We start from the raw sequence: 115,343 nt of genomic DNA, 5'->3' as shown, positions 1-115,343 counted from the left end.
CACCAATCCCACCGACAACGGTGGTAGCACCCACGAGGAAACGGCGCCGACCCTTGTTCACGCCGTTATCTGCCATTTCAAGGTTTCTCCCATCAGCTTACCCGTTGACCCATCACGGGCATCATCCCCGCGACCACGGACACCAAATGCGGTACATGTTAAGAAATCGCGCCGCCGCGCACAAGGAAAAGGACCCTGACCAGGACGGTTTGATGCGCACAAATTGTTGACGCAGAACAAGAAACGCCCGGGTTGATAACCCGGGCGTCGCATACTCCATGGCGGCTGGTGATCAGCGCTTGGAGAACTGCGGACGACGGCGCGCCTTGCGCAGACCGATCTTCTTACGCTCGACCTCACGCGCGTCACGGGTCACATAACCCGCCTGACGCAGCGGCGCACGGAAGTCTTCGTTGTAGGCCATCAGGGCACGAGTGATGCCGTGACGAATCGCGCCGGCCTGGGCGGAGCCACCGCCACCCTTGACGGTGACGTAGACGTCGAACTGACCCAGGGTCTCGGTCAGCTCGAGGGGCTGACGAACGACCATGCGGCCGGTGACGCGGCCGAAGTACTGGTCCAGCTCACGGTTGTTGACGGTGATTTTGCCGGTGCCCGGCTTCATGAAAACGCGGGCGGTAGAGGTCTTGCGGCGCCCGGTACCGTAGTATTGCTGTGTCATGGCGAAGATTCCCTCAGATGTTCAGTTCTTGCGGCTGCTGGGCGGCGTGCGGATGTTCGGCACCGGCGTAGACCTTGAGCTTGGTGTACATGGCGCGACCCAGGGGGCCCTTGGGCAGCATGCCCTTTACGGCGCTCTCGATGATACGCTCGGGAGCGTGATCAAGCATCTTGTCGAAGGTCATGGAGCGCAGGCCACCGGGGTAGCCGGTGTGACGATAATAGGTCTTGGCCTTGGCCTTGTTGCCGGTCACCTTCACCTTCTCGGCGTTGATCACGACGATATAGTCGCCGCCATCCACGTGGGGGGTGTACTCCGGCTTGTGCTTGCCGCGCAGGCGACGAGCGATTTCGGTGGCCAGTCGGCCGAGCGTCTTGTCCGCGGCGTCGACGACGTACCAGTCGCGCTCGACGGACTGCGGTTTGGCAGTGAACGTCTTCATGAAATCTCACCAATCAAGTGTATTGGGTTCTGCCACCGGATGACCGGCATGGAACCTTCCCTATTCTTCTTGGTTGGTCTCGACGTGCGAGACCAACGAGTAGAGCGCGCGAATTCTACATGAGTGCGGCCCTGCTCTGCAATACCGGCGCCAGGCCTGGCGGCAAGGATTTTCTTAAAACTTATCGATTGCAGCTTATAGCCCCTCCCCCGACACAGCCGGGTATGGCTTGCAGCTCCGGGCGCAGCCCGGCTAAGGCTTGTGGGCTAGAGCCAGGTACTCATGGGACTGCATCTCCTGCAGGCGAGAGAGGGTCCGCTTGAATTCGAACTCGAGGCGGCCGTCGCCATAGAGTGACTCGGCAGGCACCTCGGCGGACATCAGCAGCTTGACACCGCGGTCGTAGAACTCGTCGACCATATTGATGAATCGCCGCGCCTGATCATCGGACTTCCCATCCATGCGCGGCACATTGGAGACCAGCACCGAGTGAAACTCCCGCGCCAGCTCGATGTAATCGTTCTGGCTGCGCGGCCCATCGCAGAGCTCGCGAAACTCGAACCACACCACATCATCGTGGAGTCGGCGCGCGCGCAGCACCCGATGATTGACCTCCAGCGGCACATCGGACTCGCCATCCTGGCCGGCAATCTCGCGAAAGCTGCGCGCAAGCTCGACCTCGGCGGCATCATCGAGCGGCGAATGAAATATCTCGGCACGCTCGAGCGCTCGCAGCCGATAGTCGATGCCCGAGTCGACATTGACCACCTCGCAGTGTCGCTCCAGCAGATCGATGGCCGGCAGGAAGCGCGCACGCTGCAACCCATCCTTGTAGAGCTCGCCGGGCACGATATTGGACGTTGCCACCAGCACCACGCCACGCTCGAACAGCGCCTCGAGCAGATTGGCGAGGATCATCGCGTCGGTGATGTCCTTGACGAAGAACTCATCGAAGCAGATCACCCTGGCCTCGGCCGCGAACTTGGCGGCGATCAGGCGCAGGGGGTTCTTCTCGCCCTTGTAGTGCTCGAGCTCGTTGTGCACCCGCTGCATGAAGCGGTGAAAGTGGGTGCGCATCTTCTCGGGAAAAGGCAGGGACTCGTAGAAGGCATCCACCAGATAGGTCTTGCCACGCCCCACGCCTCCCCAGAAGTAGAGGCCGCGAATCGTCGGCAGGTCCGGCTCGACGGGCTCACTGCGCGCTCGCTTGCCGAACAGCCCCGCCACGCGCGAGGCAAGCCCGCCGCCCGACGAGGCGGCGCGGGAAGGTGCCTGGGGCGAACGCAACAGATCATCATAGAGACGCTGCAGATGCTCCACGGCCTGGGCCTGGGCGGCATCATACTGGAAGTCGTCGCGTTCCAGGTCGGCCCGATAGCGGGCCATGGGGGTCGGACGAGTGTCTCGATTGACGGCATTCATGGGGACGAAAACGGCCTGTTTCGGCTTCGACAGGAGGCATATTATACGCGCCTGAACAACGAAGCGCATCGCTGGTGCCAGCACGCGTTGACCCATCGCCTAGGCTCGACCCTATAATAGTGCGCGTCGGGGCCAACGCCCCACCATCGGATCCGCTCGCCGTAACGTCGGCCGCAGGATCGTTCACCGCTGCAGGGAGACCGACGTGGACGAGAGCAACATCAACTGGATTCTAGCCATTGCCTGCCTGCTGGCCGGCATCGGCCTGGGGGCACTGGGATACCATCTGCTCAATTCCGGCGCCGACGGCATGCAGCGCCTGCGCCAGCGCCTGGCCGAACGTGACAGGGAGCTTTCGGCCCTGCGCGATGGCATGGATGAACACTTCGACGAGGTCGGCCGGCTGACGGAGACGCTACGCCAGAATGGCGAGGCGCTGGCCACGCGCCTCGCCGCGGACGCCGACACCCTCGGTGCACGCTCTCGGCCGGCCCGTGGTCTGGCCATGGATGAAGCCGCAACCGCTGCCGATGAAGGGAGCGATAACTCTCCTCCAGCGCCCCGGGACTACGCCGACGGCTCGGGCGGCACCCTGTCAGAGGACTTCGGTCTCAAGGAGGCCGATAGCCAGGATGGCGAGAAGCTCGACGCTCCCCGTTACTGAGCCGAGCGACGCCTGCCACTACCGACGCCTGCCACTGCCGACGCCTACCACTACACGCCACTATCGACGCCCCGCCTCATGAGCGGGGCGTTCGCTTTCTAGGCTACGCCGGGTTGTCGATATCCACGAAGCGATGCTCGAGACCGAACTCCGCGGCCAACCACTCCCCCAGTGCCCGAACACCATCTCGCTCGGTAGCATGATGCCCCGCACAGAGGTAGTGGATGCCCAGTTCGCGCGCCAGGTGGGTGGTGCGCTCGGAGATCTCGCCGGAGATAAAGGCATCTGCCCCCGCCTCCCAAGCCGCCGTGATCATGTCCTGAGCCCCGCCGGTACACCAGGCCACGCGGCGAATCTCGCCGGCATGCGGTGCCTCCACCAGCAGCGCCTCGCGCCCAAGGCGCTCGCCCACATGAGCGCTGAGCGCCTGGGCATTCATGCCCGCCGGAGGCGTCCCCAGCCACAGCAGCCCCTCCCCCATTGCGCCGTCGGCGCATCCTTCCGCCGTAAAGCCGAGCCGCCGCCCCAGTTCGGCGTTGTTGCCAAGCTCGGGGTGAGCATCCAGCGGCAGGTGATAGGCCAGCAGGTTGATATCGTGGGTCAGTAGGGTCTGCAGGCGCCGACGCTTCATGCCGGTAACCGCCACCGGCTCGTTCTTCCAGAAGTAGCCATGGTGCACCAGCACCAGGTCGGCTGCCCAGGCGACCGCCTCGTCGAGCAGCGCCTGGCTGGCAGTGACGCCACTGAGCACTTTCACGACCTCCTCTCGCCCCTCCACCTGCAGGCCATTGACGGTGTAATCCTTGAAGCGGCTGGCCTGCAGCCTGCTATCGCAGGCGGCTACCAGGGCATCGCGATGAGCCATCGTCTCCTCCGGACGCTGTGGAATGAAGGTGTTACCATGCGTCGATTGTAACCGTCGCCGCCCCGCTTCGGCGAACGCTCTGACGAGGACCGCGCCCCGCATGCCCTACCGATCGCCGCGCCATCACCTACGCTCGCTTATGCCCTACCTGCTTCCCGTCATGATCGGGCTCCTGCTTGCCATGGCACTGCTCAACGCCTTCCCGCAATTGTCGGGACGCCATGGCAGTGAAGCCCCGGTAGTTACGCCCCCCCCTGCTCCACGCGAGCCGCTGGCGGTATCACCCGAAGCAGCGGCGCCCCGCGACCCCATCGAGCGCCCGGCACCGGAACTGCGCCAGGCGCCACCGCTCTCCCGCGAGCAGGGACCGGCAAGCTACGCCGCAGCGGTCGAGCGCGCCGCCCCCGCCGTGGTCAACATCTACTCCTCCCGGGTCGTCGAGCGCGACCAACATCCATTGATGTCCGACCCCTTCTTCCGCCAGTTCTTCGGCGACGACATGCCGGCCCGCCAGCGCATGCTCTCGAGCCTGGGGTCGGGTGTGATCGTCAGCGAGCAGGGCTACGTGCTGACCAATCATCACGTCATCGGTGGCGCTGACCAGATCCAGGTCGCGCTGCGTGACGGCCGCGAGACACTGGCCGAGGTGATCGGCACCGATCCAGAAAGCGACCTCGCCGTGCTGCGTATCGAGCTTGATGATCTGCCGGTCATCGAACTGGCCGACTCCACGGAGGTGGCCATCGGCGATGTGGCCCTGGCCATCGGCAATCCCTTCGGGGTCGGCCAGACGGTCACCATGGGCATCATCAGCGCCACCGGCCGCAGCCACCTGGGACTGAACGCCTATGAGGACTTTATCCAGACCGATGCCGCCATCAATCCGGGCAACTCCGGGGGAGCACTGATCAGCCCCGATGGCGCCATGGTCGGCATCAATACCGCCATCTTTTCACGCTCCGGGGGTTCCCAGGGCATCGGCTTCGCGATCCCCGCCAACCTGGCACGCAACATCCTCGAGGAGCTGGTCACCCAGGGGCGGGTGATTCGCGGCTGGCTGGGGGTCGAGGCTCAGGAACTCAACCCGGAGCTGGCCGCCTCCTTCGGACTCAAGGCACCACGTGGCGTGATCATCGCCGGGGTCGTACCCGGCGGTCCCGCCGACCAGGCCGGCCTGCGTCCCGGTGATGTGCTGCTCTCCATCGATGGCCGAGCGATCCTCGACGCGCGAGAAACGATGGCCGATATCGCCGCCGTGGAGCCCGGCGACAGCCTGCCCCTCACCGTGGTGCGCGGCGGCGAGAAGCTGGCGCTGACGGTCGAGGTCGGCGAGCGCCCACCCCCCGAGCTACAGCAGCCCGAATAACCCCACCGCGGCATGCAAAACGCGAAGGGCCCCGCCTTGCGGCGGGGCCCTTCGCGTGTTTCGACTCTTCGCGCGTCTCGACCCAGCGGCTCACGTCCTGATGCGATACTCGGCGCTGCGCGCATGCGCGGTCAGTGACTCGCCGCGAGCCAGCACCGAGGCGACCCTGCCGAGGGTCGAGGCGCCTTCGGCCGAGCAGTGGATGATCGATGAGCGCTTCTGGAAGTCATAGACGCCCAGCGGCGACGAGAAGCGCGCCGTCCCCGAGGTGGGGAGCACGTGATTGGGCCCGGCGCAGTAGTCGCCCAGCGCCTCGGCGGTATAGCGCCCCATGAAGATGGCACCGGCATGACGCACCTCGGGCAGCCATCCCTCGGGGTTGGCGACCGAGAGCTCGAGATGCTCGGGGGCAATGCGATTGATCAGAGCCACCGCCTCGGCACGATCGCGGCAGCGAATCAGCGCCCCGCGCCGTGAGAGAGACTCACGCACGATCTCGTGGCGCTCCAGGGTCGGCAGCAGGCGGTCGATGGCCGCCTCCACGGCATCCAGATGTTCGCCATCCCAGCCCACCAGAATCGCCTGGGCATCCTCGTCGTGCTCGGCCTGGGAGAAGAGATCCATGGCCAGCCATTCCGGGTCGGTGCCGCCATCCGAGACCACCAGGATCTCCGAGGGGCCGGCGATCATGTCGATGCCCACCTGGCCGAACACCGATCGCTTGGCGGTGGCCACGTAGATATTGCCCGGACCGACGATCTTGTCGACACGCGGCACCGTCTCGGTGCCGTAGGCCAGCGCGGCAACCGCCTGGGCGCCGCCCACGGTAAAGACACGATCGACACCAGCCAGGTGCGCCGCGGCCAGTACCAGCTCGTTGAGCACGCCGTCCGGCGTAGGCACCACCATGATGATCTCGCGCACACCGGCCACATGGGCAGGAATCGCATTCATCAATACCGAGGAGGGGTAGGCCGCCTTTCCGCCGGGCACATAGATGCCGGCACGATCCAGCGGCATGACCTGCTGGCCGAGCACGGTGCCGTCCTCCTCGGTGTAGTGCCAGGATTCGGGCTTCTGGTGCTCATGGTAGAGGCGGATGCGCTCCGCCGCCTGGGCCAGCGCCTCACGCTGACCCTCGGGCAGCCCCTCATAGGCCTGACGCAGACGCGGCGCATCGAGAGTGAGCTCAGCCATGTCCGTGACCGCAAGACGGTCGAAGCGATTGCTGGCCTCCACCAGGGCCGTATCACCACGCTCCTTCACCGCGGCAAGGATCTCCGCGACCCGGGCCTGGACCTCGCCATCGGAGACCCCCTCCCAGGCGAGCAGATGGTCGAGCCGTGTCGAGAAGTCGGCGTCGGCGGTCGCGAGGCGGGAGATTCCGGAAGAGGCGTTGGTCTCGGTCATGGCTGCATCTCTATGGTGTCGGGCCTGTTGTTGTCGGGCCTGTTGATATCGGGCTGGTCACGTCTGTGGGCAGGCACCTCAGTCGGCAGACAGCTCAGCCAGCAAGGTCTTCACGGCGGGCCGCAACCGCCTGCTTGAGGCGCTCGAGCAGTGGCTTGATGCGGGCATGTTTCATGGTCATGGAGGCCTTGTTGACCACCAGCCGGGTCGTGACCGGCGCGATCAGCTCCCGGGGCTCCATGCCATTGGCGCGCAGGGTATTGCCGGTATCGACGATATCGACGATCTCATCGGCCAGATTCATCAGTGGCGCCAGCTCCATGGCACCATAGAGCTTGATGACCTCGGCCTGGATGCCCTGCTCGGCATACCAGCGCCGGGCGATATTGACGAACTTGGTGGCTACTCGGCGCCTGGCGCTGGCCGGCTCGGCGCCGGTGATCCCGGCGGTCATCAGCTTGCACCGCGCAATCTCGAGGTCGAGCGGCTCATAGAGACCCGCCGCCCCATGCTCGAGCAGCACGTCCTTGCCCGCGATGCCCAGGTCCGCGGCACCCAGCTGCACATAGGTCGGCACATCGGTGGCTCGAATGACCACCAGCTTGACGTCGGGCAGGTTGGTGTCGAACAGCAGCTTGCGACTCTTGCCCAGATCCTCCACCGGCTCGACGCCGGCATCGGCCAGCAGCGGCAGCGTCTCTTCGAGGATACGGCCCTTGGAGAGGGCCACGATCAGTTGTTTGCTCATGCTCTTGCCTTGGTCCGGGTACGGGCTAGCCGGGTACGCGTCGGATACGTGCGCCCAGCAGTTGCAGCTTCTCCTCGATACACTCGTAGCCGCGATCGATATGGTAGATGCGGTCGACCAGGGTCTCCCCCTCGGCCATCATCGCCGCAATCACCAGCGACGCCGAGGCACGCAGGTCGGTGGCCATTACCGGGGCACCGGAGAGCCGCTCGACCCCCTCGATCACCGCGGTATTGCCCTCCAGCGCGATTCGGGCCCCCATGCGATTGAGCTCCTGAACATGCATGAAGCGGTTCTCGAAGATGGTCTCCACCACCCGGGAGCTGCCATCGGCCACCGCGTTCATGGCCACGAACTGGGCCTGCATGTCGGTCGGAAAGGCCGGATACGGCGCGGTGCGAATATTGACCGGTCGAGGGCGCTTGCCGTGCATGTCCAGGGCGATCCAGTCATCACCGGTAGTGATCTCGGCACCCGCCTCCTCGAGCTTGGCCAGCACCGCCTCGAGAATGTCGGCACGGGTGCGACGCACCTTGACGCGACCACGCGACAGCGCCGCGGCCACCAGAAAGGTACCGGTCTCGATCCGATCGGGCATCACATCGTGATAGGCACCATGCAGACGCGGCACGCCCTCGATGGTGATGGTGTCGGTGCCGTGACCCCGGATGCGGGCGCCCATCTTGATCAACAGCTCGGCCAGGTCGACGACCTCAGGCTCCCGTGCGGCATTCTCGAGCACCGTGGTGCCCTCGGCCAGCGCCGCCGCCATCAGGAGATTTTCGGTACCGGTCACGGTGACGGTATCGAAGAAGATCGTGGCCCCCTTCAGCCGCCCCTCCACACGGGCGCGAATATAGCCGCCCTCGACGCGGACCTCCGCCCCCATGGCCTCCAGGCCTCTTAGATGCAGATCTACCGGGCGCGAGCCGATGGCGCAGCCCCCCGGCAAGGAGACGTCGGCGTGGCCAAAGTGAGCCAGCAGCGGCCCCAGGACCAGAATGGAGGCACGCATCTTCTTGACCAGCTCATAGGGCGCATCACAGTGCGCCACCTGGGATCCGTCGAGCTGGATGGTCATCTTCTCGCCCATCACCGCTTCCACACCCAGGTGTCCGAGCAGCTCCAGGGTGGTGGTGATGTCCTGCAGATGCGGTAGATTGCCGATGGTCACCGGCTCGTCGGCCAGCAGGGTGGCGCAGAGGATGGGCAGGGCGGCGTTCTTCGCGCCACTGGCCCAGACCTCGCCGTCGACCGGCCCGCTGCCGGTAATGATCAACTTGTCCATGGGGCTCGGGTTCTCAGGCGCCGGAGTTCTCCGGCGCACCTTGCCACTGCGCCGGGGTATAGGTCTTGATGCTCACGGCATGCAGCGCGCCGGAAGCGATCTCTTCGGTGAGAGCGCCATAGATCAGCTGCTGGCGCTTGACCGGCGACAGGCCAGCAAAGCGTTCGCCCACGGCCACCACCTGAAAGTTGCAGCCCTCGCCCTGAATATGGAACTCGCAGTCATCGATACGTGACTCGAGCAGCTCCTTGACGTCACTGGGTTGCATGGTCAGGCACTCCTTATCATGCTGAATATGGTACGGAAACGATCAAAGGCACCTCGCACGATGACATCATTTCATCGTCGACGGCGGATTATGGATGCCCCATGGTAATGAAAAGCACCGCACTTGGCGATCGCCCCTGCGGGTCGCGACTAGCCGCGCACCGACTCCACCGGCAACAGGCGCTCGAGGCCGGCCAGATCGGTGAGCCGCAACAGCGCCGCGGAGAGTCGCACTCGCTCGAGAGTCAGGCCGGCCCGGCGTGCCGCACGCGCCCATTCGAGCAATACCGTGAGCGCCGCACTGCTGACGCCGGCGACACCGCTCAGATCGAAGCTGACGACCTCCCCGGCCTGACGCCGGGCGAGCCAGCGGCTGCCTGCATCGGCGAGCTCGGCGGCATGCTCGAAGCCCACCGCCCCGCAGACCACCAGACACTCCTCTCTGGCCTCGAGGTCCAGGCCGTTTCGCGCCAGCAACCTGCTCACGCGCCCTGCTCCAGCTCCTCGACGCCGACATCGGGCGACCAGCCATCGATGACAGCATCGTAGTCGCGCGCGTTGTCACGCATCGCCTGATCGAACTGATTGCGGAAGGTCAGTCCCAGATTGATGCCATTGACGATGACGTTGACCACCCGCCACTCATCGCCGGAGAGACGCAGTGAATAGCTGACCGGATAGACGGTGCCATCCTTGGCCACCACTTCCATATCGACGCTGGCCTGGTCCTCATGGCGCCGAGGGCCCTGGCTGGCAAGCACACGCAGCTCACGATAGTCGAAGGTGACCAGCCCCTTGGCGTAGGTATCGATCAGCGTCTGGCGAAAGGTATCGACGAAGCGCGAACGCTGCTGGGGCGTGGCATTGGAGAAGTAGCGCCCCATCACGCTGGCGCCGATATAACGGAAATCGGCGATCTCGTCGAGACTCTCGTCGACCAGTGCCTCGAGTTCGGCCATGTTCTCGGCGAAGTGGTCACGCCTGCCCTCGATCTTGCCGGTCAACGTCTCGACACTGTGGCGGATGACCTCGTCGGGCTGCCGCTCGGGGGCCGCCTGGGCCGCCTGGGCCGTCAGGCTGAACAGCACGCTCAGCAGCAGTGCCGCCAGGGTCAGAGGGATACGAATCATGTTCAACGTCTCCATATCGGGATCGTTAAGGAGGAGCCAGTCAGCACCAGAGGATCGGCACCCTAGTCGCTGACCATGTTTGACACAAACTGCTGGATGAGCTCTTCGAGCACCAGGGCCGATTGGGTATCACGCAGGGTGTCGCCGTCGGCCAGCGTCTCGGGATCCCCCCCCACGGAAAGGCCCACGTACTGCTCCCCGAGCAGCCCCGAGGTCAGGATAGACGCGGTGGTATCCTTCGAGAGGCGACCTTCCAGTTCGTCATCGATCTCCAGCACCACCCTGGCATCGTACCAGTCGGTATCGAGCTCGATGGCCGCCACACGCCCCACGGTAACGCCCGCCATGGTCACGCGCGCCCGCGTCTTGAGGCCGCCGATATTGGCGAAGTTGGCTTCCAGGCGGAAGGTATCGCTGGGGGCCTGCATCGCCAGGCCGCTGACCCGCAGGCCAAGGAAGAGCACGCCGAGAATACCGGCAAGCATGAACAGCCCCACCCCCAGTTCCATGGTTTTACTGCGCTTCATCTAGAATCTCCATACGACAGGGCAGACGCTTGTCATCAGGCGAGCCCGCCGAACATCATGGCGGTCAGTACGAAATCAAGGCCGAGCACGGCCAGCGAGGAGTAGACCACGGTGCGTGTCGTGGCCCTCGAGATGCCTTCCGACGTCGGCACCAGATCATAGCCCTGGAACACGGCGATCCAGGTCACCACCACGGCAAACACCAGGCTCTTGATGATGCCGTTGCCCACGTCATCGATAAAGTCGACGCTGGCCTGCATGTTGGACCAGTAGGAACCCTCGAAGACCCCCAGCCAGTCGACCCCGACCAGGTAGCCACCGTAGATACCCACCACACCGAAGCCCACGGTGAGCAGCGGCAGGGCCACGAAGCCCGCCCACAGGCGCGGCGCCACCACCCGACGCAGCGGATCGACACCGATCATCTCCATGCTGGTCAGCTGCTCGGTGGCCTTCATCAGGCCGATCTCGGCGGTGAGTGCCGACCCGGCCCGACCGGCGAACAGCAGGGCCGCCACGACCGGAGCCAGCTCCCTCAGCAGCGAGAGTGCCACCATCTGGCCCAACGCATCCTCGGCGCCAAAGTCGACCAGGATGGTATAGCCCTGCAGCGACAGCACCATACCGATGAAAAGCCCCGAGACGAGGACGATGGCCAGGGAGAGCACACCGACGAAGTGCATCTGGCGCACCCAGAGATAGAGCCCTTCCCTGCTCGGCACCCCCACGGCAGACTGACCCAGGAAGAGGCCGGCACGCCCCAGCGACTCGAAAAGATCACAGCCGTAGCGCCCCAGGCGTCGAATTCGTTGGATCATCGGGCGCCCCCCGGGGCAAGCATGTCGCTGACGAAGTCCTGCGATGGGTAGTGGAAGGGCACAGGTCCATCCGGCTCCCCATGCACGAACTGGCTAACACGCGGATCACGATCCACGTCGAGGTGCTCGGGCGTACCGTGAGCCATCACGCGACCATCGGCCACCACATAGACATAGTCGGCGATACTCAGCGTCTCATTGATATCATGAGAGACCACGACCGAGGTCAGCCCCAGCGCCTGATTGAGGCGCTTGATCAGCTGCACCAACACTCCCATGGAGATCGGATCCTGGCCGACGAAGGGCTCATCATAGAGGATCAGCTCGGGGTCCAGAGCAATGGCCCGCGCCAGGGCCACGCGGCGCGCCATGCCTCCGGAAAGCTCGGCCGGCATCAGCTCTCGAGCGCCCCGCAACCCCACTGCCTCGAGCTTCATCAGCACCAGATCACGCACCATCGCCTCGGGCAGATCCGTATGTACCCGCAGCGGGAAGGCCACGTTCTCGAAGACGCTAAGATCGGAAAACAGCGCACCGCTCTGAAACAGCATGCCCATGCGGCGACGCATGGTGAAGAGATCCCGCCGCGACTGGCGATGGACATCCTGGCCATCGATCAGCACCCGCCCCGAATCCGGCACGAGCTGACCGCCGATCAGCTTGAGAAGGGTGGTCTTGCCACTGCCACTGGGGCCCATGATGGCGGTAACGCCACCACGCTGGATCGTCATGTCGACGCCGCGGAAGATCTCCTTGTCGCCACGCGCGAAATGCAGCCCCTCCACCACCACGAAGGGAGTGTCACTCATCGGCAAAGCCATCCTGATAAAATTATCGAACATCGTATCCTAACTATCCTGCCAGACGCCAGCCCGATGCGTTGCGGCGGGTTGCACCCTGCCTGGCCAGCACGTTTAATGACGACCTTCCGCTACCGACTGAGCGAGCCGAGTTGTCATGCTGTACCCCCTGATCGCCATATTGCTTGGCCTCGTGGCCCTGTTGTGGAGCGCCGACCATTTCGTGGGCGCGGCCGCTGCCACCGCCCGCCGCGCGGGCATGAGCACCATGCTGGTGGGCATGACCATCGTTGCCCTGGGCACCTCGGCACCGGAGATCGTGGTGTCACTGATGGCCTCCCTCGACGGCATTCCCGACCTGGCCACCGGCAACGCCCTGGGCTCCAACATTGCCAATATCGGCCTGGTGCTGGGGGTCACCGCCCTGGTCGTGCCGATCCCGGTGCGCTTCTCCGTGGTGCGACGCGAACTCCCCCTGCTGCTTGGCGCCACCGGCCTGGCCGGCTACGCCCTGGCCAACGGCCACCTCGGCCGCCTGGATGCGACACTGCTGATTGCCCTGCTGCTGTTCAGCCTGTGGTGGCTGTTTCGAGCCGATACGCCGGATGCCGAGGAGGAAGTGGCGGGCGAGATCCCCGATATGCCGCTGATTCGCGCCCTGCTATGGCTGGTGGGAACGCTTGCCGTGATGATAGCCGGCTCACGCGGGCTGGTATGGGGGGCCAGCGAAATCGCCCGCGACCTGGGGATCAGCGAGCTGGTCATCGGCCTGACCATCGTCGCCATTGGCACCAGCCTGCCCGAGCTTGCCGCCTGTGTCGCCAGCGCACTCAAGCGTCACCATGATCTCGCCATCGGCAATGTGATCGGCTCCAATCTCTTCAACCTGCTGGCGGTACTGCCGATCCCGGGTCTGCTGGCGCCCGGCGCCGCCGATCCCGCCGCCGGAGAGCGCGACTACCCCGTGCTGTTGGTGCTGACCCTGGCGCTGGGCGCACTGCTGCTCTGGCAACGCCGCAACCACCTCGGCCGGCTCCCCGGCGCGGCGCTGGCCGCGACCTATGCCGGCTACCTGATCTGGCTCGGCACGGCCAGTCTGGGCGTCGGCTCTTGAGTGAACCCTCACAACAGGCAACAATCGGCATCATGACATCCGAAACCCCTGGGGCCGGATCGGCCCTTCGCGACAGCGCCCGACGCACCCTGCGCCTCGAGCAGCAAGCCATCGACGCCCTGGCGGCACGCCTCGACGAGGCCTTCGACCACGCCTGTGAGCTGATCCTGGCATGCCGCGGGCGCGTGGTGGTCACCGGCATGGGCAAGTCCGGTCATATCGCCGGCAAGATCGCCGCCACGCTTGCCAGCACCGGCACGCCGGCCTTCTTCGTCCACCCCGGGGAGGCCAGTCACGGCGATCTGGGGATGATCACACCCGGCGACGTGGTGCTGGCCCTCTCGAACTCCGGCGAGACCGCCGAAGTGACCGCTCTGCTGCCGCTCCTCAAGCGCATGAAGGTACCGCTGATCAGCATGACCGGGCGGCCCACGTCGAGCCTTGGCCGCCACGCCGACGCCCACCTCGACACCGGTGTCGAGCGCGAGGCCTGCCCCCTCGATCTTGCGCCCACCGCCTCCACTACGGCCGCCCTGGCCATGGGGGATGCCCTGGCCGTGGCACTGCTCGAGTCTCGCGGCTTTACCGCGGAGGACTTCGCCCTCTCACACCCCGGTGGCAGCCTCGGCAAGCGACTGCTGCTGCGCGTCAGCGACCTGATGCACAGTGGTAGTCGGTTGCCGCGGGTCCCCCTGGGGAGCCCGCTGCGCGACGCCCTGCTGGAGATTACCCGCCAGGGACTGGGCTTCACCTGCGTGGTGGCACCCGATGGCCGTCTCGCCGGGGTCTACACCGACGGCGACCTGCGGCGGACCCTGGACCTGCACAGCGACCTCAGCGGCCTGAGCGTCGATGACGTGATGACCTGCCCCGGCAAGCGAACCACGCCGGAGACCCTGGCCGCCGAGGCAGTCAGCCTGATGGAAGACCACCGCATCTCCGCCCTGGCCGTGGTCGATGACGAGGGGCGCCCGGTTGGCGCCCTGCATATGCACGACCTGCTGGCCAGCGGCGTGATCTGACCCCAACAATACGGAGCCCTCATGCCCCATACCTCCCCCCTTCAGGACCCGCAGCTCACCGCCCGTCTGCGCCAGATTCGCCTGCTTGCGCTGGACGTCGATGGCGTGCTCACCGACGGGCAGCTCTACTTTCAGGCCGATGGCATCGAGATCAAGGCGTTCAATGTACAGGATGGCCACGGCCTGAAGCTGCTCAAGCGTGCCGGCTTCCAGGTGGCGCTGATCACCGGTCGCGAATCGAGCATGGTCAGTCACCGCGCCGCGGCACTGGGTATCCAGCATGTCTTCCAGGGCGTCGAGAAGAAGCTTCCGGTCCTGCGGGAACTCACCAAGCGCCTGGGGCTGGAGCTCGAGCAGGTGGCCTACTGCGGTGACGACATGCCCGATGTCGGCGCCATTCGTCGTGCCGGCATCGGCATCAGCGTGCCCAATGCACCGACCTATATCCAGAAGCATGCAGACTGGGTCACCGAGCGCGGTGGTGGCCAAGGGGCGGCCCGCGAGATCGCCGATACCCTGCTGCGCGCCCAGGGGCACTGGGATGCGGTCATTGACACTTACCTGCATGGAGCCGGCTAGGATCATGCGCCTGCCGCGCCCCGGCTTTCGCACCGGACTGACCCTGTTGCTGCTGGCACTGGGAGGCGGGCTGGCGCTGCTCGATCTACGTGGCCCAGACACCATCCAGCAGATACCACGCGATGCCGCCGGGGAGCCCGACTTCTATCTCGAGAATGCGCACCTGACCCGCTTCGACGCCGAGGGGCGCCTGCACCAGCAGGTGACGACCCCCCGCCTGGTCCACACCCCCAAGGATGATGTGACGCGTCTTGAGACACCACATATCAAGCTCCACGACCGTGGCGGCCGGCTCTGGCTTGCCGAAGCCGACAGCGGCCGGCTGGGGCCCGGAGGCAATCCGCTGCGACTCGAGGGCGAGGCCAGGCTACACGCCCCCGCCGAGCAGTGGTCACTGGCGACCGACACCCTGCATTATGATGCCGACACCGGTCATGCCTGGAGCACCACCCCTGCCATCCTGCGCCAGCCTCCGCAGCATGTGCGTGGCGAGCGCTTCGATGCCTGGGTCCATGACAACCGGGCACGCCTGACCGACAATGTGCGCGGCCACCACCCGCCCGAGACCTTCGAGGAGTCCTCGTCATGAAGCGCCCCCTATCCTCACTGCTGACCGGTGCCCTGTTGCTGACGCTGCTGCCTCTCGCCCCTGCCAGCCTGGCACAGAGCCAGGCTCAAAATCAGGATGCCAGTGCGCCCATTCTGGTGGAGGCAGACCGTCTCGATCTTGACGACCGCGCCGGCACCGCCGTGTATACCGGCAACGTGGATATTCGCCAGGGCAGCATGCGCCTGACCGGGAGCCGCGTGGAGATCCGCCGTAACGCGGCAGGCGAACTCTCCCGAGCCACCGCCATCGGCGACCGAGCCTATCTCGAGCAGCAGCCGAACCCCGCCGAACCCGTCATCAAGGGGTGGGGGCGCACCATTGTTTATCATGTGGCCGAGCGTCGTGTTGAGCTGATCGACCGCGCCGAGCTCCACCAGGGGGGCGACACCTTCGAGGGCGGTTATCTGGAGTACTTCCTCGATCGCCGGGTCGTGCAGGCCCGCGCCGATGCCGAGGGGGTCGAAGGCAGCCAGCGTATTCGCATGACCCTCCAGCCGGAACAGCAGCAAGGGGAACCATGAAGACCCTTCACGCCCGCCATCTCGCCAAGAGCTACAAGCGCCGCCGTGTGGTGCAGGATATCGGCCTGTCGATCCGGCAAGGCAGCATCGTCGGGCTCCTCGGCCCCAACGGCGCCGGCAAGACCACCTCCTTCTACATGATCGTGGGGCTGGTGCGCGCCGACGCGGGCACGGTGACCATCGACGAGCTGGACCTCTCCCACGCCGCCATGCACGAGAGGGCCCGGGCCGGCATTGGCTACCTGCCGCAGGAGGCCTCGATTTTCCGCAAGCTGTCGGTGGCCGACAACATCATGGCGATCCTCGAGACCCGCCGCGACCTCGACCGCGACGGACGTCGAGCGCGCCTGGAGCAGCTGCTCGAGGAGTTCCATGTCACCCATATTCGCGACAACCTGGGCATGAGCCTGTCCGGCGGCGAACGTCGCCGGGTGGAGATCGCCAGGGCCCTGGCGACCGAGCCCGCCTTCATTCTTCTCGACGAGCCCTTCGCCGGCGTCGACCCCATCTCGGTGGGCGAGATCAAGGGTGTCATTCGTCAGCTGAAGGCTCGCGACATCGGCGTTCTGATCACCGATCACAATGTCCGCGAGACCCTCGACATCTGTGATACCGCCTACATCGTCGGCAACGGTCAGATCATCGCCGAGGGCGATGCCGAGTCGATCCTTGCCAACCAGAAGGTACGTGAGGTCTATCTCGGTGCCGACTTCCGCCTCTGACAAGAGTCCCTCGCGCCTGGTGATGGCGACAGCACTGCCGGCGACAGGTCGGCTCGATAGCGCCCACCCAGCAGCATGACTCCAGTGGCATGATTATTGCTTAAGGTCGTATTGCACGATGCCCTGCCAGGCACTAGGGTAAGGCTTTCCGACATGCCAGGAGGACGCCTGCCATGGCCATGAAGGCATCTCTGCAATTACGGGTCGGCACCCAGCTAACCATGACTCCCCAGCTGCAGCAGGCCATCGCCCTGCTGCAGCTCTCCACTCTCGACCTGCGCCAGGAGGTCCAGCAGGCGGTGGAGAGCAACCCGCTGCTGGAGCTTGACGATGACTTCGGTGAGCAAGCCACGCAGGAGCCTGTGCAGGACGACTGGGCAAGCGAGATTCCCGAGCAGCTCGCCACCGACAGCGACTGGTCGGATACCTACCAGGACCTTGCGGCGCCCAGCGGCGGAGAGGGACCCGATTTCGAGCGCCAGGCGGAAGGCCAGAGTCTGCACGGTCATCTCTCCTGGCAGCTGGCGATGAGCGACCTCGACCCACGGGAGCGCCAGATCGCCGAGAGCCTTATCGACGCCGTCAACGATGCCGGCTATCTCACGGCTCCCCTCGACGAGATTCGAGACGGCCTGCAACAGCAGGGGCTGTCCGACTTGCGCAGCCAGGAGATGGAGCGAGTCCTGCGCCATCTGCAGCAGTTCGAACCCACGGGGATCTTCGCCCGCGACTTGAGTGAATGTTTGCAGCTTCAGCTCGCCGCCCTCCCCGACGATACGCCGCACCTGCCCCAGGCACGACGCCTGGTCCGCCAGTTCCTGGAGGCCCTCGGCAACGATGACCGTCGCCTGCTCAAGCGGCGCCTGGGGCTGGACGACACGGCGCTCGACGCCTCCATCGCCCTGGTACGCAGCCTGGATCCTCGCCCTGGCAGCGCCTTCTCAAGCGTCACCGACGACTACGTGATTCCCGACCTCGTTGCCTTTCACGACCAACGTGGCTGGCACGTCGAACTCAACCCCGAGGCGATCCCACGACTGCGCATCCAGCCCGATTACGCGGCACTGATCCGCCGTGCCGACAAGAGTGACGACAACACCTTCCTCAAGGAGCACCTCCAGGAGGCGCGCTGGCTGATAAAGAGCCTGACCAGCCGCAACGATACCCTGCTGCGAGTCGGTCGCGAGATCATGGCGCGCCAGTTCGACTTTCTGGAACAGGGTGAAGAGGCCATGAAGCCACTCACTCTGGCCGATATCGCCCAGACGGTGGAGATGCATGAATCCACCATCTCACGGGTCACCACCCAGAAGTTCATCCATACCCCCCGCGGGGTCTTCGAGCTCAAGTTCTTCTTCTCCAGCCAGGTCGGCAACGAGGGCGACACCCACTCAAGCACCGCCATTCGTGCACGCATCCGCAAGCTGATTCAGGAGGAGCCGCCGCGCAAGCCGCTATCCGATAGCCGGCTGGTCACCCTGCTCGACGAGGCCGGCATCCGGGTCGCCAGACGGACGATCGCCAAGTACCGTGAAGCCATGGGCATCCCCTCCTCCAGCGAGCGCAAGCGCCTGCGCTGAGGGCGATCGGCAGGCAACTTTGCCCCCCTGCTCGACCGGCTCAACCCCTTGAACATGGCGGGAATCCGCCCCGGATCCGCCGGGGGGTATGCAAGGCAGGAAAAAGGGTTACAATCGAATCACAACCATCGAGCAAGGAGCGTGTCATGCAAGTGAATATCACCGGCCTTCATGTGGAACTGACCGATGCCCTGCGTGACTATGTCAACGAGAAGCTGACTCGCGTGGAGCGCCACTATGACAACATCACCAACGTGCAGGTGACCCTGTCTGTCGAGAAGGAGCGTCAATCGGCCGCCTGCATCATGCACGTTGCCGGTGCCGAGCTGCATGCAGAAGCCCAGGATGTCGACATGTACGCTGCCATCGATGCCCTCGCCGACAAGCTGGACCGCCAGCTGGTCAAGCACAAGGAAAAGGCCCAGGCTCGCGCCCAGGGCGCCGGCGCCCGCTGAACCCACGATGTCCTCACTCGAAACCATTCTCCCCCCGGAGCGCACCCTCTTCGATGTGCCCGGGGGCAGCAAGAAACGGGTGCTGGAGTTCTTCAGCACCTTCATTGCGCAGAACACGCCCAGCCTCGACAGCCAGGAGGTCTTCGCGAGGCTGATTGCCCGCGAGCGCCTCGGCAGTACCGGCATCGGTAACGGCGTGGCCATTCCTCACGCCCGTAGCCCCCACTGCAAGGCGCCTATCGCCGGCTTCCTCAAGCTGACGGAACCGGTGGATTTCGACGCCATCGATGGAGAGCCCGTCGATCTGGTGTTCGTGCTGCTGGTTCCCGAAGAGGCCGATGCGGCCCACCTGACCCTGCTGGCCCAGCTGGCCGGCATCATGAACGACGTCGATACCCGCACGCGCCTGCGCCGCAGCTCGAGTCAGCGCGACCTCCACGACAGCCTTATCGAGGCCATTCGACGACAGGGTTGAGCGGTAACGAGCACCCCTCGGCCAGAACGACCAGGAGACCTCCATGCGACTCGTGATCATCAGCGGCCGCTCCGGCTCGGGCAAATCAATCGCCCTGCAGGCGCTGGAGGATCTCAGCTACTACGCCATCGACAACCTGCCGGCCATGCTGCTGGGTTCGCTGGTTGACGAACTGAGCAACCCCGAGTCCCAGCGCACCTCGATCGCCGTCAGCATCGATGCCCGTAACCTCCCCCAGGCCCTGGAGCGCTTCCCCAGCCTCCTGGAGGAGGTGCGTGAACGCGGTATCGACTGCCAGGTCATCTACCTGAACACCGACGCACGCATCCTGATCGAGCGCTACTCCGCCACCCGGCGGCGACACCCGCTGACCCGCGAGAGCGAGATGACGCTCGCCGAGGCGATCGACTCCGAGGAGCAGGCACTCTCCGGGATTCGCGACCTGGCCGATCTGGTGATCGACACCTCACGACTGACGGTCCATGAGTTACGCGCCCGTATCGCCGACCAGGTAGCCCATCATCGCCCCGAGCAACTGACCCTGACGGTGGAGTCCTTCGGCTTCAAGCGCGGCGTCCCCCTGGACGCCGACCTGGTGTTCGATGCGCGATGCCTTCCCAACCCCTACTGGGACCCACGCCTCAGGCCCTACAACGGCCAGGATGCCGAGATCGTCGCCTTTCTCGAGGATTACCCGGTGGTGCAGGAGATGCTCACCGATATCCACGACTGGCTGACACGTTGGCTGCCCAGATACGCGGCCAGCCATCGCAGCTATCTCACCGTGGCCATCGGCTGCACGGGGGGGCAGCACCGCTCGGTCTATCTCGCCGAGCGCCTGGCCAGGCAGCTTGCCCAGCAGCAGACGCGGGTACGCTTGCGCCATCGCGAACTGGGCACTCAGGACACCTTGCCCGGCCCCGAGACCCCACCTCATCAAGGAAGTTGAGCGTGCCGCAACGCAGGTTGACCCTTACCAACAAGCGTGGGCTTCATGCCCGCGCCGCCACCAAGCTGGTCCAGTGCTGCCAGCCCTTTACTGCCCACATTCAGGTGGCCAACGGCCCGATGCGAGGGGAAGCCAACAACATCATGTCGCTGCTGATGCTGGCCGCGCCCTGCGGCACCGAGCTCACCGTAAGTGCCGAAGGCAGGGACGCCGAACAGGCCCTCGACGCCATCGAGGCCCTGTTCGACGCCCGCTTCGACGAGGATGAGTAAAAAGCCGTAAGCCCGCCTCAGCCGCCGGCCACCGTCATCTCGTCGATCAGCCAGCTGCCGGTATGGATGCTGCCGCGGGTATCGATATCGCTGCCCACGCCAGCCAGCCCCCTGAACATCGTTTGCAGGTTTCCCGCAATGGTGAACTCCTCCACCGGGTACTGAATCTTGCCGTTCTCCACCCAGAAGCCGGCCGCCCCCCTCGAGTAGTCCCCGGTGACGCCATTGACCCCCTGCCCCATCAGCTCGGTGACCAGCACCCCCCTGCCCATGCGGGCAAGCAGCTCATCGCGTGATGCCAGCGGCGCCGTGATCCGCAGGTTGCGAGCCCCGCCGGCATTGGCGGTGGTCTGCATGCCGAGGCGGCGCGCACTGTAGGCCGAGAGCATGTAGCTGGCCAGTCGCCCCTTGTCGATAAAGAGGTTGTCACGAGTCTGAACGCCATCGTTGTCGAAGGGCGAACTGGCCATGGCACCGGTTTCCATGGGCTTCTCCTGCAGGCTGAACCACTCTGGGAAGAGTGCATCGCCGAGACGGTCGCAGAGGAAGGTTGCCTGGCGGAACAGCGCGCCACCGGCGATGGCACTCATCAACGAGCCGACCAGCCCGCCGGCCAGGTTCGGGTCGAAGAGTACCGGCATCCGCCCGGTAGCCGGACGCCTTGCCCCCAGGCGGCGCAGTGTGTGCTCGGCGGCACTCTCGCCGACCCGTTCAGGTGCCAGCAGATCGCGCGGGTCCCGGGCGCTGGTGAAGTCATAGTCACGCTGCATGCCGGCATCGTCTTCGGCGATCAGCATGCAGGAGAGCGAGTGGCGACTGCCACGCTGGCTGCCCAGGAAGCCATGGCTGTTGGCATAGACCCTCACCCCCTCGCCGCTGGAGAGCGAGGCGCCGTCGGAGCTCTTGATCCCGGCCTTGCCGCGGCCGGCGGCCTCGCAGGCCAGCGCCAGCTCGACTGCCTCTTCGGTGGTCAAGGCCCAGGGGTGGTGCACATCGAGGTCCGGCAGATGAGTGGCCATCAGCGCGGCGTCGGCCAGGCCGGCGGCGGGATCCTCGCCGGTATAGCGAGCAATGGCGATGGCCTTCTCGACCACGGCACGGATGGAGGCTTCGCCGGCATCGGTGGAGGAGGCACTGCCCTTGCGCTGGCCGAGATAGACCGTCACCGCAATGCCCTGATCGCGCGAGAGCTCGACGGTTTCCACCTCCCCTTCGCGAACGCTGACGCCGACGCCCTGGTCGACGCTGGCGCCCACTTCGCAGGCGTCGGCCCCCAGCTTCCGGGCCAGTTCCACGGCCTGTCGGGAACGGCTCTCCAGAAGGGTCTGCTGTGCGGCGGCATCGAAAGCCTGTGTCATCTCTAATCCTCCTTCGGCGGGGCTGTGAGCCACGCCTGTGATGTTCATTCTCAGCCCGGTGAAACGGACTGGTATACTGTCGGGACACCCAGCCCCAACCGATGGAAGCGGCATGTCCCAGGAATCTCCCCGCGAGTTGCTCGATCAGATCCTTCAGCAGCCGGACAACGACGAACGCCCCAGCAAGTCCCAGCTCAAGCGCGAGATGCAGGCGCTGCAGACGCTGGGCGAACAGATCATCGCCATGACCCCTGGCGAGCGAGCGCGCTTTCCCCTCTCCGACGATATGCTCGCCGCCGTGGAAGAGACCTCACGCATCCGCTCCCATGAGGGACGGCGGCGCCACATGCAGTACATCGGCAAGTTGATGCGTCGCGAGGATCTCGCGGCGATCCGTGCCGTCCACGACGAGATCGAGCAGGAGACGCTGCGCCGCGACCACGCCTTTCATCGCCTCGAAAAGTGGCGCGACCGCCTCGTCGACGAGGGCGACGCCGCGGTGGAGGCCTTCGTGGCCGACTACCCCCACGCCGACCGCCAGGCCCTGCGCCAGCTGATCCGCAATGCCCAGCGCGAACGTGCCCAGGACAAGCCACCGGCCAGTTCACGCAAGCTGTTCAAGCTGATCCGCGATACCGCCGGGCTGTAGGAGCCCGGTATACCGGGCGATTGGCGCCGCCATCGCCCAGCGAGCTTGGCTCCTACACACCATTCGTCTACGACTGGGTGCCACCTACGGTCAGCTCGTCCAGCTTGAGGGTCGGCTGGCCGACACCCACCGGTACGCCCTGCCCCTCCTTGCCACACACGCCGATACCGGGATCCAGTGCCATATCATGGCCGATCATCGAGACTCGCCCCATGGCCTCGGGGCCATTGCCGATCAGCGTCGCCCCCTTCACCGGGGCGGTGATCCGGCCATCCTCGATCAGATAGGCTTCACTCGCCGAGAACACGAACTTCCCCGAGGTGATATCCACCTGGCCACCGCCGAAGCTCACCGCATAGAGGCCACGCTTGACGCTTTTGAGGATGTCGTCGGGGTCATCCTGACCGGCGAGCATGACAGTATTGGTCATGCGCGGCATCGGCAGGTGGGCAAAGGATTCGCGGCGGGCATTGCCGGTGGGCGCCATGCCCATCAGCCGCGCGTTCAACTTGTCCTGCATATAGCCGGTGAGGATGCCATCCTCGATCAGCGGGGTACGCTGACCCGGGGTCCCCTCGTCATCGACGCTCATCGACCCGCGGCGGTCGGCCAGGGTGGCGTCATCGACCACGGTCACACCCGGTGCGGCGACGCGCTCGCCCATACGGCCGGCGAAGGCTGAGCTTCCCTTGCGATTGAAATCTCCCTCCAGGCCGTGACCTACCGCCTCATGGAGCAGGATGCCCGGCCAGCCAGGCGCCAGCACCACCGGCAGCTGGCCCGCCGGGGCATCGACGGCCTCCAGGTTGACCAGCGCCTGACGCACCGCCTCCTTGGCGAAGCGTTCGGCGACACCCTCATCGCGCAGGCGCGACATGGGATAGCGGCCACCACCGCCGGCACTGCCACGCTCGCGTCGACCATTGCGTACGACGATCACGCTTACGTTGAAGCGCACCAGGGGGCGGATGTCGGCCGCCAGGGTGCCATCGCTGGCACGCACCAGCACCACCTCATGGACCCCCGAGAGCGAGGCACTGACCTGGCTGACCGAGGGGTCGGCGGCTCGGGCCACGCGATCCGCCTCCTTGAGCATGGCGACCTTCTCCTCGGCGCTGAGCCCGGCGAGCGGATCGACCCCGGCATAGCGCGACGGGGGACCGACGGCAACCGGCGTGCCCAATGGCAGACGGTTGCCGCTGCGCACGATGCCGGCCGCGGTACGCCCGGTCTCGCCAAGCGCATCGGCGGTAATCTGATTGGAGTAGGCGAAGCCGGTCTTCTCGCCGGCCAGGGAGCGCACGCCCACCCCGCCGTCGATGTTGTAGCTGGCCTCCTTGACCTCGCCATCTTCCAGCACCCAGCCCTCATGCCAGCTGCGCTGAAAGTAGAGGTCGGCGTAGTCGATACCCGCCCCCATCGCGTGGCCGAGGCCGGTGTCCAGGTCATCCAGAGAGAGACCACCGGGCGTCAGCAGGATGCCGGCGGCTTCATCAATCAATGCGTGTCTCGCTTGGGTCATTCGGCGCTTTCCACTGAAATCCGCGGCGAGGTCCAGGGACCACGCACGCGATAATGAATTCGGGTAACACTGTCGATGGCATCACCGAACAGGCGGTCCGCGATGAACAGGGCCCCACCCACCACCGGAGCACCGGCGATGACCGCCGCCAATGGCAGGTTGCGGCTAACAGGCAGTGTGACGCCCAACCGCATGTCGAGTTCCCGACGTGCCAACGCGACGCTGCCATCGAGAGTGAAGCGAGTGGCAGGGCCCACGATCTGGACCGGCCCCCGCGTCTCGAGACTGCCACCATACAGGGTCGCCGCGCCAGTGACACGGTCGAAGGCCGTCCCTCGCCCGGTCATGTCGGAGAAGTCCAGCCGCAGACGGCGCACCAGGTTATCGATATTGAGCAGCCCCACCAGACGCGCCGGGGCCGACTCCAGCTTGACGAAACGGCCATCACGCAGCTCCGCCTCGACGCTGCCCCGGGAGCGCTCCAGGGCAAACTGCCAGGGCGTCCCCGGCCAGGCCAGCTGGCTCTTGACCCTTGTCTCGCCGCTACGGATCACCGGGTCCTGAGCCAGGCGTTCCAGTGCCGTTCCCAGGTCCCGTCCTACCAGCTCCAGGCGCGCACGGGTCAGGCTGGCCTCGGGGCCCGCCGCCTCCCAGACCAGCTCGCCATGGGCACTGATCTCCCCCAGGGTAAGTCCCAGGGGAGCGATACTGAGTCTCTCGGGCGTCGCCTGCCAGCGAGCGGTCAGAGGCCCCAGACGCCGGCCCTGGCGCTCGATATCGGCGATGCGCAGACGCCCGCCGGGCAGGTCGTCGACCCAGCCGGGAAGCGGCTGCGGCTCTGGAGGCGTGGCAATCTCGTCGAGCAGCGAGCCGACCTGCTGGCCGGTGGGCATCAACGCATCCAGCGAGAGGCGACTCAGGCCGATGTCCAGAGGCTCAGCGAGTCGGGGCCGATAGTCGAGCCGCCCCTCAAGCAGACTGCCATCCAGAGCCACATGCCAGCCGCCGCCAGGCTGCGGACGAGCGGTGGTATAGAAGGAGCCGAGGCAGCGATCCTCATGCTGCAGACAGTCGCTGGCCACACGCACCTCGCGGAGGTCAAGGCCTGCCCCCCCTGTGCCACGACTGCCTGTCACCCCCGAGAGCGCCTCGCTCCATGCGGCGGGAGAGAGGCGCGGCAGGTAGGCATCGACCCACCAGCCCGACCCCGAGGGCCAGGCACCCGCGGATTGGCGGCCCAGCCACACCTGCCCCTGGCTACGCTCACCACCGGGTAGCGAGCGCCAGCGCAGTTTCAGTGCCTCGCCCAGGCGTCCATCCAGGTAACCTTGGGTCAGATTCATGTCGAGCCGCAGAGGGCGAGACTGAGCCGCAGGCTTGCCCAGCGGCGCCGGCAGATCGGCGGCCAGCCCCTGGAGTGAGCTCTGCAGGCGCAGGGAAACCTCGTCGCCGACGCCCAGCCGGCCACGCCAGTCGAAACGCCCGGTCAGTCGCTCGGCAAGGGCGGACGCGCCCCCCAGCTCGAGCAGCGCCTTGGCCTCGGCACCCCCGGCGAGGTCGAGCCCGCCATTCAAGGTGTCGATATCGGCACGCAATGGCCCGCCGAGCAGGCGCCCCTCGAGCCGTCCCGTGAGCCCACCCTCGGCGCCCTGCTGACGCCAGGTCAAGGGACCACGCAGCTCCCTGGCACGCAGCCCCAGGGGCTGATATTCGATAAGGTCAAGACTCGCCTGGGTCTCGATCGAGAGGTCCAGCGCCTCGGGCCGCTCCAGGGGCAGCTCGAGTTGCAGGGCGCCCTCGGCATGCCCTTCGGCTTGCCACTCTTCCATGATTGCCATGCCCTCTACCGGCATGTTCAACAGGAAGCGTCGCAGCGCGGAGGCGCTGGCATACAGTTCGCCTGCTACCTCCAGGTGTTCGTCGGCAAGCCGTACCCGGCCATCGCTCGCTTTCACACCGAGACTCTCGGCATGCTTTACCTCGGCCTCGAGAAGGGTGTCATCGAGCCGCATTCGCCCCTCGATACCCTCCAGCACCGGCCACCCCGGCGCCATGGGCAGACGGCCGTCGCGAATGGCGAGGTCGAGGCCAAAACTCGGCGGTGGCTGATTATCCTGGTCTTCGTCGCCACCGGAGAGCGGCACATGCAGGCGCAGCGAGCCCTCGGGAACCCGACCCGCCACGCCATCGGCCAGCCAGTCGCGCAGGCCGTCATCGAGGATAGCTACCGGCAGCCACTCGACAAGCGGCGTCTCCACGGCATCGACCTCCTCGAGGGCCAGGGTCAGGCCGAAGCCACCCCGCCCCCCCTGCCCGGCGGAGAGACCGAAACCACCGCTGACCTCGGCACCGTTCCACCCCACCCGCAGATCACGACCACTGACCATGCTACGGGGGCCATCATAGACCCAGTGCACCTTCCCGGAGGCGTGATCGAGCGCCATGGGGGCGGCGAAGACCTCGGGGAAGTGAAGGGTGGACGTCTCGTTGCCGCTGAAGCGCACCAGGCCGTGACCACCCCGCGCCTCGACCCACATGTCCAGGGGGCCGCCCCCTGGGGCCTGCTGCCAGGGCGACACCTCGACACCATGCAGGGACGCCCGCGCCTGCCACTGCCCCTCCTGGAAGCCAAGCCCGAAACCGGCCACTCGGCCGCGTGGATCGAGGCTGTCCACTGCCCGAGCCAGAGCCTCGGGCAGCGGCACCCGATCGCGCCAGGCAGCCAGGGACCCCAGGTCGAAGGCGCTGGTATTTAGCCACCACTCCTCGCCATCGCCGCTCAGATGCCAACGGTAGGGCAAGGCAGGCCCCCAGCGCGACGCCAGTTCGTCCGGCTCGCTCTTCTCGGGACTCTCGGCATTGCCCTGAAACCAGGCCTGCCAACCGCTCTCCCCCCTCAACCACTGGCCGCGCCCGGTCACGCTATCCAGCGCCAGTTGATGACGCACGCCCTTGGCGTCGCGATGGCTGACGGCCAGCCGCTCGACATCCAGCGCCAGGCGGGCATCGGCCAGGTGGCCACGGTGCCAGCGCCCCCACAGGCGGGCCTCGCCCCGCGCCTCGTCGAGGTGCAGCGGCTGATCACGCCCCAGCACCGCGGCCAGCTCCACTAGCGTATCGAGCCGCATGTCGGCCTGCAGGGCGGCACTGAAGTCACGAAATCCGACCTCGCCAGGCAGCACCTCCAGGGCTACCTGCATCGCCACATCGGCGTCGCCCACCAGGCGCAACCTGCCCTCGAGATGGGCGCGTCGGGCATCGCCGGTCATCAGCAGCCGCGGCGCCTCGAAGGCGACGCGTCGCTCTTGGCCATGCAGCACCACGCGTACATCCTCGGCCCAGGCCCGTTGGCGCAGCAGCACCCCGACCCAGAAGTCGAGACGCTCGAGATCGAACTCCCCCTCGGGCTGAAGCTCGGGGGGGAGCTCGGCGGGGTCAGGCCAGTGCCAGCCTCCCTGTGCGCTCTGATAGAGGTGCAGGGTCATGCCGTCGAGACGCGCCCCCTCCACCACCGGCAGCCCTTCACGCAGGCTCTGCCAGGTATCCAGGCGCAGATGCCCCCCCTTCACCTCCAGCAGTGGCCGGTCACCATCGCGGGTACGCAGGCTCAGTGCACCAAGCTTGAGATAGGGGTCGAAGCGCGCCAGTCCGCCCTCCAGCGAGTCGATCCGGGTCTGTGCCGCGAAGCGCGCAGACAGCAGTGCCTCCAGCCGTGATGCCTGGCCATCGGCAAGGCCAAGCGCCAGTCGCGCCAGCAGTGTCAGGCTCGCCACTATTGCCAGCCCCAGGGCCAGCAGGGTCAGGGTCCAGCGCATCACCTGGCGGGTCACGGGCATGGGCTCACATCAGCACGATGTCGTACTGCTCCTGGGAGTAGTGGGTCTCCACCTGGAAGCGGATGGGCTTGCCAATGAACTCTTCCAGATCGGCCACCGCCGCCGACTCCTCGTCGAGCAGGCGGTCCACCACCGCCTGGGACGCCAGCACCATGTAGGTCTCGGCGCTATAGGCCCGCTCCTCACGCAGGATCTCGCGAAAGATCTCGTAGCAGACCGTCTCCGGGGTCTTGAGCGTTCCGCGACCCCCGCAGGTCGGGCAGGCTTCACAGAGGGTCTGCTCCAGACTCTCGCGGGTACGCTTTCGGGTCAGCTGCACGAGGCCAAGCTCGGTGACACCGGTACACTTGGTCTTGGCGTGATCCCGCTCCAGCGACTGCTCGAGCATGCGCAGCACCTGACGCTGGTGCTCGGGATCCTCCATGTCGATGAAGTCAATGATGATGATGCCACCCAGGTTGCGTAGACGGAGCTGGCGGGCGATGGCGGTCGCCGCCTCGAGGTTGGTCTTGAAGATGGTCTCCTCGAGGTTGCGATGCCCCACATAGCCGCCGGTATTGACATCGATGGTGGTCATCGCCTCGGTGGGGTCGATCACCAGGTAACCACCGGACTTGAGCTGCACCTTGCGCCCCAGCGCCTTGTGGAGCTCGTCTTCGACGCTGTAGAGGTCGAAGACCGGTCGCTCGCCGGCATAGTGCTCGATACGCTCCACCGCATCGGGCATGAACTCCTCGGCGAACTCCACCAGCCTGACGTAGTTCTCCCGGGAGTCGATGCGCACCTTCTCGATATCGTCACGCATCACATCCCGCAGGATGCGCATGAACAGCGGCAGGTCATCGTAGATCACGCTGGGCGCCGAGGAGGTGACCTTGCGCTCGCTGACCTTGCGACATAGCCGCAGCAGGAAGTGCATATCGGCGGCCAGCTCCTCGACACCCACCCCCTCGGCGGCAGTGCGCACGATAAAGCCACCGGTCACCTCCAGGCTCTGCTGGGCCTGGGCCTCCTCGATCAGGCTGCGCAGCCGCTCGCGCTCGCGTTCGTCTTCGATACGCTGGGAGACGCCATGGTGGGGCGCATCCGGCATGTAGACCAGATAACGCGAGGGTACCGAGAGATGAGTGGTCAGGCGCGCGCCCTTGGAGCCGATCGGATCCTTGGTCACCTGCACCACCAGCGCCTGCCCCTCGTGGAGCAGATGTCCGATGGAGAGCTGCTCCTCGGCCGGCGTGCCGGCCGGCATCACCTCATGGGCATGGATGAAGGCGGCGCGGTCGAGGCCGATATCCACGAATGCCGCCTGCATGCCGGGGAGGACTCTGACCACCCGGCCCTTGTAGATATTGCCGACGATGCCGCGACGGCAGGAGCGCTCGATGAAGGCCTCCTGCAGTACGCCGTTTTCCACCACGGCGACGCGGGTCTCCATCGGCGTCAGATTGATCAGTACTTCGCCGCTCATGCGGAAATCCTTGTCCAGAATGCCTTGCGGCCATTATGACATAGTGTCAAGCCTCCAAGGCGTTGATCCGTTCATCATGACAGGGCGATCGCCGATGGCAGCACCACTCGACAAGGCAATTCCGGCGAGAGGCTGCCGTCGCAATCAGCGCATCACGACCCGAGCGCCCCGCCCCATAGCGCCACCCCCTGACGGCGCAGCAGCTCGGCGGTCTCGTAGAGCGGCAGCCCCACCACCGCGGAGTGGCTGCCGGCAATATGCTCGACAAACACCGCCGCACGCCCCTGGATGGCATAGCCACCCGCCTTGTCGGCGGGCTCCCCGGTGGCCCAGTAGGCGGCGATCTCGGCATCGGAGATCTCACGCATCACGACCCGCGTGGCGACACAGCGCTCGAGCAGGCCCGCGGGGCCGGTCACTGCCACCGCTGTGAGCACCCGATGCTCGCGGCCGGCCAGGGAGCGCAGCATGGCGGCGGCGTGCTCGGCTCCCTCGGGCTTGCCGAGAATCTCACCGTCACGCACCACGGCGGTATCGGAGCCAAGGGTCGGCAGGCGAGAGCGCTCGGCACCGGCCAGCGCCTTGTCGCGGGCCAGGCGGGCGACATAGGCCTCGGCCCCCTCACCCGGAACCGGGGTCTCGTCGATATCCACCGGACATGCCTCCAGGGACACACCGATGGACGCCAGCAGGTCGCGGCGCCGCGGTGATGCCGAGGCCAGACAGAGAACAGGGGGAGTGATGACGGACATGGATAGCCTCCGATCAGCCACCGGTCAACCGCCGCCCCAGTGCATTGAACAGGGTGGCGAACCAGGGCCAGAGCAGCGCGCCGATCAGCGCCGGCGTCAGGAAGGAGAGATGAATGGAGAAGGGTCCCAGCAGGGTTCGCAGCCACTGCTCGCCCAGCTGCATAAAGCCCAGCAGCACCAGCACCATCAGGGCCTGCTGGAGCAGCGAGTAGGCACGAAATCGCGGATAGACCAGGGCACACAGGAAGGCCAGCAGCGACAGCAGCAGGGCGTTCTGGCCCAGCACCGCCCCCTCGATCAGGTCGAGCAGGATGCCCAGCACGAAGGCGTGAAGCACGCCCACCCGAGAGGGTGTCTTCATGCACCAGTAGACCAGCATCAGACCCAGCCAGTCGGGCCGCCAGATCTGCCAGCCTTCGGCCAGCGGCATCACCTGCAGGCAGAGCGCCAGCAGGAGGGAGAACCAGATCCAGGGAAGCGCCAGGTTGGCGGCGGAAGGAACGGCCATCAGCGTGCCTCCTCGTGGTCATCACGGGCAGTGGCCCGGCGCGTATCGGCCTCATCGCTCACCGCTCGGGCGGCCTGGATGGCGCTCAAACTGATATCGCCTTCCCAGCCGGGATCATCGAAGCGCGGCCGACTCGGCGGGAAGAGCAGCAGGAAGTGGCGCGAGCGCTGTAGCTGCGCCACCGGGGTCGCTGTCACCCGGGCGAAGGGTTCGCCCGGGTCATGCACCACCCCATCCACTCTCGCCACCGGATAGCCCGGGGGGAAGCGTCCTGCCAGGCCGGAGGTAACCAGCAGATCACCCTTGCGGATATCGGCGGTGTCGGGCACATGACGAACGCTGAGGCGATCATAGCGTCCGCCGCCCTGGAGGATATAGCGAAGACCATTGCGATTGACTCGCACCGGCAGCGCATGACTGGCATCGGCCACCATCAGCACCCGACTGGAGTAGGCCAGTACCGAGGTCACCTGACCCACCAGCCCGGCGGCATCCATCACCGGCTGCCCGACATAGACCCCATCGCGGCGACCGCGATCCAGCACCATCTGATGGGCGAAGGGATCAGGATCCAGTGACAGCAGCTCGGCGGTCATGAAGGGCATGTCATGCTGGCGAGCGGCGGCCAGCAGCTCGCGCAGGCGCACGTTCTCGGCGGTCAGGTCCGCCATGCGCTGCACCCGGTGGGATAGCGTCAGGAGCTGTTCACGCAGCCGCCGGTTCTCGTCGACCAGGTCACGCTGATCGGAGAGTGCCAGGGTCCCCCAGCTCAGCACGCTACTGGGCAGGCTGACGATCCACTGGATCGGCGCCACCGCCGTGCTGAGCTGGGCACGCACCTCCTCCATGCGGGTCAGGCGAAGATCGGCAACCATCAGCGCAAGCGCCATGATCGTGCAGACCAGCAGACGATAGATGGGCAGCGATCCCTGCGAGAACAGCGGCTTGATGACGCGTCTCCCGGATCAGTCGCTGGACAGCAACTCGAAGGTGTGCTTGTCGATCATCTCGAGGGCCTTGCCGCCCCCCCGCGCCACGCAGGTCAGCGGATCCTCGGCCACGATCACCGGCAGACCGGTCTCTTCGGCGATCAGCTTGTCGAGGTCGCGCAGCAGTGCGCCGCCCCCCGTCAGCACCAATCCACGCTCGGCGATGTCCGAGGCGAGCTCCGGGGGAGACTGCTCCAGGGCATTCTTCACCGCGGCAACGATGGAGGCCAGGGTCTCCTGAAGCGCATCCAGGATCTCGTGGGAGTTCAGGGTGAAGCTGCGGGGAATGCCCTCGGCCAGATTGCGGCCGCGTACATCGATCTCGCGAAGCTCGCCGCCCGGATAGGCACAGCCGATCTCCTCCTTGATGCGCTCGGCGGTGGCCTCGCCGATCAGGCTGCCGTAGTGGCGACGCACATAGCCGGTGATCGCCTCGTCGAAGCGGTCGCCGCCTACGCGAATCGACTCGGAGTAGACGACGCCGTTCAGGGAGATGATGGCGATCTCGCTGGTGCCACCACCGATATCCACGACCATGGAGCCCTGGGCCTCCTCCACCGGCAGGCCGGCGCCGATGGCGGCCGCCATCGGCTCCTCGATCAGGAACACCTCGCGGGCACCGGCACCCTCCGCGGACTCCTTGATGGCGCGACGCTCCACCTGGGTCGACATGCAGGGCACGCACACCAGTACCCGCGGGCTGGGCGTCAGGAAGGTGCTCTGATGCACCTTGCGGATGAAGTGCTGCAGCATCTGCTCGGTAACGGTGAAGTCGGCGATGACGCCATCCTTCATCGGCCGGATGGCCGTGATGTTACCGGGGGTGCGGCCCAGCATGCGCTTGGCGTCGGAGCCCACGGCGGCCACGCTGCGCATGTTGCCGGACTGGCGAATGGCCACGACCGATGGCTCGTCAAGCACGATGCCTCGGCCGCGGACGTAAATCAGCGTATTGGCCGTTCCCAGGTCGATCGAAAGATCGCTGGAGAACAGTCCCCTCAAGCGTTTGAACATGGAAGTCGTTACCTAGTGCAGTCCGGGAGCCCTGTGCGGAGGCAAACGGTATCACCGCGCCCCCTCAGCAGCAAGCAAAACCCCGGGGCAAGGGCGCACCGAGACCCTGCCCGCGCGACGCCGAATATGGTACCTTCAGCGGCCTGATTTTTTTCATCGAGGACATCCGACTCATGGCGCTTGAACACGCTGACGTGCTCAGGGCCGCGCATCTTGCCCGGCTCGGCCTCTCCGACGAAGACGCCACCCACTACCTGGACGACCTCGGCCGCATCCTCGAGATGGTCGACCACCTCCAGGCGCTGGACACCGAGGGCATCGCGCCCCTGGCCCACCCGCTGGATGCGACCCAGCGGCTGCGCGCCGACGAGGTCACCGAGACCGACCGTCGCGACCATTTCCAGCGCTGTGCCCCGGCGGTGGAAAATGGCCTCTATCTGGTACCCCGCGTCGTCGAGTAAGCCACTGCCTACGGAGCCTCCGGCCCATGCATGACAAGACACTGACCGAACTCGCCGCCAGCCTGGCGGCGGGCGAGTTCACCAGCCGCGAGCTGACCGAACACCAGCTTGGCCGCATAGAGCGCCACGATGGTGCCCTCAACAGCTTTATTACCGTCACGCCGGACGCGGCGCTGGAAGCGGCGGACCACGCCGATGCCTCCCGCGCTCGTAGCGAGGCCGGCCCGTTGACCGGCCTGCCGGTAGCGATCAAGGACCTGTTCTGCAGCGATGGGGTACTGACCACCGCTGGCTCGAAGATGCTGTCCAATTTCGTCGCTCCCTATGACGCCTGCGTGGTGGAGAGGCTCAAGGCCGCCGGCACGGTAAGTCTCGGCAAGACCAACCTGGACGAGTTCGCCATGGGCTCCTCCAACGAGAGCAGCGCCTTCGGTGCGGTGCAGAACCCCTGGGACACCACCGCCGTACCCGGTGGCTCCTCCGGCGGCAGCGCCGCTGCAGTAGCCGCGGGCCTGGCGCCTGCCGCCATGGGCACCGATACCGGCGGCTCGATCCGCCAGCCCGCTGCCTTCTGCGGCATCACCGGACTCAAGCCCACCTATGGGCGCATATCGCGCTGGGGCATCATCGCCTACGCCTCGAGCCTCGATCAGGCGGGTCCCATGGCGCGAACCGCCGAAGACTGTGCGCTGCTGATGAATGCCATCGCCGGCCATGACCCCAGAGACTCGACCTGCGTGGCCCGCGGTGTGCCCGACTACACCGCAGACCTCGCCGCTCCGCTGTCCGGCCTGAAGATCGGCCTGCCCAGAGAGTATTTCGGCGACGGCCTCGACCCCGCGGTGGAAGCCGCCGTGCGCGAGGCGGTGGCGGTCTACGAATCACTGGGCGCCACGGTCCGCGAGGTCAGCCTCCCGCACACGCACTACGCCATCCCCGCCTACTACGTGATCGCCCCGGCGGAGGCCTCGTCCAACCTGTCGCGCTATGATGGCGTACGCTTCGGCCATCGCTGCGAAAACCCCTCTGATCTGATCGACCTCTACAAGCGATCGCGGGCCGAGGGCTTCGGCGAGGAGGTCAAGCGGCGCATCCTGATCGGGACCCACACCCTCTCCGAGGGCTTCTTCGACGCCTACTACAAGAAGGCCCAGCAGGTACGCCGGCTGATACGCCAGGATTTCCTCGACGCCTTCGAGGAGGTCGATGTGCTGATGGGGCCAACGTCCCCCACCCCGGCCTTCGATCTCGGCGCCCAGAAGGACCCGGTCTCCATGTACCTCCAGGATATCTACACCATCGCCGTCAACCTGGCCGGCATTCCCGGCATCAGCGTGCCGGCCGGCTTCGTGGGCAAGCGCCCGGTGGGGCTGCAGATACTCGGCACCCACTTCGCCGAGCAGCGCCTGCTCAATGTCGCCCACCGCTACCAGCAGGCCACCGACTGGCACCTGCGTCGCCCCGAGCTTGCCGAGGAGAACGCCTGATGCAATGGGAAACCGTGATCGGTCTGGAAGTTCACGTCCAGCTCGCCACCCAGTCCAAGATCTTCTCCGGCGCCTCCACCGCCTTTGGCGCCGACCCCAACACCCAGGCCTGCGCGGTGGATCTGGGCATGCCCGGCGTGCTACCGGTGCTCAACGAGCAGGCGGTGGCCATGGCGGTGCAGTTCGGGCTGGCGATCCACGCCGAGATCCCCGAGGTCTCGGTATTCGACCGCAAGAACTACTTCTACCCCGATCTGCCCAAGGGCTACCAGACCAGCCAGATGTATCACCCCATCGTGGGCCCCGGCGAGGTCGAGATCGGCCTGGATGATGGCACGACCAAGCGCATCCGGGTCCACCACGCCCACCTCGAGGAGGATGCCGGCAAGTCCCTTCACGAGGACTTCCATGGCATGACCGGTATCGATCTCAATCGTGCCGGCACGCCCCTGCTGGAGATCGTCTCCGAGCCGGACATGCGCTCGGCCAAGGAGGCCGCCGCCTACCTCAAGGCGATCCACTCCATCGTGACCTATCTGGGCATCAGCGACGGCAATATGGCCGAAGGTTCGATGCGCTGCGACGTCAACGTCTCGGTACGCCCCAAGGGACAGGCCGAGTTCGGCACCCGCGCCGAGATCAAGAACGTCAACTCCTTCCGCTTCGTGGAGCGCGCCATCGAGTTCGAGGTGGAGCGCCAGATCGAGCTGATCGAGGATGGCGGCGAGGTGGTCCAGGAGACCCGCCTGTTCGACCCCGAACGCGACGAGACCCGCAGCATGCGCACCAAGGAGGAGGCCAACGACTACCGTTACTTCCCCTGCCCAGACCTGCTGCCGGTGGTACTCGACGCGGCCTACGTCGACCATCTGCGCGAGAGCCTGCCGGAACTGCCCGACGAGAAGCGTGCCCGCTTCCAGGGCGAGCTGGGGCTATCCGCCTACGACGCCGGGGTGCTCGCGGCGAGCCGCGAGATGGCCGAGTACTTCGAAGTGGTCAAGGACACCTGCGGCGATGCCAAGCAGGCCGCCAACTGGGTGCAGGGTGAGCTCTCCGGCGCACTCAACCGTGAGGGGCTGTCGATCCACGACAGTCCGGTCAGCGCCGCTCAGCTCGGCGAACTGATCGCCCGCGTGATGGACGACACCATCAACGGCAAGGCCGCCAAGCAGGTATTCCAGGCGCTCTGGAATGGCCAGGGCGAGAGCGCCGATGAGGTGATCGAGGCCAAGGGACTCAAGCAGGTCACCGACAGCGGCGCCATCGAGGCGATGATCGACCAGGTGATTGGCGACAGCCCCGCCCAGGTGGCCCAGTACCGCGACGCCGAACCCGAGAAACGCGGCAAAATGATCGGCTACTTCGTGGGACAAGTAATGAAGGCGTCTCGCGGCACCGCCAACCCACAGCAGGTCAACGCGCTGCTCAAAGAAAAGCTGGACGCCCTGTGCTGATGCCCGGGGTGCTCCAGCAAGCCAAGGAGGTCCGGCATGGCCGATGATGTAGGTGAACGGCTGCGCGCCTTGCGCACCCTGCGCGGCATCTCCCAGCGCGAGCTGGCCAAGCGCTGCGGCGTGACCCACTCCAGCCTGTCGTTGATCGAGCAGGGCAAGGTGAGCCCCTCGGTCAGCTCGCTGAAGAAGATCCTCGATGCCATCCCCATGAGCGTCGGCGACTTCTTCACCCTGGAGCTGGAGTCGGGACGACGCGTCTTCTATTCGGCCGAGGAGCTGGCCGACGTGGGCTCAGGGGACGTGGTGTTCAAGCTGGTGGGCGCCGATCGTCGCGATCGTGCGCTCTCCTTCATGGTCGAGACCTACCCCCCCGGGGCCGATACCGGCCGCGAGATGATCACCCATCAGGGTGAGGAGGCCGGCGTGGTGCTGGAGGGCGAGATCGAGATCACCATCGGCGCAGAGACCCGCACGCTCAAGGCCGGCGAGGCCTACTACTACGAGACCAACGTGCCCCACCGCTTTCGCAACCCGGGCGACGAGCCCTGCCGCCTGGTCAGCTGCGCCACTCCCGCCCGGGCCTTCTAGGCGAGCTCACTCCTTCTTGAGCTTATCGATCTGCGCGCGCAGCGCCTCCGCCTCTTCGGTGAGGGAGGCGTTGGCGCGCATGTCGCCATTGCGTGCGGCCTGCATCGCCTGCTCGAGCTTGTGCTCGTAGGCCTTCTGCAGCTTCTTCGCCGGATCCGTCTTGAAGAGTCCGAACATGGGGCACCTCCTGTGGGGTCGTGTCTCCACAGGCTATCCTCTCCATAACGATAAATCTATACAAGAGCTGTACTGAAACTCCGATACTGTAAGAAAAAGAGGCCGACACCCGGGTGCCGGCCTCCTGCTTATCGCTTCATCGTGGCGTCGCGTCAGCTGGAGAGCGATATCCACACGCTCTTGAGCTCCGAATACTCCTGCAGCGAGTGGTGGGACTTGTCGCGACCGTTGCCCGACTGCTTGACCCCGCCGAAGGGCACGGTCTGGTCGCCGCCGGCCCAGTTGTTGACGAACACCTGGCCAGATTCCAGGCGCCGGGTCACGCGCATGATGCGGTCGATATCCTGACTCCAGAGGCCTGCGGCCAGGCCATAGACGCTATCGTTGGCAAGCCGCACGGCCTCCTCCTCGCTGTCGAAGCCGAATACCGAGAGCACCGGGCCGAAGATCTCCTCACGCCCGATGGCCATCTCCGGGGTCACGCCATCGAACACCGTGGGGGTAATGAAGAGCCCGGGGCCGTCCAGGACCTGGCCGCCGGCACGCAAGCGGGCGCCCTCCTCCTGACCCTGGCGAATAAACTCGAGCACCCGACGGTACTGGGTCTCGTCGACCATGGCGCCCATGAAGCTCTCGGGATCCAGCGGGTCGCCCGGCTGCATGGTCTCGGCGCAGGCCACCACCTTGTCGATAAAGGTCTCGCGGATCGAGTTCTCCACCAGCAGTCGTGAGCCGGCGATGCAGACCTCGCCCTGGTTGTGGAAGATCGCCTCGGCGGCATGCTTGGCCACTCGATCCAGGTTCTTGCAGTCGGCGAAGACGATATTCGGGCTCTTGCCACCGCACTCCAGATAGAGCCGCTTGAGATTGGACTCGCCGGCGTACTGCATCAGCTGCTTGCCTACCCCGGTAGAGCCGGTGAAGGCCAGGCAGTCAACATCCATGGAGAGCGCCAACGCCTTGCCCACGGTGTGACCGAAGCCCGGCAGCACCTGGAAGACACCACGCGGAATCCCCGCCTCCTGAGCCAGCTGGGCCAGGCGCAAGGCCGACAATGGAGACTTCTCCGAGGGCTTGAGGATCACGCTGTTGCCTGCCGCCAGCGCCGGGGCCACCTTCCAGGCGGTCATCATCAGCGGGAAGTTCCAGGGCACGATGGAGGCCACCACCCCGAGCGGCTCCCTAAGCACCAGGGCAAGGGCCTCCTCACCGGTGGGGGCCACCTCGCCGTAGAGCTTGTCGATGCACTCAGCCTGATAACGGAAGCAGCCGATGGCGCCCGCCATGTCACCCAGGGCACTCTGGATCGGCTTGCCCATATCGAGGGTATCGAGCAGCGCCAGCTCCGCCTTGTGGGTCTCCATCAGGTCGGCCAGGCGCAACAGCACCCGCTTGCGCTTGCCGGGGGCCAGTCGTGACCAGACGCCACCCTCGAAGGCGGCACGCGCATGGCTGACGGCCACATCCGCGTCGGCGGCATCACAGCTCGCCACCTTTGCCAGCACCTCGCCGGTGGCCGGGTTGACCGTCTCGAAGGTCTCTCCACTGGCCGCCGGGACGAAGACATCATTGATAAAGGCGCGGGACTCGAAGGTCAGGTCGGCGGCACGCTGGCGCCATCCGGCCAGGGTCTGGGGCATTTCGTTCTTGAACATCTCGGAATGACTCACGTCAGGCTCTCCTTGATCTTGTCGGGCGTGGTGACAGCCAGCCGCTGATGGGTAGCGTCAAGGGCGGCGCGCGCCTTGTCGACCAGTTCGTCGATCTCTTCACGGCTGATCACCAGAGGGGGTGAGATGATCATGGTATCGCCCACAGAACGCATGACCAGCCCCGAGGCGAAACTGTGGTCGCGGCACAGGTTGCCTGCCCCCAGCGCCTTGTCGAAGCGCTCACCGGTCTCAGGGTCCACCAGCTCCAGGGCCCCCACCAGTCCAAGCGAGCGCGCCTCGCCGACCAGCGGATGGTCGCCAAGCTCTCCCCACCGTTCGGCCAGGTAGGGCCCCAGGTCGTCACGCACCCGCTCGACCACGCCCTCGGCCTCCATCAATTCCAGATTCCTGAGCGCCACCGCCGCACAGGCGGGGTGTCCCGAGTAGGTAAAGCCGTGGAAGAACTCGCCCCCCTCTTCGATCAGGGTATCGGCCACGCGATCCCCGACCAGCACCCCTCCGATGGGCAGATAGCCCGAGGAGAGTCCCTTGGCGATCGGCATCAGATCGGGCTCGAGATCATAATGGACGCTACCGAACCACTCCCCCAGGCGGCCGAAGCCACAGATGACCTCGTCGACCACCAGCAGGATGTCGTACTTGTCGAGCACCGCCTTCACCGCCGGCCAGTAGCTCTGCGGCGGAATGATGGCACCACCGGCACCCTGCACCGGCTCGGCGATAAAGGCCGCCACGTTCTCCTCACCCAGCTCGAGGATCTTCGCCTCCAGGGCCGCGGCACACTCGAGACCGAAGGCGTCCGGGTCCTGCCCCTGCGATCGCCCCTCGCCGAACCAGTAGGGCTGCCGCACATGGCTGATGCCCGGCACACAGGGACCGCCCTGCTCATGCATGGGTGCCATGCCGCCGAGGCTCATGCCGGCCACGGTGGAACCATGGTAGCCATTCTCACGACCGATGACCCACTGCTTCCCGGGCTTGCCCTTGAGCGCCCAGTAGCGGCGCACCATGCGCAGCACCGTATCATTCGCCTCGGAGCCGGAGCCCGTGAAGAAGACACGATTCATATGCTCGGGCGCCAGCGAGACCAGCTTTTCCGCCAGCTGCACCGCCGGTGGGTGCGTGGTCTTGAAGAAGTTATTGTAGTAAGGCAGCTGATGCATCTGTTCCGCGGCGGCCGCCACCAGCTCCTCACGGCCATAACCGAGATTGACGCACCACAGCCCCGCCATGCCGTCGAGGATGCGATTGCCCTCGGAGTCGATGATATAGACGCCCTCGGCGCGTTCGATGATGCGGCTGCCCTCCTCCGCCAGAGACTTGAAGTCGGTGAACGGGTGCAGATGATGCGCGCGATCGAGGCGCTGCAGCTGGCCAGTCTTCGAGGCTGACATGACGAAGCCCTCCCGGGATCGATGGTGTAAGATGTTATTGTTTAATCAACATACCCTCCCCTGCGGTATCTGCCAACCCCTTTCCAAAACATGGCGACAATATCTCTATAAAATATTGATTTATATGAAAATATTGAGAAATTAAAAAATCGACATTCAACTAAAGTTATGACAAACACCTTGACGCCCCCAACCCTCTAGGTCATTTTTCATTGACGCCCTGCACACTCGCTCGGCGCCATCAACAACAAGCACCCGGAGCGAACATGACCACGATCCTGAGCAGCTGGACGATGCGTCTGGCCCTACTACTGACACTCTGTCTCGGCACACTGCCCAGTCAGGCGGCAACACTCAGCACGCCCGATACGATCCTGCAGGGCGTCGCCTTCGACCTGACCCTGGAAGAGCTCCCCGAAGGTTCCCTCACGCTGCGCCTCAACGACCAGACCTTCGAGGTGGTCGGTGTCGATGGCGGCAGCGCGCTGGTCGAGGGACTCACCCTGAACGACAGCGCCGCCAGCCTCGAGCTGATCGATGCCAGCGGGAGCACGCTGGCCAGCGAGACGCTGACGGCAATTCCCGCCTGGCTATCGCTGCTGCCGGCCCTGGTGGCGATCGTCCTGGCGCTGGCGTTTCGCCAGGTGATCCTGGCACTCTTCGTCGGCATCCTGCTGGGCGGCTGGATCATGCACGGCATGGATTTCGGCGCTCTCTCCAGCGCCTTCGGCGACTCGGTCAATGTGCATGTCCTTGAGGCCGCGAGCGACAGTGAGCACATGTCGATCGTGCTGTTCTGCCTGCTGATCGGCGGCATGGTGGGCATCGTCTCCCGCAACGGCGGCACCCAGGGCATCGCCCAACGCATTTCCCGGGTCATACGCGGGCGACGCCAGGCACAGACCTCGACCTTCCTGCTGGGGATCGCGATCTTCTTCGATGACTACGCCAACGCGCTGATCGTGGGCAACACCATGCGCGCAATCACCGACAAGATGGCGGTCTCCCGGGCCAAACTCGCCTATATCATCGACAGCACCGCGGCTCCGGTCTCCGCCATCATGCTGGTGACCACCTGGATCGGCTTTCAAGTGGGGTTGATCAGCGAGGCGATGAGCAACATCAGTGACTGGAACGAATCGGCCTATTCGGTATTCGTCAACGCCATTCCCTACAACGCCTACCCGATCCTGGCCCTGGCCTTCGTGTTCATGACCACCTGGCTGGGTCGCGACTTCGGTCCGATGCTCACCGCCGAGCGCCGAGCCCTCGACGCGGGCGGCCGTCGCACCACCCTCAGCGACCGCGAGGCGATCGTCGAGGAAGCGGAGATCAATACCAAGCCCAATATCCCGATTCGGGCCATGAACGCCATCGTGCCGATGCTGGTGCTTGCCGCCATCACCCTCGGCGGCATCTATACCACCGGCCTCGAGGCCCTGGGGCCCGGCTCCCACTCCCTGCGCGACATCTTCGGCGAGGGCGACTCCTTCAGCTCGATGATGTGGGGCTCACTGGCTTCCTGCGTGGTCGCCGTCATCATGACCCAGGCCCAGCGCCTGATGGCCATGACCGAGACCAGCCACTACTGGTTCGAGGGCGTCAAGTCGATGCTGCTGCCGATCACCATCCTGATGATGGCGTGGGCACTGGCCAACGTGAACGCTTCCCTGCAGACCAGCGACTTCCTGGTGGCGGCCCTCGGGGAGAGCCTCAGCCCGGCATGGCTGCCCGCGGTGATCTTCGTGCTGGCCGGCTTTACGGCCTTCGCTACCGGCTCCTCATGGGGCGTGATGGGCATCATGATGCCGCTGGTCGTGCCCCTGGCCTGGGCCGTGCTGGAGCAGAACGGCATGAACGGCACGGCGGAAGGCATGCCCATCCTCTACGCCTCGGTGGCGTCGGTGCTTGCCGGCGCGGTCTGGGGAGACCACTGCTCGCCGCTGGCAGATACCACCCTGCTCTCCGCCATGGCCAGTGGCTGCGATCTGGTCGAGCATGTCCGCACCCAGCTTCCCTATGCCCTGCTGGTGGGGGCGGTGGCGCTGATCTTCGGCAACCTGGCGGTCGGTTACGGCATCAGCTGGTGGCTGGGGCTGGCGGTCGGCGCCCTGATACTGCTGGGCACCCTGCTGGTCGTCGGCAGACGTCCGGAGCGCCAGCCCGTCACTGCGCAGGGCGCCATCAACACCCCGGACCAGGCGCCCCGATAACAACCCTGGCGCCATCCCCCTAGAACCTCCAATAGAACCACAGAGCCCGCGGCCATGGCCGCGGGCTCTGTGAATTGGCGCATGTTAGCTTGGTGAATGCCAGGCTGGCGACATCGCGCCAGCCTGCTTCTCATAGTGACTAGCGCGAGTTGACGCAGGCCGCGGCGAAGCCCTGGAAGATGGCGTCGTACAGGGGATGGCTGGTGGGCTGCCACTCCGGGTGCCACTGGACCCCCAGCGCGAAGGCACTGGCATCACGCACGGAAATGGCCTCGATCAGACCATCCGGCGCGACGCCCTCGACGCTCAGGCCATCGCCAAGCCGGTCGATGCCCTGCTGATGAAGCGAGTTGACCCGGGCACTGCGCTCGGGATAGAGGCCGGCCAGCACCCCACCCGGCTCGATGGAGAGTTCATGGGTCGGCGCATACTGCTGATCGACATCGCCCTCGGGCTCACGGTGATCAAGCTTGCCTGGCTGATTCTGCACCGCCTGATAAAGCGTGCCGCCGAAGGCCACATTGAGCTCCTGAAAGCCGCGACAGATACACAGCAGGGGCATGCCTCGCTCCAGGCTGGACGGCAGCCAGGCCATGGCCGCGGCATCACGGTCCTTGTCATCACGGGTATTCTCCGGCGCCCTCTCGGCGCCGTAGCGTGCGGGCTCCACGTTGGTATGGCTGCCGGTCAGCAGCAGGCCATCGAAGTGGGACAGCAATCGCCGGGCATGGTCGGGGTCGGTATCTTCCCATACCGGCAACACCACCGGGTCCAGACCGTAGGTGCGCAGTGCCGTCAGATACTTGTCGGTCACCATATGGGCCGGATGACCCTCGACCTCACGACGACAGGCGATCACTGCCACCAGGGGACGGTTTTGCATGAGATTCTCCTCAGGGTTGTGCGAAGGGGATGGCCACCCGCCAAGACAGCAACCCCTCATCGACACTCGGCGTCGATCAGGGGTTGCTGGCCGGCGAGGTCACGCGGGGAGCGCTCCTCGAATATCAGACACCGAGCCTGTCGCGCAGGCCGTACCACCATGACCCCATCACCGAATAGGGCACGCGGAGCAGACGCCCGCCCGGGAACGGGAGCCATGGCACCTTCTCGAAGACATCGAACCGGGTCAGGTCACCGTCGATCGCCTCGGAGAGGATACGTCCGAAGGTATGTGACCCGGTGACGCCATGTCCGCTGTAGCCATGGGCAAAGTAGGTGTTATCGCCGATGCGTCCCATCTGTGGCACGCGGCTGAACGAGAGGGCAAAGTTGCCGCTCCAGGCGTAATCGATCTTGACCCCCTTGAGCTGCGGAAACACCTTGTCCATGTTGCGCTCAAGCTTGGCCTTGATATCGCTGGGGTCCGAGCCTCCATAGACCGTGCCACCACCGAACAGCAGCCGCTTGTCGCCCGACAGGCGGTAGTAGTCGAGGATATAGCGGATATCCTCGACGCATGCATCGGTCGGCAGCAGGTCGTGAGCCCGCTCCTCGCCCAGCGGCTCGGTCGCCATCACCTGCGTGGAAACCGGCATTACCCGCGAGGTCAGTGTCGGCACCACCTTGCCAAGATACGCATTCCCGCACAGGACCAGGGTCTGGCAGGTCATGGAGCCCTTGGCGGTTCTGACCACCGGCTGTGGCGAGGCGTGATCCACCTCGACCACCGGCGACATCTCGTAGATCACCCCACCGTTACGCTCGAACGCCGCCGCTTCACCCAGGGCCAGGTTCAGCGGATGCATATGCCCGCCGGAATGATCGATCAAGCCTCCGGCATAGAGATCGGAGTTCACATGCTCGCGCAGCTGTTCCTTGTCCAGCATCTCCTGGTTCTTGATACCGTAGCTGGCCCAGAGATTCATGCGCTCTTCCAGCTCTTTCATGTGGGCGCCGGTCAGGCCGGTGAAGATGTTCCTCTCCTTCAGGTCGCACTGAATGTCATAGGTGCGCACCCGCTCGCGGATGATCTCGCCCCCCTCCTGCACCAGGCCGGCAACGAAGGTCGCCGTATCCTGGCCGTAGCGCTTCTTGATCGTCTGCAGGCTGGCGTTCAATCCATTGACGATCTGGCCGCCATTGCGCCCCGACGCCCCCCAGCCGACTCGCGCGCCTTCGATGATGGCAACCTTGTAGCCCTTCTCCGCCAGATGCAGCCCGGTCGAGAGGCCGCTGTAACCCGCACCGACGATACAGACATCGATCCGCTGGTCACCGACCAGCTCGGGTCGATGCGGCGCGGGATTGGCAGAGGCAGCATAATAACTCGTGGTATGGCTGCCATCGCCGGCATAGGGGTGTCTCTTCATCGTCATCATGCGACCTCTGATTCGTCATGCTTGTTGAGTGTTATTCAGGTTGAGTCGAGAATTCTCACCAGCGGGATGAGTGTTGCTCTTTCATCAACAAACTACCACCCAACACCCAGGCGTGCAAACCCCATCTAAATTACTGATTTAATGACTATTTAATAAAAAATGGATTGTTTTATTCGACTAAAGGCTTGACCTATACGGTATATAAAATTTGACAACAACGGTCGCCGGTCTGAAAAATGAAGCCGACGACAACACAACAGGTGCCAACATGACCGCTCCCAATGCCGACGAAGCGAACTCCTTTCTCGAGCAGCATCCCGAGATCACCAGCATCGACCTGCTGATCAGCGACCTCAATGGCGTGCTGCGCGGCAAGCGAGTGTCACGGGAGAATCTCGAGAAGGCCTATACCCAGGGCATCAACCTGCCCGCCTCGGTATTCGCTCTGGATATTCTCGGCAACACCGTCGAGGAGACCGGCCTGGGCCTGGACAGCGGCGACGCCGACCGCGTCTGCCGCCCCCTCCCGGGTACCCTAATGCCCACGCCCTGGCGTCGCCAGGGTCGCCAGGCACAGCTGCTGATGGCCATGGAGGAAGCCGACGGCAGCGGCTTCTTCGCCGAGCCGCGGCATGTGCTGGAGCGACAGCTGAGGCGCCTGAAGGCTCGCCGGCTGACCCCGGTCGTGGCCGTGGAGATGGAGTTCTATCTGGTCGACCGCGAACGGGCCGAGGGGGGCATGATCCAACCCCCACGCTCCCCCGTCACCGGTGAGCGTGCCAGCCAGAGCCAGCTCTACTCGGTGAACGAGCTCGACGAATATGCCGACTTCCTGGAGGCCGTACAGGCTGCCGCCGAGGCGCAGCAGCTGCCGCTGGACACCATGTTGAAGGAGTGTGCGCCGGGGCAGTTCGAGATCACCCTGAAGCACGGCCCTGACGCCCTGGCCGCCTGCGACGCCGCGGTGCTGCTCAAGCGTCTGATCAAGGGGGTGGCACAGAATCACGGTTTCGAGGCCACCTTCATGGCCAAGCCCTATGGTCTGGAGGCGGGCAACGGCACCCACGTGCATATCAGCCTGATCGACGACTCAGGCGAGAACGTCTTCGCCGCCGCCGATGGCGATGTGCTGGGCAGCACGACCCTCAAGCATGCCGTTGCCGGACTACTCGAGCAGATGCCGGCCAGCGTGGCGCTGTTCGCCCCGAACCTGAACTCCTTCCGACGCTTCCAGCCGGGACTCTATGTGCCCATGACACCCACCTGGGGCTTCGACAATCGCTCGGTGGCGGTTCGCATTCCCTCCGGCCCCAACGCCGCCCGGCGCCTGGAGCACCGCGTGGCGGGTGCCGATGCCAACCCCTACCTGCTGCTGGCCGCCCTGCTCGCCGGTATCGAGCATGGCATCGCCGGAGAACTCACGCCTCCCCCAGCGGTGACCGGCAACGCCTACGACCAGTTCGCCCCCAGCCTGACCAACAGCTGGCGCCAGGCCCTCGACCTGCTCGAGGCGAGCGAGTCGCTGCGCGAGGCGCTGGGCCAGGACTTCCTGACGGTCTTTCTGGCCAATCGGCGTGTCGAGCGCAGCCAGGCCATGCAGGAGGTCAGCCAGTTGGAGATCGACTGGTACCTGCGTCACGTCTAACTCTCTTCCGCTCCGACGAGAGACAACCACAACAGCAACGTCGACCCGTCGCCCTACTGCCGACCGGGAGGTAACCCCATGAGCTCCAACCAGGCCGTGCGCCACCCCTTCTCCCCTTCCCTGCCGGACCGCCGCGGTACCGGCAAGACCTTCGCCCTGGTCACCGCCCTGCTGCTTACGGTCGGGGGCCTAACCCTGAACCATGAGCCCGGCACGCCATTCGGCTGGATCAGCCTCGTCCCGTCGTTGATCGTGCTGGTGGTCGCCATCGCGACCCACCGCACCCTGGAGGCGCTGGCCATCGGCGCCCTCTCGGGGCTGATCATGCTGCAACCCGACGACTTCATCGGCGAGCTGTCCGACATCTCAATGGCGGTCATGATGGATGAGACCATCGCCTGGCTGATCCTGGTGTGCGGCCTGATGGGTGGCTTCATTGCCATGCTGGAAAAGTCGGGCTGCACCCTGAGTTTCAGTCACTTCATGACGCGGCTGGTCAAGACTCGCCGCCAGTCGTTGCTGAGTACCGCCACGCTGGGCGTACTGATCTTCATCGACGACTACCTCAATGCGCTGGCCACCTCGGCCGCCATGAAGCGACTCACCGATCGATTCGGTGTCTCCCGGGAAAAGCTGGCCTACATCGTCGACTCGACGGCGGCCCCTGTCTGTATTCTGGTACCGATCTCCACCTGGGCGGTCTACTTCGCCGAGCTACTCGAAACCAACGGTGCCACCGATGGCCCGGGAATGTGGCTCTATATCCAGTCGATCCCGTTCATGCTCTATGGCTGGGTGGCCATGGGACTGGTCCTGCTCGTCGCCATCGGCATCATGCCCGATATCGGCCCGATGAAGGCCGCCGAGGAGCGTGCCAGAAACGGTCAGCCGATCCCCGACAACGCCCCGGAGGTCGCCCTCGGGGAGGATGATGTGCCCATCACGCGGCCATGGGTCGGCGTGATGAACTTCCTGCTGCCGATGGCGGTACTGATCGGCGCCAGCGCCTGGTTCGAGATCGACCTTCTCAAGGGCGTGATCGTGGCCATCATGTTTACCATCCTGCTCTACCTGATCCAGCGACTGGCCACCTTCGCCACTCTGATGGACGCCATTATGGACGGCTTCAGGACCATGATGCTGCCGCTCGCCATCGTCGCCGTCGGCTTCGTGCTACGCGAGATCAACGACCAGCTCGGCATGACGGCCTTCATGATCGACTCCCTTACCCCCTATCTGACGGTCGCCATGCTGCCGGCCATCGTCTTCCTCTCCATGGCCATCGTGGTATTTGCCACCGGCTCCTCATGGGGGGTGTTCGTGATCTCGATCCCCATCGTGATCCCCATCGCGCAAAGCATGGGCGCCCCGTTGCCGCTGGTGGTCGGCGCCCTGCTTTCCGCCTCGAGCTTTGGCAGCCACGCCTGCTTCTTCTCCGACTCCTCGGTGCTCTCCTCCCAGGGCAGCGGCTGTCAACCGATGCAGCATGCGCTGACGCAGATCCCCTACGCCCTGATCGGGGCACTGGTGACCACCCTGGGCTTCCTCGCCCTGGGCATGCTGATGACCTGACCCCTCAGGCCAGCTCCCTGGCACCTGGCCACACCACACCGCCCCCGAGCCTCTCGCTCGGGGGCGGTGTCATTACTGAAGGGCAGACGGGGTCCGTCGAGGGCGAAACCTTCGTGCAGCGGGCGGAATCGAAATTTCACACCTCGGTGGATGCCTCGGCCGTGGCGTCGGACTCGGCCTGCCACTGCACCTCGCCATCGATCACCGGCAGGCGTTCGGCCTGGGGAGGCGTCTCCAGGCGCCGGGAGAGCTCCTCATCATCGAGGCGGTAGGTGACCTCATAGCCCTGTGACTCCTCATGCTGTTCCACGACGGTCCGGCACTCCTCCTCGACCACCACCCGCTGGCGGGTCTCGTAACGCGTCTCATAGCGGGTCTCGTACTGCACCTGGCCACCGGCCTGGGCATGCTGGCGCGCCTCGACGCGCTCCTGAACCTCGCGTCCGGCCAGGGCGCCGCCGATGGCACCCGCCACGGTGGCGATCTTCTTGCCGCTGCCACCCCCGACCTGGTTACCCAGCAGCCCGCCGACGAGAGCGCCAGCGGCACTGCCGACGATGCGGTGAGGGTCGCGACTGGCCGCCGGTTCGGACGGGGTCGGCGCCTCCACCGGAACCTGCACCGGCACCTCGACCGGGACTTCCTCGCTCACTACCCGCTCAACGTCCTCGCAGACCTCTCGCGGCCGCTCCACGGTTCGGGTCACGGGCTCTACCGCCAGGATTTCGGCATATACCGGCCCACGTGGCTGCTGGACCTGCCAGGCCCCGAACGCCAGCCCTCCAACACCCAGCACGGCCAGCGTCGCGCCGACAACGATCGAGGTCTTGCTCATCTGTCATCTCCTGATAAGAGTGGAACACCACTCACTGAAACACTTCCGGGCTCAAGGCGAGCGTGACCTTGATGGCTCGTGGCGATGAGAGGGGCAGCGCAATCCGGCGCTGCCCGACGCGGCCCAGTATAGGGCGAGGAGTAAAATCGAGGCGGCAGCGACGGCGACTTCCACAGAGCTTCCCTACCTGTCGCCAGATGGGAACAATCAATCTCAGGCCAGGGGTTCGCCGGCCGAGGTGACGGGGCCGGCTCCCGACGACGTCGACTCTGGCCGGCCGGACATCAGGCGCAGACGCGCCTCCAGCCAGCGCCGGGTGGGTTCGACCCGATTGAAGGTGTAAACATGCAGGCCGATGAAACCGTCGACGCCATCCTCCAGCAGCGGCTCCACCTTCTCCAGCAAGGCGTCGGGGCGAAAGTCCGAAGGCCTCAACAGCCGTCTCAGCCAGCCCGACTGGCGACGCAGGGCACGCATCGAGGGCCCCAGCCCCAGACGCATGGCGATGGCCAGCAGCCGCTTGGGCTCCATCACCCCGGGGACGCCGGCATAGACCGGCAGGGCTAGCCCGAGCCGTGACTGACGCCTGCGCCAGGCCAGCAGCGGCTCGGCCTCGAAACAGAGCTGGGTCACGGCATAGTCGGCCAGAGACGCCTTGGCGACGAGGTCACGCTCCAGGTCATCTCCGTCGATGGCGTGATGCCCCTCGGGATAGACGGGAACCCCAACCCGCAACGGTCGCTGTGCCAGGCTCCCCATGGCCTCGAGCAGAGCGAGGCCGTGAGGGTAGTCGCCCAGCGGGCTCTCTCCATCGCCACCCACCACGAATATATCATCGACACCCAGGGCCACCAGGCGCTCCAGCAGCGACTCCAGGTGGGCGCTATCCCGTACCCGCCGGGCCGCCAGGTGCGGCACCACATGAAACCCTCTCTCGACCAGCCACTCGGTGGCCTCGAGGGTCCGCTCGAGGCCGTGGCGTGGTGAGCAGGTCACGGTGACCGTGGCGCCTGCGGGCAGGGATAGTGCCGCTTCCTGCATGCCGACGAGGGGCATCAGCTCGAAGCGGATCGACGTCATATGTTCTTACTCCTTGGGAATGGTCTTGGTCGGATCATGGAAGGGCTTCTCAACGACCACGGCATCCTGCAGTCCGGTATTGGCCTCGATCCGTAGTGCCGTGCCCAGCTCGGCATGCTCGATGGGTACCATGGCATAGCCGATATTGCGCTCCTGGCGCGGCGAGCGGGTGGCCGAGGTGACCTGACCGATACGCTCGCCGCCCGGTGTGAAGACCGGAAAGACGTCGATCATGCTGCCATCGGTGAAGTAGCCCACGCTAGGCCCGTCGATCTCCACCCCCACCAGCTTGCGCGATACTCCCTCGGCCTTGATGCGCTCCAGGGCGGCACGACCGATGAAGTCATCATCCCCGCGCAGGTCCACCATCCAGTCGTACCCCATTCCCACTTCGAAGGGGTTGGTGTCGTACCAGATGTCGCAGCCGAAGGCGAGGATCCCCCCCTCGATACGACGGATATGGCAGGGGCCGATCACCTGCATGCCGTGGGGACGGCCGGCCTCGAACACGCGCTGCCACAGGGCCTCGCCGAAGCGACTGGCCTCGCGCAGATAGATCTCGTAGCCGACCTCGCCCGAGTAGCCGGTGCGCGAAATCACCACCGACATCCCGTCGAGCTCCGCCTCCATCAGGTGATAGTAGGGCATCGCCAGCACGGCTTCGCCGAACAGGTCCACCATCACCGCCTTGGCCCTGGGGCCCTGGACCTGCACCGGTGCCACATCCACCTCGCGCAGGGTGACATCGAGTCCCGAGTTGACGGCAAGCCCCTGGCACCACAACAGGATGTCGCTATCGGCCAGCGACAGCCAGAAGCGGTTCTCCTCGATGCGCAGCAGCACTGGGTCATTGAGGATGCCACCATCGGGGCCGGTAACGAAGACATACTTGCACTGCCCGACCTGGCAGTGGCGCATGTCACGGGGAACCAGCCGCTGGGTGAAGGCGAAGGCATCGGGCCCCGATATCTCGATCTGGCGCTCGACCCCGACATCCCACAGGGTCACACCCTGCACCAGGGCCCAGTACTCGTCCACGGGGTCGGTATAGAGCCGTGGATGATAGTGGTGGTTGTAGACACTATATTTGCGCACCCCATGGCGCCGCGAGGCATAGAAGAAGGGTGACTTGCGGATACGCGGATAGAGCAGAATCTCCGGTGCTTCCCGGGCGTGCTCGACGCTTTCGATGACCTGGGACATGACGCTCACCTCATGGGTCGCTGTGACAGGTACCGGCCCCGCGCCGGCCCCATGCCTTCGACACTAGACCCGACCGGGGCCACCCATCTCGCCATGGGCGGCCCACTCTTAGCCGTAGGCGACAGCCCCGGTGGCAGCCTGTCGCCAGCGGACAAGGAGGCGTCGTCGCGGGACAGCGTGACCTGCCGGGGCTGCCTTATGCTGGCAGAAACTCAGGTGCTCTCAGGAGGTTGACCATGGCAACCCTACCCTCGCAGGCAGACGCGGTGATCATCGGCCTGGGCGGCATCGTTGGTGCCTCGGTGGTCCACCACCTCATCGAGCTGGGCTGGACCAACCTGGTGGGTCTGGAGACCGCCGCCCTGCCCTCGGACGTCGGCTCCACCGCTCACGCCTCCGACTTCTGCTACATGACCTCCCACGACCGCCTGAGCTGCTATACCACCACCTACAGCCAGCGCTTCTTTGAAGCAATGGGCCACTATCACAAGTCCGGCGGGCTGGAGATCGCAAGGGTCGGCGACGACGCGCGCCTGGCCGAGCTCCAGCGCAAGGTCGCCTCGGGCAAGGCATTCGGTACCCGCGCCTGCATGATCGATGCCGACGAGACGGTGGCACGCTTCCCGCTGCTGGAGCGCGACCTGGTGCTCGGCGCCCTCTGGGATCCCGATGCCGGGCTGGTGGTACCACGCTCCCAGCGCGTTGCCGGCGAGCTGATCGAGAAGGCCGTTGCCAGCGGCCATCTGCACGCCTTCGCCGAGACCCCGGCGCTGGATATCGATGTCCGCGATGGACGGGTTCACGGCGTCGAGACGCTGAAAGGCTATGTCTCGACGCCTCTGGTGATCGTTACCGCCGGTATCTGGGGACCGATTCCCGCCGCCATGGGCGGCGCCGCCCTGCCGCTGATGCCACTGGAACACCCGCTGATTTTCTTCGGTCCCTTCGACACCTTCGCCGGCAGTGGCAAGGAGATCGGCTACCCCTTGCTGCGCGACCAGGGCAACTCCGCCTATCTGCGCGATACCGGTGACCCGGCCAGCACCGAGGGCGGTCAGCTCGAACTGGGTTACTATGAGCCGAGGGAACCACGCCTGGTGGAGCCGCATGCCATCCTCGATCGCCACCGGGCCCGGCTCTCCCCCTCGATGCGCGACCTGGAGATCGACCAGGTCGCTGAGGCGCTGGAGCTCGCCATGGCGCTCACTCCGGTGCTCGGCGAACTGGGGCTGGACGAGAAGCACTCCTTCAACGGCCTGCTCTCGGTCACCTCCGACGGTGGCTCGCTGGTGGGCGAGTCGCCGGAAACCCGCGGCCTGTGGTTCTGCGAGGCGGTCTGGGTCAAGGACGCCCCTGGCATGGGCAAGCTGCTGGCCGACTGGATCACCCGGGGCCGGCCCGACATGGACCCCTGCAGCGTCGATATCGCTCGCTTCTATCCGGTGCAGAAGACCCCGCACCACGTCCATGGACGCTGCCGGGAGATCGCCCAGAAGATCTACGACCCGCCGGTACACCCCCGGGAGCCTTTCGCCAGCGGCCGCAACCTCAGGCGCGGCCCCTTCTGGTCGAGGGAGCAGGAGCTGGGGGGCTACTTCATGGAGGCCGCCGGCTGGGAGCGCGCCCACGGCTATGCCGCCAACGAAACGCGTCTGGCCGCCTATCTGGAACGAGTCCCGGAGCGCCCCGCCGAATGGGATGCCCGCCACTTCTGGCGTGTCGCCAATGCCGAGCAGCTCGCCATGAGCGATGACGTGGGCATGGTCAATCTCTCCCACTTCGCCATCTACGATATCTCGGGCCACGATGCCGAGGCACTGCTGGAGCGTCTATCGGTGGCACGCATCGGTGGCGACACCCCCATCGGCAAGGGGGTCTACACCCACTTCCTCGACGACGCCGGCGGCGTGCATTCCGACCTCACCATCGTGCGCCTGGCGCCGGACAGCTGGCGGGTGATCTGTGGTGGCGATACCGGCCACCGCGACCTGATGTGGATCATCCGCCGTGGCGAGGGATGGGGTCTGACCCGCTGGCACCTGGAGGACCGCACCGACGGCCTGGCCACCCTGGGTCTGTGGGGCCCCAACGCCCGACGCATCCTGCAGGCACTCGCCGATCTGCCAGAGGCCCTGGACGATGCCCACCTCCCCTTCGCCACCGCCCGCGAGATACGTGTCCAGGGCCTGCCGGTCTGGGCCTTCCGAATCTCCTATGTGGGTGAGCAGGGTTGGGAGCTATACGTCCCCTTCAGCTACGGGCTGGCGCTATGGGACCGACTGTTCGAGGCCGGCGTCACGCCGGTGGGGATCGACACCTACGCCAACAGCCGTCGCCTGGAGAAGAGCCTGCGCCTTCAGAATGTCGACCTGCTCACCGACTACAACCTCCTGGAGGCGGGCCTGGCCCGCCCAAAGGTGAAGAGTGCCGAGTTCCACGGCAAGAGTGCCCACCTCGAGCAGCGTGGTCGTGAGCATCAGCCGGCCACCCTATGCACCCTGGTGATGGAGGATCACCACGACAGCAGTGGCATACCGCGCTTCCCGGTCGGCCAGGCACCACTGCTCGACCCCGAGAGCGGTGAGGTGCCGGTGGATACCCTGGGACGGCGCTCCTATACCACCAGTATTGCCTGGGGCCCCTCTCTCGAGTGCAATATCGCGCTGGGCTATCTGCCCAGGGCCTATGCCGAAGAGGACCGCCGACTGCTGCTGGAGTACTTCGGCGAGCACTACTCGATGCGCGTGGCCGCGGTGGGCTACCGGGCGCTCTACGACCCGCTGGGCGAGCGACCACGCAGTTGAGCGGCCTACTCCTCCAGGGTCCGTTCGTGAGATATCGTCAGCTCGGCCTGGCGCAGCGCCCGCCGCTTGCGCTCGCCGCTGGGCGAGTGGCCGAAGTGGTCGTGATAGCACTTGGTGAAGTGAGGCGGCGAAATGAAGCCACAGGCCAGCGCCACCTCGGTGATCGGCATATGGGTCTGCAGCAGCAGGAGTCGTGCCCGGGCCAGGCGCAGGGCCAGGTAGTACTTCAGCGGGGGCACCTCCACATAGCGCTGAAACAGCCGCTCCAGCTGGCGCCGCGACAGGCCGGCATAACGCGCCAGCTCATCCAGTGCCAGCGGCTCCTGCAGGTTGGCCTCCATCAGGGTGGCGACCTCCTCCAGCTTGGGATGACTATGCCCCAGACGCACCCGCAGCGGGGTACGCTGACGGTCGTCGACCCCGCGAATGCGCTCATGAATGAACTCCTCAGCAATCGCCTCGGCCAGGCCGATGCCCTGCTGGCGACCAATCAGATTGAGCATCATGTCCAGCGGGGCAATCCCTCCCGAGCAGGTGAAGCGGTCGCGATCCATGACGAAGAGCTGCGAGGAGAAGGTCACGGCGGGAAAGCGCCGCGCCGCGTGGAGGCTGCCGATATGCTCCCAGTGCAGGGTACAGCGGTAGCCGTCGAGCAGCCCCGCCATCGCCAGCACATAGCTACCGGTGCACAGCGCTCCCAGCGGCGTGTCGCGCTCGGCCAGGCGGCGCAACCAGGCGAGTACCGGGCGTTCGCAATGCGCCTGCACCCCCACCCCACTGCACACCAGCATCAGGTCCAGGGCCGGCATCGGCTCCAGCGCCTGGTCCACCAGCGTGGCCAGGCCGTTGCTGGCATGCACCTCACCCCCATCACGACTCACCAGGTGCCAGGTATAGAGCCGGTGGTCGGCCAGATGGTTGGCCATCCGCAGCGGCTCCAGGGCCGAGGCGAAGGCCAGCTGCGAGAAGCCCGGCAGCAGCAGGAATCCTATATCGTAGTGGCAACCTGACACGGCGGTGGTCGACATACTCACTGGCTCCCGAAAGGCAGGCGATGACTCTTGGACATCAGAGATAGCCTATCCTGGTCGCTTGGGGCAAGTGGGTGACAATCACGCTCAGGGTGTCGCTGTGCCATAGACCCTGGACGTCGCCAGGCAAGAGAAGCGGACGATGCGGGCGATACTGAACCCAACGACCGGCGTTTCCTCAGGAGCAACCGCCATGCCGACCCAAGCGAGCGACCCCATTCCCGCGCAACCCAACGACAACCTGAGCATCGCCAGGGCGGCACGGCTCTGGCCCATCGAGGAGATCGCCCACCGCCTGGGCCTGCCCGGCGAGGCGGTGGAGCCCTACGGGCGCGGCATCGCCAAGATCGACCTTACGGCCATGACGGCACTGGCCGAGTCTCCACGCGGGCGCTATGTAGTCGTCACCTCGATGACACCGACGCCCCCCGGCGAAGGCAAGACCACCACCGCCATCGGCCTGGTGCAGGGACTCCAGCGCCTGGGCCATCGAGCGGCGGTGGCCCTGCGCCAGCCCTCCATGGGGCCGACCCTCGGGCTCAAGGGTGGCGCCACCGGCGGCGGTCACAGCCAGGTGCTGCCCATGGAGCGCATCAACCTGCACCTCACCGGTGACCTGCATGCCGTCGCCGCGGCCCACAACCTGCTGGCGGCCATGGTCGACAACCATCTGCATCACCGCCTCGCCCCGGAGCTCGGCCCGCGGGACATCTGCTGGCAGCGGGTGATCGACCTCAACGACCGCGCGCTTCGCCACCTGGTGCTGGGCCTCGGCGGGCGCGGCGACGGCGTGCCTCGTCAGGGGGGCTTCGAGATCACCGCCGCCTCGGAGGTGATGGCAGTGCTGGCGCTGGCCGACTCGCTGGCCGACCTGCGGAAACGACTGGGGCGATTGATCGTGGGGCTCGACCGCGACGGCGAGCCGGTCACCGCCGAGCAGATCGGCGCCGCCGGCGCCATGACGGTGCTGCTCAAGGAGGCGCTCAAGCCCAACCTGCTGCAGACCCTGGAGCATGCGCCGGCGCTGATCCACGCCGGCCCCTTCGGCAATATCGCCCACGGCAATTCTTCCATCGTCGCCGACCAAATCGGCCTCCACGCCGCCGACTTCGTGGTTACCGAGGCCGGCTTCGGCGCCGACATGGGGGGGGAGCGCTTCTTCAATATCAAGTGTCGTGCCTCGGGCCTCACCCCCGACGCCGCGGTGCTGGTGGTCACGGTGCGCGCCATGAAGTACCACTGCGGAAAGCACCGGGTGATTCCCGGCCAGCCGCTACCGGCCTCGCTGCTGGCCGAGGCCCCGGAAGAGGTCATGGCGGGAGGCGCCAACCTGCTCAAGCAGATCGACAATGTGCGGGCCCACGGCCTGACACCGGTCGTGGCGATCAACGCCTTCCCCGGGGACCATCCGAGCGAGGCGGCCGCCATTCGCGAGCTATGTGCCTCGGTGGGGGTACGCGCCGAACTCTCCACCCATGTGCGCGACGGTGGTGAGGGAGCCGTGGCGCTGGCCGAGGCACTGGTCGAGGCGACGCAGGGGGCGGCCGGTGACACCGACGCCTTTCACTACCTCTATCCCGATGAGCTGCCCCTGGCGGACAAGATCGAGCGCATCGCCACCCGGCTCTATGGCGCGGATGGTGTCGACTTCGCCCCGGGCATACAGGAGCGTCTGGCGGGCTGGGAGGCGCGGGGATATGGCGCGCTGCCGGTGTGCATCGCCAAGACGCATATGTCGCTGACTCACGATGCACGCCTGCTGGGTGCCCCCACCGGCTGGCGCCTGCCGGTACGCGAGGTGCGCCTCTCGGCCGGCGCCGGCTTCGTCTACGCCCTGGCCGGCGATATTCGCACCATGCCCGGGCTCAACGCCTCACCGGCTGCCACCCGAATCGATATCGATGACGAGGGTAATACCGTGGGCCTGTATTGACCCCCTCTCACCCTATCGATCCCTGTCGAGGACAGCCCCCCGCGAAATCTCGATGCCTGTCGCAGTGCAAGACTCCTGTGTGAACCATCTCCGCCGGGGGCTCTGTCCCCTGTCGGTCCCGGCGCCCCTCGTGACAATATCAAGGCTCATAGCCCGAGCTTGTCACGGGCCTGGTAATACCAGGCTCCCAGGGCGGAGAGCGGCACCCGCAGCAGGCGTCCACCGGGGAACGGCAGATGCGGCAGCCCGGCAAAGGCGTCGAAGCGCTCCCCCTGACCGTGCATCACTTCGGCGATCAGCTTGCCGGCCAGGTGGGTACAGGTAACACCGTGGCCGGAGTAGCCCTGGGCATAGTAGACATTGCCGTTGATCACCCCGAACTGAGGCATCCGGTTGAGGGTCATCAGGAAGGTACCGCTCCAGGCGTAGTCGATCCCGACGTCGGCAAGCTCGGGGAAGGTCTTGAGCAGCTTGGGCCGGATGACACTCTCGATATCTGCCGGGTCGCTGCCGCCGTAATTGACCCCTCCCCCATAGAGCAGCCGGTTGTCGCGGGTCAGGCGGTAGTAGTCGAGCAGGTAGTTGCAGTCTTCCACCGCCAGGCCATTGGGCAGCAGACCACGCGCCCTCTCCTCGCCCAGAGGCTCGGTGGTGATGATCTGGGTACCGCAGGGCATCGACTTGCCCTCGATTTCCGGCAGCACACCCTTGAGATAGGCATTGCCGGCCATGACCACCCGCTCGGCACGCACACGCCCCCTGGCGGTCGACACCACCGCCGGGGCACCATGCCTTATCCCCGTGACCGGCGAGTGCTCGAAGATACGTCCACCCAGGGACTCCACGGCGGCCGCCTGGCCCAGCACCAGGTTGAGTGGATGCAGGTGGCCACCGCCATGATCGACCAGCACACCGGTATAGCGGTCGCTTGCCACTTCACGCTTGAGCGCCTCACCCTCCAGCAACTCGAGCTCCCGATAGCCGTAGCGCTTCCAGAGCGCCTGATGCTCGCGCAACCCCTTGAGCTGCTGACCATTACAGGCGGCGAAGAGATTGCCGTCGCGCAGATCGCAGTCGATGGCATACCGGGCCACGCGTTCGCGGATGATGCGGTTGCCCTCGAAGGCCATGTCGCCCAGGGCCCGGGCGGTCTCGGCGCCGTACCTGGCCTCGATCACATCCATGTCACGGCTGTAACTGTTGACGATCTGGCCGCCATTACGCCCCGAGGCACCGTAACCGACCCTGACCGCCTCCAGCACCACCACCGACAGCCCGCGCTCCGCCAGATGCAGGGCGGCGGAGACTCCCGTGAAGCCGGCGCCCACCACACACACATCACAGTCGACATCACCCTCGAGGGCGGGGCGTTCGGGCGTTGGATTGGCGGTATCGGCATACCATGATGCGGCGTGATCGGATTCGAACGAGACGGACATGGCGACCCCCTTGCTGGAAATTTTACTTGACACTATGGCGCGATATTACCGGCCAAAACGGCAAAATAACAACCCACAAGGCATATGATACTCACCAAAAAAACCGCCGATGGGCACTCCATCGGCGGCATCCTCACTGGGTGGCGGTGATCTCAGCGGCTGCGCGCCTCGCTCCATAGCTCCTGCAGCAGCTCCAGCTCCTCGCCACTCACCGAGGGGGTGAAGTGGAGCCGCTCCCGAGCCGCCGGATCCGGCATCACCGGCGGTTCGCGCAGGGCATCATTGACCAGCTCCAGCGCCGCCTCGTTGGGCGTGGTATAGAAGTTGTAGTTGGCCAGACGCGCAGCCACCTCGGGTCGCAGCAGATATTCGATAAAGGCCTGGGCGGCCTCGACATTGGGTGCCCGAGACGGAATCGCCAGCACATCGACCCAACGCTGGGACCCCTCCTCGGGAATGAAGAACCCCAGCTTGCCGTAGATCTCGGGATCCTCGGCACGCTTGTTGGCCAGGTCGCCATTGTAGGCCACGCCGGCGTGGATCACCCCGTTGGCCACCTGCTCAATGGCCGCCGTGGCATCCGTGAAGCCCACGAAGTTGTCGCGGTTGCGGGTCTCGATGATCTGCCTGGCGGCCGCCACCCAGGGCTCCTGGCCCACACAGTCGAAGCCGGCCCCCTGGAAGGCGCAGGCGGTGCCGAAGGTGAACTGGGCGTCCCCCTTGAGCAGCGCGAAGGGATAATCGGCATTGACCTGGGGGTCGTAGAGCAGCCCCCAGCCAGGCTCGGGTGAAGGCCAGGTCTCGGTGTTGTAGACGATACCGGTGGCGCCCCACAGGTAGGGCACGGTGTAGATCCCCTCGGGGTCATAACTCGGCCCGCGAAACTCGCCGAGGATATTGCCGTGTCCCTCGAGCGCCTCCCCCTCGGCCGTCAGCGGTCGGATCAGGCCGGCCTCGATCAGTCGCGGCACGAAGTAGTCCGAGGGCACGACCAGGTCGTACTGGGCGTCACCGCCGGCGGTCAGCTTGGAGAACAGCTCGGCATTGGAGTTGTAGTAGTTCTGCACCACCTCGAGGCCGGTCTCCGCCTCGAAACCTTCGATGATCGCAGGGTCCATGTAGTCGGACCAGTTGAACAGCCGCAGCTTGCCATCCTCGGCCGCCGCGGCAAGGCTCAAGGCCAGCAGGCCCAGCCCCGCAAGCGGCGCCCAGTGTCTTGGTGTCAGCATCGTCAATCTCCCTGTTTCGAATCGCCGAGAGCGCAGGCCCCCGGCCACTAGCCTAGACCCTTAGCAGCAGGTGCTCCCGCTCCCAGGAGCTGATGACCTGGAAGTAGGCGCGATGCTCGGCCCGCTTCACCGCCAGATAGCTGTGAGTGAAGCGCTCGCCGAGGATATCGGAGAGGGCCTGGCACTCCTGCAGCAGATCCAGTGCCGGACCGATATCGTCGGGCAGCTTGTGGCCGCCTGACCAGGCCGAACCGGTCATCGGGGGACGTGGCTCGAGTTGGCTCAGCATGCCCAGATAGCCACAGGCCAGCGAGGCCGCCATTACCAGATACGGGTTGGCATCGGCACCGGCCAGCCGGTTCTCCACGCGGGTCGAATCGGGCGTCGATACCGGCACCCGCAACCCTACGGTGCGGTTATCCATGCCCCACTCCACATTGATCGGCGCCGAGCCGCTGCTGTCGGTACGCATCAGGCGACGATAGGAGTTGACGTTGGGCGCCAGCAGCGGCATCGCCGCCGGCAGGTACTTCTGCAGGCCACCGATGAAGTGGTGGAACAGCCGGCTGGGCTGGCCGTCGTCGTCGGCGAACAGATTGTGGCCGCGTTCGCTATCCAGCAGGCTCTGATGGATATGCATGGAGCTGCCGGGCTCATTGGCCATCGGCTTGGCCATGAAGGTGGCATACATGCCGTGGCGCAACGCGGTTTCTCGCAGGGTGCGCTTGAACATCACCACCTGGTCGGCCAGTGCCAGCGGGTCCCCATGCTGGAAGTTGACCTCCATCTGCCCCGCTCCCTCCTCGTGGATCAGGGTGTCCAGGTCGAGGCTCATGGCGTCACAGTAGTCATACATCTCCTCGAACAGCGGGTCGAACTCGTTGACCGCGTCAATGGAGAATGACTGGCGACTGCTCTCCTGTCGCCCGGTGCGCCCGATGGGCGGCTCCAGCGGGTAATCGGAGTCGGTGTTGGTCTTGACCAGATAGAACTCCACCTCCGGCGCGATCACCGGTTTCCAGCCGCGCTCGGCGTAGAGCCCCAACACCCGCTTGAGCACATGCCGCGGCGCCAGATCCACCGGCTCACCGGTCAGGTAGAAGCAGTCATGAATGATCTGCGCGGTAGGATCCTCGGCCCAGGGCACCAGGTAGATGGCACCGGGGTCGGGCACCAGCTCCATGTCCCGCTCGGTCTGGTTCCAGAAGCGAATATCCTCGTCGTCGGGATAGCCCCCGGTAACGGTCTGGATAAAGATCGAATCGGGCAGACGTGGGCGTCCACCGTTGAGGTACTTGCCGGCGGGCATGATCTTGCCCTTGAGAATGCCGGTCAGGTCGCTGACCAGGCACTCGACCTCGGTAATGCCATGTTTCTGGAACCAGTCGTTGAGAAGCGGCTGTTCCTGTCGGTTACTCATGGGGAATGTCCTTGCTTATGGAAAGGCGGCCCCGCTCACCGGGGCCGTCCACTCAGCGCGACTGCACTTCCGACCACAGCTGCTGGAACACCTGCAGCGACTCGCCCTCAAGGCTCGGGGTGAAGCGCAGACGCTCCATATCCGCCTCGGTGGGCTGGACCGGGGGTTGGGTCAGCACTTCATCCAGAAAGGGCTCCGCCGCGGCGTTGGGGCTGGCGTAGTAGTTGAAGTTGGAGAGCTGGGCACCCACTTCGGCGTCGAGAATGAAATCGATGAACTGGTGCGCCAGGTCAGGGTTCGGGGCCTCGGCGGTGATCATCATCGAGTCGACCCACATCTCGGCACCTTCATCAGGGATCATGAACTCCAGCGACGCGAAGGTCTCGGGGTCCTCCTCCTTGAAGTAGAGGTAGTCGCCGTTGTAGGTGAGGCCGGCATGGGTCACCCCACGGGCCAGCTGCTGCAGCTGTGGCGTGCCGTCGCTGAAACCGCTGAAGGTCTCTCGATTCTTGGTCTCGATCAGCAGCCGCGCGGCCTCCTTCCATCCCTCCGGGTCGGTGCAGTCGTAGCCATGCCCCAGATAGGCACAGGCTCCCCCCAGATTGACCTGGCCATCTCCCATCAGCGCGAAGGGGTATTCGGGATTGACCTCGGGGTCGAAGAGCAGCGACCAGCTCTTGGGTGCATCCGGGAAGGTCTCGCTGTTGTAGACCACCCCGGTGGTGCCCCACTGATAGGCCGCTGTGTACTCGCCCCCCGGGTCGAAGGCGGGGTCCTTGAACTGTTCCATCAGGTTGTCGAAGTTGGGGAGCTTCGACTTGTCCAGCGGCTGCACCAGCCCGGTCTTGATCAGCCTCGGCACGTAGTAGTTGGAAGGCACGATGATGTCGTACTGCGAGACACCACCCGCCTGAAGCTTGGAGAGCATCTCCGGCAGCGAGTTGAAGTAGTTCTGCACCACCTCGACATCGTGCTTCGCCTCGAAGGCCTCGATGATCTCGGGGTCCATGTATTCGGTCCAGTTGAACAGGTAGAGCTTGTTCTCCTGGGCCTGGGCGCCGCCGGCCAGCAGCGCGGCACCGATGGATAGGGCGAGTGCACTCTTTTTGATTGTCATGATGACTCTCCTGGTTTCCCTGTGAAGGCAAGTGCCGGCTCAGGCCTGCCGGCGACGGCTGAAGATCAGGCTGATGGCGGCGACGATCGCGACCGCCGCGATCATCAGGGTGGCGATGGCATTGATCTCCGGCGACACCCCCTTCTTGATCGCGCCCCAGATATAGATCGGCAGGGTCGCGCTCTCCGGTCCCGCGGTGAAGAAGCTGATGACGAAGTCATCCACCGAAAGGGTGAAGGAGAGGAAGAAGGCCGAGATCAGCGCCGGCTTGATGGTCGGCAGCATGAAGTGGATAACGCGCTTGGTGGGCGTCGCGTAGAGGTCCTTGGCCGCCTCGAACAGCGTCGGGTCCAGGCCCACGAAGCGCGAGTAGACGATCAGCGCCACGAAGGGAATCTGGAAGGTGACGTGGGCGATGATCATGGTGCCCAGGCCAGGCTGCAGGAAGCCGGTCAGGCGGTGGACCTGCACGAAGAAAGCCATTTCCGAGATGCCGAAGACGATATCCGGCAGCACGATGGGCAGATAGATCAACACGATCAACCAGCCCAGCTTGCGATGGCGGTGGCGATACATGCCATAGCCGATCAGACAGCCGACCACCAGCGCGACGGTCGAGGAGACGATCGCCAGCACCATGCTGTTGGCGAAGGCCGAGAGGATCTCCTCGTTGCCCAGCAATCGCTCGTACCAGCGCCAGGAAAATCCCGTGAAGCGCGCGGCACTGTTGGAGGCGTTGAAGGAGAACAGGGCGACCACGGCCAGCGGCAGATAGAGGAAGGCCAGGGTGAACCACCAGAAGCCGGTCAGGCTTCGCTTGAGTGTGCGCTTTCTCATATCACCACCTCTTCCCCGCCACCCAGACGCTTGCCGATGCGACGCATGGCGTAAAGCCCGATGAAGGTGGCGATCAGCATCAGGATCGCGCCGGCCGCACCGAGCGGCCAGTTGGCCCCGCCCGAGAACTGGTTGGCCACCAGATTGCCGAGCATCATGCCCTTGCCCCCTCCCAGCAGCTCGGGAATCACGTACATGCCGAAGGCAGGGATCGCCACCAGCACGACGCCGGCCAGAAGCCCCGGCAGGGTCTGAGGGAAGACCGCATGCCAGAAGGCACGCACCGGCGAGGCGTAAAGATCCTGAGCGGCCTCCACCTGGGCGGTGTCGAGCTTCTCGAAGGCGGCGTAGAGCGGTAGCACCATGAACGGCAGGAAGTTGTAGACCAGCCCCAGGGTAACGGCGAAGTTGGAGGGATAGAGCCCCATGTTGGGCGCGATCAATCCCAGTCCTTCGGCGAGGCTGGAGAGCGGAGTGCCAGGTGCCAGCAGGTTCATCCAGCCGAAGGTACGTATCACCTGATTGGTCCAGCTGGGTACCACCACCAGCAGCAGCATGATCGGTCGCCACTTCTCGCGGCAGGTGCTGATGTAATAGGCGATGGGGTAGGCCACCAGCACCACCAGGCCGGTGGATACCAGGGTCTGCCAGAGCGAGCGCAGCAGGGTATAGAGGTTACCCGGGCTCCAGCCGAGAAAACCGAAACCGGCCAGGCGCTCGAAGGACCCCAGCGACAGCGGCATCTCGGGCAGCCCATAGGGACCGTTCGTCATGAAGGCCACCCCCATCAGATAGGCACTGGGGAGCACCAGGAAGATGATGATCCAGATGGCACCCGGTGCCACGGTGAACAGCAGGTGGCGACTCTCGCGCACCATGGCCCGGCTGCGGGCCGATGGGGTCACGCCGGCATAGGACATGGGTGGCTCCTTATTCACTCAGGGTGACCAGGTCTTCCGACGCCACCGACACGGTGACCCGGTCGCCTACCTCGGGCAGGCGTCGACCGCGGTTGTTCAGGGTCGCCTGCAGCGTGGTCTCACCCACCTCGAGCCGGTACTCCGCATGGCTGCCGCGATAGAGCCGTTCGGTCACGGTGGCCGGCAGACGGTTGTCGCCGGGCTGTTCGCCAGGTAGCAGATCCAGGGTCTCGGGACGAATCAACAGCAGGTCGCCCTCCCCGGCCGCCTCGGCGCTGAGCACGCCCAGGGGCGTGGTCAGTCGGTCGCCATCCCGGGCGTTGATGGGATAGAGATTGTCATGGCCCATGAACCGCGCCACGAAGGCATTGGCAGGATGCTCATAGACCTCCCGGGGTGGTCCGACCTGCTGGATCACGCCGCCGTTGAGCACCGCGATGCGGTCGGACATCACCATCGCCTCGTCCTGGTCATGGGTCACGAACACGAAGGTCATGCCCAGACGCTTCTGGACCCGCAACAGCTCCACCTGCAGCTGGCTGCGCAGGCCTGCATCGAGCGCCGACAGGGGCTCATCGAGCAGCAGCACGTCGGGCTCATTGACCAGCGCCCGGGCCAGGGCGATGCGCTGACGCTGCCCACCGGAGAGCTGGTCGACGCGCCGCTCCACCAGGTCACCCAGCTGGATGAATTCGGCGATCCTGGCGACGCGTGCCTCGCGCTGCTCGGGGGGCATGCCGCGCATCTTGAGCCCGAAGGCCAGGTTCTCCCGCACGGAGAGATGCGGGAAGAGCGCATAGGACTGGAAGACGGTATTGACGCTGCGCTGATGGGGCGGCACCTCGGTAACGTCGCGGCCGCCGATGGCCAGGCGCCCGTCATCGGCCTCCTCGAGGCCCGCGAGAATACGCAGCAGTGTGGTCTTGCCGCACCCCGAGGGGCCCAGCAGGGTGAAGAACTCCCCCGCTTCGATTACCAGGTCGACACCATCCAGCGCCACGGTGTTGCGGCCGAAGCGTTTATGCAGCCCCTGCATCTGGATGGAAGAGGCCTCGCGAGTCGGCTCATCCACCTCGGTTGAAGAGATGTCGGCGGCCTCCAGGGTCAGGGTATCGGTCATCGGCTTGCTCTCTGTTCTTGTGGAATCGGCTGTTATGGAATCGGCTGGTGGGGAGTCGGTCGTGATGGCGTCGCTCGTTGTGGCGTCGAAGGCCATAACATCCTATCTCCCCATCAGAGCCGGTCGCGAAGCTTGTAGAAGGTGGTGGCCAGCACCAACAGAGGGGTGCGCAGCAGGGAGCCGCCGGGAAAATGCCGGTGAGGCATGGCGGCGAAGGCATCGAATCGCTCGGCCTGGCCGGCGATGGCCTCGGCCATCAGCCGCCCGGCCAGCCCCGCGAGTGCCATGCCGTGACCGGAGTAGCCCTGGGCGTAGTAGAGGTTGCCACCCAGGCGGCCGAAGTCCGGTGCACGATTCAAGGTGATGGCCACGTCGCCCCCCCAGCGATATTCGATGGGAATCCCCTCGAGCACCGGGAAGAGCCGCGCGATCTTGGCATCCATGCGCGCCTGGATGCCCCTGGGCTCGCGGCCGTCATAGCTGACCTCGCCGCCGTAGATCAGCCGGCGATCGCCGGAAAGGCGATAGTAGTCGAGCACGAAGTTGGCATCCGACAGGGCATCGTTATGGGGGAGCACCCTGGCCGCCTGGGACTCGCTGAGCGGGGCCGTGGCGATCATGTAGTTGGCGGCGCGCATCACCCTCCCCGATAGCTCCGGCACCAGGCCTGCCTGGTAGGCATTGGTCCCCAGCACCACGAAGTCGGCGGTGACCCGGCCGGTGGCGGTGCGTACGCAGGCCGGCTGGCCGCGCTCGATCGCCACGGCGACGCTATGCTGGTGAATGCTCACCCCTGCATCGCGTGCGGCACGGGCCAGGCCCAGGGTGTAGTTGAGCGGATGCAGATGGCCGGCCGCGGATTCATACAGGGCGGCCGGATAGGCATCGGTGACCACCCGTTCGCGCAGCGCCTCGCCCTCGAGCATCTCCAGTTCGTGATAGTCATAGTCGCGAGCCATGCGATCACGATACTCGGCCAGCTCGCGCACATGACGCTCCTTGACCGCCGCATGCAGGTAGCCCCACTCAAGATCACAGGGAATGGCATGACGCTCGACACGCTCGGCGGTCAACGCCACTGCCTCGCGGCTCAGGCGCCATATATCGCGGGCGGCCTCCTGCCCCAGTGCCCTCTCCACCGTGGCCATATCGGTGCCCAGGCCCGGCAGGATCTGCCCGCCGCTGCGCCCCGATGCGCCGTGTCCGATCTCGCCGGCTTCCAGCAACACCACCGAATAGCCCCGCTCGGCCAGCTCCAGGGCCGCCGAGCAGCCGGTGATCCCCCCACCAACCACACAGACATCGGCACGCACCTCCCCCTCAAGGGGTAGGCAGGGGCCAGGGTCGACGGCGATGGAGTCTCGATACCAGGAACTCGGCGGTGCAGCGTGGTCGGTCATGCAGGCTCCCCGGGGTTGGGCGCTGATGGGATATTGTCGTTGTTGTCATGCGGTTGTCACGAGAGTGCTGGCTGAGTGTCAGTTTGATACCAGGCGACACGTTGATGTCAAGTATTCAATAACACTCTACCCCGCTCCGCCACGCCACAAGCCCCCGAGGCGTCACATGGAGAGCCATCTACTCAGCTCAATCTCAGTTCCAGCTCAGCCCCGGATCACCCGCCAGCAGGACACCAGACCCGAACCCGGTGCGTTGCCAACCGCGTCAGGAAGCCACCATCACGGGGAAGACGCTCGATCGCCGCAGGTGGCGCAGGCGGGGTCGCGGGAGATACCGAAGCGGCGCCACTCACCGCTCAGTCCATCGAAGGTGGAGAGCCCCTGATGAGTCGAGCCGGCGCCGCTCAGCAGCTTGATCGCCTCGAGTGCCTGAAAGCTTCCGACCAGTCCCACCAGCGGTGCCACCACGCCACTTTCGGCACAGGAGAGCGCCTCATCGCCCTGCCCATCGGGCGGATAGAGACAGGCATAGCAGGGGCTGTCGGGGTCGCGATGATCGAATACCGCCAGCTGGCCAGAGAAGCGGATCGCCGCGCCGGAGATCAGCGGCACCCCGGCCGCGCGGCAGGCGGCGTTGATTGCATAACGGCTGGAGAAGCGATCGGTGCAGTCGAGTACCGCATCGACGCTGGCCACCGCCGCCGCCATGCTCTCCCCCTGCAGGTGGTCGGTGAGCGTCTCGATGCAACATCCCGAGTTGAGCGCCTGCGCCGCTTCGCGCGCCGAATCGGCCTTGTTGCGCCCGAGGTCCGCTTCGCCATGGGCAATCTGGCGCTGCAGGTTGGAGAGTTCGACTTCATCGGCATCGGCCAGGGTCAACCGTCCGACCCCGGCAGCAGCCAGGTAGAGGGCCACCGGCGAACCGAGCCCACCGGCGCCGACGATCAGAACATGGCTGGCGAGCAGGCGCTCCTGGCCCTCGATGTCGATGGACTCCAGCATGATCTGGCGGCTGTAACGCAGCAGTTCCTGGTCATTCATGGCGCGACTCACTTGTGTTCAAGCTCCTCGATATCGGGGATGTGAAGGGAGAACTCCTCCTTGACCTCCTCCATCACCACATAGCTCTTGGACTCCTTGACCCCGGGCAGGGTCAGCACCACATCACCCAGCAGCTGACGATAGGCGGACATCTCGGGAATGCGACACTTGAGGATATAGTCGAACTGCCCCGAGACCAGATGGCACTCCTGGATCTGCGGCAGGCGCGCCACGGCGCGACGGAACTCGTCGAATACCGCCGGCGACTGGGTCTCCAGGCTGATCTCGACGAACACCAGCAGATTGGCCTTGAGGGCCCGAGGATCAAGCACCGCCCGGTAGCCACGGATCACCCCCGAACGCTCCAGCCGCTTGACCCTCTCCAGGCAGGGCGTGGTGGAGAGCCCCACCTGGCTGGCGAGGTCGACATAGGAGATGCGGGCGTTCTCCTGCAGGCAGCGCAGGATCTTCAGGTCGATGCGATCGAGGGTACGAGTCTTGGCTTTCATGGAGTGAGGGACACCGTCGAAGGGGCATTAGCGCCGCCGCAACAGCAGAATCCACCAGGATTCACCCTGCATCACGGCAGCTAACGGAAATATCATCTGCAAAAGGTGTACCACAGGAAAGCATCGACGGCTATCAACGCTTGGTCTGACTCGCCGAGAGCGCCTCGACTGGCTCTACCCTCCACGGCCAGCCGGCCAATCAAGGCAGTCGTCGCCCCAGGCTGACCCGCTCATGGCCGCCGAGATCCCGGCGGCTGGCTACCTCGCAGTAACCTGCCGCCACGAGTGCCTCGCGCACCGCCGAAGCCTGGCTCCAGCCATGCTCCAGCAGCAGCCAGCCGCCGGGTAGCAGGTGCTCCCGCGCCATCGTCACCAGGTGGCGCAGGTCCGCCAGCCCGTCGCCATCGGCCACCAGCGCCGAGCGTGGCTCGAAACGCACATCCCCCATGGCCAGGTGGGGGTCATCCTCGGCGAGGTAAGGCGGATTGGAGACGATCAGAGAGAAGCGTGTTCTGCTCTCCTCGTCCTTCAGAACGGCGAACCAGTCGCTCTCGCGGAACTCCGCGTTGGCAAGAGCAAGTCGTGAGGCGTTGTGTTGTGCCAGGGCGACCGCCTCGGGACGGATATCCAGGCCCAGCACTCGCCAGGCGGGGCGCTCGCTGGCAAAGGCCAGGGCGATGGCCCCGCTGCCGGTGCCCAGGTCGAGCAGCCTGCCCTCGGGTTCTTCCGCCAGCGACAGGGCGGACTCGACCAGGATCTCGGTGTCGGGCCGTGGGATCAGCGTGCTGGGGTCGGTCGCCAGGCGCAGGCCCCAGAACTCCCGCTCGCCGGTGAGATAGGCCACCGGCTCCCCCGACTCGCGACGTGCCACCAGCGCTCGAAAGCGAGCCGCCGCCTCGACATCGGCTCGACGATCGCCCCAGGTATAGAGCCAGGTGCGCTCGACGCCCAGTACATGGCAGAGCAGAACCTCGGCATCGAGGCGCGCCGTGGGGGAGCCGGCCGCACTCAGTCTGGCCGAGGACTGGGCCAGCAGGGCATCGAGGGTCATCAGGCCTCCTGCTGCAGGGCGGCGAGCTGTTCGGCCTGGTATTCGTGGATCAGGGGCTCGATCACCTCGTCGAGATGTTCGCCACCGATCACCTCGGAGAGCTTGTAGAGCGTCAGGTTGATGCGGTGATCGGTGACCCGCCCCTGGGGGAAGTTGTAGGTGCGGATGCGCTCACTGCGATCCCCGGAGCCGACCAGACTACGCCGCGTATCGGCCTGCTGCTGACGCTGGCTATCCACGGCGTGCTGCTTGAGACGGGCGGCCAGCAGCGACATCGCCTTGGCGCGATTCTTGTGCTGGCTACGCTCCTCCTGGCACTCCACCACCACACCGCTCGGGAGATGGGTGATGCGGATCGCCGAATCGGTGGTGTTGACGTGCTGGCCGCCGGCGCCGCTGGAGCGGAAGGTATCCACACGCAGGTCGCTGGGGTCGAGATCGATGTCGCCCACCGCATCCACCTCGGGCATTACCGCCACGGTACAGGCCGAGGTGTGGATGCGCCCCTGGGACTCGGTGGCCGGCACGCGCTGCACACGGTGGGCGCCGGATTCGAACTTGAGCCGGGCATAGGCCCCCTCCCCCTTGATGCGCGCGATGACCTCCTTGTAGCCACCCTGTTCACCGTGGTTGGCGCTGACCACCTCCACCTTCCAGCCATGCTTTTCGGCGTAGCGCGAGTACATGCGGAACAGGTCACCGGCAAATAGCGCCGCCTCGTCACCACCGGTGCCCGCCCGGACTTCCAGGAAGACACCGCGGCCATCATCGGGGTCCTTGGGCACCAGCAGGCGCTTGAGCTCCCCCTCCAGGGCGTCGCGCTTCTCGCGACTGTCGCTCAGCTCCATCTCGGCGAGTTCGCGCATCTCGGGGTCGCTGTCGGAGGCGAGCAGCTCGGCTTCCTCGATATTGCCCTCCACGGCACGATACTCACGCCATGTTTCCACCAGAGCCTCGAGCTCGGCGTATTCACGGGAGTAGTCGCGGAAACGGGCCTGGTCGCCGATCACCTCGGGCGCCGCCAGCAGGGCGGCGAGCTCCTCGAAGCGCTCGCCGAAGTCGTCGAGACGCTGGCGCAGGGAAGCTTTCATTCGTCGATCCTATCGGGTGGTCGTATCGGGGGTCGCCTCGAGCAGCAGCACGCTGGCCGCCTCGAGCAGATCGTGGCGCTCGGCAGAGGCGGCCTCGCGCAGCGCCACGGTGGGGCCATGCAGCAGCCGGTTGGTCAGCTGATGGGCCAGTCGCCGAACCACTGCCTCGGGGTCCTCGCCACGCGCCAGACGCGTCAGCGCCTGTTCCAGAGAGTGGTCGCGATGCGCCTCACCCCGGGAGCGATAGTCGTGAATCAGCTCGCCCCCGCTGCGGATGCGCCGGTCGTGCTGCCAGGCGCCCACGCCGTGCTCGATCAGCGACTCCGCCTGGTCGGCCGCGACCTGGCGGTGGCGGCGGTTCTCGGCGATCACCTCCTGAAGGTCGTCCACCGTATAGAGGAAGATGTCGGCGAGCTGCCCCACCTCGGGCTCGATATCCCGGGGTACGGCGATATCGACCATGAAGATCGGTCGGTGACGACGCTTCTTCAGCGCCCGCTCCACCATGCCCTTGCCGAGAATCGGCAGCGGGGCTGCGGTGGAGGAGATGACGATATCCGCCTCGGCCAGGGCATCGGGGATGGCGTCCAGGGTGATCGCCTGGCCACCCAGGGGTGCGGCTACCTGTTCACCACGCTCGCGGGTGCGGTTGGCCACGGTCAGCTGGCTGACACCCGCCTCCTTCAGATGACGGGCCACCAGCTCGATGGTCTCGCCGGCGCCTATCAGCAGTGCTCGCGCACGGCCGAAATCATCGAAGATTCGGCTCGCCAGGCTGACCGCCGCATAGGCGACCGAGACCGGATTGCGGCCGATGCCGGTTTCCGTTCGCACCTGCTTGGCCACGGCGAAGGTGTGCTGGAACAGGCACTCCAGCTCCTTGCCGAGCCCTTTCCCCAGACGGCTGGCCTGGTAGGCGTCCTTGAGCTGACCGAGGATCTGCGGCTCGCCCAGCACCATGGAGTCCAGGCCTACCGCTACGCGCATCAGGTGGCGGGCGGCCTCGTTGTCCAGATAATGGTAGGCGCACCGAGTGAGATCCTCGACCGGCAGGCCGTGGAAACGGCCCAGCCACTCCAGAACGGCTGCCTCGCCTTCGGACTCTGTCACGCAGTAGAGTTCCGTGCGATTGCAGGTCGAGAGGACAGCCGCCTCCTTGACCTCGGGCAGGCCGCGCAGCTCACCTAGCGCGGCATCGAGCTCGGCGGGGGCAAAGGCCACCTGTTCGCGCACCTCGACGGTGGCGGTACGGTGATTGATTCCAAGGGCAAGCAGCGTCATGCGTCGGGCATCTTGAACGTGGGGTGTGCGGCCATTAAGACCTCGCAATCGAGGCGCATGGATTCTATCACATCCGTCAGCCGATGGCGGCCCATCGGGGCTATCCCAGATGACAGCACCGCACAAGGCAGTTGCGTCGACAGGGCGTGCCTTTGCCCACGCCGGCCGAGCCGTTATGCTGAGACCACTGCACCACAAGCGAGACACCCATGGCCCGCGCCCTTTACCCCCTGACACCTCAATCGCTGGCGACGTCGGCACTGGCGCTACTGCTGGCCGGCTGCCAGTCGTGGCCGCTCGACGATGGCGCGCCCCAGGAGATGGAGGATCCGCTGGTCGGTGCCCCGCCTATCGAGCAGGGCCTGGATGCCGAGGGTCTGGCCGGCCTGATCACCGCGGAGCTGGCCGGCCAGCGCGGCGACTACCGGCGTGCCGCCGAGGGCTACCTCACAGCCAGCCAGCGCTACCGCAGCGCCGGCCTGGCAGAGCGGGCGGCACTGGCCGCAAGCTTCGGCAATGAGCGCGAGCTGCTCGACCGCGCCGCCAGGGAGTGGCAGGGGCTGGCCCCCGACAGCGTCGCCCCGGCCCGACTGCTAGCCGGCCTCGCCGTGCAGCGCGGCGACTGGGATGAAGCGCTGCGCCAGCGACTGGCACTGGTTCGAGAAGGCGGCGACAGCGAGATCTCTTCGCTGGTGGAGGCCGCCCTGGCCACCAACGCCGCCCCGGCTCCCCTGCTGGCCCGGCTGCGTGCCCATCTGGACACGGCCGCCGAGGATGCCCGCCGCCATGATGCCGAGCTCGCCACCGCGATGCTCGAAGTGGCCGCCGGGGAGACCGCCGCCGCCAGGAGGCGCCTGGCGCGCCTCGATGCCCGGGCGCCGGAGCTGCCGGCCCTGTGGCTGACCCGAGCCCGGCTGGCCCAGGAAGCAGACGACCCCCACGCCGCCCGTGCCGCCGCGCGCCGCGGCCTCGCGGTCTCGCCCGACGATGCGCGCTTCATCCTCCTGCTGGCGCAAAGCGAGCTGCGTCTGGGCAATGTCGCCGCCGCCGAGGTGCAGACCGAAGCCCTGCTCGAGAAGCACACCGGCGATAACGCACTGCGCATCGGTCTGGCGCGTCTCTACCTGGAGGAGGGACACCGAGAGCCGGCGCGGCGCCTGCTTCTGCCTCTGGCAGCGCTCCCCGAGCCCCCGGCCGAGGCGCTCCTGCTGCTGGGCGATATTTCCCGCGACGAGGGCGAGATCGATAACGCCCTGCTTTATTACCGTCAGGTACCGGCAGAGGAGGCCTTTCTGCTCAGTCGTCTGCGTGCCGCCGAGATGCTGATGGAGAGTGACCGACTGAACGATGCCCGCGCCTTCCTGCGCAGCGAGCGGCTGCGTCATGCCGACAGCCATGGCGACCTGGTCGCCCTGGAGGTGGAGCTGCTCGACCGTGAGGGGCTCGGCGACACGGCCGATGACCTGCTCGACCGCGAACTGACACGCGCGCCTGCCGACGAGCAGCTGCTTTATCTGCGCGGCATGCGCGCCTGGGAAGCGGGTGACCTGGACGGCATGGAGCGTGACCTCCGGCGCATCATCGAACATAACCCCGATAGCGCCCTGGCACTCAATGCCCTGGGCTACACCCTCGTCGACCAGGGACCCAGGACACGCCTCGACGAGGCCCGCGAACTGATCGAGCGAGCCCATGCCCTCGACCCCGACAGCCCGGCAATCCTCGATAGCCTGGGCTGGGTGCACTACCGCGAAGGTGACCCCCAGGGCGCCCTGCCCTGGCTCGAGCGAGCCTATGGCGCCATGCCCGACCAAGAGATCGCCGCCCACCTGGCCGAGGTGCTATGGACCCTGGACAGACGCGACGAGGCCCGGGATCTGATCCGCGAGGTACTCGAGCGCCTCGATGAGCACCCACTGATCGACGACCTGCTGCGCCGGATCCCCGAGCTGGCTCCCGCCACCACACCCAACTGACCACGAGACCACCATGCAACGTCACTACTCGCCGCTTGTCATCGCCACCCTGCTGCTGACCCTGGTCGCCGGCTGTGCACGCCAGGCACCACTCCCCGAAGGGCAGCGTACCTCGGGGCAGTGGCAGACCCAGCAGCAGCGCCTCGAATCACTGGATACCTGGCGGCTGGCCGGCAAGGCCGGACTGCGCACTCCCGAGGACTCCACCAGCGCCAACCTCGACTGGAGCCAGCACCCCCACTACTACCGACTGCTGATCAGCGGGCCCTTCGGCAGCGGCCGCAGCACCCTGGAGGGGCGCGAGGGACGCTTCTCGATGACCACCTCGGAGGGACGCTTCGAGGCCGAAACCCCCGAGGCGCTGATGGAGCAGCAGCTGGGCTGGTCGCTGCCGCTCGGCGCCCTGTCCGACTGGGTGCGTGGCCTGCCAGGTGACGGTCACCCCTATCGACTCGAGAAGGACGAGCTGGGGTTCCCGGCTCGACTACGACAGGCCGGCTGGGAGATCGACTACCGAGACTGGACCCATACCGACGACCTGTGGCTGCCACGCCGGCTGGTAATGCACTACGGGGATCTACGCGTCACCCTGGTGATCAACGAGTGGCGCCCGGTGGTCGACGATGCCTGAACACAGCGCCCAAGGCGCGAGCCTTCGCCTGCCCGCCCCCGCCAAGCTCAACCGCATGCTGCATATCACCGGCCGCCGCCCCGACGGCTATCACGAGCTGCAGACGCTGTTTCAGTTCCTCGATCGCGATGACACCCTGCATTTCACCCGACGCGAAGACGGAGAGATCCGCCTTGCGCCGGAAGTTGCCGGTGTCCCCCACGAGCAGAACCTCATCGTGCGCGCGGCACGCCTGCTACAGGAGCGGAGCGGCTGCACTCTGGGCGCCGACATTCATCTCGAGAAGCGCCTGCCCATGGGAGGTGGCCTGGGCGGTGGCAGCTCGGATGCCGCCACCACCCTGCTTGGCCTCGATGCCCTCTGGGGCCTGGGGCTGTCGCTCGACAGTCTCGCCGAGCTGGGCCTGACCCTCGGCGCCGATGTGCCGGTCTTCGTGCACGGCCATGCCGCCTGGGCCGAAGGCGTCGGCGAACGCCTCACCCCGGTGGACCTCGACACGCCCTGGTTCGTGGTGGTTCACCCCGGCATCGAGGTGGCGACACCGGCTGTCTTCAAGGCTCCTGAATTGACACGCCACACCCCCCCTATTACCATGGCGCGCGCCCTGCAGGGGGGAGCGTCCAGTTGGCGCAACGACTGCGAGGCAACAGTCAGGTCGCTCTATCCAGCGGTATCCTCGGCATTGGACTGGCTGGCTCGACGTGCCCCCAGCATGCTGACCGGCACCGGTGCCTGCGTCTTCGCCCGTCTGGCAGACGAACAGGAAGCCGACCGGTTGCTGGGTGAGATCGATGGCCGCTGGCAAGCCTTCAAGGCCCGCGGCTTGAACCGTTCTCCGCTGCATGACGCTCTGGATCGCTGATCACAGACGATCATCCCCCCGATGACCCAACACACTGCATAGGTGGCTGCGCGTGTCAAAATTGATGGTTTTCGCCGGGAATGCCAATCCCGAACTCGCCCGCAAGATCGCCGAGAGTCTGGACACCCGCCAGGGCAATGCCACGGTCGGCCAGTTCAGCGACGGCGAGATAGCGGTAGAGATCAACGAGAACGTGCGCGGCAAGGACGTGTTCGTTCTGCAGTCCACCTGTGCGCCGACCAATGAGAACCTGATGGAGCTGATCCTGATGATAGATGCCCTGCGCCGGGCATCTGCATCGCGGATCACCGCCGTGGTGCCCTACTTCGGCTATGCCCGTCAGGACCGTCGCGTGCGCTCCGCCCGTGTGCCGATCTCGGCCAAGATCGTCGCCGACATGATGGTCAAGGCCGGCGTCGACCGTGTCATGACCATGGACCTCCACGCCGACCAGATCCAGGGCTTCTTCGACGTGCCGGTCGACAACGTGTACGGTTCGCCGATCCTGCTCGATGACATCGAGCGTCAGAACTACGAGAACCTGGTGGTGGTCTCTCCTGACGTCGGCGGCGTGGTGCGTGCCCGCGCCATCGCCAAGCAGCTCAATGCCGACCTTGCCATTATCGACAAGCGTCGCCCCGCGGCCAACCAGGCCCAGGTGATGCACATCATCGGCGAGATCGAAGGGCGCAACTGCGTCGTGGTAGATGACATGATCGATACCGCCGGCACCCTGTGCAAGGCCGGCGAAGCGCTCAAGGATCACGGCGCCGAGCGCGTGGTGGCCTACGCTACCCACCCCATTCTCTCGGGACCGGCGGTGGACAATATCGTCGGTTCGGTGCTCGACGAGGTCGTCGTCGCCGATACCATTCCGCTCTCCGAGACGGCGTGCCGCAGCGGCAGGATCCGCCAGCTGAGCGTCGCCGGCCTGATCGCCGAGGCGATCCGTCGGGTGAGCAACGAAGAATCCGTCAGCGCCATGTTCCACTGAGAGAGCTCCACTCAGCGAGCTCCACCTCGGCACGACAGGCGCCGGAAAGCGCCCCTCGGGGCACCCGGAAGTGTCAGGGCTCTGGTCGCGGTCCCTGACGCTTTCCTACTTCAAGCAAGAGGCAATTCCATGTCCGATTTTATTCTTAATGCCAGCGTTCGTAACGACCTGGGGAAAGGTGCGAGCCGCCGCCTGCGTCGTGCGAACGAGCAGGTTCCCGCCATCATCTATGGTGGCGAGAAGGAGCCACAGCCGATCTCCGTCGAGAAGGCTGCCTTCTACAAGGCGATCGAGGAAGAGGTGTTCTTCTCCTCCATCATCAACCTGGTCGTCGACGGCAAGAGCGAGCAGGTCGTGGTACGTGACCTGCAGCGTCACCCCTTCAAGCCGCTGATCACCCACGCCGACTTCCTGCGTGTGGCAGCCAACCAGGAGTTCACCACCCGTGTGCCGCTGCACCTCGCCGGTGAAGAGGCCTGTGTGGGCATCAAGGACCAGGACGGCGAGCTCCATCAGCTGGCTTCCGACGTCGAGATCAGCTGTCTGCCCAAGGACCTGCCCGACTACCTGGAGTTCGACATCAGCGATCTCGAGGTCGGTGCCATCAAGCACCTCTCCGACCTGAGCCTGCCGGCCGGCGTCACCATCCCGGCACTGGCGCTGGGCGAAGACCACGACGGTCCGATCCTGAGCATCGTCAAGGCCAAGGTGCGCTCCGCGAGTGATGACGCGGAAGATGGCGAAGGCGGCGAAGAAGGCGAGCAGGGCGAGGAGTAATCCTTACCCGCTCCGGGGCCGCGCCTGGCGCGGCCCCTCTGCTGATGATCAAGCGCCCCGGCGCTTGATTTTTTTTGGAGGTGACACATGAGTCAGGTCAGAGCGATCATCGGGCTGGGCAATCCCGGCGCCGACTACGAGGCCACCCGCCACAATGCCGGGGCCTGGCTGGTGGAGGCCCTGGCGCGCCGCGCCGGCGGTGAGCTGCGCGCCGACCGCAAGTTCCTGGGCCTGCATGCCAGGGTCCAGTTCGAGGGGCGTGACCTCCATCTGCTCAACCCCACCACCTTCATGAACCGCAGCGGCGGTGCGGTGGCGGCCCTCTGTCAATTCTACAAGCTGGCACCCGATGAGCTGCTGGTCGTTCATGACGAGCTCGACCTGCCGCCGGGTAGTGCCCGGCTCAAGACCGGCGGTGGCCATGGTGGCCATAATGGCCTGCGCGATATCATCAGCGCCCTGGGCAACACGCGAGACTTCCACCGCCTGCGCCTCGGCATCGGCCACCCTGGCGACTCGCGCCAGGTCACGAACTACGTGCTGGGCCGCCCCGGAAAGGCCGAGCATATCGCCATCGAGGCCGCCATCGACGAGAGCCTGGCCACCCTGCCCGATGCCATCGACGGCCACTGGACCAAGGCCATGAACCGGCTGCACAGCTTTTCAGCCGCCGGCTGACAGGCCAGCCATAGGCTGAAGGCTATACGATGTAAGTCATCCCCTTTGCTGGCCGGATGGGCTTTCTTACGGCTTACCGCTTATGGCTTACCGCTCGGTCGAGTAGAATACTCGCTACTTTTCACTCGCGTACACGCTTTCCAGGATGATCCCATGGGTTTCAACTGCGGTATCGTCGGCCTGCCGAATGTCGGCAAGTCGACCCTCTTCAATGCGCTGACCAAGTCCGGCATCGACGCCGAGAACTTCCCCTTCTGCACCATCGAGCCCAACGTGGGCATCGTGCCGATGCCCGACCCGCGACTCGACAAGCTGGCGGAGATCGTCAAGCCGCAGAAGGTGCTGCCTACCACGATGGAGTTCGTCGATATCGCCGGTCTGGTCGCCGGCGCCTCCAAGGGCGAGGGTCTTGGCAACAAGTTCCTGGCCAATATCCGCGAGACACAGGCCATCGCCCATGTGGTGCGCTGCTTCGATAACGACAACGTGATCCATGTCGCCAACCAGGTCGACCCGCGTGCCGATATCGAGATCATCAACATGGAACTCGCGCTGGCCGACCTCGACACCGTGGAGCGCGCCATCCAGCGCCTGGTCCGCGTGGCCAAGGGCGGTGACAAGGAGGCCATCGCCACCAAGGCGATCCTCGAGCGCATCCAGCCCCACCTGGCCGAGGGCATGCCGCTGAGAAGCTTCGGGCTGGACGAGGAGGAGCAGCATCAGCTCAAGGGCTTCGGCTTCCTGACCCTCAAGCCCACCATGTACATCGCCAACGTCAACGAGGACGGCTTCGAGTCCAACCCCTACCTGGACGTGGTCCGGGAGATCGCGGCGGAAGAAGGGGCCGTGGTGGTACCGGTGTGCAACCAGCTCGAGGCCGAGATCGCCGAGCTGGATAACGAGGAGCGCGCCATGTTCCTCGACGAGATGGGCATGGAAGAGCCCGGTCTCGATCGCGTCATCCGTGCCGGCTACGCCCTCCTCGGTCTGCAGACCTACTTCACCGCCGGAGTGAAGGAGGTGCGCGCCTGGACCGTGAAGGTGGGTGCCACCGCCCCCGAGGCCGCCGGCGTGATCCACACCGATTTCCAGAAGGGCTTCATCCGCGCCGAGGTCGTCGCCTACGAGGACTTCGTCACGCTGGGTGGCGAGCAGGGTGCCAAGGACGCCGGCAAGTGGCGCCTGGAAGGCAAGGAGTACATCGTCAAGGATGGCGACGTGATCCACTTCCGTTTCAACGTCTAACGTTTCACCGCTCCAGTCCACGCTCGACGCCAGTCGCCCCCGGCACACCACCGGGGGCGACTGCGTTGAGGGGACGTGAATCCTTGCCGAGGGGGGACTCCCCCGCCCGGCCGCGTGCATGCCACAATGGAGGCATCACCCCGATGACAAGGAGAGCCCCATGCCCTTGAAGATCGACAAGCCCGACGCCGAATGGCGCGAGACGCTTACCCCGGAACAGTACCGCGTCACCCGCGAGAAGGGCACCGAACCTCCCTTCAGCGGCGACTACCGGGTCAGCGACGAGCACGGCATCTACCACTGTGTCTGCTGTAACGCGCCACTGTTTGAGAACGAGCACAAGTTCGACGCGGGCTGTGGCTGGCCAAGCTTCGACCGTCCCATGACCCCTTCCTGCGTGGAGGAGCACTTCGACACCTCCCACGGCATGCGCCGCACCGAGGTGACCTGTGCGCGCTGCAACGCCCATCTCGGGCACGTCTTTCCCGACGGCCCACGCGAGACCACCGGCCTGCGCTACTGCATCAACTCCGTGGCGCTCGACTTCCACGCCGGCGAGTAGGCCGCGTAATCGGCCCGGGTGCCCTCCAGCAGTATCGCAGTTACTGACAGGCTGATAGTGAAAGGCGCCGGGGGCAGGTCGGAGAGGGGGTCCGAGGACCAGGTATGGCCGAGGTAGCCTACAGGGAAGTACTCGTAGCGCCCCCTCGTCGGCCTGTCGCCAGAACAGCCTTGAGCGATACCGCCATCTGCGATGACCCAGGGTGCCCCTGACAGGGCCGTGTATCTGCTAACATGGGCGGCCGATTTCTACAGGCAGGAGAGGCCCATGCTCGGCTGGTACCCGGGACACATGCACAAGGCGCGGCGTCAGATCACCGAGGCGCTGCCGGAGATCGACGTGGTGGTCGAGGTCCTCGACGCCCGCCTGCCCTACTCCAGCGCCAACCCCATGCTGGCGGAACTGACGCGCCACAAGCCGGTGCTCAAGATCCTCTCCCGGGCCGACCTGGCCGACCCGGAGCGAACCCGGGAGTGGACCGCCCACTTCGACGCCCAGCCCGATATGCGAGCGCTCGCCGTGACCACCACCAGGGTCAAGGAGCTCAAGCGCATCCCCAAGCTCTGCCATGAGCTTGCCGGCCAGATTCGCGCCGACCGAGACGTGCGCGTGATGGTGATGGGCATCCCCAATGTTGGCAAGTCGACCCTGATCAATGGCCTGGCCGGCAAGAGCATCGCCAGGACCGGCAATGAGCCCGCGGTGACCAAACGCCAGCAGAAGGTTCGCATCAACGGGCGCGTGGCCCTTATCGATACCCCCGGGGTCCTCTGGCCCAAGATCGAGGACCAGGCCAGCGCCTACCGCCTGGCGGCCAGCGGTGCCATCCGTGACACTGCCATCGACTACGTGGATGTCGCCATGGTCACCGCCGCCGAACTGGCCAGGCGTTACCCCGAGGCCCTCACGGCACGCTACCGGCTCAAGGCGCTGCCCGGCTACCAGGCCAACCCTGATGCCGACCGGGTAGAGGCCGATGGCCCGACGCGAGTGGACCTGCTCGCCGTGGCCGGGTTCGACGGTCATGCGATCCTGACCGAAATCGCCGCCAAGCGCGGTGGCCTGCGTCCCGGCGGTGAAGTGGACCTGCACCGTGGCGCCGAGGTGCTGCTGCATGAACTGCGCGACGGCAAGCTCGGTCGCCTGACCCTGGAAACCCCGGATGATATCCCGCCCGAGCCCGCCCTGGAGCCGGACGGCGACGATGATGCCGATCCAGACACCCTCTAATCCTATCGCCCTCGCCGACCAGGACACCGAACGACATGGACACCCCTCCGCTTCGCAAATCCCACAAGCTGCATAATGTTTGCTACGACATCCGCGGTCCGGTACTCGACCACGCCAAGCGCCTGGAAGAGGAAGGCCAGCGCATCCTCAAGCTCAACATCGGCAACCCCGCGCCATTCGGCTTCGAGGCCCCCGAGGAGATCCTGCAGGATGTGATGCGCAACCTGCCCACGGCCCAGGGGTATTGCGACTCCAAGGGGCTCTACTCGGCGCGCAAGGCGATCATGCAGGAGTGCCAGCGCCGGGAGATCCCGGGCGTGGGAATCGAGGATATCTATATCGGCAACGGCGTCTCCGAGCTCATCGTTATGACGCTCCAGGCACTGCTTAACGACGGCGACGAGGTACTGATACCGGCGCCCGACTACCCGCTGTGGACCGCCGCCGCCAACCTCTCCGGCGGCCATGCCGTGCACTACCTGTGCGATGAACAGGCGGACTGGGCACCGGACCTAGACGATATCCGCGCCAAGGTCACAGCCCACACCCGGGCGATCGTGATCATCAACCCCAACAACCCCACCGGGGCGGTTTACCCCCCGGAGGTGGTGCGTGAACTGCTCGAGATCGCCCGCCAGCACGATCTGGTGGTGTTCTCCGACGAGATCTACGACAAGATCCTCTACGACGACGTGGAACACGTCTCCACCGGCGCCCTGGCCGGCGAGGACCAGCTGGTCGTCACCCTGAACGGTCTCTCCAAGAGCTACCGCTGTGCCGGTTTCCGCTCGGGCTGGATGATCCTCTCCGGCAACATCGCCAAGCAGCGTGCCGCCGACTTCATCCAGGGGTTGACCATGCTCGCCTCCATGCGCCTGTGCGCCAATGTGCCGGCCCAGCATGCCATCCAGACCGCCCTCGGTGGCTACCAGTCGATCAACGATCTGATCCTGCCCGGCGGCCGCCTGCGGGCCCAGCGCGATATCACCTTTGAAAAGCTCAACGCCATCCCCGGCGTCTCCTGCGTGAAGCCCAAGGGAGCGCTTTACGCCTTCCCGCGCCTGGACCCCAAGGTCTACAACATCCAGGACGATCAGCAGCTGGTGCTCGACCTGCTGCTGCAGGAGAAGATCCTGCTGGTCCAGGGGACCGCCTTCAACTGGCCGGACCCCGACCATGTGCGGATCGTCACCCTGCCCTGGGCCGACCAGCTCGGCGATGCCCTGGACCGTTTCGCCCGTTTCCTGTCGCGCTATCGCCAGTAACTCCCTCACGAGCCGGGCGAACCCGGGGCTTGAAACCCGCACCGCCTGGTCGTATCTAACCAATAGCCTGTTCCTGCCGCCCACATCGGGCGGCTTCCTTTCGATGATCGATGGAGATCCACCGACATGATGCGAATCCTGCTCTTCCTGGCCACCAACCTGGCAGTACTGCTGGTGGCCAGTGTCACCCTGCGCCTGCTGGGCGTGGACAGCTACCTCAGCGGCCAGGGCATCAACTTCCAGAGCCTGCTGATCTTCTGCTTCATCTTCGGCATGGCCGGCTCGATGGTCTCGCTGTTCATCTCCAAGTGGATGGCCAAGCGCAGCACCGGCACCGTGGTCATCGAGACGCCCTCCAACGCCACCGAGAAGTGGCTGGTGGACACCGTGGCGGAGCTGGCCCGGGATGCCGGCATCAAGACCCCGGAGGTCGGTATCTTCCCGGCCCAGCAGTCCAACGCCTTCGCCACCGGCTGGAACAAGGATGACGCCCTGGTGGCGGTCTCCGCCGGCCTGCTCAACCGCATGCGTCCGGAGGAGGTGCGCGCGGTGCTGGCCCACGAGATCGGCCATGTGGCCAACGGCGACATGGTCACCCTGGCATTGATTCAGGGTGTGGTGAACACCTTCGTGATGTTCTTCGCCCGGGTGGTCGCCCAGCTGGTCGACCAGTTCCTGCGTGCCCGCAGCGATGGCGAGGGTGGTCTGGGCTTCATGGGCTACTTCGCCGTGGTGATGGTCGCCGAGATCATCTTCGGCATCGCCGCCTCGGCCATCGTCGCCTGGTTCTCGCGCTTGCGCGAGTATCGCGCCGACGCTGCCGGTGCCGAGCTGGCCGGCTCCGGCGCGATGATCAACGCCCTCGCCCGCCTCAAGGCCGAGACCGAGCTACCCGACCAGATGCCCGATACCCTGCGCGCCATGGCCATCACCAAGGGGCAGACCCGTTCGTTGGTTGAGCGCCTGTTCGCCAGCCACCCCCCCTTGGATGACCGCATCCGCGCCCTCAAGGAAGCCGCCTACCGACAGTAAGCCTCCCCAGTGCAACACCACAGAGGGCCCGCCAATGGCAGGCCCTCTGCGTTAGGAGGAGAAAATCGTCCTGTCACTCAAGTCGTCGCCCCACACGAAACCCCGCCCCCACCATCAATGCGGCCAGGTGCCGATCCTCTTCGGCCAGGTGCCGATCCTCTTCGGCCAGGGCCACCTCCAGGGTGGCGAATTCCCGGCGCAGGGGGTAGGTGGCCCGGCAGGCGTCGAAGCCTCTGGCCATTCCCTGCCGGCGGCTAGCACGCCTCAGAGAGTCATGATCACGGCGCGGGTCGTAGACGGCTCGCATGGCCAGGCGCAGCGCCTCCTCCTGTTCGAGCCCTTCACCAAGCACGAGGGAGCGCAGCGGTGGCGTCGGCAGCAGCTCCTCCAGTGTTACCCGGCACGGCAGGCCGAAGGCGCGACACAGCGCACGAGTGATCTGGTGGGTGCCGCGCAGCTTGCCGTCGAGGCTGTAGCCGGCAATATGCGGTGTGGCGACTTCGGCAAGGTCGGCCAGCGAGGCGTCGACGCCCGGTTCATTCTCGAAGACATCGAGAATTGCGCTGATATCTCCCTCTCCGCTCAGGCGGGCGCGCAGTGACTGGCCATCGACACAATCACCGCGCCCGGCGTTGAGTAGCAACGACCCCGGTGCCAGGGCGGCGATGCGCTCGGCATCCAGCAGATGGTGGGTGGCATGGGGACCCTGGCGAACCAGAGGGGTATGCAGGCAGAACACGTCGCATTCGTCGATCAGGGTATCCAGACTCACGAAGCCGGCCAACGCCTCGTCCTCGGCACCCACCCTCCCGGCACGCTCCGCCTCGACACTCTCTGCTTCAACCCGGGGCGGGTCGCATGCCAGACAGTCAACGCCCATGGCCGAGAGACGCGCCAGCAGCCGCCCGCCTACATTGCCGGCTCCGACGACGCCAACCCGGCGCTCGGCAAGCCGCCAGCCCTGCCGTTCGGCAAGCGTCAGCAGGCTGATCAGCACGTAGTCGACCACCGCCTCGGCGTTGCAGCCCGGGGCGCTGGCGAAGGTGATGCCGCGTTCGGCCAGCAGCCGGGTATCGACATGATCGGTCCCGATGGTGCAGGTGCCCACGAAGCGCAAGCGTGATGCCTCGGCGAGCAGAGACTCCTCGACCCGCGTGATGGAGCGAACCACCAGGGCATCGATATCCCGCAAGGACGCGGCATCGATCTCGCGGCCCGGCAGACGCACCACCTCACCCAGTGCCGCGAAGCACGTCTCCGCGGCAGGCACATTGGCATCGACGAGTATCTTCATAAGACGTTGTCCAGCTCCGACAAGGCATTACAATACGCCCTACCTTATCACCTCGCCGTCCAGGCCGGCACAGAGCAGCTCGGGAGCTTCGATGATCATTCGCTGGGAAACCGACCATGACTATGTCCTGGTGCATATCCACCAGGACATGTTTGGCGACTGGATCTTCAGCCGCGCCTGGGGGCAGATCGGCACCCAGTTTGGCGGGCTTAAGCACCAACTGGCCGATGACCGCGAGCAGACCCTGATGTGGCTGGCCGATGAGGCCACCATCCAGGCATCACGGGGCTTTCGCAAGGTGCTGGAAGTGGAGGATCACAGCCCCGAGGGACGAGAAGCCATGAGCCAGCTATCCCTACTTGAGCCGTAAGCTGGAAGGCAGCATGAGTTGGCCCATCAGGGGGCCAAGCCCCTTCTTCAAGCTTCTCGCTTCCAGGAGCGAAGCGACGCTCTTCAAGCTCAAGCCGGCTTAGCTCAGATAGCGCCGCCCACCTCGCATTATCGAACCACAGGCTTCAGGTGCCTCGTCCTCACCGTTGAGTCGACGACGCAGCGCCTGCCAGGCCTTATCATCCAGCCAGCCACGCGCCTCGAGCCAGGCCGCCAGGCGCTCCGGCTCGAAGCCGCGGTCGAGCTCGTTGCCTGCGGCATCCATCAGCACCGGAATTCGCACCCCGTAGCGAGCCAGCAGGAGATCATCCTCGCTGATCTCGACTCGCTCGAGCCCTATCGGCTCACGAGATAGCTGCGCCAGCAGCCCCTCCAGCTGCTGGCAGAGATGACACCCCAGCGTCGTATAGAGGGTCAGCTGGATCATGCCGACTCGCCCCCGTCCTCTCGATGACGGATCAGGAAGACATGGTGCAGATCGGGGTTGCGCACAAAGTCGGGGTCGAAGGTCTGCCCAGAGATCTCTTTCACCGCGTAGTGATCGACCAGATCGGCATCCAGCTTGAAGCGGCGCTGGTTGTTGGAGAACACCAGCGTCCCACCCGGCGCCAGGCGCGCCATGGCCAGGCGAACCAGCCGGCCATGGTCGCGCTGGATATCCAGGGTGTCCTCCATCTTCTTGGAGTTGGAGAAGGTGGGCGGATCCATGAAGATCAGATCGAACTCGGCGTTGGCACGCTCCAGCCAGCGCAGGCAATCCTCGCGCACCACGCGATGCCGGCTCGGATCGAGACGGTTGAGGGCGAAGTTATCTCGCGCCCATTGCAGATAGGTGTTGGAGAGGTCGACACTGACGCTCTCCGAGGCACCGCCTGCCTCCCCGCTACCCAGCGCCGCCTGCACGGTGGCGGCCCCCGTATAGCAGAAGAGGTTGAGGAAGCGCCTGCCCGCCGCCATCTCGCCAAGCATTCGGCGAACCGGACGATGGTCGAGGAACAGGCCGGTGTCCAGGTAGTCGCGCAGGTTGATCCCCAGCCTGGCCGGCCCTTCTCGAACCTCGAAACGCTCGCCGGTGGCGGCCTGCTTCTCATACTGGGCACGCCCGCTCTGACGCTGCCGCCGCTTCACCACCACCCGTGTGGGGGCCACGTCGAGCACCTCGGGGATCACCGCCAATGCCTCGAACAGCCGCTTCTGGGCCTGGTCGGCATCCACCGACTTCGGTGCGGCATACTCCTGCACATGCACCCAGTCGGCGTAGACGTCCACCGCCATCGCATACTCGGGCATATCGGCATCATAGAGGCGATAGCACTGCTCGCCGCTGCGCTTGAGCCACTTCTTCAGGCGCCGGCGATTCTTCTCCAGCCGATTGGCGAACATCTGCGCCCCTGGCGAGCGCGCCGGCGTAGCCGCCGTCTGTCCATCCTGCCGTTCGGGCACCGCCATCAGCAGCAGCTTGGCCTCCAGGGGGCCATTGCGCAGTGCGTACTGCTTGTGAGCGCGTAGACCGATGCGATGGCCGAGATCGGGATTACCGGTGAAAACCGCCAGCTGCCAGCCAGGAAAGGCATCACGCACCCTCTCCCCCAGCCGGGCATAGAGGGTCACCAGCTCGGGCAGCTCGCCGAGGCGCTCGCCATAGGGTGGGTTGGTGATCAATAGCCCCGGTGACGCCTCCTCGAGGCCCTGGGGGCATGTCAGCTCGCCGAGCCCCGCGCCTCGAAGCTCGATCAGGGCCGGGATACCGGCACGCATGGCATTGGCCTTGGCAGCGGCAAGCGCCGCCGGGCTCTGGTCGAAGCCGTAGAGTCGCGAGCGACAGCGCTTGCGGCCGATGCTCGCCCGCGCCTCGGCCTCGCGCCTGAGCTCTCGCCAGCCCCCCTCGTCGTGGCCCGCCCAACCGTGAAAGCCGAAGCGGTCACGCGCCAGACCAGGGGCCATATCGGCCGCCATCATGGCCGCCTCGATCAACAGGGTACCGGCTCCACACAGTGGGTCCAGCAGCGGGGCGCCCTGGCGAGCCAGCTCGGGCCAGCCGGCACGCAACAGCAGTGCCGCGGCCAGGTTCTCCTTGAGCGGCGCATGACCGACATCGCGGCGATAGCCACGACGATGAAGACTCACGCCCGAGAGGTCGATGCCCACCACCAGGCGACCGCGATGCAGATTAGCGTAGCAGCGCAGGTCGGGTTGCTTGAGATCCACCGAAGGACGCGGCAGGCCTCGGGCCTGCAGACGGTCCACCACACCATCCTTCACCGTCTGAGCGCCGAATCGGGTATGACGAATCGCCTCGCTGCGACCATGGAAGTCCACCGCCAGGCTGGCGGAGAGGGGCAGGTGCGCCTCCCAGGGGATCGCAGCCACCGCCTCTCGAAGCTGCTCGGGCGTGTCGATGCCCTCATCGCGAACCAGACACAGGATCACCCGGTTGGCGAGGCGTGACCACAGGCAGACCCGATAGGCGGTAACCTGATCGGCTCGCGCACTTACCGCCCCCACCGTGCTCTTGACGGGCACGGCACCGAGGGCTTCCAGCTCCTCGCTCAGCAGTTCCTCGAGGCCACGGGGGCAGGTTACCTGTAGATCAAGGGAAGGGTCGGATGGAGTCGGATTCATCGGCAATCACCGCGGAGGAAGAAGGGTAAATGTGCACCATGTCAGGCAGGTGAACGAGTTGTTACAAATCGTTGGTCGACAACGCGGAGCGAGTTGGGCTATCTATAGGGCAGTAGCTACTAAGAACACGCATGCGTTTGCTGTCATCGAGTCCGTCCTTTCACATTACTGGGCTCGAGGCTTGTTACGGCTCGGCACGAGTGACTCCCGAGCCAGTTAGATACCTTATCAAGAGGTAGTCCAATGAAACGACAGAAACGTGATCGCTTCCAGCGTGCCTATACGCATGGCTACAAGGCGGGTGTCTCAGGACGCTCCCGTGATGACTGTCCCAGTCAGGACGTCAATCTTCGTGAATACTGGATGAGCGGTTGGCGTGAAGGTCGTGGGGATCAATGGGACGGCATGACCGGCATTTCCGGCATCCACAAGAACCCCATGGTGGTGTGAACCCGAAACCTGAATCAAGCGAGATTCACGCTTCCTCAAGCCCGCGGCGAGCCGCGGGCTTTTTGCGTTCCGTGCACTTCTATCTAGCACGCTTCTATCTAGTACACTTCCATCCAGCACACTTATCTCTCAGCGCGCCTCGCGCAAGGCTCGGCCGCACTCCGCCACCAGCGCCGGGCCGCGGTAGATGAACCCCGAATAGAGCTGTACCAGATCGGCGCCGGCCTCGCGCTTGGCCACCGCCGCCTCGCCGCTGTCGATGCCACCCACCCCGATGATCGGCATCTCGGGAAGACGGCGGCGAAGCTCGCGGATAACGCGATTGGAGGGCTCGAATACCGGCCGCCCCGAGAGTCCCCCCTGTTCGTCGGCATGGGCCAGCCCCTCGACGGCCTCCCGCGAGACGGTGGTGTTGGTGGCAATCACCCCATCGATGTCATTCGCCGCCAGACATTGGGAGACCAGCCCCACCTCGTCGGCATCCATGTCCGGCGCGATCTTCACCGCCAGGGGCACCCGGCGCCCGCTGTCGCGATCGAGACGCGAACCCGCCTCGCGTAGCGCCGACAGCAGACCATCGAGATGATCACCGAACTGCAGGTTACGCAGCCCGGGGGTGTTGGGCGAGGAGATGTTCACGGTGATGTAGTGAGCGTGAGGGTGCACCTTCTCCAGGCATGCCAGGTAGTCATCTACCGCCCGCTCGACCGGGGTCGTCAGATTCTTGCCGATATTGATGCCGATCACGCCGTCGAAGCGACTGGCCCTGACCCTGGCCACCAGATGGTCGACCCCCGCGTTGTTGAAGCCCATGCGGTTGATGATTGCGCTCGCCTCCGGCAGGCGAAACAGCCGTGGCCGCGGATTGCCGGACTGTGGACGGGGCGTTACGGTCCCCACCTCCACGAAGCCGAAGCCCAGAGCACCCAAGGCATCGAGGTGATCGGCGTTCTTGTCGAGCCCGGCGGCAAGCCCCACCCGGTTGGGGAAGCGCAGCCCCATCAGCTCTACCGGGTCCTCAACCCGCTCGCCCCCCAGGCGTGCCGCCACCCCCAGGCGGCTGGCCAGATCCAGCCCCTTCAAGGCCACGCCATGGGCGGTTTCGGCGTCCAGGCGAAAGAGCAGCGAGCGAGCGAGGGAATACATGGCGTCTCCGGCGGGTGGTGGTCGCGAGCGGGCGAGAGTATAGCAGTGCCTCTCGCCGGAAACGACGTCACAGCCGACAGCCAGCACCAATTTTATGATCTACTGTAGGCCGCCAAGGGTGGGGCATCACTGCCACACCACCGAGGAGCCAGGGAGACTGACATGGCCGACACCACCGAAACCCTCGAACACCGCCTGTCCCGGATCCATCGCGCCCTGGGGGAGAACCGTCTCGACGCCGTCGACGCCGTGCTGGCCGATCTGGAGCCCGCCGAGATTGCCCTGTTGCTGGAGTCGCTGCCGCCCGTGGCCCGTATCCAGCTCTGGAAACGAGTTCCGGGGGAGGTCGACGGCGAGGTGCTGCTGCACGTCCATGATGAGGTACGCAGCACCCTGCTCGATGATATGGACCACGAGGAGATCGTGGCCGCTGCTACCAGCATGGACACCACGGATCTGGCGGAGATCTTCGAGGATCTGCCCCAGCAGGTGGCCGAGGACATGCTGCGCTCCATGGACGCCCTGCAGCGCGAACGCCTGGAGGAGACCCTCTCCTTCGAGGAGGACAGCGCAGGCCGGCTGATGCGCACCGATACCATTACGGTGCGCAGCGACGTCAGTCTGGAGACGGTGTGCCGTTTCCTGCGCTGGAAGGAGTCGATACCCGACAACACCCACCTGTTGATGGTGGTGGACCGTGACGGCCTGTTCCAGGGCACCCTGCCGGTAGCACGGCTCATCAGCCATCCGCCCGAGATGGCGGTGGCCGATCTGATGGACCACGACGTGGACAGCATCCGGGTCGACATGAAGTCGCGTGATGTGGCCACCCTGTTCCAGACGCATGACCTCGCCTCGGCGCCCGTGGTGGACGAATCGGGTCTGCTGCTCGGCCGCATCGTCATCGACGATATCGTCGATGTCATTCGCGAAGATTCCGAACAGGCGCTGATGAACATGGCCGGCCTCGACGAGGAGGAGGACCTGTTCGCCCCCGTGCTGTCCAGCGCCAAGCGTCGCGCGGTCTGGCTGGGCATCAACCTGCTCACCGCCTTCCTGGCCGCCGGGGTGATCGGGCGCTTCGAGGATGCCCTGGACCAGATCGTCGCCCTGGCGGTGTTGATGCCGATCGTCGCCAGCATGGGCGGCATCGCCGGCAGCCAGACCCTGACCCTGGCCATACGTGGCCTCGCTCTGGGGCAGATCAGCAATACCAACAGCGCCTGGCTGCTGCGCAAGGAGATCGGCATCGCCATCCTGAATGGCGTGCTCTGGGCCCTGGTCGTGGCGATACTGGCACTGATGTGGTTCAAGAGTGTCGCCATCAGCGTGATCATCGCCGCCGCTCTGACGATCAACATGCTGGCGGCGGGTGTCGCCGGCATTCTCGTCCCCCTGCTGCTCAAGCGTGTCGGTATCGACCCGGCACTGTCGGGCTCGGTGATTCTGACCACGGTGACCGACGTGGTGGGCTTCATGTCCTTTCTGGGCCTGGCCACCTACTTCCTGCTCTAGGCTCACCCTTCCCGAAGACCCGACCGCCTCTGCTCGCCCCACCATACCGAGAGACCCCGCCTGATGGCGGGGTCTCTCTGTTGCAGTGGGTGAAGGTGTGTCTCAGGAGTCGCGGCTGCTCTCGGCCAGGTCCACCAGCTCGCGAACCGCCACGGCAAACAGGGGGAAACCACCCTGTCCGCCGCTTCCGACCTGTTCGATCAGGCGGCACCAGCGGGCATGCATGGCATCGTGCCGCTCGAGCCACTGCTCGACCCGGGCGGAGGAGTCATCGGCTCCCTCCTCCATCTGCAGCACACTGACGGTCAACGCCAGCTGCTGGCGGTCGATATCGTCACGGAAGGTCTCGCGAGCCTGGGCCTGCCAGCTGTCCCGTACCTTCAACTCGGTGATCCGGCGGATCATCCAGGGGAGCTGCAGACGGTTGCCGATCGCATAAAAGACCTCGGCCACCTGCTCGGGTGCCACGTCGGTCTGGCGTGCGGCCTGGATGATGCCAAGCCCGGCATAGAGGCTACCCGCGGCGGCCACATTGGCCGCCAGGGATTCCGGCACCCCGGCCTCCACCAGCTCGTCTCGCCGCGCTTCCCAGGACTCTCGTTCCTCGCCGCTGAGGCGTTCACCGATGCCCTCGCGAATCGCCACCAGGCGCGGCGCGAAGAAGTCGATGCACTGGCGAGTATCGAGACCGGTACGGCTGCGCAGCAACCAGCGCGTCGCGCGACGGATCAGCCGCATCAGGTCGAGCATCATGGCGTACTGCACACCGCTGGGTACCCGGTTATCCAGCGCCTCGATCTGCGACCAGATCTCATCCAGCCCGAACACTTCCCGCGCGATGACGTAGGCCCGGGCGATCTCGGCACGGCCGGCCCCGGTGGAGTCGATCAGCCGGCGCACGAAGACGATACCCATGTGGTCGACCAGGTCGTTGGCCAGCTGGGTGGCAACGATCTCCCGCTTGAGGCGGTGCTGGTACATCTCGTCGCGATACCGCTCCACCAGTACCCGCGGGAAGATGCGCTCGACATAGCGCTCGATGACCGGGTCGTCGGGAACGTCCGAGACGATGAGGTCATCCTTGAGCACACTCTTGGCATAGGAGATCAGCATCGCCAGTTCAGGTAGCAGCATGCCCTGCTGATTGGCGGCCCGCTCCTGGAGCTCCTCGTCGGCGGGCAGGAACTCCAGCTCACGATCGAGCTGTCCGGCGGCCTCCAGTTCGCTGATGAAGCGCCGGAAGGGGCCAACACCCTGCTTCGACAGCAACTCGGCGAGGTCGAGCGCCTGGGTCTGGCGATAGTTGCCGAGCAGCACCAGCTCACTGACCTCGTCGGTCATGTCGGCGAGCAGCTGGTTGCGCTGCTTCTCGGTCATGTCGCCGCGCTTGACCACTTCATCGATCAGGATCTTGATATTGACCTCGTGATCGGAGCAGTTGACCCCGCCGGCGTTGTCGATGAAGTCAGTATTGATGCGCACGCCCCTGGCGGCAGCCTCCATGCGACCACGCTGGGTCATGCCGAGGTTACCGCCCTCGCCCACGACTCGGCAGTTGAGCTCACGGCCATCGATCCGCAGGCCATCGTTCGCCTTGTCGCCCACCTGGGCATCGGTCTCGTCACTGCCCTTGACGTAGGTGCCGATACCGCCGTTCCAGATCAGATCCACCTCGGACTTGAGCATGGCGCTGATCAGCTCGTTGGGGGAGAGCCTCTCCTCACGGATGCCGAACCGCGACTTCATCTGCTTGGAGATGGGGATCGACTTGGCGCTGCGCTTGAAGACCCCTCCCCCCTCGGAGATCAGTGAGGCATCGAAGTCTGCCCAGCTGGAGCGCGGCATCTCGAACAGGCGCTTGCGCTCGGCGAAGGTGGCCGCCGCGTCGGGCTCGGGGTCGACGAAGATATGCAGGTGGTTGAAGGCACCCACCAACCGGATCTTGTCCGACAGCAGCATGCCGTTGCCGAAGACATCGCCGCCCATGTCGCCGATGCCCACCACGCTGAACTCGTCCTCCTGGGTATTCACGCCCAGGCCTCGGAAGTGGCGCTTGACCGACTCCCAGGCCCCTCTCGCGGTGATCCCCATCTTCTTGTGATCGTAGCCATTGGCTCCGCCGGAGGCGAAGGCATCCCCCAGCCAGTGGTCATACTCGGCGGAGATTTCGTTGGCGATATCCGAGAAAGTGGCGGTTCCCTTGTCGGCGGCCACCACCATGTAGGCGTCATCGGCGTCATGACGCACCACGTCACGCGGCGGCACGACGTCACCGCCCTTGAGATTGTCGGTCACATCGAGCAGCGCCCGGATAAAGGTCTTGTAGCACTCGACCCCTTCGCGCTGGAAGGCCTCGCGGTCGCCCTCGGGCAGCCGCTTGCAGACAAATCCGCCCTTGGCCCCCACCGGCACGATCACCGAGTTCTTGACCTGCTGGGCCTTGACCAGCCCCAGCACCTCGGTACGGAAGTCCTCGTGGCGATCCGACCAGCGCAGGCCACCCCGAGCCACCTTGCCACCACGCAGGTGTACCCCCTCGACCCGCGGCGAGCAGACGAAGATTTCGAAGGCGGGACGCGGCTTGGGCATGCCGGTGACCTTCGAGGGCTCAAGCTTGACGGCGATATAGTCCTTGACGCCACCATCCTCGCGTCGCTGGTAGTAGTTGGTGCGCAGGGTAGCCAGAATCAGCTCCATGTAACGACGCAGCAGCTGGTCATCATTGAGGCTGGCCACATCGTCGAGAAGCCGCTGAATGCGCTCCACGCAGGCCTCCTCTTCACCCTCGCCGGGACGGTCGGCGGGGTCGAAGCGCAGCTCGAACAGCGTCACCAGCTCGCGGGTGATCTCCGGATAGCTGGCCAGGGTATTGGCCATGTAGTCCTGAGATACGCCGAAGCGAATCTGCTTGAGGTAGCGGGCATAGGCCCGCAGCATCGCCACCTCACGCCAGTCGAGATTGGCGCCGATGATCAGACGGTTGAAGGCGTCGTTATCCGCCTCTCCCGCCCAGATACGCAGAAAGGCCTCGCAGAAGGGCTCGCGCATCTCCTGGAGGTTGACCTCGGTACTGGTGTGATGCTCGAGATTGAAATCATGGATCCAGTAGCTGGAATCCCGGGCACTGATTTCATAGGGGCGCTCGCCGAGCACCCTTAGGCCCAGGTTCTCCATCATCGGCAGCACATCGGAGAGCGGAATAGGGGCGCCACGATGGAACAGCTTGAGATTGACCCCGCTGCCCTCCTCCTCCACCAGCCGGTAAAGCGACAGTGCCAGTGGCTCTCCCTCGTCGAGCTCACCGATATGGTGCAGATCATAGACGGCGGTGCGCGCGCTGAAGTCGTCGCGGTAGCTCGCCGGGAAGGCATCGCGGAATCGGTCCATCAGGCGGTTGGCCTGCTCCTCGCCGAAACCATCGATACAGGCGGTGTGCAGATCATCACGCCAGTTGCGCGCCAGCTTGGCCAGCTTTGTCTCGAGACGCTTGATCTCGTACTCGACCGGGCGGTCGCCCTTGAAGCGCAGGATAAACTGGATGCGTGCCAGCACCGACTCGGAGAGGTAGGTGTTGAAATCGCCGAAGGTGGCGTCGAGCTCCTCGCACAGCATCTCCTGAATGCGCAGGCGCAGCTCGGTGGAGAACACATCCCTGGGCACAAAGACCAGACAGGAGTAGAAACGGCCGGAAAGGTCCTCGCGCACGAACAACCGGACGCGACGGCGCTCGCGAATGCTGAGGATCCCCAGCGCCGTCTGCGCCAGCTCCTCGGTATCGATCTGAAAGAGGTCATCGCGGGGATAGACCTCGAGGATCTGCAGCAGCTGCTTGCCGTTGTGCCCCTTGGGGCTGAAGCCGGCGATCTCCATCACCGCCTTGAGCTTGCGCCGCAGGATCGGCACGTTGCGCGGCGACTCGTTGTAGACGGTGGCCGTGAACAGCCCCAGGAAGCGATGCTCACCGATCAGGCGCCCCTGCTCGTCATAGCGATCGATGGAGATATAGTCGGGATAGGTGGGACGATGAATCCTCGCGTGGTGGGCGCTCTTGGAGAAGGTCAGCAGCTCCGGCACCAAGACATAGTGGCCATTCTCGATGCCAAGCTCGGTACGGATACGCTCCCGGTAGCGTGGCTGGTCGAGACGAAAGACCCCAAGCTCGCTCCCCTTCTCCTTCTCGAGGCTCTCCTTGTCCGCCGTCCCCTTCACCGAGTAGGTGTCATAGCCCAGGAAGGTGAAGTTGTCCTCGAGCATCCACTCCAGAAAGGTGATCGCCTCGGCATGATCATCCGGGTCCGTCTGTGGCGGGCAGCAGGAACGAAGCTCCGACAGCGCCTCCTCGACCTTGGCACGCATCGGGTCGAAGTCGGCCACCGCGGTACGCACATCGACCAGCACCTCCTCGAGGCTGGCCTGCATCTCCTGCAGTTCCTCGCTATCGGAGTGACGGTCGATCTCGATCACGATCAGAGACTCGCGCTGGGCCGGGGCCGCGCTGTCCTTGGGAGAGGTCACCGACAGCAGGCGATGGCCACGGTCCCGCTCCGTCGCCAGCACGGCATTATGGATGGCGTGCACGGTCATGCCACGGCGATTGAGCTCGATGCGCACAGAGTCGACCAGGAAGGGCATGTCCTCGTGCAGCACCGCCACGAAGGTGTGCGGCGACTGCCAGCCATGCTCCTCGAAGTCCGGGTTGAAGACCCGCACCTTGGGGTCGGCCGGGTCGAACTGCTGCAGGAAGTGCCACACCGAGAGGGTCGCGCCGTAGATATCATCGAGCCGGCGGTCCTCCAGATCATCCAGTGGAACCGCGGCATAGAAGTATTCGGCAAAGGCCCCCACGGCCTCCGCCTTGGCGGCATCCAGTTTGGCGCTCAGGCGCTCATCAAGCTGCTTTAGCAGGTCCTGTCTGGCTTCGTCATTCGCAACGTGCTGCATCCATCACCTCGGCTACCGGCGGCCGCTCCTGCGGCCGGGAAGTGTTCGACACGACCCCGGTGGGGCCCTGTCGTCAGCTTACGCGACACCCGGAGTGCGACCTAGTCACTTGATGATCTGCTCATGGAGCATGTCGAAAATGCATTACGCTGAGGCATCGCGAGTTCGTCAGTCGCGTCGCTCGAGCAGCACACCGCACTCGCAGTGGTGGGTCCAGGGAAACTGGTCGAAAAGCGCGAAACGCGTGATTCGATGGGTCTCGGTCAGACGCTCCAGATTGCTCGCCAATGTCTCCGGATTGCATGAAATATAGACGATACGCGAATAACCGCTCAGCTGGCGACAGCTGGCATCATCGAGACCGGCGCGAGGCGGGTCGACCAGCACGGTGCTGAAGGAATAATCATCGAGCGCCCACTCGGCGACCCGACGCCCCCCCTTCTCTCCCTTCAAGGCCGCGGCGAACTCCTCGGCCGACATGCGTCCCACGGTGACGTTGTCGATACCGTTGGCGGCCAGGTTTTGCCTGGCACTGGCGACCGAGGTCCGCGAGATCTCCGTGGCCAGCACGCGCCGGAAATTCTCGGCCAGCGCCACCGTGAAGTTGCCGTTGCCGCAGTAGAGCTCCACCAGATCTGCAGACTCGCTGTCCCGCGTCACGTCCCGTGCCCAGGCCAGCATCGAGCGGCAGATCTGTGCATTGGGCTGGGTAAAGCTGTTCTCCACCTGCTGATAGACGAACTCACGTCCCTCCACCTCGAGACGCTCCCAGACATGATCACGCTCAAGTACCCAGCGCTGCTTGCGGGCACGACCGATGATCATCACCCCGAGGCGCTCCTGCAGGCGACGCGCCTCGGCCTCCCAGGCCTCGTCCAGCTGGCGGTGGTAGATCAGGGTCACCAGCGCCTCGCCGGAGAGGGTGGTGAGGAACTCGACCTGAAACAACCGGCGGCGCAGCGGGTCGTTGTCACGAATGGCATCGAGCAGGCGCGGCATGAGGTCGTTGATCTGCCGGCTGGCGACCGGGTAGTCATCCAGGCGGATGACCGTCTTCTTCTTTTTCTTGGGGTTCTCGGTGTCCTCCTCGGACTCTTGAATTTCGAACATGGCGTAGAAGAGGTCATCGCCCTCGTGCCAGATGCGAAACTCGCAGCGCTGGCGATAGTGACTCGGCGGCGAAGGGTAGACCTCGAGTGCCGGCGGCGCGAAGCGGGAAAAGTCTCGGACGATACGCTCGCGTTTCGCTTCGAGCTGCTGGTCGTAGCGGTCAGGGTCGACGACAGGAATGGCCACGAAGCCTCCAGATAAGTAGGGATGTAAATGAGTGAAAGGGAAAGACGTTTTGGGCGTGGATGATCAGCCCAGTTCGAGTGGCCGCGGGCCGCTGAAGCCGAAGCGCGACAGGACCCCGGCCAGGGGCATGTCGGGGGCGCTGGCAAAGCTCTGCCCCGGGCCACTCCCGAGTGCCACGTCCGATGCCACCTGGGCGGTGCGCCGGGCGATGGCATCGCTGGAGTCGACCCAGCTCACCGCACGCGGCGCGGCGGCCGACAGGAGATCGCGCAGCAGCGGGAAGTGGGTGCAGCCCAGCACCACGGTATCGAGCTCGGGCTCCTCCCACAGGGGGGCCAGGGCCGAGGCGATCACTGCGCTGTCGGGCAACTCTCCGGCCAGGTGGCGTTCCGCCTCGCGCACCAGGGGGTCCGCCGCGACTCGCCTGACTCGACAGTCAGCGGCGAAGGTTTCGATCAGGCGGAGTGTATAGGGACGCGCTACCGTGGCACTGGTGGCCAACAGCCCGATATGGCGACTTCGGCTGATCATGGCTGCCGGCTTGATGGCCGGCACCGTTCCCACCACCGGCACCCTCAGATGTTCACGCAGGGCATCCAGCGCCAGGGTGCTGGCGGTATTGCAGGCCACCACCAGGGCCGCACAGCGGCTGGCCGCCACGGCCGCCTCGCACACCGCCAGAATACGCTCCACGAGCCAGGCATCCTGACGACGCCCATAAGGCAGCATGGCGTTGTCACAGGCGTAGGCCAGGGCCGCGTCGGGCATCCGCGCCCGCAACGCGGCCACGACCGAGAGTCCGCCTACTCCGGAATCGAACACCAGAATCGGTCCCGCCATCACCCAGCCCCCCGTCGCCCGGGGGGGCAACAACAGGAGCTGGGTAATGGCGGAAATATCAGGTACAGGCTGGGCATGGCAAGGGAGAGACCGCTGAAATGCCAGCCATTCTACCTCACATCTACCTCACAGCGGGGATGAGCCGAAGCACCGGCCTATCAAGGGCCGGCCTATCGAGGGGAAGGCCAGGCTCAGGTCACCGGCTCGGGAGCATCGCGCAGCTCGGCATACAGCTCGGGATAGGCCTCCTCAAGACGCTTGACCTGTGCCTGAGCGCCTTCGGGCAGCGCCGCCGCCAGGGCCTCGAGGTCCGCGTCATCGAAGTTCTCCTGGATCAGCGGAAACAGGCGCTCACGCTCATCTCTCAGATAGGCACGGTGGCTCTTCAGATAGGCATTGAGATCCTCGGCGAAGTGCTCCATGGGGACCACGGCATCCATCAGGATCATGTCGATATCATTGGATAGCCGCTTGAGTCGCGACTGCAGCGCCCGGTAGTCCCGAGCCAGGCGTTCGGTGACCTCGACACTGGAAGGATCCAGCTCCATGAGTCGCTCGGTGCAGACCTTTTCGAGAGGCTGGGTGAAGCCCTCCTGGTAATCGAGGATATAGTCGACGACCTCGCGCACCAGCTGAAAATTGGGGCGCTCGCCGGCCGCCAGGGTCTTCTGCTTGAGCTGCAGAACGTGCAACATGCGCGCCATATTGGCATGATCCTGACGCAACTGGGGCAACATTGGCATGTCGGGCCCTCCTGAAGGAAACATGGGAGAAGGCACTCTCCATTGGATACGCCATCCGGGGCTAGGTTCATCTCGAGGCCCCTTTGGCGCCCTCGACGCTAACCCACTCTAGCAGGAGTGACGCCGACCTGCCCCCTCCCCATCAACGCAAGGAGACGCCATGGACCTCTTCGCAAGCGACCGCGACGACGACGCCCCCCTCGCCTGGCGCATGCGCCCGCGCGGCCTAGCCGACTATGTAGGCCAGCAGGCCCTGGTGGGCCCCGGCAAGCCACTGCGACGCATGGCCGAGAGCGGCCTTGTGCGTTCGATGATCCTGTGGGGGCCGCCAGGCACAGGCAAGACCACCCTGGCGGAGATCCTGGCCGTCGAGTCGGGTGCCGATCTTGAGCACCTCTCCGCGGTGATGGCCGGCGTCAAGGAGATCCGGGCCGTAGTGGAGCGCGCTCAGGCACGCCAGACACAGGGGCTGGCGACCCTGCTGTTCCTCGATGAGATCCACCGTCTCAACAAGAGCCAGCAGGATGCACTGCTGCCTCACGTGGAATCAGGACTGCTGACGCTGATCGGCGCCACGACGGAAAACCCCTCCTTCGAGGTCAACTCGGCCCTGCTCTCCCGGGCCCGGGTACACGTCCTGACGTCACTCTCCGACGAGGAGCTGATGGAGGTGTTGCAGCGCGCCCTGGACGACGAGGAAAGGGGCCTGGGAACACGCCGAATCCGGCCCGAGCCCGATGTACTCAGGGTCCTGGCCCGGTCCGCCGCGGGCGACGCTCGCCGCGCCCTGGGGCTGTTGGAGAGCGCCTGCGACTTTACCGAGCCCGGCCCGGAGGGAAGCGAGATACTTCGCCGGGAAGCATTGGAAGCGGTGCTGGGGCACCAGGCAAGTGCCTTCGACAAGCAGGGCGATCACTTCTACGACCTGCTGTCGGCGATCCACAAGTCGGTGCGCTCCTCACGTCCGGATGCCGCCTTGCTCTACATGGCACGCTTTATCCAGGGGGGCGGCGATCCTCTGGATGTGGTCCGCCGGCTGACCGCCATCGCCTCAGAGGATGTGGGAAACGCCGACCCCCGCGCCCTGCCGCTGGTCATGGCCGCCTGGGACGCCTATCTGCGCCTGGGGGATTACGAGGGGCAGCGGGCCATTGCCCATGCCGCCATCCACCTCGCCGTGGCCCCCAAGAGCAACGCCATCGACCGGGCCTGGCATCAGGCCAAGGCCTTTGCCGCCAGCCAGCCCCAGCTCGAGGTGCCGAGTTATCTGCGCAACGCCCCCACCAAGCTGATGGAGTCACTGGGTCATGGGCAGGGCTACCGCTATGCCCACCACGAACCCCACGGCTATCCCGCCGGCAGCAGTCACGACTGCTGGCCGGATGCGACGCCTCGCGAACACTTCTATCGGCCCACCGAGTACGGCCAGGAGAAGCGCTATGCGCAGATCATGGCCTGGCGGGAGCAGCTCGATGCCGAGGCGGACGAAGACGGCAGCTAGCCGCCAAGCCGCCAAGCCGCCAAGCCGCCAAGCAGAATAGCCTAGCCCAAAAAAGCGCCCCGCCGGACCTGAAATCCGACGGGGCGCTGCTTTATTGCCTGCATAATAGCCAAACAGCTTGGCGGCGTGGTGCGTTCAGCTCGGCGCTTTACTGGGTATCGCGAATCACATCGGTCCCGTCGGGAATCTCGAAGGCGAAGCGGCCATCATCGATGCTCTGATTCATGCGTACATCACGAAAGGCAATGGCGGTGCGCTGCCCCGTGCTGTCGGTCATCTCCAGCCCGACAAGACGCTCGCCGCGGAAGGTCATCTCCAGCTCCTCGAACAGGGTATCGGGATCCCTGGGCATCAGGGTGAAACGCTCTGCGCTGCCCTGCTGGCTACGCGTGACGTTGAAGCTCTCGACCAGCTCATCGGCACTACCGGAGAGCAACAGCGCCGGGGTGTGGGTCACACGCTGGTCGAGTGCCTGCACGGTGGCCTGCTCCAGGTCGGGGTCATAGAGCACCACGTCGTCCCCATCGGAGACCACAAGCTGCTGATAAGGAGCGTCCACCTCCCAGCGAAACCTGCCGGGTCGCGACAGCCACATGCTTCCGCGCGCCTCCTGGAGCCGCTCACCACTGGCGTCGAGTATCTGCTGCTCGAAGGTGGCCGCATAGGTCTGCATCGGCTCCAGTATACGACTGAGACGCTCGGCGCCTTCGCTGGCCAGCGCCGATAGCGGCATGGCGAGACCAACGACGAGGGTGGCGAGGCTCTTCTTGACGGTCATGGGCATCTCCCTGAACGGTGCCGGTGAATTCCTGTCATTGAGACCGCTGGCATGCCGCCGGGTTGCCTCCCCGGCGGCGCCTTCACGGTAGCTGCACGGTGTTTCACCAGTGTCGCCATATGCAGACACTGATTAATCACCCGCCGCCGGCGGCGCCAGCACCTCTCGGGCACCATTGGTCCCCATGGTGGAGACCACACCGGCCATCTCCATCGCCTCCACCAGTCGAGCGGCACGGTTATAGCCGATCTTGAAGCGACGCTGCACCGCCGAGATGGAGGCGCGTCGTGAATCGGTTACGAAGGCCACCGCCTCGTCATAGAGCGCATCCTGCTCGGCGTCGTCACCGTCGCCGCCTTCGGACTCGAGTCCGGCCAGGGCGTCGGCGGAGACGCCACCGGAGAGGATCTCTTCGATATACACGGGCTCGCCGCGACGCTTCCAGTCCTCCACCACCCGGTGGACCTCATCGTCATCGACAAAGGCGCCGTGGACACGAGACGGCATGCCCGAGCCCGCCGGCAGATAGAGCATATCGCCGTGGCCCAGCAGGTTCTCGGCGCCCCCCTGGTCGAGGATGGTGCGCGAATCGACCCGCGAGGAGACCTGGAAGGCCATGCGCGTCGGCACGTTGGCCTTGATCAGGCCGGTGACCACGTCCACCGAGGGGCGCTGGGTGGCGAGTATCAGGTGAATACCTGCGGCGCGCGCCTTCTGGGCCAGCCGTGCGATCAGCTCCTCGACCTTCTTGCCGACAATCATGAACATGTCGGCAAATTCGTCGATCACCACCACGATATAGGGCAGTTTCTCGAGTACCGGTGGGCTCTCGTGCATCTCCCAGGGCTGAGGCTCCCACAGTGGGTCCGCCACCTGGGCACCGGCCCTCTCCGCCTCGTCGAGCTTGGCATTAAAGCCGGCGATATTGCGCACCCCCATGGAGGCCATCAGCTTGTAGCGTCGCTCCATCTCGGCCACGCACCAACGCAGGGCGTTGGCGGCCTCCTTCATGTCGGTGACCACCGGGGCGAGCAGATGGGGAATGCCATCATAGACCGAGAGCTCGAGCATCTTGGGGTCGACCATGATCAGACGCAGCTCCTCGGGCGTCGCTTTGAGGAGCATGGAGATCAACATCGCGTTGACGCCCACCGACTTGCCCGAGCCGGTGGTACCGGCTACCAGCAGGTGGGGCATCTTGCCCAGGTTGGCCACCACCGGGCCGCCGCCGATATCCTGCCCCAGGGCCAGGGTCAACGCCGAGTCGGCCTGCTGGTAACGATCGGAGTCGATCACCTCGCGAAGGCGAATCATCGCTCGATTGGGATTGGGGATCTCGATGCCGACGGTGGGCCGCCCGGGGATCACCTCCACCACGCGCACGCTCTTGACCATCAGCGAGCGTGCCAGGTCCTTGGCCAGATTGCTGATCTTGGAAACCTTTACCCCGGCGGCCGGCTTGATCTCGAAGCGCGTGATTACCGGCCCCGGCCAGGTTTCCACCACCTCGGCCTTGACCCCGTACTCGCGAAGCCTCACCTCGAGGAGTTCGGCCATTTCCTCCAGCTGCTGGACGGTATAGTTCTGCTTCTGGGGCTCCGGGGGGGTCAACAGGCGCAGGCTGGGCAGATCACCATCGGGCTCGGGAAGGTCATCCAGCACCGGGCGCTGGCTCTGCAGGTGCTCCACGGTCCACAGCCGCATGCCCCCCTCCTCGGCGGCATCCCTGGCCTGCTCCGCGGTGGCTACCCGTGGCGCTTCGTGCTCACCACCGCCGCTCGCCGGCTCTGGCTCTGATTGGGGGGGCTGTGCTGCCTGGCGCGGGCCAGCTGCATCCCGGGGCACAGCCGACATCTCGGTCATCTGCGAAACAGCGGCACCGTCACTCGCCACTGGAGCCCAGGCGTCCTCGCGCTCTCCGGACTCTTCGGCTACTGCCGGCTCGTCCCAGGTCAGTCTCGGCTCATCATCCGTGCCGTCGCCATCGAAATGACCACCGCTCAGCACCGGCTCGCGCCGCTGATCGCCGTCCGGCGCGGGCCGGTGTGGCGTGCCCCCGCCGGCCGTCGCTGGCTCGCTTGCCGGGCTAGTGTTTGCCGGGCCAGTATTTGTCGGGCCGATGTTTGCCGGCCTATGACTCGTCGAGCTGTCACCCTCCGCCCTATCACTCGCCGCACCCGCCGGTCGACTGTTGTCTGTGCCATGGACGTCCTGATCATGGCCCTTCGGGTCATGGCTTTCGGGACTCGCTCCTGTCGACTCTTCGATTGCCGGGGCTGACTCGCCAGGCATCGTGTCATCGGTGCGACTGGCTCTCAGGGCCGGTCCCTGCCAGGCCCTTGCCGGCTCCCCGTCCTCGGGCAACATGGGCTCGGGAACACTCTCCGGCACACCTTTCGGCTCAATGCTGGCTTGTGTTTTCGCCACACTCGCCGCCTCGGGAGCGGTGAACGAATGGGGTTCAGGAGAAGAGGGCCGGGATTCCAGGGGCCCTGATGAAGAGGGCACTGATGAGGAGGGCACTGATGAGGAGGGCTCCGGCGAAGTGGCCTCGGATGCAGGGGTCACGGATGCGCGTGACCTCGCGGGCGTGGCGATCTGTGACGTATAGGCGGCGCCGGGCTGCTTGGCCGATGGTGTACGCTCGGGCACCTCCCAGGGAATGTCGGTGCTGCCATCATCGCCCAAGCCGGGCTCACGACGCGAGGTGGCAGCGACTGTCGGGCCGGCTCGACCACCACGCGCCAGCGGCAGCAAGCGGCGCCACCAGCGCGTTCGCCCGCCGTTGCCATCCGCCATCTCCGGACTGGCACCGGATGCCGAAGCGGCTGTGTCCTTCGCCGCGACCTCCTTCTCGGGCTTGCCTGGCGAAGAGGAGCCCTGGCGGGTAAAGGCAAACCACTCTGCCAGCCAGGCCCACAGGCGCAGGGTCCCACGCCCCAGCTCATCCATCACACTGAACCAGGAGAGCCCAGTGAACAGTGGAAAGCCGCAGAGCAGCGCCACCAGAGCCATCAGGCCGCTACCCCCAACACCAACCATGGGCAGCAACGCTCCCACCAGCCCTTCGCCGAGGATCCCTCCCGTGGAGTAGGGCAAGGGACCTTCCGGGCGATAGAAATGCAGGGCGCCCAGAGTGGTCGTTCCCAGCAGCAGCAGGATCAACCCACCACCACGAACTGCCAGCGCGGTGGCATCCCAGATGAGTCGTGCCTGCCGGGAGCGCAACAGGCGCCAGGCGGCGAGACCGAGCATGCCGGGCCACCACAGGGCGCTGACGCCGAACAGGGAGTAGAGCACGTCGGATAACCAGGCCCCCACCGGTCCCATCCAGTTCACGACGCCCTCCTCGGGCCCGCTGCGTGACCAGCCGGGATCACTTCCCTCATAGCTGAACAGGGCCAGCAGCAGGAACACGCAGACCGCCAGCAACACGATCACCACGCCCTCACGCGCCACTCCTTGAAGCTTCACCCCGAAGCGCTTCGCCGATTCTCTGGCATTGGTCGCGCGGTCTACCCGCGACGCGGTCTGCTTCTCGACACTCAACGAATCATCCCCCTTGCGCCACGCCTGGCGCCGTGCGAATGCGTGGCACCAATCATACCGAGCGAAGGCGCCGCATCACAGTGGGCTTAGCTCAAGAGGTCCCGGCTTGAGCGGTGCCGGCGTGAGCGGCACACTGCCCACTCGATCACAAGGATGCCGACCCCATGCTGCCCTGGTTGCCCCCCTGGCCCGTCCACTTTCCTCCCGTGAGTGAAGCGCTGAACGATCCCGACGGTCTGCTGGCAGCCGGGGGTAGCCTCGCTCCTGAGTGGCTGCTGTGCGCCTATCGACACGGTATCTTTCCCTGGTATAGCGACGATCAGCCTATCCTCTGGTGGAGCCCGGACCCGCGCATGGTGCTGTTTCCTGACGAGATCCGGATATCTCGCAGCCTGGCCAAGCGTGTACGCAATGCCGGCTTCACGGTGACCGCCAACCGCGCCTTCGACGATGTGATCGAGGCCTGTGCAGCCCCTCGAGATGGGCTGCCGGGCACCTGGATCGACGACGAGATGCGTGCCGCCTATGCCCGCCTGCACGCCATCGGCGCGGCTCATTCGGTGGAGGTGTGGCACGGTGACAGCCTGGTCGGAGGACTCTATGGTGTCGCTCTGGGACCGGTTTTCTTCGGCGAGTCGATGTTCTCGCGAACGGCCGACGCCTCCAAGGTCGCCCTGGTGAAGTTGGCCAACGCGATGTCCGCGGGCGGCGGCCGACTCATCGACTGCCAGATGCACACCCCCCACCTGGCCAGACTGGGTGCCCGTGAGATCGCTCGGGCAACATTCATCGGCTATCTTGAAGAGTGGCTGGGCATCCCCGGCAGCGATGTTACCTCGCCCGATCACTGGGTGCCCGCCTGCTGGTCCTTCGCCCCATTCGCCGGGCCTGCCAGCGATTCCGACTGACCGCCCAGCGCCAGGGAGAGCCGCCGTGAGCAGCAACACCCCTCAACAACCGACCCGGGACCTGCGTTTCTTCCTTACCGTGCCCCATGCCTGCAGCTATCTGGAGGGGCGCGAGGCAACCACCCTGTTCCTGGACCCACAGGAGTCCCCCGGCCAGGGCGTATACGACGCCCTGGCACTGCTCGGTTTCCGGCGCAGTGGGCGCCACCTCTATCGCCCCCATTGCGAGGGCTGCAGCGCCTGTATCTCGGTACGCATTCCGGTGGAGGAGTTCTCGCCCAACCGAACCCAGCGGCGGCTGATGCGGCGCAATGATGACGTGAGCCTTCACCTGCGACCGGCCATCTACGATCCCGAGCACTATGCCCTCTATGCCGACTATATCCGCACGCGTCATGCCGATGGCGACATGTTTCCACCGAGCCACGAGCAGTATCGCACCTTCCTGACCCTCGACCAGCCCTATGCCAGACTGCTTGAGTTCCGCCTGGAGGGACGGCTGATAGCGGTAGCGGCCTTCGACCAGCTCGAGCATGGCCTCTCGGCGATCTATACCTTCTTCGATCCCGCCCCCGAGCTGGAGCGGCGATCCCTGGGGACCTATGCGGTCCTGTGCCTTGTCGAGCTGGCCCGACGGCGTGAACTCCCCCACCTCTACCTGGGTTACTGGATCCGCGAGTGCCGCAAGATGGCCTACAAACAAACCTTCCAGCCGCTGGAGCGCCTGGAGGGGCGCCGCTGGCAGCGGCTGATCCCCAGCTGAGGGTTATCGACCCATTCTTTGCCTTGCTGGCCGGCATGCGGCACAATATCGCGCTATTCTTTTCCCATGGCCCCCTTCGGGGCCATGGGACATGATCCACCAACAGCGAGGAATCGCCTATATGGCACGTGAAGACCATATCGAGATGGAAGGCGTGATCGTCGATACCCTTCCCAACACCACCTTCCGCGTCGAACTCGAGAACGGGCATGTGGTAACCGCTCATATCTCCGGCAAGATGCGCAAGAACTATATCCGCATCCTCACCGGCGACAAGGTCAAGGTCGAGCTGACTCCCTATGACCTGACCAAGGGTCGCATCGTCTACCGCTCCCGCTGATACCGGCGGTCGAGCGACTCGACCTCCCCTGCCGCCGACATGACAACGCCCCGTCTCTCGACAGGGCGCTGCGTTGTGGATGAACGGCGGGCTGATGCCCGCCTGTCCACCCTGCCTATGGCGCGTCGGCCATTTCCGACTCGGTATCGAGGTGCAACTCCCCCTGCTCCACGCTGACGTGGACCAGCCCACCGTGCTCGGATAGCTCACCAAACAGGATCATCTCCGCCAGTGGCTTCTTGAGCTTCTCCTGGATCAGGCGCGCCATGGGGCGAGCCCCCATATCCGGGTCGTAGCCCCGCTCCGCCAGCCACACTCGTGCCTCCTCGTCCACATCGAGCTGGACACGCTTCTCGTCCAGCTGGGCCTGAAGCTCCACCAGGAACTTGTCGACCACACTACGCACCACCGAGGTGGGCAGGGCGTGGAACTGGATGATGCCATCCAGGCGGTTGCGGAACTCCGGGGAGAAGGTCTTGCGGATTACCTCCATGGCGTCGGTCGAGTGATCCTGGGTCTGGAAGCCGATGGAGCGCCGGGTAGCCTGCTCGACCCCGGCGTTTGAGGTCATGATCAGGATCACATGACGGAAATCCGCCTCGCGGCCGTTGTTGTCGGTCAGACGTCCATGGTCCATCACCTGCAGCAGAAGGTTGAAGACCTCGGGATGCGCCTTCTCGATCTCATCGAGCAGCAGCACACAGTGGGGCTGCTTGGTGATCGCCTCGGTCAGCAAGCCCCCCTGGTCGTAGCCGACATATCCCGGCGGGGCACCGATCAGACGTGACACGGTGTGGCGCTCCATGTACTCCGACATGTCGAAGCGCACCAGCTCGATCCCCATGATATGCGAGAGCTGGCGAGCGACCTCGGTCTTGCCCACGCCGGTGGGTCCGGCGAACAGGAAGCTGCCTACCGGCTTGTCGGGCGACTTGAGGCCCGCCCGCGACAGCTTGATCGCCGCGGCGAGGCTGTCGATCGCCTCGTCCTGGCCGAATACCAGCATCTTCAGGTCGCGATCGATATTGGCCAGCAGCTTGCGATCGGAACTGGAGACACTCTTCGGCGGAATCCGCGCAATGGAGGCCACCACCGCCTCGACCTGGTCGGTATCGATGGTATCGACGCTCATTTCCGGCGGAAGAAGCCGCTGGTGAGCCCCCGCCTCGTCGATCACGTCGATGGCCTTGTCGGGCAGATGGCGGTCATTGATATAGCGATCCGCCAGACGCGCCGCACTCTCCAGGGCACCATCGGTATACTTGAGCTGGTGATGCTCCTCGAAGCGCGAGCGCAGCCCCTTGAGGATACGGATGGTGTCTTCCACCGACGGCGCTGGCACATCCACCTTCTGGAAACGGCGGGCCAGGGCACGATCCTTCTCGAAGATGCCACGGTACTCCTGAAAGGTGGTGGAGCCGATGCAACGCAGCTCACCGGAAGAGAGCATCGGCTTGAGCAGGTTGGAGGCATCCATCACCCCGCCCGAGGCGGCCCCGGCACCGATCACGGTGTGAATCTCGTCGATGAAGAGAATGGCATTGGGCTGTTTGCGCAGCTCGGCAAGCAGCGCCTTGAGGCGCTTCTCAAAATCGCCGCGATACTTGGTGCCGGCCAGCAGTGCTCCCATGTCCAGGGAGTAGACCACGGCGTCACCGATCACCTCGGGCACGTCCTCCTCGACGATTCGCTTGGCCAACCCCTCGGCGATGGCGGTCTTGCCCACCCCCGCCTCACCTACCAGCAGCGGGTTGTTCTTGCGACGCCTGGCAAGGATCTGGACCACCCTCTCCAGCTCATGCTCGCGACCGATCAGCGGATCGATCTTGCCCATCCGGGCCTGCTCATTGAGGTTGGTGGCATAGCCGGTCAATGGATTGGAAGCGGCCTCGCCGCCCTCCTCGGCCTCCTCTGACTCCGGCGACGAAGATGACGGGGCCTGGTCATGGCCGGACACCTTCGAGATGCCATGAGCGATATAATTGACGGCGTCGACACGCGCCACATTCTGCTGCTTGAGGAAGTAGACCGCCTGGCTCTCCTGCTCGGAGAAGATCGCCACCAGCACGTTGGCACCGGTCACCTCACTCTTGCCGGAGGATTGCACGTGGAAAACCGCCCGCTGCAGCACGCGCTGGAAGCCCAGTGTCGGCTGGGTCTCACGATCGGCGTGATCCTCGGGAATCAGTGGCGTTGTGGAGTTGATAAAGTCCTGCAGGTCGGACCGCAGCTTGTCGAGATTGGCCCCGCAGGCGCGCAGCACATCAGCCGCCGAGGCGTTGTCGAGCAGCGCCAGCAGCAGGTGCTCCACGGTCATGAACTCGTGGCGCTTCGAGCGCGCCACGGTGAAGGCCGTGTTCAGGGTCAGTTCAAGTTCTTTGCTCAGCATGGCAGTCCCCTTCTTGCCGCCCAGGGCATTGCGTCGGATCTTTGTCGGTCCGGCATCATCAACATCGGGCACAATCGCCACCGTTGCAAGCTTGCTTACCAACGGCAGGCGATGTCACACCCGTCGCAACCATGTCCGGGGTGGTCAGTCCGCCGCTTCTATATCCGACAGCAGCGGATGCTGACACTCTCTAGCATATTGATTGACTTGATGACTTTTGGTTTCGGCAATATCGCGTGTAAAGATGCCGCAGGTGGCCTTGCCCTGAGTATGGACCGTCAGCATCACCTGCACCGCGGTCTCACTATCCAGATGAAAGAAAGACTGCAGTACCTCCACCACGAACTCCATGGGGGTGAAGTCATCGTTGTGCAACACCACCTTGTACATCGGTGGCGTCGCCAGTTGCGGATCGGCGGTCTGCACCGCCAGATCGCCACCCTCGTCGGTACCCGGCGGCCGTGTCATGCCGCCGTGCACTCCTACTGCCAACATCTGCGCAAACATAGGGGGCATCATTCGTCTCGACTGTGCCGGACCTGACGGAACGTCCTGACGATTGGACGTCGCCGCGCCGGCGGGGTTCATCGACCTCCTCGAACCATCAGGCACAACGCAAAGCCCCCGCCCACCAGGCGGCGGACGGGGGCCAGCCTTGCAGGGTCGCCTTACATGTTATCGGCGACCGCCTGACCGAACTCGGAGCACTTGAGAAGCTTGGCATCATCCATCAGACGATGGAAGTCATAGGTCACCTCACCCCTGGCGATCGCATTCTCCATGCCCTTGAGCACCAGGTCGGCGGCCTCGACCCAGCCCATATGCCGCAGCATCATCTCCGCGGAGAGGATCAGCGAACCGGGATTGACCTTGTCCAGGCCGGCATACTTCGGTGCGGTGCCGTGGGTCGCCTCGAACATGGCGGTGGTGTCGGAGATATTGGCGCCCGGCGCGATGCCGATACCGCCCACCTCCGCCGCCAGGGCGTCGGAGAGGTAATCGCCGTTGAGGTTAAGGGTCGCAATCACATCGTAATCGGCAGGGCGCAGCAGGATCTGCTGCAGCATGGCATCGGCGATCACGTCCTTGATGACGATATCCCTGCCGGTCTTCGGGTTCTTCATGGTCATCCAGGGGCCACCGTCGAGCGGCTCGGCGCCGAACTCCTCCCTGGCCAGCTCATACCCCCAGTCCTTGAAGGAGCCCTCTGTGAACTTCATGATATTGCCCTTGTGCACCAGCGTCAGCGACTCGCGATCATTATCGATGGTGTACTGCAGGGCCTGACGCACCAGACGCTTGGTGCCTTCGACAGAGACCGGCTTGACCCCGATGCCGCACTCCTCCGGGAAACGGATATTGGTGACTCCCATCTCATCACGCAGGAACCTGATCACCTTGTCGGCCTCGGGCGACCCGGCCTTCCACTCGATGCCGGCGTAGATGTCCTCGGAGTTCTCGCGGAAGATGACCATATCGACATCGCCCGGCCGCTTCACCGGGCTCGGCACCCCTTCGAACCAGCGAACCGGTCGCTGACAGACATAGAGGTCGAGCTTCTGGCGCAGTGCCACGTTCAACGAACGGATACCGCCCCCCACTGGAGTCGTCAGCGGCCCCTTGATGGAGACGATATACTCCTTGACGGCTTCCAGCGTCTCTTCCGGCAGCCAGGTATCGGCATCATAGACGCGGGTGGCCTTCTCGCCGGCATAGACCTCCATCCAGTGAATCTTGCGCTCACCGTTGTAGGCCTTCTGCACGGCGGCATCGATGGCGATCATCATTGCCGGAGTGACGTCGGCACCGATGCCATCACCCTCGATAAACGGGATGATCGGCTCGTTCGGTACATTCAGGCTGTTGTCGGCATTGGCGGTGATCTTCTGGCCACCGTCAGGCGTGACAATCTTCTGAAACTCCATGAGAACTCCCCGCTTGGTCGGTTCAGTGGAGAGCGCAGTATAGCATCGAGCCTACCGAGTGGCGTACAGGACCCGTGCGGTCAACACAGCCCCTTCCCGCCCCCTGACCGAGCAAGGCCTGGAGGCCTGCCGGGACACTTGTCGACAATCATGATAGAGTACCGGCCTCACTGGAGGGCGCCCTGTAATGCATGCCCCCATTTCCCGCCAACGCAGTGACCAGAGAGATCTACGCCCATGTCCCAAACGCCCAAGATTATCTACACGTTCACCGACGAGGCGCCTGCGCTGGCGACCCACTCGCTGCTGCCGATCATCGACGCCTACACGGACGCCGCCGGCATCGAAGTGGAAACCCGCGACATCTCCCTGGCCGCCCGCGTCCTCTCCCAGTTCCCCGACTACCTGGCGGAGGATCAGCGTGTAGAGGATCACCTGGCCGAACTGGGTGCCCTGGCCAAGACCCCTGAAGCCAATATCATCAAGCTGCCCAACATCAGTGCCTCCATGCCGCAGCTTCGGGCCACCATCAAAGAGTTGCAGGGCCAGGGCTATTCCCTCCCGGACTACCCGGACGAGCCCAGCACAGAAGAAGAGAAAGAGATCCAGGCGCGCTATGCCAGGGTCATGGGCAGTGCCGTCAACCCGGTGCTGCGCGAGGGCAACTCGGACCGTCGTGCCCCCAAGGCGGTCAAGGAGTATGCCCGCAAGTACCCCCATCATATGGGTGAGTGGAGCCAGGCCTCGCGCAGCCACGTCTCACACATGCATGGAGGCGACTTCTACGATGGCGAGAAGTCGATGACACTGGACCGTGCGCGTGACGTGAAGATGGAGCTGATCACCGAGAGCGGCGAGACCATCGTGCTCAAGCCCCACGTCTCGCTGCTCGAGGGTGAAGTCATCGACAGCATGTTCATGAGCAAGAAGGCGCTGCTCGCGTTCTACGAGCGGGAGATCGAGGACGCACGCAAGACCGGCGTGATGTTCTCACTGCACGTCAAGGCGACGATGATGAAGGTCTCGCACCCCATCGTGTTCGGTCACTGCGTGAGAATGTTCTACAAGGATGCCTTCGAGAAGCATGGCGAGCTGTTTGACGAGCTTGGCGTCGACGTCAACAACGGCATGGCCAACCTCTACGACAGGATCGAGACCCTGCCCGAGGCCCAGCGCGACGAGATCATCCGCGACCTTCACGCCTGTCACGACGAGCGCCCCGAGCTTGCGATGGTCGATTCGGCACGCGGCATCACCAACTTCCACTCACCCAGTGACGTGATCGTTGATGCCTCGATGCCCGCCATGATCCGTGCCGGCGGCAAGATGTACGGCGCCGACGGCCGCCTCAAGGACGTCAAGGCGGTCATGCCGGAGTCCACCTTCGCCCGGATCTATCAGGAGATGATCAACTTCTGCAAGTGGCATGGCGCCTTTGACCCGGCCACCATGGGCACCGTGCCCAACGTCGGCCTGATGGCCCAGAAGGCGGAGGAGTATGGCTCCCACGACAAGACCTTCGAGGTCCCGGCGGCGGGTGTCGCCAACATCACCGACCTGAAGACCGGTGAAGTGCTGCTCTCCCAGAATGTCGAGGAGGGTGATATCTGGCGCATGTGCCAGGTCAAGGATGCGCCGATCCGCGACTGGGTCAAGCTCGCCGTAAACCGCTGCCGCGACTCGGGCATGCCGGCGGTCTTCTGGCTCGACCCCTATCGTCCCCACGAGAACGAGCTGATCAAGAAGGTCAAGACCTACCTCGCGGAGCACGACACCGAGGGCCTGGACATCCAAATCATGTCCCAGGTCCGCGCCATGCGCTACACCCTGGAGCGTGTGGTGCGTGGCCTCGACACCATCTCGGTGACTGGCAACATCCTGCGTGACTACCTGACCGACCTGTTCCCGATCCTCGAGCTCGGCACCAGTGCCAAGATGCTCTCCATCGTTCCTCTGATGGAGGGTGGCGGCCTGTTCGAGACCGGCGCCGGCGGCTCCGCACCGAAGCATGTGCAGCAGCTCCTCGAGGAGAACCACCTGCGCTGGGACAGCCTCGGCGAGTTCCTTGCCCTGTGTGCCTCCTTGGAGCACCTCGCCAAGCAGTTCGGCAACGAGCGCGCGACCCTGCTGGCCGATGCGCTGGACAAGGCTACCGGCGAGTTCCTCGAGAGCAACAAGTCACCTTCACGCAAGGTGGGCGAGCTGGACAACCGCGGCAGCCACTTCTACCTGGCGCTGTACTGGGCCGAGGCCCTGGCCGCCCAGGACCAGGACGCCGGCCTCAAGGAGCGCTTCGGGCGCCTGGCCGAGACCCTCAAGGCCAACGAGGAGACCATCCTCGAGGAGCTCAACGGCGTGCAGGGTCAGCCGGTCGATATCAAGGGCTACTACCATCCCGATGCCGACCTGGCGCGCTCCGTCATGCGTCCCAGCAAGACGCTGAACGAGGCCCTGGCGATGGTCGCCAAGGGCTGAGCTACCGTCACACGGTGACTCGCCGCCCTATTCCATCTATCGGTACGAACCGACAGGGATGGGGCGGATGACGCTTCGGCTCCCTTCCGCCCTCCGGCGGAGGGGAGCCGTCGCGTTATGACACCGGCCACTTCCGGCATCAGGCACTCGGCACTTGGCACTTAAAAGCAGAGGGGCTGCCATGAACTTGTACCTGCTCCATAAACCATACCGCATGCTCTCCCAGTTCACCGACCGTGCTCCACCATCGGGAGAGCGACGCGCCACCCTCGCCGACGTGATCAACGTGCCCGGAATCTATCCCGCCGGCCGTCTCGACCACGATTCAGAGGGATTGCTGCTGCTCAGCGACGATGGGGAGCTGATCCACCGCATCAGCCATCCACGCCACAAGCAGGCCAAGGTCTACCGCGTGCAGGTAGAGGGTGACCCCGGTGACAAGGCCCTGCAGGCACTACGCCAGGGCGTCGAGCTCGGCGACGGCATGACCCTGCCCGCCAAGGTTCGTCGCCTGGCAGAGAGCGGACTCGCCGAACGCGATCCACCGCTGGACCCCAGGCGCCACCCCGTCACGACCTGGCTGGAACTGACCATCCACGAGGGGCGTAACCGGCAGGTGCGCCGGATGACGGCCCATGTCGGCCACCCGACCCTGCGCCTGGTGCGGGTAGCCATCGGCCCCTGGCGACTCGATGGCCTGGCGCCGGGAGAGTGGCGCCGCGAGACGCTGCACGCCCCAGCCACAACGACAAAACGACACCGCCATGGGCGAAGCCGCGACCCACGTGGTGGACCTACCGGGCGGCGTCCCGGCGACAAGCGAGGAGGCAGACGATGAGCCGCTGGCACCCCTATGTGACCGTGGCCTGCGTGGTGGAACGCGCTGGCGCCTTCCTGATGGTGGAGGAAGATCGCGGCGGGCCTCAGACGCTGTTCAACCAGCCCGCCGGCCACCTGGAACACGGTGAACGGATTCGCGATGCCGCCCTGCGCGAGGTGGAGGAAGAGACCGCCTGGCGGGTCGGCATCAGCGACTACCTGGGCATGTATATCCTCGAGACCCCGGATGGCCTAACCTTTCACAGCCATGCCTTCCTGGGCATGGCACTGGCATACATGGGACATGAACCCGACCCCGCCATCCTCGCCGTACACTGGCTGACCCTGAAGCAGATCGAGGCGCTGGAGCGCGAGGGACGCCTCAGAAGCCCCCTGGTACTGCGCCGCATCCGTGACGCCCTGGCCGGCAAGTTCTATCCGATGGATGTGATTCACGAGCGCTGACCCACGCTACGCGCGGAGTGCCTCTCTTCGAGCTTCCCGCTCGATTCAGGTATAATCTCGCCCCATTTATGTCTCACCGATTTCGAGGGCGCCCATGACCGCCACCCCAGGCAAGGTGATCGTCGGCATGTCCGGCGGCGTCGACTCCTCCGTCTCGGCTCTGCTGCTGCTCGAGCAGGGCTACCAGGTCGAAGGCCTGTTCATGAAGAACTGGGACGAGGACGACGGTACCGAATACTGCACCGCCAAGGAGGACCTGGCGGACGCCGAGGCCGTGTGCCAGAAACTCGGCATCCCCCTGCACACCGCCAACTTCGCCGCCGAGTACTGGGACAACGTCTTCGAGCACTTCCTGGCCGAGTACCAGGCCGGGCGGACACCGAATCCGGACATCCTCTGCAACCGCGAGATCAAGTTCAAGGTGTTCCTGGAGTACGCCGAGATGCTCGGCGCCGAGAAGATCGCCACCGGCCACTATGTGCGTGAAGGGCAGGTTCGCGGTCACCTTGACGGCGACGACCGCCCGCGGCTGCTCAAGGGGCTCGATCCCAACAAGGATCAGAGCTACTTCCTGCACGCCGTGCCCGAGGCCGCCATCTCCCGCACCCTGTTCCCGGTGGGTGAGCTGGAGAAGCCCGAGGTGCGCGCCATCGCCGAGCGCCACGATCTGATCACGGCACGCAAGAAGGACTCGACCGGCATCTGCTTTATCGGCGAGCGCCGCTTTCGCGACTTCCTCCAGCAGTACCTGCCGGCGCAGCCTGGGGTAATCGAAACCCCGGAGGGCGATGTGATCGGCGAGCATATGGGCCTGATGTACTACACCCTCGGTCAGCGCCAGGGGCTTGGCATCGGCGGACTGGCCAATCACCCCGACGCGCCCTGGTACGTGGCGGCCAAGGACCTCGAGCGAAACGTGCTGATAGCCGTTCAGGGCAAGCATCATCGGCTGCTCTACACCGACACCCTGGCCACCGAGCCCATGGAGTGGGTAGCAGGCGTGGCACCGGCAACCAAGGGCCGGCTTACCGCCAAGACCCGCTATCGTCAGGCCGATGTGCCCTGCACCTTCCAGAGCCAGGAGGATGGCAGCGTGGTGGTAGCGTTCGATGATCCACAGCGCGCGGTGACGCCGGGGCAGTCGCTGGTCCTCTACGATGGCGAGATCTGCCTCGGTGGTGGTGTCATTCGTGACGCCTGGAACGCTGCGGAGGTGGCCTCATGAGCGCCTCCACCCCGATCCACCGTGTCCCGAATGACCCGACGACACGTCAGGCCCTGGCCCTGGCCGGGGTCTTCCAGGCGGCCAGCCAGGTCGACGAGCTGGCACGCACCGGTCAGGTCGACCCCCGCGCCTGGGACACCCTGATCCGCGCCACCCTGGACACCAATCCCGACAGCTTTGAAGCGATCTACGGTGGCCACCCCAACAACCTGCGTCGTGGCCTCGAGGCGCTCGAAGGGGTGGTCGGGCGCAAGCAGGCCAACCCGGTGGTGCTGCGCTATGGCTTCACACTGCTGCTGCTGATGAACAAGCTGCGTCAGAACACGGCGATGATGGATGCCCTCGGCGAGAAGCTGACCCGTATCCAGGGCCAGGCCGAGCACTTCGGCGACACCCACGAGAACGTCATCGCCAGCCTCGGCGAGGCCTACCAGGAGACACTCTCCACCTTCAAGACCCGTATCGTTGTCCAGGGCGACCCCTCGCTGCTGCAGAGTCGCATGATGCCGGAGCGGGTGCGCGCCTGCCTGCTGGCCGGCATCCGCTTCGCCCTGCTGTGGCACCAGC

General features: G+C 65.3%; 103 protein-coding genes (1 of these 103 running past the window's edge). 46 read left to right on the top strand and 57 right to left on the bottom strand.

Annotation, left to right across the window (positions count from 1 at the left end; all coding sequences use genetic code 11):
- The 4 genes from petA to zapE form a co-directional block, all read right to left on the bottom strand.
- Nucleotides 1-76 carry the start of a ubiquinol-cytochrome c reductase iron-sulfur subunit gene (gene petA / locus Q0894_RS00515; protein WP_299230516.1) on the bottom strand. The gene continues 524 nt to the left of window position 1, outside the view, so the window shows 76 of its 600 coding nt (coding positions 1-76); its start codon is at nt 74-76; its stop codon lies off the left edge, out of view.
- Nucleotides 77-292: 216 nt separating this feature from the next.
- Nucleotides 293-682 (bottom strand): 30S ribosomal protein S9, encoded by a 390-nt coding sequence (gene rpsI, locus Q0894_RS00510; RefSeq protein ID WP_299230514.1) that lies wholly within the window; start codon nt 680-682, stop codon nt 293-295.
- A gap of 13 nt (nt 683-695) precedes the next feature.
- Complete coding sequence (gene rplM, locus Q0894_RS00505) at nt 696-1,124, bottom strand: 50S ribosomal protein L13 (protein WP_132042336.1); 429 nt, start codon at nt 1,122-1,124, stop codon at nt 696-698.
- Between the two features lie 252 nt (nt 1,125-1,376).
- Nucleotides 1,377-2,546 carry a cell division protein ZapE gene (gene zapE, locus Q0894_RS00500; RefSeq protein WP_299230510.1) on the bottom strand — a complete coding sequence of 390 codons (1,170 nt, stop codon included), beginning with the start codon at nt 2,544-2,546 and terminating at the stop codon, nt 1,377-1,379.
- Nucleotides 2,547-2,751: 205 nt separating this feature from the next.
- On the opposite strand from zapE, the gene Q0894_RS00495 reads away from it, so the two are divergent.
- A complete protein-coding gene (locus Q0894_RS00495; protein ID WP_299230508.1) occupies nt 2,752-3,210 on the top strand; it encodes a DUF1043 family protein in 459 nt (152 codons plus the stop codon).
- A gap of 103 nt (nt 3,211-3,313) precedes the next feature.
- Here the strand turns inward: Q0894_RS00495 and Q0894_RS00490 are convergent, their stop codons facing one another.
- Complete coding sequence (locus tag Q0894_RS00490) at nt 3,314-4,075, bottom strand: Nif3-like dinuclear metal center hexameric protein (protein ID WP_299230506.1); 762 nt, start codon at nt 4,073-4,075, stop codon at nt 3,314-3,316.
- Nucleotides 4,076-4,175: 100 nt separating this feature from the next.
- On the opposite strand from Q0894_RS00490, the gene Q0894_RS00485 reads away from it, so the two are divergent.
- Complete coding sequence (locus Q0894_RS00485; RefSeq protein WP_299230503.1) at nt 4,176-5,441, top strand: Do family serine endopeptidase; 1,266 nt, start codon at nt 4,176-4,178, stop codon at nt 5,439-5,441.
- 90 nt (nt 5,442-5,531) lie between these two features.
- On the opposite strand, the gene hisD is transcribed toward Q0894_RS00485, so the two are convergent.
- The 9 genes from hisD to Q0894_RS00440 form a co-directional block, all read right to left on the bottom strand.
- Nucleotides 5,532-6,851, bottom strand: coding sequence for a histidinol dehydrogenase (gene hisD / locus Q0894_RS00480; protein ID WP_299230501.1), 1,320 nt, complete (start codon nt 6,849-6,851; stop codon nt 5,532-5,534).
- Nucleotides 6,852-6,945: 94 nt separating this feature from the next.
- On the bottom strand, nt 6,946-7,599 hold the full coding sequence (gene hisG, locus Q0894_RS00475; protein WP_299230499.1) for an ATP phosphoribosyltransferase: 654 nt from the start codon (nt 7,597-7,599) through the stop codon (nt 6,946-6,948).
- A 25-nt stretch (nt 7,600-7,624) separates the two neighbouring features.
- Nucleotides 7,625-8,887: a UDP-N-acetylglucosamine 1-carboxyvinyltransferase gene (murA, locus tag Q0894_RS00470; protein ID WP_299230497.1), complete on the bottom strand. Its 1,263-nt coding sequence runs from the start codon at nt 8,885-8,887 to the stop codon at nt 7,625-7,627.
- A 13-nt stretch (nt 8,888-8,900) separates the two neighbouring features.
- On the bottom strand, nt 8,901-9,155 hold the full coding sequence (locus tag Q0894_RS00465) for a BolA family protein (protein ID WP_195689429.1): 255 nt from the start codon (nt 9,153-9,155) through the stop codon (nt 8,901-8,903).
- Nucleotides 9,156-9,304: 149 nt separating this feature from the next.
- Complete coding sequence (locus tag Q0894_RS00460) at nt 9,305-9,640, bottom strand: STAS domain-containing protein (RefSeq protein ID WP_299230493.1); 336 nt, start codon at nt 9,638-9,640, stop codon at nt 9,305-9,307.
- Nucleotides 9,637-10,284 (bottom strand): ABC transporter substrate-binding protein, encoded by a 648-nt coding sequence (locus Q0894_RS00455; protein WP_299230491.1) that lies wholly within the window; start codon nt 10,282-10,284, stop codon nt 9,637-9,639. Before Q0894_RS00455 ends, Q0894_RS00460 begins: the two co-directional genes overlap by 4 nt.
- 62 nt (nt 10,285-10,346) lie before the next feature.
- Nucleotides 10,347-10,811, bottom strand: a complete 465-nt coding sequence (gene mlaD / locus Q0894_RS00450; RefSeq protein ID WP_299230489.1) for an outer membrane lipid asymmetry maintenance protein MlaD — start codon at nt 10,809-10,811, stop codon at nt 10,347-10,349.
- A gap of 35 nt (nt 10,812-10,846) precedes the next feature.
- Nucleotides 10,847-11,629 (bottom strand): lipid asymmetry maintenance ABC transporter permease subunit MlaE, encoded by a 783-nt coding sequence (gene mlaE / locus Q0894_RS00445; protein WP_299230487.1) that lies wholly within the window; start codon nt 11,627-11,629, stop codon nt 10,847-10,849.
- Complete coding sequence (locus Q0894_RS00440; RefSeq protein ID WP_299230485.1) at nt 11,626-12,438, bottom strand: ATP-binding cassette domain-containing protein; 813 nt, start codon at nt 12,436-12,438, stop codon at nt 11,626-11,628. The genes mlaE and Q0894_RS00440 overlap by 4 nt, the downstream gene beginning before the upstream one ends.
- Before the next feature lie 148 nt (nt 12,439-12,586).
- On the opposite strand from Q0894_RS00440, the gene Q0894_RS00435 reads away from it, so the two are divergent.
- The 11 genes from Q0894_RS00435 to Q0894_RS00385 all read left to right on the top strand — a co-directional run bounded on the left by Q0894_RS00435 (nt 12,587) and on the right by Q0894_RS00385 (nt 20,728).
- Nucleotides 12,587-13,543, top strand: coding sequence for a calcium/sodium antiporter (locus tag Q0894_RS00435; RefSeq protein ID WP_299230483.1), 957 nt, complete (start codon nt 12,587-12,589; stop codon nt 13,541-13,543).
- A gap of 32 nt (nt 13,544-13,575) precedes the next feature.
- Nucleotides 13,576-14,565 carry a KpsF/GutQ family sugar-phosphate isomerase gene (locus tag Q0894_RS00430; protein WP_299230481.1) on the top strand — a complete coding sequence of 330 codons (990 nt, stop codon included), beginning with the start codon at nt 13,576-13,578 and terminating at the stop codon, nt 14,563-14,565.
- 21 nt (nt 14,566-14,586) lie between these two features.
- Complete coding sequence (locus Q0894_RS00425; protein ID WP_299230479.1) at nt 14,587-15,144, top strand: HAD hydrolase family protein; 558 nt, start codon at nt 14,587-14,589, stop codon at nt 15,142-15,144.
- 4 nt (nt 15,145-15,148) lie between these two features.
- Nucleotides 15,149-15,733 (top strand): LPS export ABC transporter periplasmic protein LptC, encoded by a 585-nt coding sequence (gene lptC, locus Q0894_RS00420; protein ID WP_299230477.1) that lies wholly within the window; start codon nt 15,149-15,151, stop codon nt 15,731-15,733.
- Nucleotides 15,730-16,275 carry a lipopolysaccharide transport periplasmic protein LptA gene (gene lptA, locus Q0894_RS00415; RefSeq protein WP_299230475.1) on the top strand — a complete coding sequence of 182 codons (546 nt, stop codon included), beginning with the start codon at nt 15,730-15,732 and terminating at the stop codon, nt 16,273-16,275. The genes lptC and lptA overlap by 4 nt, the downstream gene beginning before the upstream one ends.
- Nucleotides 16,272-16,997: an LPS export ABC transporter ATP-binding protein gene (lptB, locus tag Q0894_RS00410; protein ID WP_299230473.1), complete on the top strand. Its 726-nt coding sequence runs from the start codon at nt 16,272-16,274 to the stop codon at nt 16,995-16,997. The genes lptA and lptB overlap by 4 nt, the downstream gene beginning before the upstream one ends.
- A 173-nt stretch (nt 16,998-17,170) precedes the next feature.
- A complete protein-coding gene (locus Q0894_RS00405) occupies nt 17,171-18,577 on the top strand; it encodes an RNA polymerase factor sigma-54 (RefSeq protein WP_299230470.1) in 1,407 nt (468 codons plus the stop codon).
- 146 nt (nt 18,578-18,723) lie between these two features.
- The gene (raiA, locus tag Q0894_RS00400; RefSeq protein WP_299230468.1) at nt 18,724-19,032 is read left to right on the top strand and encodes a ribosome-associated translation inhibitor RaiA; all 309 of its coding nucleotides are present in this window, start codon (nt 18,724-18,726) and stop codon (nt 19,030-19,032) included.
- A gap of 7 nt (nt 19,033-19,039) precedes the next feature.
- Nucleotides 19,040-19,507, top strand: a complete 468-nt coding sequence (gene ptsN, locus Q0894_RS00395) for a PTS IIA-like nitrogen regulatory protein PtsN (protein WP_132042301.1) — start codon at nt 19,040-19,042, stop codon at nt 19,505-19,507.
- Between the two features lie 43 nt (nt 19,508-19,550).
- Nucleotides 19,551-20,456: an RNase adapter RapZ gene (gene rapZ / locus Q0894_RS00390; RefSeq protein WP_299230465.1), complete on the top strand. Its 906-nt coding sequence runs from the start codon at nt 19,551-19,553 to the stop codon at nt 20,454-20,456.
- Between the two features lie 2 nt (nt 20,457-20,458).
- The gene (locus tag Q0894_RS00385; protein ID WP_299230463.1) at nt 20,459-20,728 is read left to right on the top strand and encodes an HPr family phosphocarrier protein; all 270 of its coding nucleotides are present in this window, start codon (nt 20,459-20,461) and stop codon (nt 20,726-20,728) included.
- A 17-nt stretch (nt 20,729-20,745) separates the two neighbouring features.
- On the opposite strand, the gene pmbA is transcribed toward Q0894_RS00385, so the two are convergent.
- Nucleotides 20,746-22,086 (bottom strand): metalloprotease PmbA, encoded by a 1,341-nt coding sequence (gene pmbA / locus Q0894_RS00380; RefSeq protein WP_299230462.1) that lies wholly within the window; start codon nt 22,084-22,086, stop codon nt 20,746-20,748.
- 112 nt (nt 22,087-22,198) lie between these two features.
- Between pmbA and yjgA the strand changes: the two genes are divergently transcribed.
- Entirely contained in the window at nt 22,199-22,735 is a 537-nt protein-coding gene (gene yjgA / locus Q0894_RS00375; RefSeq protein ID WP_161422512.1) for a ribosome biogenesis factor YjgA, read from the top strand.
- Nucleotides 22,736-22,802: 67 nt separating this feature from the next.
- Here the strand turns inward: yjgA and tldD are convergent, their stop codons facing one another.
- The 7 genes from tldD to Q0894_RS00340 all read right to left on the bottom strand — a co-directional run bounded on the left by tldD (nt 22,803) and on the right by Q0894_RS00340 (nt 32,824).
- Entirely contained in the window at nt 22,803-24,257 is a 1,455-nt protein-coding gene (gene tldD, locus Q0894_RS00370) for a metalloprotease TldD (RefSeq protein WP_299230459.1), read from the bottom strand.
- The gene (locus tag Q0894_RS00365; protein ID WP_299230457.1) at nt 24,254-28,093 is read right to left on the bottom strand and encodes an AsmA-like C-terminal region-containing protein; all 3,840 of its coding nucleotides are present in this window, start codon (nt 28,091-28,093) and stop codon (nt 24,254-24,256) included. Before Q0894_RS00365 ends, tldD begins: the two co-directional genes overlap by 4 nt.
- Before the next feature lie 4 nt (nt 28,094-28,097).
- Nucleotides 28,098-29,561, bottom strand: coding sequence for a ribonuclease G (gene rng, locus Q0894_RS00360; RefSeq protein ID WP_299230456.1), 1,464 nt, complete (start codon nt 29,559-29,561; stop codon nt 28,098-28,100).
- Between the two features lie 152 nt (nt 29,562-29,713).
- On the bottom strand, nt 29,714-30,313 hold the full coding sequence (locus Q0894_RS00355) for a Maf family protein (protein ID WP_299230454.1): 600 nt from the start codon (nt 30,311-30,313) through the stop codon (nt 29,714-29,716).
- 13 nt (nt 30,314-30,326) lie between these two features.
- Complete coding sequence (gene mreD / locus Q0894_RS00350) at nt 30,327-30,821, bottom strand: rod shape-determining protein MreD (protein ID WP_299230453.1); 495 nt, start codon at nt 30,819-30,821, stop codon at nt 30,327-30,329.
- Complete coding sequence (mreC, locus tag Q0894_RS00345; RefSeq protein WP_299230607.1) at nt 30,821-31,729, bottom strand: rod shape-determining protein MreC; 909 nt, start codon at nt 31,727-31,729, stop codon at nt 30,821-30,823. The genes mreD and mreC overlap by 1 nt, the downstream gene beginning before the upstream one ends.
- A gap of 57 nt (nt 31,730-31,786) precedes the next feature.
- Nucleotides 31,787-32,824, bottom strand: coding sequence for a rod shape-determining protein (locus Q0894_RS00340; protein ID WP_132042291.1), 1,038 nt, complete (start codon nt 32,822-32,824; stop codon nt 31,787-31,789).
- A 173-nt stretch (nt 32,825-32,997) separates the two neighbouring features.
- Between Q0894_RS00340 and gatC the strand changes: the two genes are divergently transcribed.
- From gatC to Q0894_RS00320, 4 genes are read left to right on the top strand one after another with little or no spacing between them, the layout of a single operon-like run.
- The gene (gene gatC / locus Q0894_RS00335; protein ID WP_195689453.1) at nt 32,998-33,285 is read left to right on the top strand and encodes an Asp-tRNA(Asn)/Glu-tRNA(Gln) amidotransferase subunit GatC; all 288 of its coding nucleotides are present in this window, start codon (nt 32,998-33,000) and stop codon (nt 33,283-33,285) included.
- 26 nt (nt 33,286-33,311) lie between these two features.
- On the top strand, nt 33,312-34,772 hold the full coding sequence (gatA, locus tag Q0894_RS00330) for an Asp-tRNA(Asn)/Glu-tRNA(Gln) amidotransferase subunit GatA (protein WP_299230450.1): 1,461 nt from the start codon (nt 33,312-33,314) through the stop codon (nt 34,770-34,772).
- Nucleotides 34,772-36,226, top strand: coding sequence for an Asp-tRNA(Asn)/Glu-tRNA(Gln) amidotransferase subunit GatB (gatB, locus tag Q0894_RS00325; protein WP_299230448.1), 1,455 nt, complete (start codon nt 34,772-34,774; stop codon nt 36,224-36,226). Before gatA ends, gatB begins: the two co-directional genes overlap by 1 nt.
- A 36-nt stretch (nt 36,227-36,262) precedes the next feature.
- Nucleotides 36,263-36,814: a cupin domain-containing protein gene (locus Q0894_RS00320; protein WP_132042287.1), complete on the top strand. Its 552-nt coding sequence runs from the start codon at nt 36,263-36,265 to the stop codon at nt 36,812-36,814.
- A gap of 6 nt (nt 36,815-36,820) precedes the next feature.
- Here Q0894_RS00320 and Q0894_RS00315 read toward each other — a convergent pair whose 3' ends face one another.
- The 3 genes from Q0894_RS00315 to Q0894_RS00305 all read right to left on the bottom strand — a co-directional run bounded on the left by Q0894_RS00315 (nt 36,821) and on the right by Q0894_RS00305 (nt 40,058).
- Complete coding sequence (locus Q0894_RS00315; RefSeq protein WP_299230445.1) at nt 36,821-36,991, bottom strand: DUF6435 family protein; 171 nt, start codon at nt 36,989-36,991, stop codon at nt 36,821-36,823.
- A gap of 152 nt (nt 36,992-37,143) precedes the next feature.
- The gene (locus tag Q0894_RS00310) at nt 37,144-38,631 is read right to left on the bottom strand and encodes an aldehyde dehydrogenase (RefSeq protein ID WP_299230605.1); all 1,488 of its coding nucleotides are present in this window, start codon (nt 38,629-38,631) and stop codon (nt 37,144-37,146) included.
- 26 nt (nt 38,632-38,657) lie between these two features.
- Nucleotides 38,658-40,058, bottom strand: coding sequence for an aspartate aminotransferase family protein (locus Q0894_RS00305; RefSeq protein WP_299230443.1), 1,401 nt, complete (start codon nt 40,056-40,058; stop codon nt 38,658-38,660).
- A 266-nt stretch (nt 40,059-40,324) separates the two neighbouring features.
- Here Q0894_RS00305 and Q0894_RS00300 point away from each other — a divergent pair, with 266 nt between their 5' ends.
- Nucleotides 40,325-42,271 carry a Na+/H+ antiporter NhaC family protein gene (locus tag Q0894_RS00300; protein WP_299230441.1) on the top strand — a complete coding sequence of 649 codons (1,947 nt, stop codon included), beginning with the start codon at nt 40,325-40,327 and terminating at the stop codon, nt 42,269-42,271.
- Nucleotides 42,272-42,410: 139 nt separating this feature from the next.
- Here the strand turns inward: Q0894_RS00300 and Q0894_RS00295 are convergent, their stop codons facing one another.
- Both Q0894_RS00295 and Q0894_RS00290 read right to left on the bottom strand, forming a co-directional pair.
- Nucleotides 42,411-43,154 carry a gamma-glutamyl-gamma-aminobutyrate hydrolase family protein gene (locus tag Q0894_RS00295; protein WP_299230439.1) on the bottom strand — a complete coding sequence of 248 codons (744 nt, stop codon included), beginning with the start codon at nt 43,152-43,154 and terminating at the stop codon, nt 42,411-42,413.
- A gap of 124 nt (nt 43,155-43,278) precedes the next feature.
- Nucleotides 43,279-44,592, bottom strand: a complete 1,314-nt coding sequence (locus Q0894_RS00290) for an FAD-binding oxidoreductase (RefSeq protein ID WP_299230438.1) — start codon at nt 44,590-44,592, stop codon at nt 43,279-43,281.
- A gap of 268 nt (nt 44,593-44,860) precedes the next feature.
- Here Q0894_RS00290 and Q0894_RS00285 point away from each other — a divergent pair, with 268 nt between their 5' ends.
- Both Q0894_RS00285 and Q0894_RS00280 read left to right on the top strand, forming a co-directional pair.
- A complete protein-coding gene (locus Q0894_RS00285) occupies nt 44,861-46,237 on the top strand; it encodes a glutamine synthetase family protein (RefSeq protein ID WP_299230437.1) in 1,377 nt (458 codons plus the stop codon).
- A gap of 78 nt (nt 46,238-46,315) precedes the next feature.
- Nucleotides 46,316-47,809 (top strand): Na+/H+ antiporter NhaC family protein, encoded by a 1,494-nt coding sequence (locus tag Q0894_RS00280; RefSeq protein WP_299230436.1) that lies wholly within the window; start codon nt 46,316-46,318, stop codon nt 47,807-47,809.
- Nucleotides 47,810-47,945: 136 nt separating this feature from the next.
- Here Q0894_RS00280 and Q0894_RS00275 read toward each other — a convergent pair whose 3' ends face one another.
- The 3 genes from Q0894_RS00275 to Q0894_RS00265 form a co-directional block, all read right to left on the bottom strand.
- Entirely contained in the window at nt 47,946-48,644 is a 699-nt protein-coding gene (locus Q0894_RS00275) for a glycine zipper 2TM domain-containing protein (protein WP_299230435.1), read from the bottom strand.
- A 213-nt stretch (nt 48,645-48,857) separates the two neighbouring features.
- Nucleotides 48,858-49,724: a methylenetetrahydrofolate reductase gene (locus tag Q0894_RS00270; RefSeq protein ID WP_299230433.1), complete on the bottom strand. Its 867-nt coding sequence runs from the start codon at nt 49,722-49,724 to the stop codon at nt 48,858-48,860.
- 6 nt (nt 49,725-49,730) lie between these two features.
- Complete coding sequence (locus tag Q0894_RS00265; protein ID WP_299230432.1) at nt 49,731-50,927, bottom strand: glycine cleavage T C-terminal barrel domain-containing protein; 1,197 nt, start codon at nt 50,925-50,927, stop codon at nt 49,731-49,733.
- Nucleotides 50,928-51,163: 236 nt separating this feature from the next.
- Here Q0894_RS00265 and Q0894_RS00260 point away from each other — a divergent pair, with 236 nt between their 5' ends.
- A complete protein-coding gene (locus Q0894_RS00260; RefSeq protein WP_299230430.1) occupies nt 51,164-53,731 on the top strand; it encodes an FAD-dependent oxidoreductase in 2,568 nt (855 codons plus the stop codon).
- 5 nt (nt 53,732-53,736) lie between these two features.
- Here the strand turns inward: Q0894_RS00260 and Q0894_RS00255 are convergent, their stop codons facing one another.
- Nucleotides 53,737-54,759 carry a GlxA family transcriptional regulator gene (locus tag Q0894_RS00255; RefSeq protein ID WP_299230428.1) on the bottom strand — a complete coding sequence of 341 codons (1,023 nt, stop codon included), beginning with the start codon at nt 54,757-54,759 and terminating at the stop codon, nt 53,737-53,739.
- A 196-nt stretch (nt 54,760-54,955) separates the two neighbouring features.
- Between Q0894_RS00255 and Q0894_RS00250 the strand changes: the two genes are divergently transcribed.
- Nucleotides 54,956-56,695, top strand: coding sequence for a formate--tetrahydrofolate ligase (locus tag Q0894_RS00250; protein WP_299230426.1), 1,740 nt, complete (start codon nt 54,956-54,958; stop codon nt 56,693-56,695).
- A gap of 146 nt (nt 56,696-56,841) precedes the next feature.
- On the opposite strand, the gene Q0894_RS00245 is transcribed toward Q0894_RS00250, so the two are convergent.
- From Q0894_RS00245 to hemA, 13 genes are all read right to left on the bottom strand, one after another.
- Complete coding sequence (locus tag Q0894_RS00245) at nt 56,842-58,134, bottom strand: FAD-binding oxidoreductase (protein WP_299230424.1); 1,293 nt, start codon at nt 58,132-58,134, stop codon at nt 56,842-56,844.
- A gap of 152 nt (nt 58,135-58,286) precedes the next feature.
- The gene (locus tag Q0894_RS00240; protein WP_299230422.1) at nt 58,287-59,363 is read right to left on the bottom strand and encodes a spermidine/putrescine ABC transporter substrate-binding protein; all 1,077 of its coding nucleotides are present in this window, start codon (nt 59,361-59,363) and stop codon (nt 58,287-58,289) included.
- A gap of 52 nt (nt 59,364-59,415) precedes the next feature.
- Nucleotides 59,416-60,783 carry a glutamine synthetase family protein gene (locus Q0894_RS00235; protein WP_299230420.1) on the bottom strand — a complete coding sequence of 456 codons (1,368 nt, stop codon included), beginning with the start codon at nt 60,781-60,783 and terminating at the stop codon, nt 59,416-59,418.
- A gap of 52 nt (nt 60,784-60,835) precedes the next feature.
- Nucleotides 60,836-61,900 carry a spermidine/putrescine ABC transporter substrate-binding protein gene (locus tag Q0894_RS00230; RefSeq protein ID WP_299230418.1) on the bottom strand — a complete coding sequence of 355 codons (1,065 nt, stop codon included), beginning with the start codon at nt 61,898-61,900 and terminating at the stop codon, nt 60,836-60,838.
- Between the two features lie 39 nt (nt 61,901-61,939).
- A complete protein-coding gene (locus Q0894_RS00225) occupies nt 61,940-62,737 on the bottom strand; it encodes an ABC transporter permease (RefSeq protein WP_299230416.1) in 798 nt (265 codons plus the stop codon).
- Nucleotides 62,734-63,657, bottom strand: coding sequence for an ABC transporter permease (locus tag Q0894_RS00220; RefSeq protein WP_299230414.1), 924 nt, complete (start codon nt 63,655-63,657; stop codon nt 62,734-62,736). The genes Q0894_RS00225 and Q0894_RS00220 overlap by 4 nt, the downstream gene beginning before the upstream one ends.
- A gap of 10 nt (nt 63,658-63,667) precedes the next feature.
- Nucleotides 63,668-64,777, bottom strand: a complete 1,110-nt coding sequence (locus Q0894_RS00215) for an ABC transporter ATP-binding protein (protein WP_299230412.1) — start codon at nt 64,775-64,777, stop codon at nt 63,668-63,670.
- Between the two features lie 113 nt (nt 64,778-64,890).
- The gene (locus Q0894_RS00210; protein WP_299230410.1) at nt 64,891-66,177 is read right to left on the bottom strand and encodes an FAD-binding oxidoreductase; all 1,287 of its coding nucleotides are present in this window, start codon (nt 66,175-66,177) and stop codon (nt 64,891-64,893) included.
- 279 nt (nt 66,178-66,456) lie between these two features.
- The gene (moeB, locus tag Q0894_RS00205; protein WP_299230408.1) at nt 66,457-67,218 is read right to left on the bottom strand and encodes a molybdopterin-synthase adenylyltransferase MoeB; all 762 of its coding nucleotides are present in this window, start codon (nt 67,216-67,218) and stop codon (nt 66,457-66,459) included.
- A gap of 8 nt (nt 67,219-67,226) precedes the next feature.
- Nucleotides 67,227-67,727: an Lrp/AsnC ligand binding domain-containing protein gene (locus Q0894_RS00200; protein ID WP_132042265.1), complete on the bottom strand. Its 501-nt coding sequence runs from the start codon at nt 67,725-67,727 to the stop codon at nt 67,227-67,229.
- Between the two features lie 199 nt (nt 67,728-67,926).
- The gene (gene prmC / locus Q0894_RS00195) at nt 67,927-68,778 is read right to left on the bottom strand and encodes a peptide chain release factor N(5)-glutamine methyltransferase (protein ID WP_299230407.1); all 852 of its coding nucleotides are present in this window, start codon (nt 68,776-68,778) and stop codon (nt 67,927-67,929) included.
- The gene (gene prfA / locus Q0894_RS00190; RefSeq protein ID WP_299230406.1) at nt 68,778-69,869 is read right to left on the bottom strand and encodes a peptide chain release factor 1; all 1,092 of its coding nucleotides are present in this window, start codon (nt 69,867-69,869) and stop codon (nt 68,778-68,780) included. Before prfA ends, prmC begins: the two co-directional genes overlap by 1 nt.
- A gap of 9 nt (nt 69,870-69,878) precedes the next feature.
- Entirely contained in the window at nt 69,879-71,150 is a 1,272-nt protein-coding gene (hemA, locus tag Q0894_RS00185) for a glutamyl-tRNA reductase (RefSeq protein ID WP_299230405.1), read from the bottom strand.
- 209 nt (nt 71,151-71,359) lie between these two features.
- Between hemA and Q0894_RS00180 the strand changes: the two genes are divergently transcribed.
- The 11 genes from Q0894_RS00180 to htpX all read left to right on the top strand — a co-directional run bounded on the left by Q0894_RS00180 (nt 71,360) and on the right by htpX (nt 82,402).
- The gene (locus Q0894_RS00180; RefSeq protein WP_299230404.1) at nt 71,360-73,126 is read left to right on the top strand and encodes a tetratricopeptide repeat protein; all 1,767 of its coding nucleotides are present in this window, start codon (nt 71,360-71,362) and stop codon (nt 73,124-73,126) included.
- A gap of 13 nt (nt 73,127-73,139) precedes the next feature.
- Nucleotides 73,140-73,757: a lipoprotein insertase outer membrane protein LolB gene (lolB, locus tag Q0894_RS00175; protein ID WP_299230403.1), complete on the top strand. Its 618-nt coding sequence runs from the start codon at nt 73,140-73,142 to the stop codon at nt 73,755-73,757.
- Complete coding sequence (ispE, locus tag Q0894_RS00170; protein WP_299230402.1) at nt 73,750-74,619, top strand: 4-(cytidine 5'-diphospho)-2-C-methyl-D-erythritol kinase; 870 nt, start codon at nt 73,750-73,752, stop codon at nt 74,617-74,619. Before lolB ends, ispE begins: the two co-directional genes overlap by 8 nt.
- A 52-nt stretch (nt 74,620-74,671) precedes the next feature.
- Nucleotides 74,672-75,613, top strand: a complete 942-nt coding sequence (locus Q0894_RS00165) for a ribose-phosphate pyrophosphokinase (protein WP_195689480.1) — start codon at nt 74,672-74,674, stop codon at nt 75,611-75,613.
- 129 nt (nt 75,614-75,742) lie between these two features.
- Complete coding sequence (locus tag Q0894_RS00160; protein WP_299230401.1) at nt 75,743-76,390, top strand: 50S ribosomal protein L25/general stress protein Ctc; 648 nt, start codon at nt 75,743-75,745, stop codon at nt 76,388-76,390.
- Nucleotides 76,391-76,477: 87 nt separating this feature from the next.
- Complete coding sequence (pth, locus tag Q0894_RS00155; RefSeq protein ID WP_161422487.1) at nt 76,478-77,068, top strand: aminoacyl-tRNA hydrolase; 591 nt, start codon at nt 76,478-76,480, stop codon at nt 77,066-77,068.
- A 153-nt stretch (nt 77,069-77,221) separates the two neighbouring features.
- A complete protein-coding gene (ychF, locus tag Q0894_RS00150; RefSeq protein ID WP_132042257.1) occupies nt 77,222-78,313 on the top strand; it encodes a redox-regulated ATPase YchF in 1,092 nt (363 codons plus the stop codon).
- A gap of 160 nt (nt 78,314-78,473) precedes the next feature.
- Nucleotides 78,474-78,875 (top strand): peptide-methionine (R)-S-oxide reductase MsrB, encoded by a 402-nt coding sequence (gene msrB, locus Q0894_RS00145; protein ID WP_299230400.1) that lies wholly within the window; start codon nt 78,474-78,476, stop codon nt 78,873-78,875.
- Nucleotides 78,876-79,142: 267 nt separating this feature from the next.
- Nucleotides 79,143-80,105, top strand: a complete 963-nt coding sequence (gene ylqF / locus Q0894_RS00140; protein WP_299230399.1) for a ribosome biogenesis GTPase YlqF — start codon at nt 79,143-79,145, stop codon at nt 80,103-80,105.
- Between the two features lie 35 nt (nt 80,106-80,140).
- A complete protein-coding gene (locus tag Q0894_RS00135) occupies nt 80,141-81,370 on the top strand; it encodes a pyridoxal phosphate-dependent aminotransferase (protein ID WP_299230398.1) in 1,230 nt (409 codons plus the stop codon).
- Between the two features lie 126 nt (nt 81,371-81,496).
- Complete coding sequence (gene htpX / locus Q0894_RS00130) at nt 81,497-82,402, top strand: protease HtpX (RefSeq protein ID WP_299230397.1); 906 nt, start codon at nt 81,497-81,499, stop codon at nt 82,400-82,402.
- Between the two features lie 73 nt (nt 82,403-82,475).
- On the opposite strand, the gene pdxB is transcribed toward htpX, so the two are convergent.
- Nucleotides 82,476-83,696, bottom strand: coding sequence for a 4-phosphoerythronate dehydrogenase PdxB (pdxB, locus tag Q0894_RS00125; protein WP_299230396.1), 1,221 nt, complete (start codon nt 83,694-83,696; stop codon nt 82,476-82,478).
- A gap of 91 nt (nt 83,697-83,787) precedes the next feature.
- Here pdxB and Q0894_RS00120 point away from each other — a divergent pair, with 91 nt between their 5' ends.
- Complete coding sequence (locus Q0894_RS00120; protein WP_132042251.1) at nt 83,788-84,066, top strand: hypothetical protein; 279 nt, start codon at nt 83,788-83,790, stop codon at nt 84,064-84,066.
- A gap of 99 nt (nt 84,067-84,165) precedes the next feature.
- Here the strand turns inward: Q0894_RS00120 and Q0894_RS00115 are convergent, their stop codons facing one another.
- Nucleotides 84,166-84,513 carry a glutaredoxin family protein gene (locus Q0894_RS00115; RefSeq protein WP_299230395.1) on the bottom strand — a complete coding sequence of 116 codons (348 nt, stop codon included), beginning with the start codon at nt 84,511-84,513 and terminating at the stop codon, nt 84,166-84,168.
- The gene (gene rlmKL, locus Q0894_RS00110; RefSeq protein WP_299230393.1) at nt 84,510-86,708 is read right to left on the bottom strand and encodes a bifunctional 23S rRNA (guanine(2069)-N(7))-methyltransferase RlmK/23S rRNA (guanine(2445)-N(2))-methyltransferase RlmL; all 2,199 of its coding nucleotides are present in this window, start codon (nt 86,706-86,708) and stop codon (nt 84,510-84,512) included. Before rlmKL ends, Q0894_RS00115 begins: the two co-directional genes overlap by 4 nt.
- Before the next feature lie 243 nt (nt 86,709-86,951).
- Here rlmKL and rmf point away from each other — a divergent pair, with 243 nt between their 5' ends.
- On the top strand, nt 86,952-87,158 hold the full coding sequence (gene rmf, locus Q0894_RS00105) for a ribosome modulation factor (protein WP_132042248.1): 207 nt from the start codon (nt 86,952-86,954) through the stop codon (nt 87,156-87,158).
- A gap of 129 nt (nt 87,159-87,287) precedes the next feature.
- Here the strand turns inward: rmf and Q0894_RS00100 are convergent, their stop codons facing one another.
- A complete protein-coding gene (locus tag Q0894_RS00100; protein ID WP_299230389.1) occupies nt 87,288-88,304 on the bottom strand; it encodes a quinone-dependent dihydroorotate dehydrogenase in 1,017 nt (338 codons plus the stop codon).
- Between the two features lie 162 nt (nt 88,305-88,466).
- Between Q0894_RS00100 and mgtE the strand changes: the two genes are divergently transcribed.
- Complete coding sequence (mgtE, locus tag Q0894_RS00095) at nt 88,467-89,819, top strand: magnesium transporter (RefSeq protein ID WP_299230386.1); 1,353 nt, start codon at nt 88,467-88,469, stop codon at nt 89,817-89,819.
- 102 nt (nt 89,820-89,921) lie between these two features.
- Here the strand turns inward: mgtE and Q0894_RS00090 are convergent, their stop codons facing one another.
- From Q0894_RS00090 to Q0894_RS00075, 4 genes are all read right to left on the bottom strand, one after another.
- Complete coding sequence (locus tag Q0894_RS00090; RefSeq protein ID WP_299230384.1) at nt 89,922-94,760, bottom strand: NAD-glutamate dehydrogenase; 4,839 nt, start codon at nt 94,758-94,760, stop codon at nt 89,922-89,924.
- 168 nt (nt 94,761-94,928) lie between these two features.
- On the bottom strand, nt 94,929-96,056 hold the full coding sequence (gene trmA / locus Q0894_RS00085) for a tRNA (uridine(54)-C5)-methyltransferase TrmA (protein WP_299230382.1): 1,128 nt from the start codon (nt 96,054-96,056) through the stop codon (nt 94,929-94,931).
- Between the two features lie 63 nt (nt 96,057-96,119).
- A complete protein-coding gene (gene murI, locus Q0894_RS00080; protein WP_299230380.1) occupies nt 96,120-96,896 on the bottom strand; it encodes a glutamate racemase in 777 nt (258 codons plus the stop codon).
- 191 nt (nt 96,897-97,087) lie between these two features.
- Entirely contained in the window at nt 97,088-97,633 is a 546-nt protein-coding gene (locus tag Q0894_RS00075; RefSeq protein ID WP_132044967.1) for a hemerythrin domain-containing protein, read from the bottom strand.
- Between the two features lie 166 nt (nt 97,634-97,799).
- Here Q0894_RS00075 and Q0894_RS00070 point away from each other — a divergent pair, with 166 nt between their 5' ends.
- Nucleotides 97,800-99,140 (top strand): replication-associated recombination protein A, encoded by a 1,341-nt coding sequence (locus Q0894_RS00070; protein WP_299230378.1) that lies wholly within the window; start codon nt 97,800-97,802, stop codon nt 99,138-99,140.
- Between the two features lie 148 nt (nt 99,141-99,288).
- Here the strand turns inward: Q0894_RS00070 and lolA are convergent, their stop codons facing one another.
- Nucleotides 99,289-99,918 carry an outer membrane lipoprotein chaperone LolA gene (lolA, locus tag Q0894_RS00065; RefSeq protein ID WP_299230376.1) on the bottom strand — a complete coding sequence of 210 codons (630 nt, stop codon included), beginning with the start codon at nt 99,916-99,918 and terminating at the stop codon, nt 99,289-99,291.
- Between the two features lie 132 nt (nt 99,919-100,050).
- Nucleotides 100,051-103,467, bottom strand: a complete 3,417-nt coding sequence (locus Q0894_RS00060) for a DNA translocase FtsK 4TM domain-containing protein (protein ID WP_299230374.1) — start codon at nt 103,465-103,467, stop codon at nt 100,051-100,053.
- Nucleotides 103,468-103,631: 164 nt separating this feature from the next.
- On the opposite strand from Q0894_RS00060, the gene aat reads away from it, so the two are divergent.
- The 3 genes from aat to infA all read left to right on the top strand — a co-directional run bounded on the left by aat (nt 103,632) and on the right by infA (nt 105,478).
- Nucleotides 103,632-104,375 (top strand): leucyl/phenylalanyl-tRNA--protein transferase, encoded by a 744-nt coding sequence (gene aat, locus Q0894_RS00055; protein WP_299230372.1) that lies wholly within the window; start codon nt 103,632-103,634, stop codon nt 104,373-104,375.
- 25 nt (nt 104,376-104,400) lie between these two features.
- On the top strand, nt 104,401-105,138 hold the full coding sequence (locus Q0894_RS00050) for an arginyltransferase (RefSeq protein ID WP_299230370.1): 738 nt from the start codon (nt 104,401-104,403) through the stop codon (nt 105,136-105,138).
- A 121-nt stretch (nt 105,139-105,259) separates the two neighbouring features.
- A complete protein-coding gene (gene infA, locus Q0894_RS00045) occupies nt 105,260-105,478 on the top strand; it encodes a translation initiation factor IF-1 (protein ID WP_027961652.1) in 219 nt (72 codons plus the stop codon).
- A 115-nt stretch (nt 105,479-105,593) separates the two neighbouring features.
- Here infA and clpA read toward each other — a convergent pair whose 3' ends face one another.
- The 3 genes from clpA to icd all read right to left on the bottom strand — a co-directional run bounded on the left by clpA (nt 105,594) and on the right by icd (nt 109,792).
- A complete protein-coding gene (clpA, locus tag Q0894_RS00040; RefSeq protein WP_299230368.1) occupies nt 105,594-107,867 on the bottom strand; it encodes an ATP-dependent Clp protease ATP-binding subunit ClpA in 2,274 nt (757 codons plus the stop codon).
- 144 nt (nt 107,868-108,011) lie between these two features.
- The gene (clpS, locus tag Q0894_RS00035; RefSeq protein WP_132044937.1) at nt 108,012-108,335 is read right to left on the bottom strand and encodes an ATP-dependent Clp protease adapter ClpS; all 324 of its coding nucleotides are present in this window, start codon (nt 108,333-108,335) and stop codon (nt 108,012-108,014) included.
- Between the two features lie 200 nt (nt 108,336-108,535).
- Nucleotides 108,536-109,792, bottom strand: a complete 1,257-nt coding sequence (gene icd, locus Q0894_RS00030) for an NADP-dependent isocitrate dehydrogenase (RefSeq protein ID WP_299230363.1) — start codon at nt 109,790-109,792, stop codon at nt 108,536-108,538.
- A gap of 237 nt (nt 109,793-110,029) precedes the next feature.
- Between icd and Q0894_RS00025 the strand changes: the two genes are divergently transcribed.
- The 5 genes from Q0894_RS00025 to hflD all read left to right on the top strand — a co-directional run.
- Entirely contained in the window at nt 110,030-112,267 is a 2,238-nt protein-coding gene (locus Q0894_RS00025; RefSeq protein WP_299230361.1) for an NADP-dependent isocitrate dehydrogenase, read from the top strand.
- 181 nt (nt 112,268-112,448) lie between these two features.
- Nucleotides 112,449-113,105: a pseudouridine synthase gene (locus tag Q0894_RS00020; protein WP_299230359.1), complete on the top strand. Its 657-nt coding sequence runs from the start codon at nt 112,449-112,451 to the stop codon at nt 113,103-113,105.
- Nucleotides 113,102-113,551 (top strand): NUDIX domain-containing protein, encoded by a 450-nt coding sequence (locus Q0894_RS00015; protein WP_299230357.1) that lies wholly within the window; start codon nt 113,102-113,104, stop codon nt 113,549-113,551. The genes Q0894_RS00020 and Q0894_RS00015 overlap by 4 nt, the downstream gene beginning before the upstream one ends.
- A 94-nt stretch (nt 113,552-113,645) precedes the next feature.
- Nucleotides 113,646-114,776, top strand: a complete 1,131-nt coding sequence (gene mnmA / locus Q0894_RS00010; RefSeq protein ID WP_299230355.1) for a tRNA 2-thiouridine(34) synthase MnmA — start codon at nt 113,646-113,648, stop codon at nt 114,774-114,776.
- The coding region (hflD, locus tag Q0894_RS00005) for a high frequency lysogenization protein HflD (protein ID WP_299230353.1) at nt 114,773-115,343 on the top strand (571 nt) is incomplete at its 3' end. The genes mnmA and hflD, both read left to right, overlap by 4 nt.

This window comes from uncultured Halomonas sp. (assembly GCF_947501415.1).
Classification (GTDB): Bacteria; Pseudomonadota; Gammaproteobacteria; order Pseudomonadales; family Halomonadaceae; genus Halomonas.
The sequence above is the reverse complement of the archived record's forward strand: the minus strand, read 5'-3'. Positions and strand labels throughout refer to the sequence as shown.

Coding starts and splice junctions, on each gene's coding strand:
- rpsI (WP_299230514.1), bottom strand. CDS start 682: ATGACACAGCAATACTACGGTACCGGGCGCCGCAAGACCTCTACCGCC.
- rplM (WP_132042336.1), bottom strand. CDS start 1,124: ATGAAGACGTTCACTGCCAAACCGCAGTCCGTCGAGCGCGACTGGTAC.
- zapE (WP_299230510.1), bottom strand. CDS start 2,546: ATGAATGCCGTCAATCGAGACACTCGTCCGACCCCCATGGCCCGCTAT.
- Q0894_RS00490 (WP_299230506.1), bottom strand. CDS start 4,075: ATGGCTCATCGCGATGCCCTGGTAGCCGCCTGCGATAGCAGGCTGCAG.
- Q0894_RS00485 (WP_299230503.1), top strand. CDS start 4,176: ATGCCCTACCGATCGCCGCGCCATCACCTACGCTCGCTTATGCCCTAC.
- hisD (WP_299230501.1), bottom strand. CDS start 6,851: ATGACCGAGACCAACGCCTCTTCCGGAATCTCCCGCCTCGCGACCGCC.
- hisG (WP_299230499.1), bottom strand. CDS start 7,599: ATGAGCAAACAACTGATCGTGGCCCTCTCCAAGGGCCGTATCCTCGAA.
- murA (WP_299230497.1), bottom strand. CDS start 8,887: ATGGACAAGTTGATCATTACCGGCAGCGGGCCGGTCGACGGCGAGGTC.
- Q0894_RS00465 (WP_195689429.1), bottom strand. CDS start 9,155: ATGCAACCCAGTGACGTCAAGGAGCTGCTCGAGTCACGTATCGATGAC.
- Q0894_RS00455 (WP_299230491.1), bottom strand. CDS start 10,284: ATGATTCGTATCCCTCTGACCCTGGCGGCACTGCTGCTGAGCGTGCTG.
- mlaD (WP_299230489.1), bottom strand. CDS start 10,811: ATGAAGCGCAGTAAAACCATGGAACTGGGGGTGGGGCTGTTCATGCTT.
- mlaE (WP_299230487.1), bottom strand. CDS start 11,629: ATGATCCAACGAATTCGACGCCTGGGGCGCTACGGCTGTGATCTTTTC.
- Q0894_RS00440 (WP_299230485.1), bottom strand. CDS start 12,438: ATGAGTGACACTCCCTTCGTGGTGGTGGAGGGGCTGCATTTCGCGCGT.
- Q0894_RS00435 (WP_299230483.1), top strand. CDS start 12,587: ATGCTGTACCCCCTGATCGCCATATTGCTTGGCCTCGTGGCCCTGTTG.
- Q0894_RS00430 (WP_299230481.1), top strand. CDS start 13,576: ATGACATCCGAAACCCCTGGGGCCGGATCGGCCCTTCGCGACAGCGCC.
- Q0894_RS00425 (WP_299230479.1), top strand. CDS start 14,587: ATGCCCCATACCTCCCCCCTTCAGGACCCGCAGCTCACCGCCCGTCTG.
- lptC (WP_299230477.1), top strand. CDS start 15,149: ATGCGCCTGCCGCGCCCCGGCTTTCGCACCGGACTGACCCTGTTGCTG.
- lptA (WP_299230475.1), top strand. CDS start 15,730: ATGAAGCGCCCCCTATCCTCACTGCTGACCGGTGCCCTGTTGCTGACG.
- lptB (WP_299230473.1), top strand. CDS start 16,272: ATGAAGACCCTTCACGCCCGCCATCTCGCCAAGAGCTACAAGCGCCGC.
- Q0894_RS00405 (WP_299230470.1), top strand. CDS start 17,171: ATGGCCATGAAGGCATCTCTGCAATTACGGGTCGGCACCCAGCTAACC.
- raiA (WP_299230468.1), top strand. CDS start 18,724: ATGCAAGTGAATATCACCGGCCTTCATGTGGAACTGACCGATGCCCTG.
- ptsN (WP_132042301.1), top strand. CDS start 19,040: ATGTCCTCACTCGAAACCATTCTCCCCCCGGAGCGCACCCTCTTCGAT.
- rapZ (WP_299230465.1), top strand. CDS start 19,551: ATGCGACTCGTGATCATCAGCGGCCGCTCCGGCTCGGGCAAATCAATC.
- pmbA (WP_299230462.1), bottom strand. CDS start 22,086: ATGACACAGGCTTTCGATGCCGCCGCACAGCAGACCCTTCTGGAGAGC.
- yjgA (WP_161422512.1), top strand. CDS start 22,199: ATGTCCCAGGAATCTCCCCGCGAGTTGCTCGATCAGATCCTTCAGCAG.
- tldD (WP_299230459.1), bottom strand. CDS start 24,257: ATGACCCAAGCGAGACACGCATTGATTGATGAAGCCGCCGGCATCCTG.
- Q0894_RS00365 (WP_299230457.1), bottom strand. CDS start 28,093: ATGCCCGTGACCCGCCAGGTGATGCGCTGGACCCTGACCCTGCTGGCC.
- rng (WP_299230456.1), bottom strand. CDS start 29,561: ATGAGCGGCGAAGTACTGATCAATCTGACGCCGATGGAGACCCGCGTC.
- Q0894_RS00355 (WP_299230454.1), bottom strand. CDS start 30,313: ATGTCCGTCATCACTCCCCCTGTTCTCTGTCTGGCCTCGGCATCACCG.
- mreD (WP_299230453.1), bottom strand. CDS start 30,821: ATGGCCGTTCCTTCCGCCGCCAACCTGGCGCTTCCCTGGATCTGGTTC.
- Q0894_RS00340 (WP_132042291.1), bottom strand. CDS start 32,824: ATGTTCAAACGCTTGAGGGGACTGTTCTCCAGCGATCTTTCGATCGAC.
- gatC (WP_195689453.1), top strand. CDS start 32,998: ATGGCGCTTGAACACGCTGACGTGCTCAGGGCCGCGCATCTTGCCCGG.
- gatA (WP_299230450.1), top strand. CDS start 33,312: ATGCATGACAAGACACTGACCGAACTCGCCGCCAGCCTGGCGGCGGGC.
- gatB (WP_299230448.1), top strand. CDS start 34,772: ATGCAATGGGAAACCGTGATCGGTCTGGAAGTTCACGTCCAGCTCGCC.
- Q0894_RS00320 (WP_132042287.1), top strand. CDS start 36,263: ATGGCCGATGATGTAGGTGAACGGCTGCGCGCCTTGCGCACCCTGCGC.
- Q0894_RS00315 (WP_299230445.1), bottom strand. CDS start 36,991: ATGTTCGGACTCTTCAAGACGGATCCGGCGAAGAAGCTGCAGAAGGCC.
- Q0894_RS00310 (WP_299230605.1), bottom strand. CDS start 38,631: ATGCCCCAGACCCTGGCCGGATGGCGCCAGCGTGCCGCCGACCTGACC.
- Q0894_RS00305 (WP_299230443.1), bottom strand. CDS start 40,058: ATGTCAGCCTCGAAGACTGGCCAGCTGCAGCGCCTCGATCGCGCGCAT.
- Q0894_RS00300 (WP_299230441.1), top strand. CDS start 40,325: ATGACCACGATCCTGAGCAGCTGGACGATGCGTCTGGCCCTACTACTG.
- Q0894_RS00295 (WP_299230439.1), bottom strand. CDS start 43,154: ATGCAAAACCGTCCCCTGGTGGCAGTGATCGCCTGTCGTCGTGAGGTC.
- Q0894_RS00290 (WP_299230438.1), bottom strand. CDS start 44,592: ATGATGACGATGAAGAGACACCCCTATGCCGGCGATGGCAGCCATACC.
- Q0894_RS00285 (WP_299230437.1), top strand. CDS start 44,861: ATGACCGCTCCCAATGCCGACGAAGCGAACTCCTTTCTCGAGCAGCAT.
- Q0894_RS00280 (WP_299230436.1), top strand. CDS start 46,316: ATGAGCTCCAACCAGGCCGTGCGCCACCCCTTCTCCCCTTCCCTGCCG.
- Q0894_RS00275 (WP_299230435.1), bottom strand. CDS start 48,644: ATGAGCAAGACCTCGATCGTTGTCGGCGCGACGCTGGCCGTGCTGGGT.
- Q0894_RS00270 (WP_299230433.1), bottom strand. CDS start 49,724: ATGACGTCGATCCGCTTCGAGCTGATGCCCCTCGTCGGCATGCAGGAA.
- Q0894_RS00265 (WP_299230432.1), bottom strand. CDS start 50,927: ATGTCCCAGGTCATCGAAAGCGTCGAGCACGCCCGGGAAGCACCGGAG.
- Q0894_RS00260 (WP_299230430.1), top strand. CDS start 51,164: ATGGCAACCCTACCCTCGCAGGCAGACGCGGTGATCATCGGCCTGGGC.
- Q0894_RS00255 (WP_299230428.1), bottom strand. CDS start 54,759: ATGTCGACCACCGCCGTGTCAGGTTGCCACTACGATATAGGATTCCTG.
- Q0894_RS00250 (WP_299230426.1), top strand. CDS start 54,956: ATGCCGACCCAAGCGAGCGACCCCATTCCCGCGCAACCCAACGACAAC.
- Q0894_RS00245 (WP_299230424.1), bottom strand. CDS start 58,134: ATGTCCGTCTCGTTCGAATCCGATCACGCCGCATCATGGTATGCCGAT.
- Q0894_RS00240 (WP_299230422.1), bottom strand. CDS start 59,363: ATGCTGACACCAAGACACTGGGCGCCGCTTGCGGGGCTGGGCCTGCTG.
- Q0894_RS00235 (WP_299230420.1), bottom strand. CDS start 60,783: ATGAGTAACCGACAGGAACAGCCGCTTCTCAACGACTGGTTCCAGAAA.
- Q0894_RS00230 (WP_299230418.1), bottom strand. CDS start 61,900: ATGACAATCAAAAAGAGTGCACTCGCCCTATCCATCGGTGCCGCGCTG.
- Q0894_RS00225 (WP_299230416.1), bottom strand. CDS start 62,737: ATGAGAAAGCGCACACTCAAGCGAAGCCTGACCGGCTTCTGGTGGTTC.
- Q0894_RS00220 (WP_299230414.1), bottom strand. CDS start 63,657: ATGTCCTATGCCGGCGTGACCCCATCGGCCCGCAGCCGGGCCATGGTG.
- Q0894_RS00215 (WP_299230412.1), bottom strand. CDS start 64,777: ATGACCGATACCCTGACCCTGGAGGCCGCCGACATCTCTTCAACCGAG.
- Q0894_RS00210 (WP_299230410.1), bottom strand. CDS start 66,177: ATGACCGACCACGCTGCACCGCCGAGTTCCTGGTATCGAGACTCCATC.
- moeB (WP_299230408.1), bottom strand. CDS start 67,218: ATGAATGACCAGGAACTGCTGCGTTACAGCCGCCAGATCATGCTGGAG.
- Q0894_RS00200 (WP_132042265.1), bottom strand. CDS start 67,727: ATGAAAGCCAAGACTCGTACCCTCGATCGCATCGACCTGAAGATCCTG.
- prmC (WP_299230407.1), bottom strand. CDS start 68,778: ATGACCCTCGATGCCCTGCTGGCCCAGTCCTCGGCCAGACTGAGTGCG.
- prfA (WP_299230406.1), bottom strand. CDS start 69,869: ATGAAAGCTTCCCTGCGCCAGCGTCTCGACGACTTCGGCGAGCGCTTC.
- hemA (WP_299230405.1), bottom strand. CDS start 71,150: ATGACGCTGCTTGCCCTTGGAATCAATCACCGTACCGCCACCGTCGAG.
- Q0894_RS00180 (WP_299230404.1), top strand. CDS start 71,360: ATGGCCCGCGCCCTTTACCCCCTGACACCTCAATCGCTGGCGACGTCG.
- lolB (WP_299230403.1), top strand. CDS start 73,140: ATGCAACGTCACTACTCGCCGCTTGTCATCGCCACCCTGCTGCTGACC.
- ispE (WP_299230402.1), top strand. CDS start 73,750: ATGCCTGAACACAGCGCCCAAGGCGCGAGCCTTCGCCTGCCCGCCCCC.
- Q0894_RS00160 (WP_299230401.1), top strand. CDS start 75,743: ATGTCCGATTTTATTCTTAATGCCAGCGTTCGTAACGACCTGGGGAAA.
- pth (WP_161422487.1), top strand. CDS start 76,478: ATGAGTCAGGTCAGAGCGATCATCGGGCTGGGCAATCCCGGCGCCGAC.
- ychF (WP_132042257.1), top strand. CDS start 77,222: ATGGGTTTCAACTGCGGTATCGTCGGCCTGCCGAATGTCGGCAAGTCG.
- msrB (WP_299230400.1), top strand. CDS start 78,474: ATGCCCTTGAAGATCGACAAGCCCGACGCCGAATGGCGCGAGACGCTT.
- ylqF (WP_299230399.1), top strand. CDS start 79,143: ATGCTCGGCTGGTACCCGGGACACATGCACAAGGCGCGGCGTCAGATC.
- Q0894_RS00135 (WP_299230398.1), top strand. CDS start 80,141: ATGGACACCCCTCCGCTTCGCAAATCCCACAAGCTGCATAATGTTTGC.
- htpX (WP_299230397.1), top strand. CDS start 81,497: ATGATGCGAATCCTGCTCTTCCTGGCCACCAACCTGGCAGTACTGCTG.
- pdxB (WP_299230396.1), bottom strand. CDS start 83,696: ATGAAGATACTCGTCGATGCCAATGTGCCTGCCGCGGAGACGTGCTTC.
- Q0894_RS00120 (WP_132042251.1), top strand. CDS start 83,788: ATGATCATTCGCTGGGAAACCGACCATGACTATGTCCTGGTGCATATC.
- Q0894_RS00115 (WP_299230395.1), bottom strand. CDS start 84,513: ATGATCCAGCTGACCCTCTATACGACGCTGGGGTGTCATCTCTGCCAG.
- rlmKL (WP_299230393.1), bottom strand. CDS start 86,708: ATGAATCCGACTCCATCCGACCCTTCCCTTGATCTACAGGTAACCTGC.
- rmf (WP_132042248.1), top strand. CDS start 86,952: ATGAAACGACAGAAACGTGATCGCTTCCAGCGTGCCTATACGCATGGC.
- Q0894_RS00100 (WP_299230389.1), bottom strand. CDS start 88,304: ATGTATTCCCTCGCTCGCTCGCTGCTCTTTCGCCTGGACGCCGAAACC.
- mgtE (WP_299230386.1), top strand. CDS start 88,467: ATGGCCGACACCACCGAAACCCTCGAACACCGCCTGTCCCGGATCCAT.
- Q0894_RS00090 (WP_299230384.1), bottom strand. CDS start 94,760: ATGCAGCACGTTGCGAATGACGAAGCCAGACAGGACCTGCTAAAGCAG.
- murI (WP_299230380.1), bottom strand. CDS start 96,896: ATGGCGGGACCGATTCTGGTGTTCGATTCCGGAGTAGGCGGACTCTCG.
- Q0894_RS00075 (WP_132044967.1), bottom strand. CDS start 97,633: ATGTTGCCCCAGTTGCGTCAGGATCATGCCAATATGGCGCGCATGTTG.
- Q0894_RS00070 (WP_299230378.1), top strand. CDS start 97,800: ATGGACCTCTTCGCAAGCGACCGCGACGACGACGCCCCCCTCGCCTGG.
- lolA (WP_299230376.1), bottom strand. CDS start 99,918: ATGACCGTCAAGAAGAGCCTCGCCACCCTCGTCGTTGGTCTCGCCATG.
- aat (WP_299230372.1), top strand. CDS start 103,632: ATGCTGCCCTGGTTGCCCCCCTGGCCCGTCCACTTTCCTCCCGTGAGT.
- infA (WP_027961652.1), top strand. CDS start 105,260: ATGGCACGTGAAGACCATATCGAGATGGAAGGCGTGATCGTCGATACC.
- clpA (WP_299230368.1), bottom strand. CDS start 107,867: ATGCTGAGCAAAGAACTTGAACTGACCCTGAACACGGCCTTCACCGTG.
- clpS (WP_132044937.1), bottom strand. CDS start 108,335: ATGACACGGCCGCCGGGTACCGACGAGGGTGGCGATCTGGCGGTGCAG.
- icd (WP_299230363.1), bottom strand. CDS start 109,792: ATGGAGTTTCAGAAGATTGTCACGCCTGACGGTGGCCAGAAGATCACC.
- Q0894_RS00025 (WP_299230361.1), top strand. CDS start 110,030: ATGTCCCAAACGCCCAAGATTATCTACACGTTCACCGACGAGGCGCCT.
- Q0894_RS00020 (WP_299230359.1), top strand. CDS start 112,449: ATGAACTTGTACCTGCTCCATAAACCATACCGCATGCTCTCCCAGTTC.
- Q0894_RS00015 (WP_299230357.1), top strand. CDS start 113,102: ATGAGCCGCTGGCACCCCTATGTGACCGTGGCCTGCGTGGTGGAACGC.
- mnmA (WP_299230355.1), top strand. CDS start 113,646: ATGACCGCCACCCCAGGCAAGGTGATCGTCGGCATGTCCGGCGGCGTC.